The 112,877-nt window shown below is 69.1% G+C and carries 104 protein-coding genes and 9 pseudogenes (1 of these 113 running past the window's edge); 49 read left to right on the forward strand and 64 right to left on the reverse strand.

All coding sequences use genetic code 11. The annotated features are described in order from the left end of the window. Window positions 1-231, forward strand: a 231-nt coding sequence (locus ACFXK0_RS12200) for a hypothetical protein (protein ID WP_379410167.1), incomplete at its 5' end; no start/stop codon positions are given. Window position 232: 1 nt separating this feature from the next. Here ACFXK0_RS12200 and ACFXK0_RS12205 read toward each other — a convergent pair. The 5 genes from ACFXK0_RS12205 to ACFXK0_RS12225 form a co-directional block, all read right to left on the reverse strand. After that, window positions 233-607 carry an ESX secretion-associated protein EspG gene (locus ACFXK0_RS12205; RefSeq protein WP_379410168.1) on the reverse strand — a complete coding sequence of 125 codons (375 nt, stop codon included), beginning with the start codon at window positions 605-607 and terminating at the stop codon, window positions 233-235. Window positions 608-909: 302 nt separating this feature from the next. Further along, the gene (locus ACFXK0_RS12210; RefSeq protein WP_379410169.1) at window positions 910-2,247 is read right to left on the reverse strand and encodes a hypothetical protein; all 1,338 of its coding nucleotides are present in this window, start codon (window positions 2,245-2,247) and stop codon (window positions 910-912) included. A 3-nt stretch (window positions 2,248-2,250) separates the two neighbouring features. Continuing rightward, window positions 2,251-2,883 carry a DUF3558 domain-containing protein gene (locus ACFXK0_RS12215; protein ID WP_379410170.1) on the reverse strand — a complete coding sequence of 211 codons (633 nt, stop codon included), beginning with the start codon at window positions 2,881-2,883 and terminating at the stop codon, window positions 2,251-2,253. Between the two features lie 2 nt (window positions 2,884-2,885). Then, entirely contained in the window at window positions 2,886-3,248 is a 363-nt protein-coding gene (locus tag ACFXK0_RS12220) for a hypothetical protein (protein WP_379410171.1), read from the reverse strand. A 243-nt stretch (window positions 3,249-3,491) separates the two neighbouring features. Beyond that, window positions 3,492-4,703 carry a pyridoxal phosphate-dependent aminotransferase gene (locus ACFXK0_RS12225; protein WP_379410172.1) on the reverse strand — a complete coding sequence of 404 codons (1,212 nt, stop codon included), beginning with the start codon at window positions 4,701-4,703 and terminating at the stop codon, window positions 3,492-3,494. A 93-nt stretch (window positions 4,704-4,796) separates the two neighbouring features. On the opposite strand from ACFXK0_RS12225, the gene ACFXK0_RS12230 reads away from it, so the two are divergent. Further along, window positions 4,797-5,360, forward strand: a complete 564-nt coding sequence (locus ACFXK0_RS12230; protein WP_379410173.1) for a winged helix-turn-helix transcriptional regulator — start codon at window positions 4,797-4,799, stop codon at window positions 5,358-5,360. Between the two features lie 7 nt (window positions 5,361-5,367). Here the strand turns inward: ACFXK0_RS12230 and ACFXK0_RS12235 are convergent, their stop codons facing one another. The 13 genes from ACFXK0_RS12235 to ACFXK0_RS12295 are packed head-to-tail and all read right to left on the reverse strand — an operon-like array spanning window position 5,368 to window position 16,451. Continuing rightward, complete coding sequence (locus ACFXK0_RS12235) at window positions 5,368-5,967, reverse strand: LysR family substrate-binding domain-containing protein (protein ID WP_379410174.1); 600 nt, start codon at window positions 5,965-5,967, stop codon at window positions 5,368-5,370. Window positions 5,968-5,972: 5 nt separating this feature from the next. Then, complete coding sequence (locus ACFXK0_RS12240; RefSeq protein ID WP_379410175.1) at window positions 5,973-6,413, reverse strand: hypothetical protein; 441 nt, start codon at window positions 6,411-6,413, stop codon at window positions 5,973-5,975. Between the two features lie 57 nt (window positions 6,414-6,470). Next, window positions 6,471-6,638 carry a DUF4236 domain-containing protein gene (locus ACFXK0_RS12245; RefSeq protein WP_379410176.1) on the reverse strand — a complete coding sequence of 56 codons (168 nt, stop codon included), beginning with the start codon at window positions 6,636-6,638 and terminating at the stop codon, window positions 6,471-6,473. A 49-nt stretch (window positions 6,639-6,687) separates the two neighbouring features. Next, window positions 6,688-7,281, reverse strand: a complete 594-nt coding sequence (locus tag ACFXK0_RS12250; protein WP_379410177.1) for an SRPBCC family protein — start codon at window positions 7,279-7,281, stop codon at window positions 6,688-6,690. Window positions 7,282-7,298: 17 nt separating this feature from the next. Further along, window positions 7,299-7,859 (reverse strand): hypothetical protein, encoded by a 561-nt coding sequence (locus tag ACFXK0_RS12255; protein WP_379410179.1) that lies wholly within the window; start codon window positions 7,857-7,859, stop codon window positions 7,299-7,301. Between the two features lie 28 nt (window positions 7,860-7,887). Further along, a complete protein-coding gene (locus ACFXK0_RS12260; RefSeq protein WP_379410180.1) occupies window positions 7,888-9,162 on the reverse strand; it encodes an MCE family protein in 1,275 nt (424 codons plus the stop codon). Further along, on the reverse strand, window positions 9,159-10,241 hold the full coding sequence (locus tag ACFXK0_RS12265) for an MCE family protein (protein ID WP_379410182.1): 1,083 nt from the start codon (window positions 10,239-10,241) through the stop codon (window positions 9,159-9,161). The genes ACFXK0_RS12260 and ACFXK0_RS12265 overlap by 4 nt, the downstream gene beginning before the upstream one ends. Then, a complete protein-coding gene (locus ACFXK0_RS12270) occupies window positions 10,238-11,332 on the reverse strand; it encodes an MCE family protein (protein WP_379410183.1) in 1,095 nt (364 codons plus the stop codon). The genes ACFXK0_RS12265 and ACFXK0_RS12270 overlap by 4 nt, the downstream gene beginning before the upstream one ends. Continuing rightward, window positions 11,332-12,363, reverse strand: coding sequence for an MCE family protein (locus ACFXK0_RS12275; RefSeq protein WP_379410185.1), 1,032 nt, complete (start codon window positions 12,361-12,363; stop codon window positions 11,332-11,334). Before ACFXK0_RS12275 ends, ACFXK0_RS12270 begins: the two co-directional genes overlap by 1 nt. Then, window positions 12,363-13,388 carry an MCE family protein gene (locus ACFXK0_RS12280; protein ID WP_379410186.1) on the reverse strand — a complete coding sequence of 342 codons (1,026 nt, stop codon included), beginning with the start codon at window positions 13,386-13,388 and terminating at the stop codon, window positions 12,363-12,365. The genes ACFXK0_RS12275 and ACFXK0_RS12280 overlap by 1 nt, the downstream gene beginning before the upstream one ends. 1 nt (window position 13,389) lies before the next feature. Then, window positions 13,390-14,727, reverse strand: a complete 1,338-nt coding sequence (locus tag ACFXK0_RS12285) for an MlaD family protein (RefSeq protein WP_379410187.1) — start codon at window positions 14,725-14,727, stop codon at window positions 13,390-13,392. Between the two features lie 10 nt (window positions 14,728-14,737). Beyond that, window positions 14,738-15,601: an ABC transporter permease gene (locus ACFXK0_RS12290; RefSeq protein WP_379410188.1), complete on the reverse strand. Its 864-nt coding sequence runs from the start codon at window positions 15,599-15,601 to the stop codon at window positions 14,738-14,740. Between the two features lies 1 nt (window position 15,602). After that, a complete protein-coding gene (locus ACFXK0_RS12295; RefSeq protein ID WP_379410428.1) occupies window positions 15,603-16,451 on the reverse strand; it encodes an MlaE family ABC transporter permease in 849 nt (282 codons plus the stop codon). A gap of 125 nt (window positions 16,452-16,576) precedes the next feature. Between ACFXK0_RS12295 and ACFXK0_RS12300 the strand changes: the two genes are divergently transcribed. Further along, the gene (locus ACFXK0_RS12300) at window positions 16,577-17,296 is read left to right on the forward strand and encodes a TetR/AcrR family transcriptional regulator (RefSeq protein ID WP_379410189.1); all 720 of its coding nucleotides are present in this window, start codon (window positions 16,577-16,579) and stop codon (window positions 17,294-17,296) included. Here ACFXK0_RS12300 and ACFXK0_RS12305 read toward each other — a convergent pair. From ACFXK0_RS12305 to ACFXK0_RS12320, 4 genes are all read right to left on the reverse strand, one after another. Then, on the reverse strand, window positions 17,288-17,503 hold the full coding sequence (locus tag ACFXK0_RS12305; RefSeq protein WP_379410190.1) for a hypothetical protein: 216 nt from the start codon (window positions 17,501-17,503) through the stop codon (window positions 17,288-17,290). The genes ACFXK0_RS12300 and ACFXK0_RS12305 overlap by 9 nt on opposite strands. Before the next feature lie 11 nt (window positions 17,504-17,514). Continuing rightward, window positions 17,515-18,597: an oxygenase MpaB family protein gene (locus tag ACFXK0_RS12310; RefSeq protein ID WP_379410191.1), complete on the reverse strand. Its 1,083-nt coding sequence runs from the start codon at window positions 18,595-18,597 to the stop codon at window positions 17,515-17,517. A gap of 239 nt (window positions 18,598-18,836) precedes the next feature. Continuing rightward, window positions 18,837-20,375, reverse strand: a complete 1,539-nt coding sequence (locus ACFXK0_RS12315) for an MFS transporter (protein ID WP_379410192.1) — start codon at window positions 20,373-20,375, stop codon at window positions 18,837-18,839. 65 nt (window positions 20,376-20,440) lie between these two features. Next, window positions 20,441-21,358: a D-alanyl-D-alanine carboxypeptidase family protein gene (locus ACFXK0_RS12320; RefSeq protein ID WP_379410193.1), complete on the reverse strand. Its 918-nt coding sequence runs from the start codon at window positions 21,356-21,358 to the stop codon at window positions 20,441-20,443. A gap of 97 nt (window positions 21,359-21,455) precedes the next feature. Between ACFXK0_RS12320 and ACFXK0_RS12325 the strand changes: the two genes are divergently transcribed. Then, window positions 21,456-22,472 carry a glutathione S-transferase C-terminal domain-containing protein gene (locus ACFXK0_RS12325; RefSeq protein ID WP_379410194.1) on the forward strand — a complete coding sequence of 339 codons (1,017 nt, stop codon included), beginning with the start codon at window positions 21,456-21,458 and terminating at the stop codon, window positions 22,470-22,472. Here ACFXK0_RS12325 and ACFXK0_RS12330 read toward each other — a convergent pair. Continuing rightward, complete coding sequence (locus tag ACFXK0_RS12330; protein WP_379410195.1) at window positions 22,376-23,029, reverse strand: TetR/AcrR family transcriptional regulator; 654 nt, start codon at window positions 23,027-23,029, stop codon at window positions 22,376-22,378. The genes ACFXK0_RS12325 and ACFXK0_RS12330 overlap by 97 nt on opposite strands. 64 nt (window positions 23,030-23,093) lie before the next feature. Here ACFXK0_RS12330 and ACFXK0_RS12335 point away from each other — a divergent pair, with 64 nt between their 5' ends. After that, window positions 23,094-23,855 carry a nuclear transport factor 2 family protein gene (locus ACFXK0_RS12335; protein WP_379410196.1) on the forward strand — a complete coding sequence of 254 codons (762 nt, stop codon included), beginning with the start codon at window positions 23,094-23,096 and terminating at the stop codon, window positions 23,853-23,855. Between the two features lie 54 nt (window positions 23,856-23,909). Here the strand turns inward: ACFXK0_RS12335 and ACFXK0_RS12340 are convergent, their stop codons facing one another. Continuing rightward, window positions 23,910-25,181 (reverse strand): MFS transporter, encoded by a 1,272-nt coding sequence (locus ACFXK0_RS12340; RefSeq protein ID WP_379410198.1) that lies wholly within the window; start codon window positions 25,179-25,181, stop codon window positions 23,910-23,912. Window positions 25,182-25,404: 223 nt separating this feature from the next. On the opposite strand from ACFXK0_RS12340, the gene ACFXK0_RS12345 reads away from it, so the two are divergent. The 5 genes from ACFXK0_RS12345 (at window position 25,405) to ACFXK0_RS12365 (ending at window position 33,554) form a co-directional block, all read left to right on the forward strand. Next, window positions 25,405-26,838 carry a hypothetical protein gene (locus tag ACFXK0_RS12345; RefSeq protein ID WP_379410199.1) on the forward strand — a complete coding sequence of 478 codons (1,434 nt, stop codon included), beginning with the start codon at window positions 25,405-25,407 and terminating at the stop codon, window positions 26,836-26,838. A gap of 3 nt (window positions 26,839-26,841) precedes the next feature. Beyond that, window positions 26,842-27,729 carry a helix-turn-helix domain-containing protein gene (locus ACFXK0_RS12350; RefSeq protein ID WP_379410200.1) on the forward strand — a complete coding sequence of 296 codons (888 nt, stop codon included), beginning with the start codon at window positions 26,842-26,844 and terminating at the stop codon, window positions 27,727-27,729. An 80-nt stretch (window positions 27,730-27,809) separates the two neighbouring features. Continuing rightward, complete coding sequence (locus ACFXK0_RS12355) at window positions 27,810-31,607, forward strand: hypothetical protein (RefSeq protein ID WP_379410201.1); 3,798 nt, start codon at window positions 27,810-27,812, stop codon at window positions 31,605-31,607. 69 nt (window positions 31,608-31,676) lie between these two features. Then, the gene (locus tag ACFXK0_RS12360; RefSeq protein ID WP_379410202.1) at window positions 31,677-31,841 is read left to right on the forward strand and encodes a hypothetical protein; all 165 of its coding nucleotides are present in this window, start codon (window positions 31,677-31,679) and stop codon (window positions 31,839-31,841) included. A 228-nt stretch (window positions 31,842-32,069) separates the two neighbouring features. Beyond that, window positions 32,070-33,554: an MFS transporter gene (locus ACFXK0_RS12365; protein WP_379410203.1), complete on the forward strand. Its 1,485-nt coding sequence runs from the start codon at window positions 32,070-32,072 to the stop codon at window positions 33,552-33,554. Between the two features lie 8 nt (window positions 33,555-33,562). Here the strand turns inward: ACFXK0_RS12365 and ACFXK0_RS12370 are convergent, their stop codons facing one another. Further along, a complete protein-coding gene (locus ACFXK0_RS12370; protein ID WP_379410204.1) occupies window positions 33,563-34,144 on the reverse strand; it encodes a TetR/AcrR family transcriptional regulator in 582 nt (193 codons plus the stop codon). Window positions 34,145-34,232: 88 nt separating this feature from the next. On the opposite strand from ACFXK0_RS12370, the gene ACFXK0_RS12375 reads away from it, so the two are divergent. After that, window positions 34,233-35,522 carry a hypothetical protein gene (locus tag ACFXK0_RS12375; protein ID WP_379410205.1) on the forward strand — a complete coding sequence of 430 codons (1,290 nt, stop codon included), beginning with the start codon at window positions 34,233-34,235 and terminating at the stop codon, window positions 35,520-35,522. Then, on the forward strand, window positions 35,519-36,310 hold the full coding sequence (locus ACFXK0_RS12380; protein WP_379410206.1) for a hypothetical protein: 792 nt from the start codon (window positions 35,519-35,521) through the stop codon (window positions 36,308-36,310). The genes ACFXK0_RS12375 and ACFXK0_RS12380 overlap by 4 nt, the downstream gene beginning before the upstream one ends. 21 nt (window positions 36,311-36,331) lie before the next feature. Here ACFXK0_RS12380 and ACFXK0_RS12385 read toward each other — a convergent pair whose 3' ends face one another. The 4 genes from ACFXK0_RS12385 to ACFXK0_RS12400 are packed head-to-tail and all read right to left on the reverse strand — an operon-like array spanning window position 36,332 to window position 41,447. After that, a complete protein-coding gene (locus ACFXK0_RS12385) occupies window positions 36,332-37,423 on the reverse strand; it encodes an MCE family protein (RefSeq protein WP_379410207.1) in 1,092 nt (363 codons plus the stop codon). Between the two features lie 8 nt (window positions 37,424-37,431). Further along, window positions 37,432-38,910 carry an aldehyde dehydrogenase family protein gene (locus ACFXK0_RS12390; RefSeq protein WP_379410208.1) on the reverse strand — a complete coding sequence of 493 codons (1,479 nt, stop codon included), beginning with the start codon at window positions 38,908-38,910 and terminating at the stop codon, window positions 37,432-37,434. A gap of 54 nt (window positions 38,911-38,964) precedes the next feature. Then, window positions 38,965-40,281: a homogentisate 1,2-dioxygenase gene (gene hmgA / locus ACFXK0_RS12395; protein ID WP_379410209.1), complete on the reverse strand. Its 1,317-nt coding sequence runs from the start codon at window positions 40,279-40,281 to the stop codon at window positions 38,965-38,967. After that, window positions 40,278-41,447: an alpha/beta hydrolase family protein gene (locus tag ACFXK0_RS12400; RefSeq protein WP_379410210.1), complete on the reverse strand. Its 1,170-nt coding sequence runs from the start codon at window positions 41,445-41,447 to the stop codon at window positions 40,278-40,280. Before ACFXK0_RS12400 ends, hmgA begins: the two co-directional genes overlap by 4 nt. Window positions 41,448-41,661: 214 nt before the next feature. Here ACFXK0_RS12400 and ACFXK0_RS12405 point away from each other — a divergent pair, with 214 nt between their 5' ends. Further along, a complete protein-coding gene (locus ACFXK0_RS12405; RefSeq protein ID WP_379410211.1) occupies window positions 41,662-41,895 on the forward strand; it encodes a hypothetical protein in 234 nt (77 codons plus the stop codon). A 332-nt stretch (window positions 41,896-42,227) separates the two neighbouring features. Here ACFXK0_RS12405 and ACFXK0_RS12410 read toward each other — a convergent pair. Then, a pseudogene (locus ACFXK0_RS12410) lies at window positions 42,228-42,374 on the reverse strand (hypothetical protein); the annotation flags it as partial. Window positions 42,375-42,459: 85 nt separating this feature from the next. Then, a pseudogene (locus tag ACFXK0_RS12415) lies at window positions 42,460-42,843 on the reverse strand (RNA-guided endonuclease TnpB family protein); the annotation flags it as partial. A 64-nt stretch (window positions 42,844-42,907) separates the two neighbouring features. Here ACFXK0_RS12415 and tnpA point away from each other — a divergent pair. Continuing rightward, window positions 42,908-43,081: pseudogene (gene tnpA / locus ACFXK0_RS12420) on the forward strand (IS200/IS605 family transposase); the annotation flags it as partial. Between the two features lie 127 nt (window positions 43,082-43,208). On the opposite strand, the pseudogene ACFXK0_RS12425 reads toward tnpA, so the two are convergent. Beyond that, a pseudogene (locus tag ACFXK0_RS12425) lies at window positions 43,209-43,359 on the reverse strand (hydroxymethylglutaryl-CoA lyase); the annotation flags it as partial. 178 nt (window positions 43,360-43,537) lie between these two features. Between ACFXK0_RS12425 and ACFXK0_RS12430 the strand changes: the two are divergent. Next, window positions 43,538-44,747, forward strand: a pseudogene (locus ACFXK0_RS12430) (CaiB/BaiF CoA transferase family protein). Window positions 44,748-44,835: 88 nt separating this feature from the next. Here the strand turns inward: ACFXK0_RS12430 and ACFXK0_RS12435 are convergent. Next, the gene (locus ACFXK0_RS12435) at window positions 44,836-45,621 is read right to left on the reverse strand and encodes an IclR family transcriptional regulator (RefSeq protein WP_379410212.1); all 786 of its coding nucleotides are present in this window, start codon (window positions 45,619-45,621) and stop codon (window positions 44,836-44,838) included. A gap of 250 nt (window positions 45,622-45,871) precedes the next feature. Between ACFXK0_RS12435 and ACFXK0_RS12440 the strand changes: the two genes are divergently transcribed. Continuing rightward, a complete protein-coding gene (locus ACFXK0_RS12440) occupies window positions 45,872-46,825 on the forward strand; it encodes an alpha/beta hydrolase (protein ID WP_379410213.1) in 954 nt (317 codons plus the stop codon). A 60-nt stretch (window positions 46,826-46,885) separates the two neighbouring features. Here ACFXK0_RS12440 and ACFXK0_RS12445 read toward each other — a convergent pair whose 3' ends face one another. Beyond that, window positions 46,886-47,764, reverse strand: a complete 879-nt coding sequence (locus ACFXK0_RS12445) for a helix-turn-helix domain-containing protein (RefSeq protein ID WP_379410214.1) — start codon at window positions 47,762-47,764, stop codon at window positions 46,886-46,888. 92 nt (window positions 47,765-47,856) lie between these two features. Here ACFXK0_RS12445 and ACFXK0_RS12450 point away from each other — a divergent pair, with 92 nt between their 5' ends. Continuing rightward, a complete protein-coding gene (locus ACFXK0_RS12450; RefSeq protein ID WP_379410215.1) occupies window positions 47,857-48,648 on the forward strand; it encodes an SDR family oxidoreductase in 792 nt (263 codons plus the stop codon). 14 nt (window positions 48,649-48,662) lie between these two features. Here the strand turns inward: ACFXK0_RS12450 and ACFXK0_RS12455 are convergent. Next, a pseudogene (locus tag ACFXK0_RS12455) lies at window positions 48,663-48,728 on the reverse strand (hypothetical protein); the annotation flags it as partial. 147 nt (window positions 48,729-48,875) lie between these two features. Between ACFXK0_RS12455 and ACFXK0_RS12460 the strand changes: the two are divergent. Further along, window positions 48,876-50,711: a glycoside hydrolase family 15 protein gene (locus tag ACFXK0_RS12460; protein ID WP_379410216.1), complete on the forward strand. Its 1,836-nt coding sequence runs from the start codon at window positions 48,876-48,878 to the stop codon at window positions 50,709-50,711. A 61-nt stretch (window positions 50,712-50,772) separates the two neighbouring features. On the opposite strand, the gene ACFXK0_RS12465 is transcribed toward ACFXK0_RS12460, so the two are convergent. Continuing rightward, window positions 50,773-51,534 (reverse strand): 3-hydroxyacyl-CoA dehydrogenase, encoded by a 762-nt coding sequence (locus ACFXK0_RS12465; RefSeq protein WP_379410217.1) that lies wholly within the window; start codon window positions 51,532-51,534, stop codon window positions 50,773-50,775. Between the two features lie 39 nt (window positions 51,535-51,573). Continuing rightward, entirely contained in the window at window positions 51,574-52,425 is an 852-nt protein-coding gene (locus ACFXK0_RS12470; RefSeq protein WP_379410218.1) for an SDR family oxidoreductase, read from the reverse strand. 44 nt (window positions 52,426-52,469) lie between these two features. Here ACFXK0_RS12470 and ACFXK0_RS12475 point away from each other — a divergent pair, with 44 nt between their 5' ends. After that, window positions 52,470-53,075 (forward strand): TetR/AcrR family transcriptional regulator, encoded by a 606-nt coding sequence (locus tag ACFXK0_RS12475; protein ID WP_379410219.1) that lies wholly within the window; start codon window positions 52,470-52,472, stop codon window positions 53,073-53,075. 18 nt (window positions 53,076-53,093) lie between these two features. Here ACFXK0_RS12475 and ACFXK0_RS12480 read toward each other — a convergent pair whose 3' ends face one another. The 8 genes from ACFXK0_RS12480 to ACFXK0_RS12515 all read right to left on the reverse strand — a co-directional run bounded on the left by ACFXK0_RS12480 (window position 53,094) and on the right by ACFXK0_RS12515 (window position 60,666). Beyond that, window positions 53,094-53,594 carry a nuclear transport factor 2 family protein gene (locus tag ACFXK0_RS12480; protein WP_379410220.1) on the reverse strand — a complete coding sequence of 167 codons (501 nt, stop codon included), beginning with the start codon at window positions 53,592-53,594 and terminating at the stop codon, window positions 53,094-53,096. 94 nt (window positions 53,595-53,688) lie between these two features. Beyond that, the gene (locus tag ACFXK0_RS12485; RefSeq protein ID WP_379410221.1) at window positions 53,689-54,219 is read right to left on the reverse strand and encodes a VOC family protein; all 531 of its coding nucleotides are present in this window, start codon (window positions 54,217-54,219) and stop codon (window positions 53,689-53,691) included. Window positions 54,220-54,347: 128 nt separating this feature from the next. Then, complete coding sequence (locus ACFXK0_RS12490; RefSeq protein WP_379410222.1) at window positions 54,348-55,742, reverse strand: ABC transporter ATP-binding protein; 1,395 nt, start codon at window positions 55,740-55,742, stop codon at window positions 54,348-54,350. After that, window positions 55,739-56,530: an ABC transporter permease subunit gene (locus tag ACFXK0_RS12495; protein WP_379410223.1), complete on the reverse strand. Its 792-nt coding sequence runs from the start codon at window positions 56,528-56,530 to the stop codon at window positions 55,739-55,741. The genes ACFXK0_RS12490 and ACFXK0_RS12495 overlap by 4 nt, the downstream gene beginning before the upstream one ends. Beyond that, a complete protein-coding gene (locus ACFXK0_RS12500) occupies window positions 56,527-57,468 on the reverse strand; it encodes an ABC transporter permease (protein ID WP_379410224.1) in 942 nt (313 codons plus the stop codon). The genes ACFXK0_RS12495 and ACFXK0_RS12500 overlap by 4 nt, the downstream gene beginning before the upstream one ends. After that, window positions 57,469-59,019, reverse strand: a complete 1,551-nt coding sequence (locus ACFXK0_RS12505) for an ABC transporter substrate-binding protein (RefSeq protein ID WP_379410225.1) — start codon at window positions 59,017-59,019, stop codon at window positions 57,469-57,471. A gap of 81 nt (window positions 59,020-59,100) precedes the next feature. Beyond that, window positions 59,101-59,394, reverse strand: a complete 294-nt coding sequence (locus ACFXK0_RS12510) for a hypothetical protein (RefSeq protein ID WP_379410226.1) — start codon at window positions 59,392-59,394, stop codon at window positions 59,101-59,103. Between the two features lie 30 nt (window positions 59,395-59,424). After that, window positions 59,425-60,666 carry an oxygenase MpaB family protein gene (locus tag ACFXK0_RS12515; protein WP_379410227.1) on the reverse strand — a complete coding sequence of 414 codons (1,242 nt, stop codon included), beginning with the start codon at window positions 60,664-60,666 and terminating at the stop codon, window positions 59,425-59,427. 540 nt (window positions 60,667-61,206) lie between these two features. On the opposite strand from ACFXK0_RS12515, the gene ACFXK0_RS12520 reads away from it, so the two are divergent. Beyond that, window positions 61,207-61,545, forward strand: a complete 339-nt coding sequence (locus tag ACFXK0_RS12520) for a hypothetical protein (protein ID WP_379410228.1) — start codon at window positions 61,207-61,209, stop codon at window positions 61,543-61,545. Window positions 61,546-61,705: 160 nt separating this feature from the next. Continuing rightward, window positions 61,706-62,809, forward strand: coding sequence for a GGDEF domain-containing protein (locus ACFXK0_RS12525; RefSeq protein WP_379410230.1), 1,104 nt, complete (start codon window positions 61,706-61,708; stop codon window positions 62,807-62,809). Between the two features lie 70 nt (window positions 62,810-62,879). Here ACFXK0_RS12525 and ACFXK0_RS12530 read toward each other — a convergent pair whose 3' ends face one another. After that, window positions 62,880-63,938 carry a dihydrodipicolinate reductase gene (locus ACFXK0_RS12530; protein WP_379410231.1) on the reverse strand — a complete coding sequence of 353 codons (1,059 nt, stop codon included), beginning with the start codon at window positions 63,936-63,938 and terminating at the stop codon, window positions 62,880-62,882. 115 nt (window positions 63,939-64,053) lie between these two features. Next, window positions 64,054-65,175 (reverse strand): metallophosphoesterase, encoded by a 1,122-nt coding sequence (locus ACFXK0_RS12535; RefSeq protein ID WP_379410232.1) that lies wholly within the window; start codon window positions 65,173-65,175, stop codon window positions 64,054-64,056. A gap of 107 nt (window positions 65,176-65,282) precedes the next feature. On the opposite strand from ACFXK0_RS12535, the gene ACFXK0_RS12540 reads away from it, so the two are divergent. The 9 genes from ACFXK0_RS12540 to ACFXK0_RS12580 all read left to right on the forward strand — a co-directional run bounded on the left by ACFXK0_RS12540 (window position 65,283) and on the right by ACFXK0_RS12580 (window position 75,177). Continuing rightward, complete coding sequence (locus tag ACFXK0_RS12540; RefSeq protein WP_379410233.1) at window positions 65,283-66,752, forward strand: aldehyde dehydrogenase; 1,470 nt, start codon at window positions 65,283-65,285, stop codon at window positions 66,750-66,752. 59 nt (window positions 66,753-66,811) lie between these two features. Then, window positions 66,812-67,558 carry an SDR family oxidoreductase gene (locus ACFXK0_RS12545; RefSeq protein WP_379410234.1) on the forward strand — a complete coding sequence of 249 codons (747 nt, stop codon included), beginning with the start codon at window positions 66,812-66,814 and terminating at the stop codon, window positions 67,556-67,558. Then, window positions 67,558-68,451, forward strand: a complete 894-nt coding sequence (locus ACFXK0_RS12550) for an NAD(P)-dependent oxidoreductase (RefSeq protein WP_379410235.1) — start codon at window positions 67,558-67,560, stop codon at window positions 68,449-68,451. Before ACFXK0_RS12545 ends, ACFXK0_RS12550 begins: the two co-directional genes overlap by 1 nt. A gap of 2 nt (window positions 68,452-68,453) precedes the next feature. After that, window positions 68,454-68,840, forward strand: a complete 387-nt coding sequence (locus tag ACFXK0_RS12555) for a carboxymuconolactone decarboxylase family protein (protein ID WP_379410236.1) — start codon at window positions 68,454-68,456, stop codon at window positions 68,838-68,840. Continuing rightward, window positions 68,837-70,321 carry an FAD-dependent oxidoreductase gene (locus tag ACFXK0_RS12560; protein ID WP_379410237.1) on the forward strand — a complete coding sequence of 495 codons (1,485 nt, stop codon included), beginning with the start codon at window positions 68,837-68,839 and terminating at the stop codon, window positions 70,319-70,321. The genes ACFXK0_RS12555 and ACFXK0_RS12560 overlap by 4 nt, the downstream gene beginning before the upstream one ends. A 5-nt stretch (window positions 70,322-70,326) precedes the next feature. After that, window positions 70,327-71,214: an LLM class F420-dependent oxidoreductase gene (locus ACFXK0_RS12565; protein WP_379410429.1), complete on the forward strand. Its 888-nt coding sequence runs from the start codon at window positions 70,327-70,329 to the stop codon at window positions 71,212-71,214. A 158-nt stretch (window positions 71,215-71,372) separates the two neighbouring features. Next, window positions 71,373-71,960 (forward strand): TetR/AcrR family transcriptional regulator, encoded by a 588-nt coding sequence (locus tag ACFXK0_RS12570; RefSeq protein ID WP_379410238.1) that lies wholly within the window; start codon window positions 71,373-71,375, stop codon window positions 71,958-71,960. Window positions 71,961-72,131: 171 nt separating this feature from the next. Next, complete coding sequence (locus ACFXK0_RS12575; RefSeq protein ID WP_379410239.1) at window positions 72,132-73,484, forward strand: cytochrome P450; 1,353 nt, start codon at window positions 72,132-72,134, stop codon at window positions 73,482-73,484. A 19-nt stretch (window positions 73,485-73,503) separates the two neighbouring features. After that, the gene (locus ACFXK0_RS12580) at window positions 73,504-75,177 is read left to right on the forward strand and encodes a 4Fe-4S binding protein (RefSeq protein WP_379410240.1); all 1,674 of its coding nucleotides are present in this window, start codon (window positions 73,504-73,506) and stop codon (window positions 75,175-75,177) included. Window positions 75,178-75,196: 19 nt separating this feature from the next. Here ACFXK0_RS12580 and ACFXK0_RS12585 read toward each other — a convergent pair whose 3' ends face one another. The 5 genes from ACFXK0_RS12585 to ACFXK0_RS12605 all read right to left on the reverse strand — a co-directional run bounded on the left by ACFXK0_RS12585 (window position 75,197) and on the right by ACFXK0_RS12605 (window position 81,765). Next, window positions 75,197-75,997: an SDR family oxidoreductase gene (locus tag ACFXK0_RS12585; RefSeq protein WP_379410242.1), complete on the reverse strand. Its 801-nt coding sequence runs from the start codon at window positions 75,995-75,997 to the stop codon at window positions 75,197-75,199. A gap of 89 nt (window positions 75,998-76,086) precedes the next feature. Further along, window positions 76,087-77,628 (reverse strand): aldehyde dehydrogenase family protein, encoded by a 1,542-nt coding sequence (locus ACFXK0_RS12590; protein WP_379410243.1) that lies wholly within the window; start codon window positions 77,626-77,628, stop codon window positions 76,087-76,089. 13 nt (window positions 77,629-77,641) lie between these two features. After that, the gene (gene fadD1 / locus ACFXK0_RS12595) at window positions 77,642-79,228 is read right to left on the reverse strand and encodes a fatty-acid--CoA ligase FadD1 (RefSeq protein WP_379410244.1); all 1,587 of its coding nucleotides are present in this window, start codon (window positions 79,226-79,228) and stop codon (window positions 77,642-77,644) included. 12 nt (window positions 79,229-79,240) lie between these two features. Further along, window positions 79,241-80,887, reverse strand: a complete 1,647-nt coding sequence (locus ACFXK0_RS12600) for an acyl-CoA synthetase (protein WP_379410245.1) — start codon at window positions 80,885-80,887, stop codon at window positions 79,241-79,243. An 8-nt stretch (window positions 80,888-80,895) separates the two neighbouring features. Beyond that, entirely contained in the window at window positions 80,896-81,765 is an 870-nt protein-coding gene (locus ACFXK0_RS12605; protein ID WP_379410246.1) for an SDR family NAD(P)-dependent oxidoreductase, read from the reverse strand. Window positions 81,766-82,345: 580 nt separating this feature from the next. On the opposite strand from ACFXK0_RS12605, the gene ACFXK0_RS12610 reads away from it, so the two are divergent. The 9 genes from ACFXK0_RS12610 to ACFXK0_RS12650 are packed head-to-tail and all read left to right on the forward strand — an operon-like array spanning window position 82,346 to window position 90,864. Next, window positions 82,346-83,194 carry an MlaE family ABC transporter permease gene (locus ACFXK0_RS12610; RefSeq protein ID WP_379410247.1) on the forward strand — a complete coding sequence of 283 codons (849 nt, stop codon included), beginning with the start codon at window positions 82,346-82,348 and terminating at the stop codon, window positions 83,192-83,194. Beyond that, on the forward strand, window positions 83,194-84,057 hold the full coding sequence (locus ACFXK0_RS12615; protein WP_379410248.1) for an ABC transporter permease: 864 nt from the start codon (window positions 83,194-83,196) through the stop codon (window positions 84,055-84,057). Before ACFXK0_RS12610 ends, ACFXK0_RS12615 begins: the two co-directional genes overlap by 1 nt. A 4-nt stretch (window positions 84,058-84,061) precedes the next feature. Next, complete coding sequence (locus tag ACFXK0_RS12620; RefSeq protein WP_379410249.1) at window positions 84,062-85,114, forward strand: MlaD family protein; 1,053 nt, start codon at window positions 84,062-84,064, stop codon at window positions 85,112-85,114. Next, the gene (locus ACFXK0_RS12625; protein ID WP_379410250.1) at window positions 85,114-86,118 is read left to right on the forward strand and encodes an MCE family protein; all 1,005 of its coding nucleotides are present in this window, start codon (window positions 85,114-85,116) and stop codon (window positions 86,116-86,118) included. Before ACFXK0_RS12620 ends, ACFXK0_RS12625 begins: the two co-directional genes overlap by 1 nt. After that, window positions 86,103-87,140, forward strand: coding sequence for an MlaD family protein (locus ACFXK0_RS12630; RefSeq protein WP_379410251.1), 1,038 nt, complete (start codon window positions 86,103-86,105; stop codon window positions 87,138-87,140). The genes ACFXK0_RS12625 and ACFXK0_RS12630 overlap by 16 nt, the downstream gene beginning before the upstream one ends. Then, window positions 87,140-88,234: an MlaD family protein gene (locus ACFXK0_RS12635; RefSeq protein WP_379410252.1), complete on the forward strand. Its 1,095-nt coding sequence runs from the start codon at window positions 87,140-87,142 to the stop codon at window positions 88,232-88,234. The genes ACFXK0_RS12630 and ACFXK0_RS12635 overlap by 1 nt, the downstream gene beginning before the upstream one ends. Then, a complete protein-coding gene (locus ACFXK0_RS12640) occupies window positions 88,231-89,301 on the forward strand; it encodes an MlaD family protein (protein WP_379410253.1) in 1,071 nt (356 codons plus the stop codon). Before ACFXK0_RS12635 ends, ACFXK0_RS12640 begins: the two co-directional genes overlap by 4 nt. After that, window positions 89,298-90,254 (forward strand): MlaD family protein, encoded by a 957-nt coding sequence (locus tag ACFXK0_RS12645; RefSeq protein WP_379410254.1) that lies wholly within the window; start codon window positions 89,298-89,300, stop codon window positions 90,252-90,254. Before ACFXK0_RS12640 ends, ACFXK0_RS12645 begins: the two co-directional genes overlap by 4 nt. 34 nt (window positions 90,255-90,288) lie before the next feature. After that, window positions 90,289-90,864, forward strand: a complete 576-nt coding sequence (locus ACFXK0_RS12650) for a hypothetical protein (RefSeq protein WP_379410255.1) — start codon at window positions 90,289-90,291, stop codon at window positions 90,862-90,864. 159 nt (window positions 90,865-91,023) lie between these two features. Here the strand turns inward: ACFXK0_RS12650 and ACFXK0_RS12655 are convergent. Then, window positions 91,024-92,193: pseudogene (locus ACFXK0_RS12655) on the reverse strand (RNA-guided endonuclease InsQ/TnpB family protein). On the opposite strand from ACFXK0_RS12655, the pseudogene ACFXK0_RS12660 reads away from it, so the two are divergent. After that, window positions 92,188-92,284: pseudogene (locus tag ACFXK0_RS12660) on the forward strand (transposase); the annotation flags it as partial. The pseudogenes ACFXK0_RS12655 and ACFXK0_RS12660 sit on opposite strands and share 6 nt — an antisense overlap. 39 nt (window positions 92,285-92,323) lie before the next feature. On the opposite strand, the gene ACFXK0_RS12665 reads toward ACFXK0_RS12660, so the two are convergent. The 5 genes from ACFXK0_RS12665 to ACFXK0_RS12685 all read right to left on the reverse strand — a co-directional run bounded on the left by ACFXK0_RS12665 (window position 92,324) and on the right by ACFXK0_RS12685 (window position 96,401). Then, on the reverse strand, window positions 92,324-93,556 hold the full coding sequence (locus ACFXK0_RS12665; RefSeq protein ID WP_379410430.1) for a cytochrome P450: 1,233 nt from the start codon (window positions 93,554-93,556) through the stop codon (window positions 92,324-92,326). Between the two features lie 126 nt (window positions 93,557-93,682). Continuing rightward, the gene (locus tag ACFXK0_RS12670; protein ID WP_379410257.1) at window positions 93,683-93,895 is read right to left on the reverse strand and encodes a ferredoxin; all 213 of its coding nucleotides are present in this window, start codon (window positions 93,893-93,895) and stop codon (window positions 93,683-93,685) included. A gap of 16 nt (window positions 93,896-93,911) precedes the next feature. Further along, window positions 93,912-95,174, reverse strand: coding sequence for a hypothetical protein (locus ACFXK0_RS12675; protein WP_379410258.1), 1,263 nt, complete (start codon window positions 95,172-95,174; stop codon window positions 93,912-93,914). Window positions 95,175-95,178: 4 nt separating this feature from the next. Beyond that, window positions 95,179-95,730: a nuclear transport factor 2 family protein gene (locus tag ACFXK0_RS12680; RefSeq protein ID WP_379410260.1), complete on the reverse strand. Its 552-nt coding sequence runs from the start codon at window positions 95,728-95,730 to the stop codon at window positions 95,179-95,181. A gap of 116 nt (window positions 95,731-95,846) precedes the next feature. Next, window positions 95,847-96,401 (reverse strand): TetR/AcrR family transcriptional regulator, encoded by a 555-nt coding sequence (locus ACFXK0_RS12685; RefSeq protein WP_379410431.1) that lies wholly within the window; start codon window positions 96,399-96,401, stop codon window positions 95,847-95,849. Between the two features lie 191 nt (window positions 96,402-96,592). On the opposite strand from ACFXK0_RS12685, the gene ACFXK0_RS12690 reads away from it, so the two are divergent. Genes ACFXK0_RS12690 through ACFXK0_RS12700 form a run of 3 tightly spaced genes read left to right on the forward strand, consistent with a single transcriptional unit; the run spans window position 96,593 to window position 99,616 of the window. Further along, the gene (locus ACFXK0_RS12690; RefSeq protein ID WP_379410261.1) at window positions 96,593-97,591 is read left to right on the forward strand and encodes a Rieske 2Fe-2S domain-containing protein; all 999 of its coding nucleotides are present in this window, start codon (window positions 96,593-96,595) and stop codon (window positions 97,589-97,591) included. After that, window positions 97,588-98,673 (forward strand): dihydrodipicolinate reductase, encoded by a 1,086-nt coding sequence (locus ACFXK0_RS12695; protein ID WP_379410262.1) that lies wholly within the window; start codon window positions 97,588-97,590, stop codon window positions 98,671-98,673. The genes ACFXK0_RS12690 and ACFXK0_RS12695 overlap by 4 nt, the downstream gene beginning before the upstream one ends. A 58-nt stretch (window positions 98,674-98,731) precedes the next feature. Beyond that, a complete protein-coding gene (locus ACFXK0_RS12700) occupies window positions 98,732-99,616 on the forward strand; it encodes an alpha/beta fold hydrolase (RefSeq protein ID WP_379410263.1) in 885 nt (294 codons plus the stop codon). 46 nt (window positions 99,617-99,662) lie between these two features. Here ACFXK0_RS12700 and ACFXK0_RS12705 read toward each other — a convergent pair whose 3' ends face one another. Together ACFXK0_RS12705 and ACFXK0_RS12710 are read right to left on the reverse strand one after the other, a co-directional pair. After that, complete coding sequence (locus tag ACFXK0_RS12705) at window positions 99,663-101,051, reverse strand: wax ester/triacylglycerol synthase family O-acyltransferase (RefSeq protein WP_379410265.1); 1,389 nt, start codon at window positions 101,049-101,051, stop codon at window positions 99,663-99,665. A gap of 96 nt (window positions 101,052-101,147) precedes the next feature. Continuing rightward, the gene (locus ACFXK0_RS12710) at window positions 101,148-102,290 is read right to left on the reverse strand and encodes a 12-oxophytodienoate reductase (protein ID WP_379410266.1); all 1,143 of its coding nucleotides are present in this window, start codon (window positions 102,288-102,290) and stop codon (window positions 101,148-101,150) included. A 173-nt stretch (window positions 102,291-102,463) separates the two neighbouring features. Here ACFXK0_RS12710 and ACFXK0_RS12715 point away from each other — a divergent pair, with 173 nt between their 5' ends. Together ACFXK0_RS12715 and ACFXK0_RS12720 are read left to right on the forward strand one after the other, a co-directional pair. After that, window positions 102,464-102,904: a transcriptional regulator gene (locus tag ACFXK0_RS12715; protein ID WP_379410268.1), complete on the forward strand. Its 441-nt coding sequence runs from the start codon at window positions 102,464-102,466 to the stop codon at window positions 102,902-102,904. A gap of 119 nt (window positions 102,905-103,023) precedes the next feature. Further along, on the forward strand, window positions 103,024-104,361 hold the full coding sequence (locus tag ACFXK0_RS12720; protein ID WP_379410269.1) for a M20/M25/M40 family metallo-hydrolase: 1,338 nt from the start codon (window positions 103,024-103,026) through the stop codon (window positions 104,359-104,361). Window positions 104,362-104,376: 15 nt separating this feature from the next. Here the strand turns inward: ACFXK0_RS12720 and ACFXK0_RS12725 are convergent, their stop codons facing one another. After that, complete coding sequence (locus ACFXK0_RS12725) at window positions 104,377-106,359, reverse strand: S9 family peptidase (RefSeq protein WP_379410270.1); 1,983 nt, start codon at window positions 106,357-106,359, stop codon at window positions 104,377-104,379. An 81-nt stretch (window positions 106,360-106,440) separates the two neighbouring features. On the opposite strand from ACFXK0_RS12725, the gene ACFXK0_RS12730 reads away from it, so the two are divergent. Further along, window positions 106,441-106,767 (forward strand): hypothetical protein, encoded by a 327-nt coding sequence (locus ACFXK0_RS12730; RefSeq protein ID WP_379410272.1) that lies wholly within the window; start codon window positions 106,441-106,443, stop codon window positions 106,765-106,767. A gap of 4 nt (window positions 106,768-106,771) precedes the next feature. Here ACFXK0_RS12730 and ACFXK0_RS12735 read toward each other — a convergent pair whose 3' ends face one another. After that, a complete protein-coding gene (locus ACFXK0_RS12735; RefSeq protein WP_379410273.1) occupies window positions 106,772-107,197 on the reverse strand; it encodes a TetR-like C-terminal domain-containing protein in 426 nt (141 codons plus the stop codon). A gap of 14 nt (window positions 107,198-107,211) precedes the next feature. Here ACFXK0_RS12735 and ACFXK0_RS12740 point away from each other — a divergent pair. Then, window positions 107,212-107,833, forward strand: a pseudogene (locus tag ACFXK0_RS12740) (oxidoreductase); the annotation flags it as partial. 27 nt (window positions 107,834-107,860) lie between these two features. On the opposite strand, the gene ACFXK0_RS12745 reads toward ACFXK0_RS12740, so the two are convergent. After that, window positions 107,861-109,642 carry an AMP-dependent synthetase/ligase gene (locus tag ACFXK0_RS12745; RefSeq protein ID WP_379410274.1) on the reverse strand — a complete coding sequence of 594 codons (1,782 nt, stop codon included), beginning with the start codon at window positions 109,640-109,642 and terminating at the stop codon, window positions 107,861-107,863. Continuing rightward, window positions 109,639-111,129, reverse strand: coding sequence for a flavin-containing monooxygenase (locus ACFXK0_RS12750; RefSeq protein ID WP_379410275.1), 1,491 nt, complete (start codon window positions 111,127-111,129; stop codon window positions 109,639-109,641). The genes ACFXK0_RS12745 and ACFXK0_RS12750 overlap by 4 nt, the downstream gene beginning before the upstream one ends. 82 nt (window positions 111,130-111,211) lie before the next feature. On the opposite strand from ACFXK0_RS12750, the gene ACFXK0_RS12755 reads away from it, so the two are divergent. Beyond that, a complete protein-coding gene (locus tag ACFXK0_RS12755; protein ID WP_379410277.1) occupies window positions 111,212-112,267 on the forward strand; it encodes an AraC family transcriptional regulator in 1,056 nt (351 codons plus the stop codon). Between the two features lie 77 nt (window positions 112,268-112,344). Then, on the forward strand, window positions 112,345-112,877 hold the 5' portion of the coding sequence (locus ACFXK0_RS12760; RefSeq protein ID WP_379410279.1) for a fatty acid desaturase family protein. It continues 490 nt past the right edge of the window; 533 of the gene's 1,023 nt are visible here — the first part of the coding sequence; the start codon lies at window positions 112,345-112,347; its stop codon lies off the right edge, out of view.

A 112,877-nucleotide genomic window follows, 5' to 3' on the forward strand; every position in this document is an offset into this window, starting at 1 on the left:
GCTGAACTGACGCGACTTCTTCTGTGCCACAACAACTCCGTTCAGTTACCCAAATTCTACTTTGGGCCACTGTCCGAAGAACTTCGGGCACCTCAATACCCGGACGGTCGCTCCGCTGTCGTTACCGGTGTATGTCAGCTCGCGGCCTTCGTGCTCGACAGCTTCGACACGTCGTTTGACTTGTGCGAGCTGTTGCAAACCCTCCTCTCGAAGTTGACGCAGATCTTCTAATTCATAGTTCAAAACATGCCCTTCTGCGGATTGCCGAGATCAATTCGTTCTTCCCGACCGGCTCGATGTGCAGGTCACGGTAGTTCCGGTACGTCAGATAGCGCCCGTCGCCGGACACGTCGAACCACGTCAGGTAGCGGGCGGGGTCGGTTCCGGTCCGGATTTCGATATGTCCTGCTGAATCACGCTTGGCCCTGGCAAGCTTGTGCATCCTGGCAGCGGTCGAATCGGCTGGTCGACGCCAGGACTCGAAGTGGTCCTCGATCCGGTCGGCGTCTTCGATGAGATGTTCCTCGTGACCCGGCGAACACTCCCCGAGGAACGCCGCCAGAGCTCGAGCCACGATCAAGTCGGAGCCCGCGTATACCTCGATCATGCCGGACTCGTTGTGCCGCAGTACGACACCGTGCGCATCGGTGCAGCCCCCGAAGGCGCGAACCGGGGTTCCGACGGTCTCGAAGGCCGCGAGCGATATCGCCGGGTTGGCAGCATGCCGTAGGGCAGCCGCGAGTTCGTGATCAGCCCGGGCTTCGACCTCGGCTGCGATCGCCGTGCGTAGTGCCTCGAAGTCGGCGCTGGTCCGCTCCGCTGACCGGACGAGGATCGGGAACGGCTGCCGGTCCGCTCCTGTCGAAACCTCCCATGTCACCGCGAACTCATCCGGAGTCAGCGTCCAGCTCACGAACCATCCTCGGCTGGCCGGGTCGATGGCGCGTCGGAGCCGATGCCGCCGTCGTCGGGCGGGCTTTGGGTCAGAATGTCGAACAGCTCGGGCTGGACACCCCGCAAGTAGTCGGCTGTGACGTGAACGTCCTCGTCCTCATTGCTCCGCTTGCCCGCTGCTGCGCCGGGATTCATCATGGCGGGCATACCGCTGAGCCGATTCGATGACCCGGAAGTGTTGCCACCCGACAGGGATGCCCCGGACGGAGAGCCGGCCCGCCCAGGAACTGGGGCCTCTGCCTGTGGAATTCGTGCACCCGGACTGCCGGGCAAACCGGAACCGAGGGGGATGCCCGATCCCGCAGGAGTGTTCGGCGCCCCGGCGCCGGGTGTGGTCGTCGCCGGAATTGTGGTTGCAGGGGTGGTTCCGGACGGGTTGGTGCTGGCGGCGTCGGTCGAATCGTCGTCGGTCGAATCGTCGTCCAGATTCGTATTCGTATCGGAATCCGGTGTCTCAGTATCGTTCTCGCCGTTGTCGGTGCCGTCCTCGTCATCGACGCCATCGGGATCGTCGCTCGGACTGTCCGCAGTCGAAGGCTGCCCGTCTTCCCCGCTGGGCGAGGGGTTGGTTCCACCGTCATTCCCCAAGCCGTTGCCGCCCGGTTGGGTGGGAGCCAGGAACTCGGGCACGTTGTCCCCGGCTGGCTGAAACGTTGGCTTGTAGATCGTGTTCATCGCTGTCACGGCCTGCTGCAAACGCTCGATCTTCTCCCGCTCGGTACTCGCGGCCGTACTCGGCGCGCTCCCATCAACCAAGATCGCCAGAGCCGGTGGAATCGATGTGTCACCCGCCGGCTGACCAGCACTCGTAACCGGAGGAGGTACGGCGGCTTTCACGGCTTCCGCACCATATCCGGCCGCCTTGACTCGATGCCCCACCGAGGAAACCACAGCCGCCAGGTCGTGGACCTCGGAGAGAAACGTCTTACCGGCGGAATCGCCGGCTGTCGCCATCGCGCCGCGCAAATCTCCAGTAGCGCGCGATGTCTGGATGGCCAAGCCGGTCATCGCGCCAGATACCGCCGACGAAATCTCCACCCATCCGTCGCCGAACTGCTGCATGACCCCCGGTTGCATTCGCTGGGCACCGTCGTAGATCTCTTCGTGAGAGAACCCTTCGAACGCCTCCATGCCTGTGATGTAGGCAGCTTCCGTCCCGCCACTCAGGCCCTCTTGTTGCTGTTGTGCACCGGCCTGCTGCTGCTTGCCGTTGAGCAGCGCCTCTACCGCCGGGGTGATGATCAGTGCACCCGGTAGCGTCGAAGTCAGCGGCGAGCCGCTCCCGTCCCCCAAAGCTCAGTTCCCCTCACCTATGGACCGCTCCACGACTGAAGCGACCTCGAGTATGTCAGCACAGGGATCGATGTTCTGACGCTCGCCGAGACTCGTAACTCTGACCCAGATCAGAACGACGCCGACCTCGGTCTCGAGATGCGCCTCGCACTTCGTTGCACTGTTCGACTCCCCTCGGCCGGTACCCGCCCGCCGACCATTGATCGTTGTCTCCTCGAGCCAGGTCCCGTTCTTTTGCAGGTTCTCATCCCAGCTGATGTTTCCCGAGTTCACGCCCATCGACATCGTTTGGTCGCTGTTGCGGAAGTTGCAGCTGAGGAACGTGTACTCGGCGACAAGGTCCTCGCCTCGCTTGCGGGACGCTGGGTCGAAATGCATCGACTCGACATCGTCGTCACTCAGCCAGGTGCAGGGGTCGTAGACCACATGCTGTCGCCCCGATGAGCGGGTGTACTGGTTGTCCTGCGAGGGTGGCTGGATCTTCGGGTTGGTGAGCGTCGGCCTTGTCTGGGTGGTGGTTGTCGCCGAAGGCGCTGTGGGCTCAGATGTCGGTGACGCTGGTTCATCAGTCGCGGTACCGCATGACGCGAGCAGTATCACGCCTGTCAGGAGCCCCGCCGATGCCAGCAATCGCATACTCACACCGCCCCGGATGCGGTTCGAAGTGCCGCCGCGTTGAGCTCGTCGACTTCGGCGAGGATGTTCGCCGCTCGCAAGTAGCCTTCAGCCATGCCGCGCGCCGACCTCGCGAGCTCGGTGAGGACTTCATAGAGAGATTCGGCTTTCCGCGCGAACCCCTGCTGGAGCTGCTGGGCTGACACGAAAGAGCCGAATCCGTGGATGCTGCCGAGGTCCGCTGCCTGGTCTATCCAGCCGTCACACTGCGCCGCGAACCGTAGATACGCCTGCGCGACCTCGCGAGCCGAGTTGGGTTCCATCGTCAGCTCACCCGAGTCTGCCGCCTGCCGCAACTGGGCCGCTGCCTGTTGTCCGATCGCCACCTCAACGCCCTCCCGTAGGTGTGTGCAGCTGTCACTATAGGCACCGTCGCACCCGCTCGCACAATGGACGCAACAGACGCCCCGAGAAGGATGCAACCAAGATCACACCAGGATAAGGGCACACCCAGGTCGGGGAACGGACCCCCGAAAAACGCTACTGACCTGCTCTTACCGGTACTGCGGCGCCACATCGTCATCGCGTTCATCCGGGCTCAGATGCGAATCCGGAACACGCTTCCACACTTACTGCTGGTAGGTCGCTAAGAAGCGGCCGATGCGTTCGATGATGGCCTCGAGTTCGTCGGCGTGGGGCAGGGTGACGATGCGGAAGTGGTCGGGGCGGGGCCAGTTGAAGCCGGTGCCCTGGACGATGTGCAGTTTTTCCTGGAGCAGCAGGTCGAGGACGAATTTCTCGTCGTTGTGGATCGGGTACATGTCGAGGTCGATGCGGGGGAAGGCGTAGAGCGCGCCCTTGGGTTTGACGCAGGACACGCCGGGGATGGCGTTGAGGGCCTCCCACGCGCGATCGCGCTGTTCGCGCAGGCGTCCGCCCGGCAGGGTGAGGTCGTAGATGCTCTGGTGTCCGCCCAGGGCGGCCTGGATCGCTTGCTGGGCGGGCACATTCGCGCACAGGCGCAGGCCGGCCAGCATGGTCAGGCCCTCCAGGTAGCTCGCGGCGTGCTGGGTGGGGCCCGAGACCACCAGCCAGCCCGAGCGCAGACCGGCGGCGCGATAGTTCTTCGACAGGCCGGAGAAGGTCAGGCACAGCAGGTCGGGGGCGAGGGAGGCGACCGCGGTGTGTTCGAGGTCGTCGTAATAGATCTTGTCGTAGATCTCGTCGGCGAAGACCACCAGGTTGTGCCTGCGGGCGATCTCGAGGATCTCGCGCAGCACCTCCGGCGGGTACACCGCACCGGTCGGATTGTTGGGGTTGATCAGCACGATGGCGCGGGTGCGGTCGGTGATCTTGGCGGTGATGTCGGCCAGGTCGGGGTACCAGTCGGCGCCTTCGTCGCACAGGTAGTGCACCGGCGTGCCGCCGTTGAGGGCGGTCGCGGCGGTCCAGAGCGGGAAGTCCGGCGCCGGGACGAGCACCTCGTCGCCGTTCTCGAGCAGCGCCGTCATCGCCATCATGATCAGTTCGGAGACGCCGTTGCCGAGGAAGACCTCCTCGACACTCACGTCGTCGACGCCGAGCGTCTGGTAGTACTGCACCACCGCGCGCCGGGCCGAGAGCAGGCCCTTCGAGGAGGTGTAGCCGGTGGAGGTGGGCAGCGTACGCACCATGTCCTGCAACAGCTCCGGGGGCGCGTCGAAGCCGAAGATCAGCGGGTTGCCGGTGTTGAGCTTGACGATGTGATGCCCCTCGGCCTCGAGCCGCGCCGCCTCCTCCGCGACCGGACCGCGGATCTCGTACGACACTCCCGACAGCTTGCTGGACTGCTTGACCTGCATGAACATCCCTCCGGACCGTGGTTGCCACATACATTACTTGGCATTTCCAAGATTTCACTTGGTTTTTCCAAGTCCATGGTTAAAGTAGTGCACGTGCCTCGCCGAAGCTACGCCCACTACTGCGCGGTCAGCCGCGCCCTCGATCTCGTCGGGGACCGGTGGACCCTGCTCGTCGTCCGCGAACTGTGCGGCGGACCGCGCCGCTACAGCGATCTGCTCGCCGACCTGCCCGGGATCAGCACCGACATGCTGGCCACCCGGCTCAAAGATCTCGAACGCGACGGCCTGCTCACCCACCACCGCAACGGCATGCGCTCGAGCTACGAACTCACCGAGTCCGGCCTGGCGCTGCGCCCGGTCCTCGATGCCCTCTCGGCCTGGGGCACTCCCCTGCTCGGCGAGCGCACTCCGACCGACGCGATCCGCGCGCACTGGCTGGCGCTGCCACTGGGCCGGGCGGTAGCCGGCCTCGTGCCCGCGGGCACGGTCACCGTGTGGATCGGCGAGACCGTGTGGCACTACGTGATCACCGCCGAGGGCATCACCCATCACGACGGACCGGCACCCGCGGCCGATCGGGAACTGCGCCTGAGCCTGGCCGAGGCCACCGAGATCGCCGCCGGTGCGCGGTCGCTGACCGAACCGGCCGGCGCCTGAGCGTCCGCTAGGGCGATTCCAGGAGCTCGGCGGATCGCCCGTCGGGTACCGCGGCCGCGTCGAGGCAGTCCAGGAACAGCGGTACGGCGGGATTGTCCTGGCCGGCGCGCCAGACGGCATACACGTCCACCGTCGGCACCGGATCGATCAGCTTCACCGCGACCGGACCGTCGTCCACCGCACCCATGCGCATCGAGAGCGCCCGCGGCAGTGAGGCGAAGCCGACCAGCGGACGCACCGACACCAGGTGCGCGGTGGCGCCGGGGTCGTCGGCGGAGTGCGTCACCGTGAGCGAGATCCGGGTCTCGGCGGCCGAGCGCAGGATGGTGTCGTACATCGCCGGGCACTGTTCGCGGGCGAACAGCACACACTCCTGATCCCGCAATTCGGCGAAGGGGACGCCGGATCGATCCGCCCAGCGGTGCCGCCGGCCGACGACCGCGACCAGCGGAACCCGGTGCAGCAGCCGCCGGTACCGGAAGTCCGCGGTGCCGGGATGCCCGTAGACCAGCGCGATGTCCAGGGTTCCGGCGGCCAGGGCGGCGAGCTGGGGACCGGTGCGTTTCTCCCACAGCGACACCACGATGTCGGGGTGACGGTCGGTCATCCTGGTCAGCGCGGCGGGCAGGACATGCCGGCCAGGGCGGTGAATTCGTCGGTGTCCGATGGCAGCGGCACCGGGCCCGAGTCGAACAGTGACGGCTGGGTCTGCGCGGCCCGGATCGGGGCATCCGGTGGCACCGGCAGCTCACGCAGCCGCGCCCAGGCCGCCGCGAGTGATCGCGCCTGCCCGGCCTGGCCTTCCTCGTGCCCGATGAGCAGGGCCTCCGCGGCCTCGACGTCGTAGCAGCGCTCGACCCGCACCCCCGCCGCCAGCAGCGGACGGTAGATCCCGGCGGTCGAGCGCCACACCCACCGCTGCACCTGTGGCCGGGCGCGCACGGCCTCGATCAGCGAGGGCTCCTCGACCACCGGCCCCGCGGGCAGGCCGTCGTGATCGAGCGGGCACAGGCGCGCACCACCGTCAGCCGTCTCCGCTATCGCCCATCGCACGCCCCGAGTCTGGCACCGGGGTCCGACAGATCCCCCGCGACAAACCGGGCAGCGACCTCAGCGCTGGCGCCAGCTCAACGGGCCGGGCAGATCGACACTGTTCTTCCTGGTCCGCGAGTTCCAGCTCCACGGACCGATCTTGAAACCCCACGAAGACAACCCGGACTGGGTGAAATTGAACGTCAACGGACCGAAGGTCTTGCGCTGACGGAACCGGATGGGCATGACGATCCTCCCTGAATCGCCCCCAGGATAGCCGATTCGGGCAACCGGCTCACCGGTAGTAGTTCGCCCACCGGCCGAGGACGACCCGCACGAACGGGCGCACGAAGAACGCCGTCCAGCTCAGTGGCACGAAGGCGAAGATCGCGGGCCTGCCCGCGACGGTCCAGCGCAGAACAGTTGTGCCGTCCGGCGTTTCGGTGAGCTCGAAATCCATCGTGTAGGACTGGACCAGCAGCGGCACCGAGGTCCGGATCCCGGCCACGGTCAAGCGTGTCTGCGGATCGCGGTGGGTCACCTGTTCGGCGGCGGCGAAGACGATGGCGTCGAGGGTGCGCACCGTCCCCTCCCCACGGTCCGGGCCACGGTAGGTGACGCCGTCGATGAACGGGATCCAGGTGAACGCGCCGTCCTCCAGCGCACCCCATACTTCCCAGGGCGTGGCGGCGAAGTGCTGGTCGACCGACATCTGGAAGGTGGGCCTGCGGTCCGCGAGCACGCGGATCACCTGGTCGTCGACCGGTGGTATCTCCGCGTCGAGCAGCCGGGTGGCGCGCCGTTGCAGCACGAGCAGTACGGCGAGGCCACCGATCGCGGCCAGGACGAGCGCGCCGAGTGCCGCACCGAGCAGGATGAGCCAGATCATCTGTGGCACACCTCTTCTCACGGAGTCCGCAGCAGCGGCGAAGACACCTTGCTGGTCAGCCAGCGGTCACCGGACCGGTCCAGCGACAGCGTGATCGCCAGCTGCCCACGGCGGGGTTGCTGCTGGGTGCCGACGCTGGTGATGGACTGGTCGACGACGACGATCGCTTCGGCGCTGTCCGCGGTGCCGGTCGCGATCGCGCATTCCACGGTGCCCGCCGAAGACCGCACCTGCCCCTGCACGAGCACATCGCGCAGATCCGCACTCGTGGCGGCGAATTCCTGTTTCCAGGCACCCGTGGCGTGGTCGAGCACGGCGGCGAAGTAGGTGTCGAGATCGGTGGCGTCGTAGGTCGACAGCAGCGACCCGTACGCACAGGCCGCCTCGCGTGCCTCGGCGCGGGCGCGGTCGAGCCCGGTCGCTCGATGCTGCTGCCAACCGAACCAGCCGCCGGCCGCCAGCCCACCTGCGCCGACGAGCAGCGCCGCCGCCACGATCACGCTGGTCCGCCGCCGTGGCGGTGCGGTGTCGGTGGCCTGGTCGGTGTCGAGGACGGCTGATTCCTCGGTGCCGGTCATCGGATTCCTTTCGGGGTCAGGGGTATTCTCATCGGCCGGGCAGCGGCACGGACCGCTCGTCACCGGTGCTGCCGGGTGGCGGGCCCGCCGTGTTGTCGGGGGTGTCGGGCCGGGGCGCGTTCGCCGATCCGCGGATCTGCTGCGCGGGATCGTTGGTGCGGCAGTAGTTGTAGAGCCGGACGCTGCCGTCGGAGACCCTGGCGGGCGAGACCGGGACGGTGTCGTACTCGCAGAACGGGCGCGGCCAGATATCCATCATCGTGTGGAAGGCGTTGTCGTGCGCCGGGATCCCGAGCAGAGCCGTGCTCTCACGCAGCGCGGGGAACAGCGCGGCCAGTGCGGGGGTGCGCAGACGCGCGGCCCGGGTGATGGCCTGCAGGTTGGTCAGCAGGGCGGTGACTGGGTCGGTGGTCTCGGCGACCACGCCGCCGAGGGTCGCCAGCTGTCCCGGGCCGAGGTCGAGCAGCCGCCGCAATTCCTGGTCGGCGGCGGCGAACTGCTCGAACAGCACGCCCGACCCCTCGACGAGCGTGCGCAGATCCGGCTGGGCGTGGGTGGTCGTCTCCGCGACGATCGCCAGTTTCTCCACCAGATTGCGGGTCTGCGGCAGCAACTCGGTCATCCCCGCCAGCGCGTGGCTGATGCCGCTGATCACCGTGCGCAGCTGGCCGGGTCCGCCGGCGAGCGCCTTCTCGAATTCGGCGACGATCACGTTCAACCGCTGCGGATTGAGGCCACCGATGAAACCCGAGGTGTCGGTGAGGAATTCGTTGATCGTGATCGGCGTCCCGGTGCGGGCCCGCTCGATGACCGCGCCGGCGCGCAGATACGGCGGCTCGTCGGTGTCGGGACGCAGGTCGAGGTACTGCTCCCCCGCCGCCGACAACCGGGCGACCACCGCGACGCCGCCCGCGGGGACGCGATGACCGGCATCGATCTCGGCGACCGCGGTCACCCCGGTCCCAGACAGTTCCAGCGACCGGACCGTCCCGACACGCACCCCACGGAAGGTGACGTCGGAGTGTTCGAGCAGCCCACCCGAACCGGCGAGTTCCACCCGGACGGTGAAGGTTTCCCGGCGCGGATCGATCCGGACGATGTCGACGAGCAGATACCCGCCGCTCACCACCAGCGTCAGCACCAGTCCGGCCGCCGCGAGGCCGTTGACATGCGCTCGCGCCCAGCCGGCGCCGCGGAGGGCGAACTCGGCCGCCACCTCCAGTGCCACGCCGACCGCCCAGATGCCGAAAGCGCCCAGCACGGTGAGGGTGTAGCGGACACTGCCGCGAGGATGCCCGGTCATCGTCCACCGCCCTGTATCCGGCCGAGCACCCGCGCGAGCACCTCGGCGAGGCTGCCGAGGAAGGCGCCCGGATCCGATCCGTCGGGCAGGCGGCTGCCGTTCGGGTCGGTCAGGGCGCCGACGCTCAGATACGACACGGTCGCCGCGACCGCCAGGCTGGTGCCCTGGGTGGTGGCCAGCAGTGACGGGTTCATCGCGTGCAGCTGATCCAGCGCCCCGGCCAGGTGGTCGCCCATCTCGGTGAACCCGGTCATCAGTGCCTGCACGCTGTCGAACAGGCCGACGAAGTCCGCGCTGCTGGTACTGGTGAACTCGCCCAGCGCGCCGAGGGTCGAGGACACCTCGGTGGTCAGCTCGGTGATGGCGCGGTTGTTCTCGGTGAGCACGGAGATCAACGGCGGGAAGGTGTCGGCGACCTGACCGAGCTCGGATCTGCGCTGATTCAAAGTGGTGGCCAGCGCGTCCAGACCGTGCAGCACCGCGTCGATCTGGCCGGTGCGCGCATTGAGCGCGGCGAGGGTCGCGGTGAGCTCGGTGAGCAGGTGCGACAGCTGCGGACCGCGACCGGCGAACATGGAGTTCGCCTCGCTGGTGATGCGGGCGACCTGGCTCAGCGCACCGCCGTTGAGCAGCAACGACAGTGACATCATCAGCTCCTCCACCGAGGCACCCGCCGAGGTGTGTTCGCGGCCGATGACATCGCCGTCGGCCAGCATCGGTGTGCCGGGTGGCTGTTCGGGCAGCACGATGGCGACGTAGATGTCGCCGAGCGGGGTCGGCTGGCGCAGCTCGGCGCGGGTACCGCGGGGCAGCCGCACGTCCGCGCGGATCCGCAGGTCGACGGCGGCCACGAAATCGGTGGTGTCGAGCCCGGTGACGACGCCGATGTCGATACCGCCGGTCTTCACGTGCGCGCGATCGGGCAGATTCAGCGCATTGTCGAACAGCGCGCGCACGGTATAGGTGGGGCCGTCGATGCCGGGGGCGGGCAGTGGCACTGAGTCCACGGTCATCGTGCATCCGGCGACCGTGCAGGCGGCCAGGGTGAGCGCGGCGGCGCGGGCGAGGTGTGGTCTCATCGGGTCAGTCCCAGCAGTGCGGCGAGCAACCCGAAGTCGGGCCCGAAGTCCTGGAGTTTGCCGGTGCGGCAGCCGTCGGCGCGCAGCTGGACGCGTTCGCAGAACACGGCGAGCAGTTCGTTGTCGAGCAGGCTCTTGTCGGTGAGCAGGTGCAGGCGCACCGCCCCGGCCTCCGGGCTCACCGCGTTGCCGAGGTTCTGGAAGAACAGCGGGGCGATGTCGACGATCTCGGTGAGTCCCCGGGCGTGGTCGCGCATCTGCGCGGTGATGGTGGTCAAGCGCAGCAGCGCGTCGGTGAGCGGTTGCTTGTTCTCGGCCACGACGGCGCTGGTGTTGGCGACGAAGTCGTTGATCTGGGTGAGCACCGCCAGCAGTCCGGGCGCCTGCTCGCGCATGAGGGTGACCAGCTCGGTGAGCCGGGCGCTGAAGTCGCGCACCGTCGCGTCGTTGTCGGCGACGATCTGGGTGACATCGTTGAGCCGGACGACCGCGTTGGCGATCTGGTCCTTGTTGGCCAGGGTCACCTCGAACGCGCCGGAGAGCGCGTCGAGGGTCTCGCGAATGCGGTCACCGTTGCCGTCGAGCAGCGGGAACAGCACCCGGCTGGCCATCGGCCCGTCGGAGTTGTTGCCCGCCAGGGCTTTGCCGATGTCGTCGAAGTTGCGCAGGATCCGGTCGAGCTCGACCGGGGTCCTGGTGTGCGCGAAGGGGATGTGGCCGCCATCGGGCAGGGTCGCACCGCCGGTGTAGGCCGGGGTGAGTTCGATGTGGCGGTTGGTGATCAACTGCGGCGAGACCAGCGCCGCGACGACCTCGGCGGGCAGCTCGACCTCGGGGTCGACCACCATGCGCACCTGCACGTACTCGCCGCGCGGAACCAGTTCGGTGACCCGGCCCACCGGCATGCCGAGCACGGAGACCTCGTTGCCCACATAGAGGCCGGCGACGTTCTCGAAATCGGCGGTGATGGTCTTCTCCCGGCCCAGCAACCGATCCGGTAGCGAGGTCAGGCTCTGCGGCAGGGCCGAACAACCCGACAGCAGCAGCGCGACGGCGGCCAGGGCGGTCAGGCGAGCGAATATCGTGCGCATCAGCGGCACCCTTCGACGACCTGGACGGCACACAGCCAGTTGTCGGGGAACATCCACGGCAGATACACCTCGCCATAGGGACCGTTGCCGAGGCTGTTGTTGAACTGCCGCAGGGTGACCGGCATGATCTGGAACAGGTTGTCCAGATTGGCTTTGTTCTTCTCCAACCCGGCCGCCATGGTGTTCAGGTCGGCGATCAGCGGGGCGAGTTGCCCGCTGTTGTCGATGCCCATGTCCTGCAGGTCTTTCGAGATCGCGGCGATATTGTCGAGCAGCCCGGTGACCAGGCTCTGCCGTTGCGCGACCGCGGCGCCGATGGCCTCACCCCTGGTCAGCAGCAGCAGGACGGCGTTCTGGTTGTCCGACACCACCTGCGAGACGGTGTCGATATTGCGCAGCAGCTGCTCGACTTCGTCGCGTCGTTCGCTGATGACCGCGGCCAGCGAACCGACCGAGTCGAGGGCGGCCGCGGTCAGCTGCGGTGAATCCCCCATCTGCTGGGCCAGCGCGTCCAGCGAGGCACGCAGGGCGGCCGGGTCGACGCGTTCGAGGTGCTCGAAGGAGTTGGTGTATCTGTCGTCGTCGACTACCTTGGCGAGGTTGTAGGGAACTTCGGTGCGTTCCAAGGGAATTCGCCGCCCTTCCGGTGCGGTGGGGGCGCCGGGGTCGAGTTCGACGTGCATGCGCCCGAGAATGGTCGACATCTTGATCGCGGCCCGCGCGTCGGCGCCGACCCGGATATCGCTGTCGATCGAGAGCGCGGCCTCGATCCGGTCGCCGGCCAGCCGCGTGGAACGCACCGTGCCGACTTCGATACCGGCGATGTCGACACTGTCGCCCGGCCGCAGCCCGGCCGCCTGGGCGAACTCCGCGCGGACGGTGCGGTTGCCGAGGTCGAGCTGGCGCAGCGTACTCGACCCGAACAGCAACAGCGCGACCACCGCACCGGCGCTCAGGCCGAGCCACCAGTGCCGGCCCTCGGGGATCGACTGCCGCAGTCGCCGCAGGGTGGACGGTTGGATGGGAATCATTACCGGCATACCTCCGAGTGCGCGGTGCCGCCCACCTGACTCAACATTCCCGGTGGGAGCACTACGCCCCACAGTGAGACGTCGAGACTGCAGACGTAGGAACTGATGTAGGCGCCGTTGCCGCTGACTCGCGCGAGACCGGCGAGCACGAACGGCAGTTCGGCGGCGGTGATGTCGAGGCGTTCGCCGTTGCCGAGCAGCAGGCGCACCCCGTCGTTCGCGGACTGCTGGGCCCTGGCCAGGCCCGGCTCGATCCGGGCGACGAGGTCGGCGAGCTGAGCGGTCGACCCCGATGCCCGCTCGACCGCGGTCGAGAGCGTCATGCCTTGTTCGTAGAGCTCGACAGTCAGCGTGCGAGACTGGGTGATGAGGGTCTCGAGTTCGTTACTGCGGTGGGCCAGGCCGGCCACCACGCCGCCGAGGTTGGTGATCACCTGGCCGAGGATCTCGTCGCGGTCGCGGAAGGTGCCTGCGAGCTGCGCCGCCTGGGTGACCAGCGCGCTCAGCGACACGCCGTCACCCTGTAGTGCCTGGATCAGGGTGTGCGACAGGGAGTTGATGTCGTCGGGTTGCAGCGTCGCGAACAGTGGCTCGAAGCCGGCCAGCACCGTGGACACGTCGAAGGAGGACTCGGTGTTCTCGTACGGGATGGCCCCTTCCGGCGGTAGCTGCTGCCCCGGCCCATCGCCGGCGGCCAGGGCGATATAGCGCTGCCCGATCAGGTTCTGGTAGCGGACGAGTGCCTTGGTGGTGGTCGTGAGCCGGTGGCGCGCCTGCACCCGCAGCACCACCGAGGCGCGCCGGTCGGCGTCGAGCTCGATGGCGTCGACCCGGCCGACCCGGATTCCGGCCATGCGCACGTCGTCACCGACGCGCAGGCCGAGGACATTGCCGAAGGTCGCGGTGTAGCGGGTGGTGTCGCCGCTCACACCGCGCTGCAAGGTCGAGAAGATGGTGTAGGTCGCGACGAGTGCCAGGCCGACGAACACGGCCAGGATCAGCACCGCGGTCCGGGTTTTCATCATGTCAATTCCCCTCCTGTGTGTCGGTGTAGGTGACCTCGACAGCTCCGTCTGCGATGACCGGCTGGAGCAGAACCAGTTGCGCGGCGTTCGGCGGTGCGCCTACCAGCGCCTCGATCGCGTCCACGCCGTACCGGGCGCCCGGCGCTGCGGCGGGCTGGGTCAGGCCGGGGATCGCGGGCAGACCGGGGACCGACGGGAGCACCGGGGCGGGGCCTGCCGCCGCCAGGCGACGTGGGAGCAGTTGCGCCGGAATCTGTTGTGGTGGCGCCGAATCCGGTACCGACGCACTACCGCAGCGCGGGCCGGCCAGGGCGCCGTAGTGGGGGCAGTCGGCGGCGGTGTACTGGACGAACGGGGTGAAGCTCACGTCCACGACCCAGCGCATCTGCTTGTCGGGCCCCCAGTTGAAGACCGTGGCCAGTTTGCTCAGCGCTTCGTCGAGATTGGCTACCGAGGTGCCGATCGCACCGGAATCGGCGGCCAGGGCGCCGAAGGTCTCGTGCAGTCCACCCACCAGCTCCGGTCCGGTGTTCGGGTTGCGGGCGAACAGGGTGTTGGTGACACCGGCCGCGTCGTGGGCGGCGGTCAGCAGCGCGATCAGGTTCGCGCGCTTCTCGGTGAGGGTGCGCGCCGTCGTCACCGATGCGGCCAGGGAGTCGATCAGCTGGGGTGCGGACTCGTTCACCGCCGATGCGGCCGCGCCCAGATCGCCGAGGAGTTCACCGATGCCAGGTGTCGCCCTGACCTGGGTGGTCCAGGTGTCGAGCCGTTCGATGGTCGACCCGGGCAGCCGGTAGGCGGGGTCGAGTGCGTCGGCCAGCGTGCCGAGCACCGTGGACAGCCGGATCGGATCGATGGCGTCGAGCACTGTCCGCAGCGTGGTCAGGGTGGTCTGTAGCTGGGTACTCACCGACGCGGTGTCCTGGGCGATGACGGCGCCGTCGCGCAGACGTTCGGTGGACGGCCCGTTGTCGACGAGTTCGACCGCTGTCACACCGAAGATGTTGTTGGGCACCACGCGGGCGGTCACCGTGGCGGGAATGTCCTGTGCGCGTGGCGGTTCGATGCGAAGGACCAGTTCCTGGCGCTCGCCCCGGGCGGCGATGTCACTGCGTGCGACCTGGCCGACCAGGATGCCACGGAAGGTGACATCGGCGCGTTGCGGTACGCCGTCGCCGGTGCTGGTCATCTGGGCGGTCACCTCGACGGTGTCGAGGAACGCGCCGTTGTAGCGCAGCCCGAGCAGGTAGACGGTGCCGGTCAGCAGGGCGGCGATGAGCACGCCGAACATTCCCAGCCGCACCGCGCCCGGCCCGCGGCCACTGTGGTCCATGATCATGATCGAGGCCCTATCCGGAGATTCTGATGCCGGGGTCGATCCCCCAGATCGACAGGGAGAACAGCAGGTTGACGAACACCACCGTGACGATGGTCATCCGGATGGCCCGGCCGGAGGCGACTCCCACGCCTTCGGGCCCGCCGGCCGCGGTGTAGCCGTAATAGCACTGGATGAAGGTGGCCACGGCGACGAAGACCACGATCTTGAGAATCGAGTACGCCAGGTCCACCGGATCGAGGAACTGGTGGAAATAGTGGTCGTAGGTGCCCAAGGTGGTGCCGCCCAGGAACACGACCGTGAATCTCGTGGCGAGGTAGGCCACGACCAGTCCCGCTGTGTAGAGCGGCACGATGGCGACGACGGCGGCCAGCATGCGGGTAGTGATCAGATAGGGCAGCGGCCGGATGGCGATCGATTCCAGCGCGTCGATCTCCTCGGAGATCCGCATCGAACCCAGCTGCGCGGTGAACCGGCACCCGGCCTGCGCGCCGAAGGCCAGCGTCGCCAGCAGCGGGGCGAGTTCGCGGGTGGTGGCGAAACCGGAGATCGCGCCGGTCAGCGGGCTCATCGTGAGCAGGTTCAGGGCGGTGTGCGATTCCATGCCGACGGTGATCCCGCCGAAGCCGCAGAGAATGACCACCACGCCGATCACCCCGCCACCCACGATCAGCGACCCGTTGCCGAAGCTCACATCGGTGATCAACCGCAGCAGTTCCTTGCGATAGTGCCGCAACGCGAACGGAATCGCCGCGACCGCCTGCACGAACACCATGCCCTGGTGACCGAGGCGCACCGGAACCGTGGCCGGTGCCGCGGCGGCGGCGCGCAGCCGGCGCAGCGGACGCCACAGTGGCGGCACGTATCCCGACGCCATCTCAGAGCACCTTCGACGGGAACACGACGTTGTAGAGCTGGGTGAGAACGATATTGGCAGCGAACAACACGATGGCGGAGTTGACGACCGCGGAGTTGACCGCGTTCGCCACCCCGGCGGGCCCGCCGCGGGTGTGCAGTCCGGTGTCACAGGCGATGATCGCCGCCAGCGCACCGAACACGCTGGCCTTGACGATGGCGACGACCAGATCGCCCGACACCGCGAAGGAGGCGAAGGTCCCGATGTAGGACCCGGGTGTCCCGTCCTGGATGTAGACGTTGAAGGCGTACCCGGTAGCGAATCCGACGAAGACGACCAGCCCGCACAGCATGGTGCTGACCAGGACGGCCGCGGCCAGGCGCGGGGCGACCAAGCGCCGGACCGGGTCCACGCCCATCACGACCATGGCGTCGATCTCCTCGCGTATGGTGCGCGAACCCAGGTCGGCGCAGATCGCCGAACCGACTGCGCCGGCGATCATCAGCGAGGTCACCAGTGGCGCGCCCTGCCGGATGATGCCCAGCCCGTTGACCGCGCCGATGAAGGTGGTCGCCCCGACCTGACTGACCAGCGATCCCACCTGGATCGAGACCACGACGGCGATGGGTATCGCCACCAGCAGCGTCGGGGTGGCCGACACACTGGCCATGAAGGCGCACTGCTTGACGAATTCGGTGGTGGGGAACCGCCGGGTGAGCAGGGCGCGGATCAGTTCGGCGAGCGCCCGGCCGGTCATCACGACCTGCCGTCCCGCGGTCTCGACGGCGCGTTGGGGATGGTCGCGCCAGTAGCTCAGTCCGGCGGTGAGGACCTGGTCGCGGGCATCGCCCGGTGGTGGAGCCGAGGACAACTGTTGCACGATGGTTCACCAGTATTTCTACGTATCCGTAGTAACTGATTACTACGGTAGGGTAGATATTTGGAAGAGAGCGGCGCCGCTGACGCCGCACGAGAGTCTCGAGGGATCATTTCCGGATGAGCATCGAAGAGGACACCGACGGTGTCTGGCGGATCGCCCCGGCGCCGCCGGCCCGGCCACGGCGCCGCAACGGGCCGCGACTACCGCCGCACGAACGCCGCGAGCAGTTGCTCGACGCCGCCCGCGTGGTCGCCGGTCGCGACGGCTTGGCCGAGCTCACCATGCAGGCCGTCGCCAAGCAGGCCGGTGTCGCCAAACCCGTGCTGTACGCGATCTATCCGACCGCGCCGCAGCTGCTCGACGCCCTGCTGCGCCGCGAGCACTCCCGGGGGATCGCCCAGGTGCTCGAGGCCCTGCCCGCCGATCTCGACAAGGCCGACCCGGACGCGGAATACGAGGAGGCGGTCATCGCCTTCCTGACCGCGGTCCAGGACGATCCGGTGCGGTGGCGATTGATCCTGGTGCCCGCCGACGGCGCGCCCACGTCCTATCGCGGCTTGCTTGCCGGTGCCAGGGAGAAGGTCGTCGCGCGCTGCGTGCAACTGCTCGAGGCCGGTTTGGCCCAGCGTGGTGGCCCGCACGAGGTGGACACCGAATTGGTCGGTCGCGTCATGCTCGGCTTCATCGAATCACTGGGCAGGCTGGTGCTGTCGGACCCGGAACGCTTTCCGCCGCAAGCACTTCGGTCGACGGTGCGGGCACTGACCCGTACCTTGCCCACCGAGTCGATGGTTTCCGCGTGGCAGGCGCAGGCCCAGCCGGGGCCGTCAGCGTAGGTCGACATCGGCGATCACCAGCGCGGGCCAGGCGATGATCTCACCGATCGCCGAGAACACCTTGTCCAGTCCGTCCAGGTCACCGAGGTGCTCGTAGTGGCTGCCGAGCCAGAGCAATCCGATCAGGAAGTACGGCACGCCGAAGGCGATACCCAGGAACATGAGCTGACGCAGGCTGATCCGGTAGCCGAAGAGTTCTTTGATCATCACATCGCCTCTCAGGAGATCTCGCCGAGCACGGCCTGGGACTCGATGAGCCCCTGCTCGTCGGGAGCTTCGCCACGGCCGAAGACCCTGGCTCGCTGTTTGTCGCGCAGCGCCTGATGCGCCTGCGCGGGAATGTCGTAGCCGTAGAGCTGCTGTGCCTGTCGCGGCGTCATCGTGGTGGTGCTGGTGGGCGCGATCTTCAGCAGCACCGGTCCGGCCACCGGGACCGTCATCGGCGAGATCAGGCGTAGTAACTGGATCTGCAGGCGCGCATTGAGACTCACGAGCGTGAAAGCCACGTTCATCGGTGTGGTGACCAGCGCGTCGAGCATCCGGCCCGTCGGTAGGCCCGCCATCTCCCGCATCCAGCGCGGCATGGTCGCCAAGGTGCCGCGACGCAGGAACGCGTAGACGATCCGGAACATCGGCCGCAGCAGGCGTGGGATCTCCGGCATCATCACCTCGGCCTGCAGTAGATGCCGCATCGCCTTGCGGGCGATATCGGAGCCGATCAGCTGCGGGCGCATCTGCTCGAAGTACTCGCTGATCCCTGCCCTGGTGCGTGGCACGTCGGCCGGGTCACAGGTTTGCAGTTCCGCCGCCCGCGCGCATTCGGCCCAGTACTGCAGTTCGTCGGCCTCGGAGAGCCGGCCGGGGCCGTACTTCTCGTAGGCGACGAGGATGGAATGCCAGGCGGTCAGGTGGATCCACAGCTGCGACGCGGGATTGTTCGCGTCGTAGGAGCGGTGGGTGACGGGGTCGACACCGATCCCTTTGGAGTGGATCTTCACCAGGATGTCGGCCGCGTGCGCCGTAGACCGGCTGTCGGCGAACAGCACCATGGCGAAGTACCGCAGGGTGCGGTCGTAGCGGGTGCGCGGGCGGTCGTAGATCGCCTGGGTGGCGTCCACCGAGGCGACCAGTGCCGGGTCCAGTTCCTCGATCACCACCGCGCGCTGGAAGCCGACGGTCAAGCTCGTGGGGTAACTCCAGACGCGCCAGGCGACCGACTCCGGGCCGAAGAAGCCGTAGTCCTCTGCGGGCGTCAGCGGGGGTAGCGACAGCCACTCACGCAAGGAAGCAATCGTTGCCATTGCGGGGTCCAATCCGTTTTTCTACGACTACGTAGAAGTATTAATACGCCTGAGTAGAAATGATAGAGCCGCAACAACGCAAGCGTCAACGGTTCGAGTGAAATTGTCTCAGACAGTCGAATCCAGTGTTCGACTACGCCTTTGACAGCCGCCCATCCGGCCCGGCTGGATGGGGCCGAGTGTGCATCTCAGACAGAGCGTCGGCCGCCGGCGAGGCAGGATCGCCGGCTGCCGCGCAACTAGGTGATGTTTGCCTGTTTGCGGTCGAGGGCGGTGAATCCCGCTGCGACGAGGATCATGATCGCCGAGACCAGCAGGGCCACGTCGAGACCGTGGTGGAAGGCGATCTTGCCGGTGTTGAGCACTTCGGACACCTTCGACAGGTACGGCAGGTACTCGGTGATGTTGGTGCCCGGCGGGATTCCGCCCTTCTCGACGAACTGGATGGCATCGGGTTGCAGGGTTGTGGGCAGGCCGAGTTCGGTCATTCGTGCCTTCAGATCCGCGGACAGGAAACCGCTCACCAGCGCACCGAGCACCGCCACGCCGAACGCCGAACCGACCTGGCGCATCGTATTGGTCACCGCGGCGGCCATGCCCGAGTGTTCGCGCGGTACCCCCGACAGCACCGCCGAGGTCAGCGGCACCACCGCGATCCCGAAGCCCAGCCCGGCCACCGCCATGGCGGCCGACAGGGCCGGATCGTGGATCTCCCCGTCGAGCGCGTAACGCGTCAGCAGGATCCCGCCCGCACCGGCCACACAGCCCAGCATCATCGGCACGCGTGCCCCGCGCCGCGCCACCCAGTAGCCCGCGATCAGCGACCCGATCACGATCGTGACGGCCATCGGCGCGAACACCCCGGCGGTCCGCGCCGCCGAATACGAGTGCATCACCTGCAGATACAGCGCGGTGAAGAAGAAGATCGAGAAGATACCGAAGTAGACGGCGAAGGCGACCACCAGCGCACTGCGCACGACCGGTAGCCGGAGATAGTGGAAGTCGAGCATGGGTGCGCGCGCTCGCCGTTCGACCACGACGAACCCGGCCAGGGCGATGGCTCCGAGCGCGAACAGCGCGAGCACCGACGGCGCGGTGTAGCCTCGATCCTGGCCCACAGTCGCGGCGTAGATCACCGCGCCGAAGGCGATCGCGCCGAGCACCGCGCCGGCCCAGTCGACCGGCTCCTGGCGCGGGTCGGCGCTCTCCGGCACCGACCACAGCGCGGCGACCAGCGCGACGGCACCGATCACCAGGTTGAACCAGAAGATCGAGCGCCACCCGTACGCGTGCACCAGCACACCACCCAGTACCGGTCCCGCCGCCAGCGCGAGCCCGGACACCGCGGCCCACACCCCGATCGCCTTGGCCCTGGCCCGATCGTCGGGAAAGACGTGGCGCAGCACCGACAGTGTCCCCGGCTCCGAGGCCGCCGCCCCCAGGCCCATGATCGCGCGGCCTGCGATGAGCACGGCCACGCTGCTGGCCAGCGCCGACACCACCGACCCCGCGCAGAAGATCACCAGGCCGACGATCATCACCCGCTTGCGCCCCCAGCGGTCGCCGAGCGAACCACCCGCCAGCATCAACCCGGCGAAGACCACGGTGTAGGCGTTGACCACCCACTGCAGGGCGGTCACATCGGCACTCAACTCGCTGCGGATATCGCCCAGCGCCACGCTGACCACGGTGGTGTCCAAGAAGGTCACGAACACCACGGCGACAACGGAAGCCAGCGCGACACCCGGTCGTGCCGGCGCACCCGGCACTTTGTCCATCGGTCTCACCCGGCAAAGCGTACTGGCGCGGCGGCCGGGGCGGTGGGCGAGGAAATACCGGTGGCTCAGCCCGCGGCGGGCAGCACGCGCAGGATGGGGTCGTAGGCCCAGTTCAGGATGCGCTCGGCGTCGTCCTTGGCCACGATGCTGCTGTGGTCGGAGCTGTGCAGGACCACGCCGATCAGCGGGATACCGGCGCGGACCGTCTCGAACAGCAGGCAGTGACCGGCCGCGTCGGTGTTGCCGGTCTTGATGCCGATGGCGCCGGGGTACTCGCGCAGCAGCCGGTTGGTCGTCGCCCAGGCGTGCTCCCGGTTGCCCGGACCTGCGGGGACGAAATAGTCACGCGCGGCGACGATCTCGCGGAACACCGGCAGGTTCATCGCCCGTACCCCGAGCGCCACGAGATTCGCCGGTGTCGAGTAGGTGGAGTAGTCGGTGGGGTCGGGCAGACCGCTGGGGTCGCTGAAATGCGTTCCGGCCAGGCCCATCAGGGCCGCGGTCTCGTTCATCCGGCGCAGGAACCCCTCCTGGCCGGGACCGTAGGAGTCGGCCAGGGCGTAGGCTGCGTCGCACCCTGAGGGCAGCAGCAGCCCGTAGAGCAGCTGCCGCGCGGTGAGGACCTCGCCCGCGGACAGTCCCGCGGTGCTGCCGCCGTGCTTGCCGCAGTAGGCGAAGGCTTCCGCCGGCACGGTGACGGGCCGTTCGAGATCACCGGAGGCGATCACGACCACCGCCGTCATCACCTTGGCGATACTGGCGATCGGCACGGGCGTGTTCGCCTCGCGCGACCACAGCACGGTGCCGGTGATCCCGTCGGCCAGTGCCGCTCCCGCCGCCTGCACACCGTCCGGCCCGGTCGCCGACCACGGCAGCAGGCCGTCGGCGCTGCCCGTCGGCCCCGCGGCCGCGACTCCGTGACCGATCGTGACGACGACGACCCCAGCGACAACAGCGTGCAACACCCGGGCAAATGTCCGCATGGCGACATTCTGGCCCACGACCACACCGACCTGTGGGATTTCCCCGGCCCGTCGCCGACTCGCCGGACTCGCGGCGTGGATCTGCGAGACTGGGATGGTGAGCGAAGCGGACGCGGGAACCTATGTCGAAGCCGGTGAGTTCCGGCGCGACACCAACTACATCACCACCCGGATCACCGCCGACGGTCGCGACGGTTACGCCGTCGAGCCGGGGCGCTACCGGCTCGTGGCGGCCAGGGCGTGTCCGTGGGCGAACCGCACGCTGATCGTGCGACGGCTGCTCGGGCTCGAACCGGTGCTGTCACTGGGCCTGTGCGGGCCCACCCACGACAAGCTGAGCTGGACCTTCGATCTGGACCCGGGCGGTGTCGATCCCGTGCTGGGTATCCCCCGGCTGCGCGATGCCTATCTGGCCAGGTATCCCGACTATCCGCGCGGGATCACCGTGCCCGCGGTGGTCGACGTCGTGACCGGGCAGGTGGTCACCAACGACTACGCGCAGATGACCCTCGACTTCTCCACCGAATGGACGCAGTATCACCGGCCCGGCGCGCCGCAGCTGTACCCGGAGCCGCTGCGCGCGCAGATCGACGAAATCAACCAGGAGGTCTTCCGCGACATCAACAACGGCGTCTACCGTTGCGGTTTCGCCGGCGCGCAGGATGCCTACGACGCCGCCTACGCCCGCCTGTTCGCGGCGCTGGACCGGCTCACCGAGTGCCTGCGCACCCAGCGCTATCTGGTCGGCGACACCATCACCGAAGCCGATGTCCGGCTGTTCACCACGCTGGCGCGCTTCGATCCGGTCTATCACGGCCATTTCAAGTGCAATCGCAGCAAACTCAGTGAGATGCCGGTGCTGTGGGCCTACGCCCGCGACCTGTTCCAGACGCCGGGCTTCGGCGACACGATCGATTTCGGGCAGATCAAAGATCACTACTACCTCGTGCACCGGGATATCAATCCCACCGGCATCGTCCCGGCGGGGCCGGAGCTGTCGAACTGGCTGACCCCACATCATCGGGAAGAGCTGGGCGGCAGGCCGTTCGGTGACGGCACCGCGCCGTCTGCGCCGCTGCCCACCGAGCGGGTGCCGGCGGTGGTCAGCGTGTGAGTGACCTCGACGAGGTGACGGACGAACTGATCGCGATCGGTGCCCAGATTGCCTTCGGTCCACTCCACGAACAACGAGATGAGGGCACCGAACAGGCCGGAGAAGCGCAGCCGGCCCGGCACGCCGTCGGGTGACTCGCGCAGTAGGTCACCGAAGAAGCGCTCGGCGATCGCCGGCGCCACCTCCCGGACGTGGATCCGCAGGCGCGCATCGGCGACCGGTTCCACCAGCAGGATGCGGCACACCCGCGGGTCGGCCTCCATCAGGCGGGCCGCCGCGTCATAGGCGCCGGCGAGGTCGCCGGCACCGACCTGCTCGTGCACGGCATCGACCAGCCGCTCGACGGTCGCCTGATACACCGCGTGCATCAGCGCGTCGATGTCGGCGAAACTCTCGTAGAAGAACTTCTGGCTCAGGCCGGCCTCACGGCACACCAGGCGCATGGCGAGCGCGGAAACGCCCTGGGTACCGATGATGTCGACGCCCGCCCCGAGCAGACGGGTGCGCCGTTCGGCGACCCGGTCCGCCGCGGATATCCCGCCGTAGCTCCTTGACACGATTCGACCCTATCAAGCACCATTTCCAATCAGGAAGCGACTGCTTCCAGAATTGGGGTCACGCATGTTCAGCGAGGAACTGTTCCGTCGGAGTCTTTCCCTGTCCCGGGTCGCCCAGCCGATTCCGCCGCTCATGTCCAACCGGGCGGTGCCCGTGCCGGTGCTCGACGAGGCGGCGCTCACCGCGCGCACCGAACAGTGGTTCGCCGAGTACGAGCAGAAGATCGCCTTCTACGCCGAGCACGGTTTCGACATCGCCTGGACCCTGGACTGGGCCAAGAAGTACTGGTGGAGCTGGCAGGAGCGGGACATGAGCCACAATCACGAGCTCTACGCCGCAGACCTGCGCTACAAGGACGTCACCACCCTCGGCGCCACCATCGTGGGCATCGACGACTTCGTCACCTACAACATGGCCTTCTTCGACGCCATCCCCGACTGGCGCTACGACCCGATTCCCGGGCAGTCCTATCTCGACATCACGCCGGAGGGCACGGTCCGCATGGTCGTGCGCTATCAGGGCACCGGTCATCTGGTCGGCCCGTTGCGCCTGCACCCCTACGACGAGACCGCCATCGCCATCCCCGGCAACGGCGCCTTCCTGCAGTGCACCGCCGTGGACCGCTACACCTTCGGCCCCGATCAGCTGATGACCGAAGGGGAAACGCTCTACGACATGATCGATGCCCTGCAACTCACGGGCATGCTGCCCGGCCCGTCGACCCGCGCCTTCCGCTGGTTGATGCGTGGGGCGGTGGTCGCCAACCAGGCCAGGACCAAGCTCGGGCTGTTCGATGGTGACCGATTCGGCGCACTCCCCCGCTAGGTCGATGACGGCGGGGCTGCCGAGTCCGACGACCGGGCGACGGCGAAGGATCGACTAGGACTCGACCGGGACCTCGGGACGATCCTGTAAGCGAATTCCGGCCCTGCGGTGCAGGCCGACCGGGCCCAGCCCGCGGGACAGGCCGAGAACCAGGGCGGCACAGCCGAGTCCGGACAGGACCAGGCCGGTGCCGAAGATCGCCGGGTAGCCGGCGAGGTCGCCGACGATCCCGGCGGTCATCCCGGCCACACCCTGGACGACGACGATGGCGCAGGCGAGCAGCGTGTAGTCGCTGCCCGCGTACTCCGTCTCCGAGGCGTCCATCATGAGCGCGAACACGGCGACGGTGGCCGCGCCCCCGAAGACGTGTTCGGCCAGGCTCGCGGCGACGAGGAGTTCGAAGCCGCCGAGGCCGAGCGAGGCGACCAGGTACAGCGCGATGCTCGCGGTCTGGGTGATGCCGCCGAGCAGCAGGGCCCGGCGGCGGCCGTAGCGGTAGGCGAGCCAGCCACCGACGGCCGCGCCCGCCAGCGCGCCCGCCGAGGACAGGACGCCTTTGAGCAGCGCGATCTGGGCGAGGTCGAGTCCTTCGTCGGACAGGAACGGGCCGGTCAGCGCCGAGGCCATCGAGTCACCGAATTTGAACGCGCCGATCAGCGCGATGAAGGTGAGGATGCCGGGGCGGCGCAGCCGGGTCCACCAGGTGCCGAGCAGCTGGGCCGGATTCGGGCGAGGGAGCCGGTCGGACACCGGTTCGCGCAGCAGCCACACCGGCACGGTGGTGACCAGGATGAGCACCGCCATGGCCAGGAACAGCAGCCGCCAGCCCGACAACGCGAACAACCACAGCAACGCGCCGCCACCGACGATCATGCCGACCCGATAGGCACCGACCTGGATGCCGTTGCCCAGCCCCCGTTCACGCGGACCGAGCAGGCGCACCGCGAGACCGTCGGTGGCCACGTCCTGGGTCGCCGAGAGCAGATTCACCACCACGATGCCGGCGAACAGCCAGCGCAGCGACGACGACAGGTCGAGGCAGGCCAGCACCGCCGCGACCGCGGCCGCGGACAGCTGCAGGACCAGCAGCCAGGTGCGGCGGGTGCCGTAGCGGTCGACGTAGGGCGCCCAGAGGAACTTCAGCGCCCACGGCAGGAACAGCACTCCGGAGGCGCTGATCGCCACCAGCGAATAGCCCGATTCCCGCAGCACCACCGGCAATGCCTGGGTGAAGAAGCCGAACGGCAGACCCTGTGCGAAGTACAGCGACGACAGCAGGACCAGCGTGCCTGCGGTGATCACACCCGGTCGGGTGGCGGTGCTCATGGGCACATCGTCGCAGACCGGGCGCCGCCGCACAGTCCGGCCGCTCGCCGCGAGCGCAACGGTTGCCACCCCGCGGACCAGATGGTCTCTTGCCATCGCCGGCTCGGCCTCCTAACCTGTACTGCCATACGAGTATTCGGACTACAGTGTTCGAATATTCGTCGCAGGGCGGAGTTTCGCGGATCGGGTGAGCACGCCGGCACTACGGAGCAGGGAGTCGCCCGTGTTCGAGCGAACAGGTCGCGCCGTCGCGACCGCCGCCATCGCCATGACAGCCGTGCTGATCGCGGGCATCGGCACCGCATCGGCCGGGTTCGGCCCGCTGCCACCGGCCAATCCACACCTGGGCCCGGTCGGGACCGCGACGATGCACGGTGACGCCGCATCCTCCGACGCCACCCCGTTCGCGGGTCCCGGCGCGGGGAACATCGACAGCGATTTCCACGAGCTCGCCGCCGCGTGCCCGACCATCCTGCAGGGCGCCGACGGAATGCCGCAGGCGCTGTGCACCAAGATCATCGACCGGGCGCCGACGGTGTTCCTGCTCGATCCGGGCACCGGCCGTCCGCTCGCCTCGCTCGACCTGACCAAGGGCAGCCTGCTCGGCGGCGTGTACGCCTACCTCGACAGCCAGGACCGGATGGTCACCGTCGACGGCAGCGGCCAGCTGCTGCGCATCGGGCACCGTCGCGACGGCGACGACTGGACGATCTTCGTCGACTCGGCCACCGACATCGGCCAGGCGGTGACCGGGCACTGTGGCGGCGGGGACTGCGACGCGGTCAGCTCGGTCATGCCCGATTTCGAGGGCCGGGTCTGGTTCGCCACCGACAATGCCGCGGCGGGCTTCGCCGATCCGGCGACCGGCGTGACCCGTTCGATCGTGCTCGGCCTCGGCGAGAAGGTGGCCAACAGCATCTCCAGCGCGCCGCAGGGCGTGGCCATCGCGACCACGCACGCGCTGTACCTGGTCGACGTGGACGATTCCGGCGATCCGCGCGTCCGCTGGCGCCAGGTCTACAACCGCGGCCCGGCCCGCAAGCCGGGGCAGCTGTCCTGGGGTACCGGCGCCACACCCACCTTCTTCGGTCCCGGCAGCGGCACCGAATACCTGGCCATCACCGACAACGCGGCCACCAAGGAGAACCTCCTTGTGTTCGACACCGCCACCGGCGACCGGATCTGCTCGGTCCCGACGGTGGACGGCACCGAGAACTCGCCGATCGGGGCGGGCAACAGCCTGTTCGTCGCGGGTACCTACGGCTACCCGTACCCGGCCGTGCCCGACGGCGCGGGCCCGAGCGAACCGGCGAACGCGAACTTCACCGGCGGGATGGTGCGCGTCGACGTCGTCGGCGGCGAGTGCCGGGTGGTGTGGACGAACAAGGCGCTCTCGGCCGCGGTCCCGCGCCTGTCGGTGGCCGACGGCAAGATCTACACCGTCACCCGGCACACCGTCATCGCGACCGGCAGCGCGGGCCTGACCGACAGCTTCCGCTACACCGTGATCGATGCCGCGACCGGGCGCATCGACACCGAGCAGCTGATCGGCGCGACCGCCGTGCACAACACTTTGCAGATGGTCGGCACCATCACCCCCGACCGCACCCTCTATCAGGGCACGATGAGCGGCCTGTTCCGCATCACCCCCCGCTGAGCCGTGCGCGCCGACGATTCACCACCGACCGGCCGCGTGGTCGCGGTCGTCGAACTCCTCGCCGCCCGCGGCACCGCGCTCCCGGCCGCCGAGATCGCCCAGTCGCTGGGACTGAGCCGGTCGACGGTGGGCGCCATCCTGTCGACCCTCGACCGGCACGGCTGGGTCCGGCGGCAACCCGATCTGGCCTACCGGCTGGGGCCCGGCCTGGCGCGGGTCGGGCTGCTCGTCCCGGTGCCGCTCGCCGACGAGGTGGCAGTCGATGCGGAATTGCAGCGACTGGCCCAGCGCGTCGGCTGCGGTGTCGCCCTCACCGCACTGCACGGCGAGGAGCTGAGGTTCGTCGCCGTGGTCGGCGGGCCTGGTCTCATTCCCGCGGGGATCGAGAACGGCACCCACATCCCGCTGCTCCCACCGGCCGGCGCGACGCTCATCGCCCACGCCGCCGCGTCCGACCAGCAGCGTTGGCTCGATCGCGGCGATCCCGGACGCCGGGCCGAATTCCGTGACGTGCTGGCCACGATCCGGGCCACCGGATACTGCGCGTGGAGCCTGCGGCCCGGCGCGCTCACCGCGCTGGGGGTGCTCGCCGAAGTGGTCGAGCACCTCGCCGAGCGCCCCGCCGGGGATGAGCTGCGTGGCCGGGTGCTGAGTCTGCTCGGCGACGTCACCGGCAGCGCGCACACCGAGGCCGCGCTGAGCTCGCCGGGCACCGTCTCGCTCGGTTACCTGAGCGCACCCGTTCTCGCGCCGGACGGGCGCGCGCTGTTCGAGATCCAGATCGGCCCGCTGCGCACCGCGGTCACCCTCCGCGAGCGCAGGCACTTCATCGATGAACTCCGCGCCACTGCACGGCGGGTCGAGGAGCTGGCGAGACCATCGTCACTGTGACGGTCACGCCATACCGTCCGCACCGGCAAATCCGTAGCATCGAACCGATGTCACGGCGTTTCGATCGGGAGTGAGCAGCGGTGAGCACCATCCGCGCCGACCTGGCGCATCGGCTCGACCTGCTCTACACCACGGCCGGCGCCCCGCCCTTGAAAGCGGTCAGTGCCCGCGCGACCCGGGAGATCCGCGCGCGTAATCCGCGCGGCCGGGAGGTCAGCGCGCAGCGGATCTCGGACTGGCGGCTCGGCAAGAGCGTGCCGGCGAAGTTCGACGGCCTCTCCGCGGTGCTGAGTGTGCTCGTCCCCGCCGCCCGTGGGCGCCGTCCCGAGCCCGAGCTGCCCGGCCTGTATTCGATGACCGCGTGGCGCGCACTGTGGTCGCGGGCGCAGCAGGAACCCACCGGCAAACGCCCGGCGATCTCGACGACGTGCCCCTATCCGGGACTGGCCGCGCTGACCATCAGCGACGCGGACTACTTCGCGGGCCGGGACAGTCAGGTCGAGGCGATGCGGGCGTGGTTCACCAAGAATCTCGGCACCGGCGAGCCGCTGATCCTCGTCGGCGACTCCGGTGTCGGGAAGTCGTCGCTGCTGCAGGCCGGTTTCGCCGCCCGGATCCGGGACGAATTCGATGTCCTGCTGGTGACCCCGGCCTCGGTGCCGGCCGGCGAGCTCGCGTCGTGGGCGCACGAGCGCGCCGCCGAGAAGCCGTACGTGCTGGCCGTCGACCAGTGTGAGGAACTGTTCCTGCCGCCCTTCGACGACCAGGCCGCCGACGACCACCTGGCGGTACTGCGCGGACTGACCGGCCCCGGTCCGGTCCAGCCGGGTCGCTGCGCGGGCGTGGTCATGGCGCTGCGCGCGGACTTCTACACCCATGCCTCGCGTCATCCAGAACTGGCGACCCTGCTGGAAACCCACCAGATGGTCCTCGGTCCGCCAACCGCGGCGGCCCTGACGGCGGCCATCGTGGAACCGGCGAAGAAGGAAGGGCTCGGGGTCGGCGACGGACTCGTCGAGCTGATGCTGGCCGATCTCGGCGTCCGCGGCGGCGACACCGCGATCCGCGCGGGCACCTTCCCCCTGCTGGCCCACGCGCTGCGCAGTACCTGGCAATTCCGCGACGGCAACATGCTGTCGGTGCGTGCCTACGAGCAGGCGGGTGGGGTGCGCGGGGCCATCGCCGCCAGTGCCGAACAGCGGTGGGAGTCGTTCGATCCGCAGGAGCGCGAGACCGCGCGCACCCTGCTGTTGCACCTGGTCACACCGGTGCCGGACGGGACGGCGGTGGGACGGCACGTCGATCGCGAAGCCCTCGTCCGGCGCTGCGCCGATCCGGCCGCGGCGGCCCGCGTGCTCACCGCCCTCGCCGAGGCCAGGATCATCACCCACGATGCCTACGGCACCGCCCTCGCGCACGACGCGGTGATCGGGGCCTGGCCGCGACTGGCCGAATGGATCGACGAGGACCGTGAGGACGCGATCGTCCGGCATCGTCTGCACACCGATGTCGAGGAATGGGCGGACGCCGGCCGGGATCGGGCACTGCTCTACCAGGGCAGCAGGCTGACGACGGCGCGCGAGTTGCGGGCCCGCACCCCGCACGCCCTCTCGGCGCAGGGCCACGAATTCCTCGACGCCGCCACGGCCGTGCGGCGCAGGCAACGCACGGCCAAACGCGTGCTGGCGCTGGTGCTGGTCATCGGAGCGCTGGTGACCTCGGTGCTGGCGGTGGTGTCGATGCGCCAGAGTCAGCGGGCCGAACGTGAACGCGCCGACGCGCAGTACGCCGCGTTGCTCGCGGCCGCCGAACGCGACCAGGCCACCGACGCCACCGAATCGGCCCAGCTCGCGGTCGTGTCGCAGGTGGAGCGGCCGGGCGATCCGCGGGCGCGGGGTCTGCTGCTCGCCTCCCAGTCGTCCCCGCTGGCCGCGACGGTGCCCGCGCATCAGGGCGCCATCTACGGATCGGCGCGCTCGAGTACCGGGGTGATCGCCTCGGCGGGCTACGACAACACCGTCCGGTTGTGGCGCCGCAGTGCCGAGCAGGGCCTCGTGGCTGTCGGCGCACCGCTGAGCACCGGTGCCTGGGTCGCGTCGGTGGCCTTCTCCCCCGACGGCCGGACGGTCTACGCCGCCGGCGCCGCGGGCCTGGTGCACCGCTGGGATGTCACCGACGCCGAGCATCCGCTGGCCCTGCCCGATATCGACCTCGGTCATCGGGGCACGGTCTACGCGGTGGCGGTCCGTCCGGACGGCCGGTGGCTCGCGACGGCGGGCGACGACCGGACCGTCCGCCTGCACGACCTGGTCACCGGCGTGACCCGGACCCTCACCGGCCATACCGCGCCCGTCCGCACCGTCGCCTTCGCGCCGGACGGAACGACCCTGGTCAGCGGGAGCGACGACCGCACCGCCCGGGTCTGGGATGTCACCGATCCCGGCCGTGCGCGGGGGCTCGGCGCGCCACTGACCGGGCAGGCGCTGACCGTGCACGCTGTCGCCTTCAGTCCGGACGGGTCGACGCTGGCCACCGGCAGCGACGACCAGACCTTCCAGCTGTGGTCACTGCGTGATCGCGACCACATCGTCGCGGCCAGCCCGGCGATCCCGGCGCACGCCGCCGCGGTGTGGTCGCTGGCCTTCTCCCCCGACGGCCGCACCCTGGCCACCGCGGCCCGCGACGGCACAGCCGAACTGTGGAGCGTCACCGATCCGCGCGACCCGGTCCGGGTGGGGCAGCCGATGAACGGCAGTCGCGGCGCGCTCGCGACGGTGACCTTCCTCGACGACGCGACCGTCCTCACCGGCGGCCAGGCAGGAAACCTACAGGTCTGGACGCTGTCATCCGCCGTGGTCACCGGGCACACCCGGCTGGTCCAGGCCCCGAGCTACGACGCAATGGGACGGCTGATGGCCACCGGGTCGTGGGACGGGCAGGTGCTGCTGTGGGACACCAGCGGGGCGACGCCGCGGCCGCTGTCGACGGTGCTGCCGCTCGCCGACGGCGCGCGCGTCGAGAACGTCGCCCTCGCGCCGGACGGCCGGACCCTCGCGGTGACCTTCCTCGACACCGGTGACGTCGCCCTGTTCGACACCAGCGAGCCCGCCGCGCCCCGCGCGCTGACCACCCTGGCGATTCCCCGCGCCCGCTACGCCCACGAGCTGGCCTTCGCGCCGGATTCACGCCTGCTGGTCACCGCCTACGACGATGTCAGCCTGCAGGTGTGGGACCTCACCGATCGCGATCGTCCGGTGGCCCGGCCCGAACCGTTGACCGGTCCGGGCGGCTGGGTGAACGCGGCACTGTTCACCCCCGACGGGTCGACTGTGTACGCGGCGTCGGCCGACCGCCGCGTGCACCGGTGGCACCTCGACGACACCGCCCGGACCTCGACGGTGGTCGCCGAGTACGGCGGCTCGGTGAACGCGCTGTCGATCAGCGCCGACGGCACCCTTCTAGCAACCGCGGGCGACGACCAGATCGTGCGGCTCCTGCGCATCGCCGGGGACCGTCTCGACACCGTGGCCGAGCTCGGCGGACACACCAGCACCATCCGCTCGGTCAGCTTCGACCCGACTTCTCCGCTGCTGGCCACCGGCGCCGACGATCAGACCGTCCGGCTCTGGTCCATCGAGGACCCCGAGGCGCCCCGGGCTGTCGGTGGTTCGCTCGCCCCGCCCGGCATCGTCCGCTGGCGGGTGGCCTTCAGCCCACAGGGCATGCTCGGCGCCGGCGGTGAGGACGCCGTGCTGCGCTGGTGGAACACCGACGCCACCGCCGCGACGAATCGGGTCTGCACCGCGAGCCGCGGCACCGAGGTCGACGCCGAACTTCCGCACTGGAATGCCGAGTTCGCCGGGGCCTGCGCGCCCTGATCCGTCCGGAACGGAAGGTCGATTTTTCACGATCTACCTGCGGAAACATGGTTATCGAACGGACACCGGATGGCCCTGGGCTGCCACTGTGGTGTTGCGCCGATCGAGGCGCATCTCCACTGGAAACCGAACGACAGGATCACCATCATGCTTTCCGGACTCACTCAGCTGTTCAACAACATCTACGCATTCGGCGGCGACTTCTTCAGCATCGCCATCAACCTGGGTCTCTGAGGAATCCGGTTCACCCCGAAGCCCGCATGCCGAGTCCTCATCCTCGGCATGCGGGCTTCGCCGCGTGCGTGTGTTCACACCGCGCCCGCGGAAGCAAGCCACGGTGGCGCTGATGTGAGGATGCCGACGAATCGGGTCGCCGAGCTTACGAACGGATGGGGCGGCGTCGTACGGTGACGACCTTCGGCCGTGACGATCGTCCGTGCCCTGAATGCCAGGAACTCCTCGATGACCACCGATGTCCGTTCTCCCGTGTCCGCCGACGACCGGCAGCACGACAATCCCAATCACGATCGCCGATGGCTGGTGCTGTGCATCGTCGCCCTCGCGCAGTTGATGGTCGTACTCGACAGCACGATCGTCTCCATCGCATTGCCACAGGCCCAGCAGGGCCTCGGGATCGGTGATGCCGACAGGCACTGGGCGGTGACCGCCTACGCGCTCGCCTTCGGCGCGCTGCTGCTGCTCGGTGGCCGGATCGCCGATTTCTGGGGTCGTAAGCGCTCGTTCCTGGTGGGTGCGGCGGGTTTCGCCGTCGCCTCCGCGCTCGGTGGCATCGCGCAGAACGGTTCGCAATTGTTCGCCGCGCGTGCCGGTCAGGGCGTGTTCGCCGCGCTGCTCGCCCCGGCCGCGCTGGCGATCCTGACCACGACCTTCGTCGCGAAGAAGGAGCGGGCCACCGCGTTCGCGGTCTACGGGGCGATCTCCGGTGGTGGCGCCGCGGTGGGGCTGCTGCTGGGTGGGTTGCTCACCGAGTACCTGGATTGGCGCTGGTGCCTGCTGGTGAACGTGCCGATCGCCGCGTTCGCCTTCGCGGCCGCCGCGCCGATCGTCGCGGAGACCCGCGCGCACGGTGACACCGCCTACGACCTGCCGGGAACGGTGCTGGTCGCGCTGGGTCTGGGTGCGCTGGTGTACGGCTGCACCGAGGCCGAGAAGTTCGGGTGGGCCTCGGCGCAGGCCCTCGGGTTCATCGCGGGCGGTCTCGCCGCGCTGGCGGCCTTCGTGTTCGTGGAGCGGCGCGCCACCAACCCGCTGCTGCCGCTCTACATTCCGTGGAACACCAACCGGGCACCGGCGCTGCTCGGGTCGGTGGCGATGGGTGCGGTGCTGATCGGCGGCACCCTGTATCTGACGTTCTACCTGCAGATCGTGCTGGGCATGAGCCCGTTCGTCTCGGGTGCCGCCGCGCTGCCGCTGACGGTGGCGATCACGCTCGCCGCGGGTATCGCGACCCAGCTCAGCGTGCGGGTCGGTCCGAAGCTGCCGATGGCGGTCGGTCCGCTGGTCGCCGCGGTGGGACTGCTGTTGCTCACCCGCATCGAGGTCGACAGTTCCTATGCCACCCGGGTGCTGCCCGCACTGATCGTGCTGGGGCTGGGGCTGGGGCTGCTGATCGCGCCGATGCAGAACATGGCGCTGGTCGGGGTGCGCGATCAGGACGCGGGCGCGGCCAGCGCCCTGGTCAACGCCACCATGCAGGTCGGCGGCGCCCTGGGCACCGCGCTGTTCACCACGATCTATGTGGCGGCGAAGTCCGGTTACGCCGGGTCGCATCCGGGCGCGCATCCGTTCGCGACAGAGGTGTCCGGCTACATCGACGTCTTCACCTGGGCGGCGGTGCTGCTCGCGCTCATCAGCCCGATCGTGGTGCTGCTGGTGCGCGCCGACAAGGACAGCCTGCCGGCCGAGGGCGCGGTCGGCCTGCACTAGTCAGGCGCTCAGCTCAGCAGCTTGACCAGTGCCCGCGACACCTGCGGGACCGCCTGTTCGCGGGTGATCTCGCCGAGGGTGATCGGCGTGACCGCCGACATCACCATGCCGAGGAACATCTGCGCGACGAGCTTCGGGTCCAAGCTCACGTCCAGCTCGCCCGCGCGCTGACCTCTGGCGATGAACTCCGCGACCGTGTCCCGCGCCTGGACCACCGTCTCGGTGGGATCCAGCCCGCCCGGGTTCAGCACCAGGTAGCGGTAGCGCATGCCGAGTTCGACGCTCGACTCGAGCAGGGCGACCAGCGCGGGCAGGGCGGGTCCGCGCGCGGGCAGTTCGGCGACCAGGGCGGCGATCTCGGCCTCGGCCAGTGCGCGGATGGCGGTGATCAGGTCTTCGCGGTGCCGGTAGTAGCGGTAGACGGTGGCGCGGGTCAGTTCGGCGGCGTCGGCGATATCGGTCATGGTCGCCGCCGGGTTCTGCGCGAGCACGGCGGTGGCGGCCGCGAGCAGCCGGCGCGCATTGCGCCGCGTATCGGCGCGGCGGGCGACGGGTGGCTCCGCGGAGTCGATGTCGACGGGTCGTGGCACGAGCGAAATCGTCTCACATCCAATCCAAGACACTCTTGTCTCACTTCAGACAGTCGCGCTACATTTCCCGGGACGAGAGGAGTGGCGCGTGGGTCGACGTCACAGGGTGATCATCTGGGGGCCGGGCGATATGGGTGGGCGGGCGCTGCATGCCACGCTCACCTCCCCCGATTTCGACGTCGTCGGGGTCAAGGTGTTCAGCCCGCACAAGCACGGGACCGACATCGGCGAGCTGGTCAGCCTGCCCCCGGCCGGGATCACGGCCACCACCGACAAGCAGGAGATCCTCGACCTCGAGGCCGACTGCGTGATCCACACACCGACGACACCGGCGCTGCTGAAGGGCGCCGACGACGATGTGATCGAGCTGCTCGAATCCGGCAAGAACGTGGTGTCGGCGGCCTCGTATCACAATGCGTCGATGGCCAATTGGCTCACCGAGTCGCGCCCGCCGCTCGACATCCTGCGCACTCTGTCGAAGATGCGGGTGACCGGCGCGGTGCCCGGACCACGGGAACGGCAGGCGATCACCGCGCTGCGCTGGGCCATGCGGGCGGTGGACGCACCGCCGGCGCGACCGATCCGGCCGCTGCTCGAGGCCGCGGTCGGCCAGATGATGGACCGCGCCGTGCCCCGGCGCCGCAGCGGCGAACGTCTGCAGCAGGCCTGCCTGCGCGGCGGAGTCTCGTTGCACGGCACCGGCTTGCATCCCGGGCTCATGGTCGAGCAGGTGGTGCTGCGCCTGGCCGGGCTGCTCGACGAGGTGCGCGAAGTCGCCTTCCTCGAGGTGGGCGACCTCTCGGCGGCCCCCGACGGGATGTGGGGTGGGCTGTCCAGTCTCGGCTTCGGCACCGAGCTCGGTGCGGTGGATTCCGATCACGCCATCGCGCTGGCCCAGCACTTCTACTTCGACGATGTCCTCGGCAATGTCGCGCACGAGCTGTTCGGGGCGCATTCGCGGGAGGTGCGGGTGGAGCGGCACGTGTATCCGGTGCCGGCCCGGGTCGAGGTGGCGGCGGGCGGGACGATCATCCGGCCCGGCACCGTCGGCGCGATCCACATGACCTATCGCGGTTACCTCGGCGACCGGCTGTTCATGACCAACGAGGAGTGCTGGCACGTCGGGGCGGGCAATGCGCACCTGGGCCCGGACCATCCCGACAGCCTCGCGGGCGGGCACGTCGTCCGGATCGACGGGCTGCCGGGCGGTATCGAGATGCGCAATGTGCCCGACGACGACGCCTACGGTGGCGATTGGTCGGCGGTCACCCACATTTCGGTGAAGGCCATGCTCGATGTCGTCGCCGCGGTGTGCGCGGCCCCGGCCGGTGTCGTCATCCCGGATCTCGCACCGCGCTACCGTTCGGAGGCCTTGTGACCACGCCCATCCCGGTGACCGTTCTCGGCGCCCACGCATCGCTCACCGACTACCTCGCCCGGCGCCCGGAATTCGAGTTGCGCACCACGGCCGAGCCCGCGGAGCTGGTCGGCCTGGTCGTCCACCTGCCCACCGCCGAGGAGGTCACCGACGGCACCGCCGCCGAGACGGCGACCCGGCTGCTGCGCGCAGGACACGATGTCGTGACGACGACTCCGCTCGATCCTGACGCGGTCCGCGCGGCCTGCGCGGCGGGCCGGTCGACGTTCCACGCGACCGGTGGCCTGCCCACGGCCCTGGTGGTCCGGGTCTGCCGGGCCTTCGCCGGCGCCTGGCGCGATATCGACCACGTCGTGCTCACCGAGTTCCGCGATCCGGCCGAACGGACCGTTCCGGAGGCCGATTACGAAGCCGGCCTGCGCGCACTCGCGGCGGCGGTCTTCCCCGATGCCGACACCACGGACTCCCCCACGATTTCGACCACCTACCGCGACAACGACATCCACGTCAGCCGTACCCTCGGACCGCAGGTCGCCTACAACTCGAGCTGGGCACCACAGGACAACCCGGGCGCACTGCGCTACCGGCTGACCACCGTGACCGCCGCCTCCGGTGCCGGGCACACGACCTTCCGCTTCGACACCGGCACGCAACCGCACATCATCGATCATCTGGTGGCCGTGGGTGTGCGCGCGGCGATCGCGCCGACCTGGCACGGCACACCCGGAATTCTGTTGCACGACTTCACCATCGATCACGTCCAGCCCGACGACCGCCTCACCCGCTGACCGCTCGCCGGGTCGGGCGGTCTACCGCGGGCCCTGGATCCGGCCCTGCACGATCTGCAGGACCTGCAGGAACGAGCCGACGAAGTCGGTCACCTCGTCCGGGCCGTGCAGTCTGCTCGACGCCGGATCGGTGAGGACCCCGAGCTCGAGGCTGGTCAGCGTCATGTAGGCACCCAGGCTCTTACCCTGCCCGCTGACATCGAGGAACGGCCGGATCGTCCGGAGCTGGTCGAGGGTGTAGCCGAAATCGTCACCGGTCGCGGCCAGCGCTCCCATCAGCTCGTGCAGATCGGCGAGCAAGGCCGCGAGCTGGTCTCCGGTGCTCGCAGAGTAGTCACCCAGGGCCGTCGTCGTGGTGCTGATCCGGGCCAGCAGATCGGTGATCGCCCGGTTGTTCGCCGCGACGGCGCCGAGTGCGCCCGGCAGGGAGTCGGCCACCAGCGCCAGCTCGCCGCGGCGGCCGTCGAGAGTGGCTGTCAGACTGCCGAACTCGGCGAGCACCGCGTCGACCCGGGCGCTGTTGGCATTCAATTCCCGGACGACACCGGACATCTCGGTGATCAGATGGGCCAGATCCCCACCCCGGCCGTCCACGATCGCGGCCAGTTCGGCGCCCAGAGTGCCCAGACCGCTGACCCCGCCGCCGTGGAACAGCATCGACAGCGAGAGCAGTACCTCCTCCACCGTGGCGCCGGCGGAGGTGCGCTCCCTGGGCAGGGTGTCGCCGTCGGCCAGGCGACCGGTCCCGCCGGCGGGCCGTGACACCGCGACGAACACGTCGCCGAGCGGGGTGGCCTGCCGCAGTTCGGCCGTACTGCCCGGTGGCAGCACGATATCCGCGCGGATCTCCAGGTCGACCACGGCCTGGAATTCGCGCACCCGGATCCCGGCGACCACACCGATCTCGGCGCCGCCGATCTTCACCTTGGCCTGGTCCGGCAGATTCAGCGCATTCTCGAACTCCGCGTGAATCGTGTACGTCGCGGTGTCGGAGCCCGGCGCCGGTAGCGGCAGGTCGGCCACGGTGACGCCGCAGCCCGCGGTGACCGCGCAGACGGCGATCGTGAACAGTGCGCGCAACCCGTGCATGATCTCCCCTTTTCGCGCGGTCACCCGGAGTGTCAGAGGCCGACGTGGACCGTCTTCTCCTCGGTGTCGGCTTCGATCCCGGCGCGACCCAGCTCCCGGCCGATGCCGCTGCCGCCGCGGCCACCCCAGGGCAGCGCGGGATCCGGGACACCCCAGCCGTTGATCCAGACCGTGCCGACGCGCAGCTGCTCGGTGACCGTCACCGCGCGCGCCAGGTCGCCGGTGTAGACCATCGCATTGAGCCCGAAGCGGGTCTGATTGGCCAGCCGGACCGCTTCCTCGGTGGTCGCGAAGCTGATCACGGTGGCGACCGGGCCGAAGATCTCCTCGCGAGCGATGGTCAGGTCGTTGGTGCCGCGGAAGACGGTCGGCTCGACGAAATAGCCGGACCTGGTCAGCCTGCTGCCGCCGGTGACGAGCTCGGCGCCTTCGCTGATACCGAGGTCGATGTAGTGCATGATCTGGTCGAGCTGGCGCCGGTTGACGATGGATCCCATCGTGCTCGTCGACAGGAACGGGTCGCCGATCTGCGCGCTCTCCGCCGCGGCGACGAGTCCGGCGACGACCTCGTCGACGCGCGATTCGTGCACGAGGACTCGCGTGCCCGCCGCGCAGACCTGGCCCTGGTGGTAGAAGTTGCCCATCGCGATCCACGGCATCGCGGCCTCGAGGTCGGCGTCTTCGAAGATCAGCTGCGCGGACTTGCCACCCAGTTCCAGGGTGACTTTGCGGAAGGTGTCCCCGGCCAGGCTCTGGATCTGCTTGCCCACCCGCGGGCTGCCGGTGAAGGAGATCTTGTCGATGCCGGGGTGCGCGGCCAGCGCGGCTCCCGCGACCGCGCCCAGGCCGGGCACCACATTGACCACGCCGTCGGGAATGCCTGCCTGCGTGAGCAATTCGGCGAGTCGCAAGGTCGACAGCGACGCGTCCTCGGCGGGTTTGACGACCGCGGTGCAGCCCGCCGCCAGGGCGGGCGCCAGTTTCCAGGCCGCGATGAGGGCCGGATTGTTCCACGGGGTGATCGCCCCGATCACCCCGAGCGGCTGGCGGATGGTGTATCCGAAGCGGCGCTGGGGCCCCATGTCCGGCAGCAGGGCGGTGCTGCCGGTGAGCTTGTCGGCCCAGCCGGCGAAGTGCCGGAACACCTCGGCCGCGGCGGGGATGTCGCCGTTGACCGAATCGTGGTACAGCTTGCCCATTTCCACCGCTTCGAGCGCGGCGAGAGTGTGCGCGTCCTGCTCGATCAGCTGCGCGGCCCTGGTCAGGATCTTGCCGCGGTCGCTGCCGCTGAGCTGGGACCATTCGCCCTGTTCGAACTGGTGGCGGGCCGCGGTGACCGCGGCGTCGACATCGGCGGGCTGGGCGGCGGCGACGGTGGTGACCAGTTCCTCGGTGGCCGGGTTGTGCGACTCGTAGGTCTGGCCTTCCTGCGCGCTCGCGTGCCGACCGTCGATCCGCAGGGTCGGTTCGGGCAGGTCGTAGGCCGGTGGGGGTGTCTCTACAGCGGTCATCGTGCACTCCGGGTCATCGAAAACGGGCGAACAGAGGGAAGGAAGGTGGGCCGCTCACTGCGGCGGGCGGAACCGGTGTTGTAGTCCGGCCCAGGAGGCGTCGTAGTCGGCTTGGCGGTGCCGGGCCGAGTGCGCGAACTCGGTGACGACCAGTGGCCACCGGGTCTCGAACATGAACGCCAGGGAGTTCTCGATCTTCTGCGGGGTCAGTTCGGCGGCGCTGGCGGTGTCGAAGGTTTCCCGGTCGGGGCCGTGCGCGGCCCACATGTTGTGCAGGCTCACGCCGCCGGGGACGAATCCCTCGGCTTTGGAATCGTGGGCGCCCTCGATCAGGCCCATGCACTCGGTCATCACATTGCGGTGGAAATGCGGTGGGCGGAAGGAATGTTCGGCGACGTTCCAGCGCGCCGGGAAGGCGACGAAGTCGGCATTGGCCTGCCCCGGGGTGTCCGAATGCGAGGTGAGCACCGTGTAGATCGACGGATCGGGGTGGTCGTAGCCGGTCGTGCCCATCGCGTTGAACCGGGCCAGGTCGTAGACGTAGGCGCTGTGCGAGCCGTGCCAGGCCACCACATCCAGCGGCGAATGGTCCAGTTCGGCCGACCACAGGTTCCCGCCGAACTTCTGGACTACTTCGACCCGTTCGTCGAGGTCCTCGTAGGCGGCGACCGGGTAGCGGAAGTGGCGCGCGTGTGCCAGCCCGTTCGCGCCGATCGGACCGAGTTCGGGCAGGTCGAACGGGCTGCCGTAGTTCTCGCACAGGTAGCCCACGCAGCGTGGGTCCAGCAGTTCGACGCGGAAGCGCACCGCGCGCCCGATCACCGCGAACTCGCCGGGGCGGACCGCCAGTTTGCCGAATTCGGTGTGCAGGACCAGTTTTCCGTGTTGCGGCAGGATCAGCAGTTCGCCGTCGGCGTCGGCGAAATAGCGGTGCCGCATGGACTCGGTGGCGCTGTAGAGGTGCACCGCGATGCCCTGGCGCTGCAGGGCCGAGCCGTTGGCGGCGATGGTGTAGACGCTGTCGAGGAAGTCCCCGCGCGGCCAGCTGTCCGGCAGCGGGTCCCAGCGCAGCCGGTTGGGGTCGGCCACGCCGTCGAGGATCGGGGCACTGCGGAAGCTGCGGTTGGCGATCCGGGTGAACGCGCGGTGCTGGGCGCTCGGGCGGATGCGGTACACCCAGCTGCGCCGGTTGACCGCGCGGGGTTCGGTGAACGCGGTCGCCGAGAGCTGCTCGGCGTAGAGCCCGTAGGGCGCGCGCTGCGGGGAGTTCTGGTCGCGTGGGAGGGCACCGGGGATCGCCTCGGTGTGGTGCTGGTTCCCGAATCCGGTCAGGTACTCGAATTCCACTGTGGACGGCGGGATTTCGGTCATCGGCCTGCCACGCTCCGTTCGGCGGCCAGTTCCCGCCGGACCAGCCACGACCGCACCTGGTCGACGATCTGCGCGGTGCCGCCGGGCTGATCCACCAGATAGTGGGTGAGGTCGGGCAGTTCGATCAGTTCCGCGCGCGGATCGGCGCTGGCCGTGTGCATCTCGCGCGATTCGCTGACGAACGCCGCCTGGTCACCGCGCAACGCGAGCACGAGTGTAGGCGCGGTGACCGCGGCCAGGTCGGTGGCCGCGGCGGCCTGGGAGTGGTCGTCGCTCCAGGTGCTCAGCCAGCTGCGGGCGGTGACGAAACGGGCCAGTCCGCCCGCGGCCCAGTTCGCGGTGCGCGGGTCGCCGTAGAGGCTGCCGGGGACGCGGTCGCTGGGATCGATCGTGATGTCGACGAAGCGCGGGTCTGCGACGGTGCGATGGACGACGAACGCCCGGTCGGCGCCCGGATTCCCGGCGCCGCGAGTCAGCTGCTCCTGCGCGAAATCATCGATGCGCCGCATCCGGGCCAGCTGTGCGGCGCGATACTCGGCCACCCAGTCGGCCGGCAGCGGCACGGTGCGTTCGGGCGCGTACAGGTCCAGTGCGGGATCGGTGCGGTACGGGTCGTTCTCGTCGACGACGGCCGGGTCGATCCAGTGGCGCAGGACCCGTGCCCGGCCGGGGTGCGCGCCGACGAGCATCAGTCCGTCCGCGGGCACGAGCTGGTCGAGTGCCACGGTGTCGCCGGTGGGTGTCGTGGTGATCGTCGGGCGTTCCGCCTGGGATTGGTAGAACGACATCAGCGGTCCACCGCCGCTGAAGCCCAGCAGCACCACCCGGGCGAAACCGTGATGCTCGCGCAGCCATCGCACGCCGGCGCCGAGGTCCTCGGCGGCGCGTTCCATCAGCAGGGCGGCCTCGTTGGCCGCGTACCTGGTGTTCATCGCCATGATCGGGATTCCCGCGTCGGCGAAGGCGCGAACGAGGAAGTGCGACAGGAAGTTCGAGGCGGGATGCGCCATCAGTACGGCGAGGTCGCGGGGGTACGCGGCGGGGGTGACGAGATTGCCGTGCAGGGTCGGGTAGTGCCTGCTCAAGCCCGAGTGGATTTCCACCTTGCCGTCGGTCGCGGGGCGGTAGGGGATGCGCTGGAAGTGTTCTTCGACGGAATCAGCCAAGGTCAGGCCTCCTGAGGATCGGCGTCACAGCAGACCATACTGCGACGTACCTATGCCCGTACCTAAAAGTATGGCAATGCTTCGCGATACACAGCGGACTCACAACCGCACCCCACCGCCCGCCCAGCTTCGGCGACCAGAGTCACTCGTATCGGTTCAGCGCACCGCTGGCCGCAGACCCACGCGAGCGGGTCGAACGACAGGAGGAATCTGCATGAGCATCAAGTCGACACTGACCAAGACCGCGGTCGTCGGCACCCTCGCCGCCGGTGCCGTCGGTGTGGCGGCGGGCGTCGCGAGTGCCGATCCGGGCGGCCACGACCAGCCGCGCCCGCAGGCCCAGCAGGAGCACCGCCCGCAGCAGCAGCCGCAGCCCGATCGTCACGACCAGGGTGGGCCGCAGCAGCACGGCTTCTGGTTCTTCGGCACCTGGGTTCCGCTGCCCTGATTCCCCGGCGAAGGCCCGGCACCGCGCCGGGCCTTCGCCGTGCGCGCGGTCAGGCCGGATCGCGCCGCAGATAGCGGCCGCGCGGGTCACCGAGTACCCGGCCGTGCGCGTAGATCGGCATCCCGCGCAGGAACACCTCGGTCACCCGGGCCGACATCGCGAAGCCTTCGAACGGCCGGCCCGCCATGCGTTCGAGCACCTCGGGGACGAAATCGCGGTACGGAAAGGCTTACCGTCTCTCCGCAGGCGTTTAGCCTCCCCGCCCGTCCGGCAGCGAGGATGTTCTTCGCAGCGTTCAAGTCCCGGTCGTGAACCGCCCCGCATCCGCAGGTCCAGGACCGGACCGACAACGGTTTCGGCCCGTCCACTCGCCCGCAGTCCGAACAAGTTTGCGACGACGGGAAGAACCGGCCGACCGTCGCGACCGTACCGGGCGGCCTTCTCCTCCAGCATCCGGGTGAACATGCCCCAGCCAACATTGTGGACCGACTTCGCCAACCTGGTCCGTGCCAAACCCTTGACGCACAGGTCCTCGACGTAGACCGCTTGGTTCTCGCGGATGATCGTCGTGGAATGTTTGTGCGCCCAGTCCTTGCGGGCGTCGCGCACCTTCGCGTGGGTCTTGGCGACACGGATACGGGCCTTGGCTCGGTTGCTGCTGCCCTTGTCCTTGCGGTACCCGAAGTATCGCCCGGCCGCATCCTTGATGACCGTGACACTGCTCGGCTCGCACGGCAACGGTCGCGACCAACGAACCTTCACCTCGCCGATCTTCGGCAACCGCAACTTCCCGCCATCGGTGATCTCGAACCGCGCGTTGCGGGTGAACCGGATCGCCTGCCGGTTGTCGCGCCGCGACCGAAACCGGGGTGCCCGGAGTTTCGGGCCTTTCCGTTTCCCGGTGATCGAGGCGAAGTAGTTGCGGTAGGCGGTGTTCGCGTCGGCCATGGCCGGCTGCAACACCACCGGCGATCGCGTCGTTGTACACCACCCGCGCGCATCCGAACGGTCGGTGTGCGAGGACTTCGAGGTCGAGCTGGTCGAGTTCAACGGCGAAGCCAACCATGTCCACCTGCTCGTGAACTTCCCGCCGAAGGTCGCCCTATCGAAACTGGTGAACAGTCTCAAGGGCGTGTCGTCGCGGCGGATGCGCCAAGAGTTCCCCGAGCTGGTTCAGCACTACTGGCGGGCTCGCTGAAGCAGGCACGCGGCCGCGGATCACCCTGACCGGAGCTCCGCGATGGACGGCTCACCGCAGATGCCCGGCGCGCAATTGTCGCAGCGACGTGACGCCCACGGGGTGTGGATGTCCATGCGGTGCAGGAGGTAGAGCAGGTCCTCGGTGGCGATATTGCCGGTCGCGTTCGGGGCGAAGGGGCAGCCGCCGATGCCGCCGGTGCTGGCGTCCAGGACGTGGGTGCCCGCGTCGACGGCGGCGACCGCGTTGGCGTAGCCGGTGTTGCGACCGCTCGATCAGGCGGAGCTTGTCGTTGGTGGAGACGATCTCCGGTTCGTTCTGCAGTCCGTCGCGCGGGGCGACCTCCAGCACGGTGACGTCCACCGGCCCTCCCGAATGCCACATCTTGCCAGCGCGTTTCGCTGGTGGATACAGTGTATCCACTCGACGAAGGAGATTCGCACCATGGCTGCCGAACCGACCACTTCGACCGGCCCGCTCGACGGCCTGCGGGTCATCGAGATGGGGCAATTGCTGGCCGGACCGTTCTGCGGGCAGCTGCTCGGCGACTTCGGCGCCGAGGTGATCAAGCTGGAGGCTCCCGGTTCGGGAGATCCGCTGCGGCAGTGGGGCCGCGAGCAGTCCGATGGTACGTCGCTGTGGTGGCCGGTGGTGGCGCGCAACAAGAAGTCGGTCACCTGCAATCTGCGCGATCCGGAGGGCCAGCGCCTGGCCCGCGATCTCATCGCCGGCGCCGACATCGTGATCGAGAACTTCCGTCCCGGCACCATGGAACGCTGGGGTCTGGGCTACGACCAGCTGCGCGAGACCAATCCGGGCCTGATCATGGTGCGGGTCACCGGCTACGGGCAGACCGGCCCGTACGCCCCGCGGGCCGGATACGGGTCCATCGGCGAGGCGATGGGCGGCATCCGCTACACCACCGGCGATCCGGACAAGCCGCCGTCACGCACAGGTATTTCGATCGGCGATTCGCTGGCGGCGGTGTTCGCCACGGTCGGCACACTCGCCGCGCTGCACCACCGCGACCGCACCGGTCAGGGCCAGCTCGTCGACGCGGCCATCTACGAGGCGGTGCTGGCGATGATGGAGTCGATGCTGCCGGAATGGGCGGTGACCGGGTATCAGCGTGAGCGGACCGGTTCGGTGCTGCCCAATGTCGCGCCGAGCAATGTCTACCCGACCGCGGGCGGCGAAATGGTCCTCATCGCCGCGAATCAGGACACTGTCTTCGCCCGGCTCACCGAACTCATGGGCCGGCCGGAGCTGGCGACGAACGGTTCGCCGACCACATCGCCCGCGGTGCGCGGATGGACGAACTCGACGACCTGATCGCGGACTGGACCACGAGCCTGGACGCCGAGGCACTGCTCGAGCGCCTGCACGAGAGCGGCGTCCCAGCCGGGCGGATCTACACCGCCCGCGACATGTTCGCCGACCCGCATTTCGCGGCCCGCGAGGCCATCGTCCGGGTGGCCCATCCGGTGCTGGGCGAATTGCCCATGCAGAACGTGGCACCCAAGCTCAGCGCCACCCCGGTTCGATCCGGCACGCCGGACCCGCACTGGGACAGCACAATCAGGAGATCTACGGCGGACTGCTCGGACTCGACGAGGACAAGATCGCCGAACTCGTCCGCACCGGTGTAGCCTGAATGAAGGATCTGCACCAGGACGCCCGGAACGCCGGCTAGCAGACCGGTTTCTCCACCCGCCTGATCAATGCCGAGCCCGGCTGTGAATTCAGCCGCTGTACCCGAGTTGCGCCGACACCGCGCCCGCGGCCATTTGCAGCAGCGGCAGAGAGTCCAGCATGTGCGGCTCGAATCGGGGCAGCGGACCACATGCGCTGATCGCGGCCACCACGCCGCCGTCGTGGTCGAGCACCGGCGCGGCCACCGAGGCGGCGCCGATCTGACGTTCGCCGCGCGAGATCGCGTAGCCGCGTTTGCGGATCGCGGCCAGTTCGGTGCGCAGGGTGCGCGGGGTGGTGATGGTCGCGTCGGTGAACGGGGTGAGCTCGTGCCGGTCGAGGTATTCGTCGATCTCCTCGGCGCGCAGGAAGGCCAGGATCGCCTTGGACGGGCTGCCCGCGTGCAGCGGATACGGCACGCCCAGTGCGACTTCCATGCGCAGTTCCTGGTCGGGCACCACCTGGTCGACGTACATGCGGGTGTCGCCGCGCCGGGTGGACAGCGTCGCGGTCTCCCCCGTGACCGCGGCCAGCCGCCGCAGTTCCGGCGCCGCCATCACCCGCAGGTCGGTGCGCGCCAGGTAGGCGCGGCCGAGCGCGATGGCGGCGTGCCCGAGCGCGTAGCGGCGGGTCTCCGGGTCGACGGTGATCAGTTCCCGATTGCGCAGCGCGGTCAGGATGCGGTGCACGGCGGCCTTGGTGAGGCCGAGTTCGTTGGCGATCTCGGTGACCCCGAGGTCCGGCCTGCCGGTCCGGCCGAACAGCAACAGCACATCCATGGCGCGTTCGACTGCGGCGATGGAGCGGCTCTGGTTCTCGGTCTCGACCTCCGGCACTCCCTCAGCTTAAGCACACCATTTCCCGATGGGAAACGCCCTGCCGTGTGGCGTCCACCGACACGCCGTGCCGTGCGACCTTTCGGTCGAGAACATTCCACGGTTGCCGCACTCCGACGATATCGTTGCCCTGCGCGCAGCAGCGTTTCTTCTAACGAAACAGAGTCCGCTCTTTCGATGGAAACACCGCTTCTCTCGTCAAACTGGCGGGACGTCCGCCCGTCGACCCCCTCGTCCCCTGTGAGTCATCGTGATCATCCGCACTCCCCTCCTGGCGGCGGTCGCCGCAATGCTGCTGTGCACCGCCGCACCCGCCGCCCAGGCGGCCGAACACCTGCCCGGTGCCATCGAGATCCCCTGCGCTGCGGGAGTTCTCGACCAGGTCGCGGACTGGTACCTGCCCACCGGCACACCCCGCGCACTGATCTGGCTCCAGCACGGATTCGCCCGCAGCAGCGCCCAGCTCGCCGATCTCGCCACCGACTTCGCCGAGCACGGCTACCTCGTGTTCGCGCCCACCCTCCCGTTCCTCGACCTGTCCGGCTGCACCCTGCAGAACCTCGGCGACAACACCGGTTTCCTCGCCCACGTCGCCGACCTGTTCGCCACCGCCGGCGATCCGGCAGGCGCCCTGACCATCAGCCTCGCGGCCGCCGCCGCCCGCGCCGGGCACGAAACACCCTCGCTGCCCGCCGATCTCGTCTTCCTCGGACACTCCGCCGGTGCCGAGGCCGTCGCCTTCGTCGCCGATCAGCTGCGGACTCGGTCACCGGGCACGTGGGCACGCCTGCACGGTATCGTGCTCTTCGATCCGGTGAAATCCTTCCTCGGCGACAACACCGACCGAGCGCTGGCAGGCATCGACACGACCACCCTGCCCGCCCTGACCATCTCGGCCCCACCTTCGCTGTGCAACAACTTCGGCACCGGCACCGACGCCGTGCAGACCCGGCTGCACCGACCCTTCGTCGGCGTCCGCCTGCCACACGGCGCCCACACCGACGCCGAAGGCACCAGCTCCGACCTACTCGGCGAGACACTGTGCGGCCATCCCCGCAGCACCGATGTCACCACCCTGCACACCCTCGCCCTCGCCTGGACCGCCGACTTCCTCGACGGCACGACCACCCCCGCCTACTACCCGACTACTCCCGGCGGACCCGTCCCCGCCGCCCCCACAGCGATCACACTGTCCGGAAGCTGAATGGCCCGCCGCCCCGGTCCTGCTGCCGCACAGCATTCACATTGCCGGTAGCTTTTCGGATCACCCGCGCCGGTCGAGAACCTTCGACATCGACTGGGCGCCTCGGCAAATGGTGTCGACGTACCGGAGGCGGTCGGTGTGACTGACGGTGGGGCGCAGTGGACCGATCTGCACTTCGTACGGTGCGCCGGAGCTGTCGAACACCGGGGCGGACAGGTAGCTGACGGGGAGGGGGTCGGTGGTGGTGAGGTCGGTTTCCCGGTAGGGGCGGGCGGTCAGGCGGGACAACTGGCGCAGGACACGGGCGCGGAGTTCCGGTTGCATCACCTCGGCGCCCACCGCGCCGAGCAGTTCGGCCAGCACGTCGACGAGGCCTGCGTCGTCGGAGTCGGGGCGGAACACCGCGCACCGGTGGGTGGTGACGAAGCGCAGCAGGGCGGGGGCGTCGCGGCGGGCCGGGCCGGTCGCGGTCGCCAGCCAGGCATTGCGTTCCGGCTCGGGCCGCCACGGCATCACGGCGGCGCCCGCCGGGTAGGCCAGCGGAATGGATTGGCCCACCGCGAGTCCGGGCAGAATGCGCGCGCCGTCGGCGTATTCCTTGGCGACCACGGTGAGCCTGCCGTCGGCGATGCGGCTCAGCGTCACCCCGCACTGCGCGGCGACGGCCAGCGACTTCAGCTCGGCACCGACCGCAGGCGGCAGGGCCTCCCGATCCACGGGCGTCAGCGCGGCCAGTGCGGGGCCCGGACGGAATCGGCGGTCGCCGTCGCGACGCACCCAGCCGGCGGCGGTGAGTTCGGTGAGCACGGCGGTGACGGTGGCGCGGGCAAGTGCCAGCGCGGTCGCGATCTCCGACGCCGTCAGCGCCCGGTCGGTGCGCGTCAGCAGTTCCATCACCTCGATGACCCGGCGGGTCGGTGGCGATGCGGATTCCGGCATTTCACCCCTTGTCCACGGGAACGACCCGCTTTACACTGCTTCGACTATTCGCCACATATTAGTCGAATATTCGACGCGATCCAGGGGTGATCATGATTCTCGACCAATTCCGGCTCGACGACCGGGTAGCCGTCGTCACCGGCGCCGGACGCGGCCTCGGCGCCGCCATCGCGCGCGGTTTCGCCGAGGCGGGCGCCGACGTGGTGATCGCCGCACGCACCGAATCCGATCTCCGGCAGGTCGCCGAGCAGGTGGCGGCGACCGGCCGTACCGCGCACGTCGTCGTGGCCGACCTCGCCGATCCGGCCGCGATCAGCGGGCTCGCCGACGCGGCGGTGCAGCGGTTCGGCCGCCTCGACATCGTCGTCAACAATGTGGGCGGCGCGCTGCCGCGGCCACTGCTGGACACCTCCCCCGACGATCTGGCCGAGGCGTTCGCCTTCAATGTCGGGACCGCGCACGCGCTGGTGCGGGCCGCGGTGCCGAAGATGCTCGCGACCGCGGGCACCGGATCGATCGTCAACATCACCTCGACCATGGGCAGGCTGCCGGGGCGCGCCTTCGCCGCCTACGCGACGGCCAAGGCCGCGCTGGCGCACTACACCCGCAGCGCCGCCATGGATCTGAGCCCGCGCATCCGCGTCAACGGCATCGCCCCCGGCTCCATCCTGACCTCGGCGCTGGACATCGTGGCGGGCAACGAGCCGATGCGCACCCAGATGGAACAGGCCACCCCGTTGCAGCGTCTCGGCGACCCCGCCGATATCGCCGCGGCGGCACTGTTTCTCGCCGCACCGGCGAGTTCGTTCCTCACCGGCAAGATTCTCGAGGTCGACGGCGGACTCATCGCACCCAATCTCACCATCCCCCTGCCGGATCTGTGAGGACGACATCCCGAGGTGCCCAGCAGCGCCATCGGCAGCAGATCGTTGGCGAAGCCGGGGTCGATGCCGTTGACGAACAGCGCAGGCCCGGCCGATCGGGATCGTCCACGCTGAACTCTGCGCACATCGGGTGGTTCATCCGTTCCGGGTGAGGACGCGCGCCGGGCGCCCTGCTTGGCTGGACTCGCCGACCGCACCCACGGGCGGTCCCGACGGCAGGAGCGTTCGTGAACGCATACCCACCGATAGACGAGCACGGCATCGTCGGCGACCTGCAGACCGCGGCCCTGGTGTCGGCGGCGGGAACCATCGACTGGTGGTGCGCGCCCCGGTTCGATTCGCCGAGTGTGTTCGCGTCACTGCTCGACAGCGACAAGGGCGGGCACTGCTCGATCGCCGTCGAACCAGACACCGCCGCGGTCACCGTCCGGCAGCTGTACCTGCCCGACACCGCCGTCTTGCTGACCCGGTTCGCCGGACCGGACGGAGTGGGCGAGATCGCCGATTTCATGGAGCCGATCAGCGCCACCGAACCCGCCGCCCGGCACCGGCTGGTGCGCGTCGCCCGGGTCGTGCGGGGCAGTCTGACCTTCGATCTCGAATGCCGCCCGCGGTTCGACTACGGCCGCGCCACCCACACTCTCGAACACACCGACGACCACACCGCCGTTTTCCGTTCACCCAGCGCTGATCTGCACATCCAGACCACCGACCCGATCACGCTGCACGCCGACGGCGCCGACATCACCGCGCAGTTCACCCTGTCCGCCGGTGAACGCGCGGCGGTCGTGCTCACCACCACACCCGCCGGCGCGGCGGTCTCGCCCGCGCCGGCCTGGGAATCCATCGCCGCCGAATTCGACCAGTGCCGTCACTTCTGGCAGACCTGGTTGCGTTCCTCGACCTACCGTGGGCGCTGGCGCGACATGGTCAACCGATCCGCGATCACCCTCAAACTGCTCACCTACGCCCCGACCGGCGCGCCGATCGCCGCGGCCACCATGGGTCTGCCCGAACAGATCGGCGGCGAACGCAACTGGGACTATCGCTACACCTGGATCCGCGACGCCTCGCTCTCGGTGCGGGCACTGAGCGACCTCGGCTTCACCGAGGAGGCGTACGCGTTCCGCCGCTGGCTCCGGGACCGGGTCGAAGCAGGCGGCACCGCGTCGGGTGAACCATTGCAGATCATGTATCGCGTCGACGGCGACCCTCGCCTCGACGAAGAGACCCTCGGCCACCTGGCCGGATATCAGGGTTCGGCGCCGGTGCGGGTCGGCAACGGGGCCGCGGACCAGATCCAGCTCGACATCTACGGCGAAGCCGCCGACGCGCTGGCCCAGGCCACCGATCTGCCGGGCATCTCCGGCTGGCAGACCTTCGCCGGCCTCGTCGACTGGCTCGCCGACCACTGGGACCGCCCGGACGAGGGCATCTGGGAAACCCGCGGCGGCCGTCAGGAATTCACCTACAGCAGGCTGATGACCTGGGTGGCCTTCGACCGCGCCATCCGGCTGGCGACCGAGCACGCCCGACCCGCCGACCTCGCCCGCTGGAGCGCCGAGCGCGACGAGATCTTCCGGCAGATCATCACGCGCGGCTGGAGCGAGCAACGTCAGGCGTTCGTGCAGCACTACGCCACCGACGTCCTCGACGCCTCGCTGCTGCTCATGCCCCGGATGGGGTTCCTCTCACCGACCGATCCCCGGTGGCTGAGCACGCTCGACGCGATGGACCGGGAACTGGTCAGCGACAGCCTGGTCTACCGTTACGACCCCGCCGCGTCCCCCGACGGGCTGCGCGGCACCGAGGGCACCTTCAATCTGTGCAGCTTCCTCTATGTCGAGGCGCTGGCCAGGACCGGCCGGCTGCCGCAGGCCCGCTACGCCTTCGACAAGATGCTCACCTACGCCAATCATGTCGGCCTGTTCGCCGAGGAGATCGGCCCCTCCGGCGAGCAGCTGGGCAACTTCCCGCAGGCCTTCACCCACCTGGCCCTGATCGCCGCCGCCCTGGCGCTCGACGAGGAACTCGATCGGGTGGAGTCCCAGCCACCGGCCTGAGCACCGGGCCGACGACCGCGAGCCGGGCGGCGCGCCCGGCCCGCGGTCGTGGTGGCGACGATCAGCGCGGAGCCATCCGGATGGCGCCGTCGAGACGGATGGTCTCACCGTTGAGCATCGGGTTCTCCACGATGTGGCGGGCCAGCGCGGCGAACTCGGTGGGCTGACCCAGGCGCGAGGGGTGCGGCACCTGCGCGCCGAGGGACTGCAGCGCCTCCTCGGGCAGCGTCTCGAACAGCGGGGTGCGGAACAGACCGGGCGCGATGGTGACGACGCGGATCTTGAAGCTCGCCAGGTCACGCGCGATCGGCAGGGTCAGGCCGACGATGCCGCCCTTGGACGCGGAGTAGGCGGCCTGCCCGATCTGGCCGTCGTAGGCGGCGACCGAGGCGGTGTTGATGATGACGCCGCGCTCCTCACCGACCGGGTCGGTGGCCGACATGCGCTCGGCGGCGAGCCGGATCACGTTGAAGGTGCCGATCAGGTTGACGTTGATCACCTTGGTGAAATCGGCCAGCGGGAACGCGCCCTTCTTGCCGACGGTCTTGATCGCATTGCCGATACCCGCGCAGTTCACCGCGATCCGCAGCGGCGCGAGCGCCTCGGCCGCGTCCAGCGCCGCGCTCACCGCCGATTCGTCGGTCACGTCCGCCGCGGCGAAGACCGCGCCCTCGCCCAGTTCCTTGGCGATGGCCTCGCCGTTGGAGGAGGGCAGGTCGACGATGACGACCTTCGCGCCCTTGGCGTGCAGTTCGCGCACGGTCGCCAAGCCGAGACCTGACGCACCACCGGTGACGATCGCGGACGAGTTGACGAAATCCATTCTGTTTTCTCCTGTTCGATTGATCGGAAGAGCTGTCGCTCAGCGGGTTCCGGTGCCCCGGAACAGCCGCTGGAAGTTGCGCAGGCCGCGCAGCGGCACCGGCCGCGGCCAGTCGTCGGGCCGGAAGTAGGCGTCGCTGCCACCGTCGACGAAAACCACACTGCCGCACAGGAACTGCGCGGCGTCCGAGAGCATGAACACGGCCCACTCGGCGAGCCGGCGCGGATCGCCGAACCCGCCGATCGGTACCGGGAACCGGCGGATGAGTTTAGCTTCGGCCGGTGTCGCGAGCTGCGTTTCCAGCAGCGGGGTCAGCACCGCGCCCGGGGCGAGGACATTGAGCCGGATACCGGCCCCGGCCCAGTCCGCGGTCACCGCGTGGCGGCGGGCCCAGCGGGTCACCGCGATCTTGGAGGCGCCGTAGGCGATGGCCGCGGCGTTGCGGCCGAAGATCCGCAGCGGCCGCAGCGCGCGATCGGTGTCACCGGCGAGCAACGCGCGGATCGTCCGGCCGGGAACCAGCGGCGTGGTGGTCGTGGAATTGCTGCCGAAGACCACGACTTTGGCGTCGGTCGCGGCGGCCAGTGCCGGGCGCAGGCCGACCAGGAGATCGACGACGCCGTGATAGTTCACCTCGAAGATCAGCCGGGGCCGCTCGCGACCGGGCGCGGGCCCGACGCCCGCCGCGAGCACGGCGCCGTCGAGGGTGCCGTCCGAGGCCGCGAGCACCTCGGACAGCGCGGTGCGCCTGCCCGCGGGGGTGGCCAGGTCCGCGATGATCTCCGCGTCACGCAGGTCGACACCGAGCACGGTGTGCCCCTGCTCGCGCAGGATGGCGACCACGGCCTGACCCATGCCGGATGCCGATCCGGTGACTACATACACACCCACGCCGCAATATTGACACACTTCGCCAAAACTGTTTGGCTTTCGCGATGACCCGGCCCGTTCCCCGCCGCCCCGGCCGCCCCTCCGTGCTCAGCACCACGGCCGTGGCCTCGGACGCGCTGCGCCTGTGGACCGACCGCGGTTTCGCGGCCACCAGCTGGAACGATCTGGCCCAGGCCACCGGGATCAGCACGCGAACCCTGTTGCGGCACTTCTCGTCGCGCGCCGAGATCGCCTGGCTCGGCGTCGCGCCCGCGATCGACCGGCTGCGCGAGGTACTCGAGCACGCCGCCGACGACGCGCCGCCGGCGGTGGTGATCCGGACCGCGATCGTCGAATCGGTGTCGCGGGATCCACGGATCCAGGAGCTGGCGCCGGATTGGCTGCGGCTGATCTCCTCCGAGCCCGAACTCGCCGCGACCGCGCCCCTGGTCTACCGGCCGTGGATCGACACACTGTCGGACTATCTCGCCCGCCGGCTCCCCGGGGCCCCCGCCGCCATCTGCCGCGCGCTCGCCACCGCCTACCAGGCGGCGACCTTCGCCGCGCTGCTCGAATGGGCCGAGTCGGGCGCCGAGCAGGACTGCGCGGACTCGGTCGACCGGATGCTGCGCTGGATGGACGTGCACACGCCGGGAACGGTCCCGGACTGACCCGGCAGCGGCTTGCGTTCAGCCAGCGGGGGGAACGACGCCACCCAGCAGTGCGCGTGCCTCGGACCGGCCGTCGAGCAGGCGGGCGACCCGGCGTTCCACCCGCCAGCGGCCGTCGGTCCTGACCAGTTCCCAGCGATTGGCGGTGATCCGCGCGACCTGGAAGTCCGCGGTCGTGCCCGGCACCTTGAGCACCAGCTGGGTGTGGCCGATCGCGACGGCGCGATCTCCGTCGACCTCGACGTGCGGCAGGCTCAGCATGTGCGCCGACCCCTCGGTGATGAAACCCTGATGCGGCGCGCTCCCGACCATCGCGCGCAGCTCGCCGCGCCCGCACAGCCGGCCGGAGTCGACGTCGTATTCACCGTCCTCGGTCCAGATCTCGGCGGTGGCGTCGGCCGATCCGCTGTCCACAGCGGGCCCGTAGGCGGACAGCAGCTCGAGTATCTGCCACTTGTCCTCCATCACCCGCACGCGCCGCACCAGCGCCTCGAGGTCCCCGGCTGTTGTCTCTGTCATGCGCACCTCACGTCGGTCGAATCCCGCTTCGACAGGTAACCACCACCGGACTGACGGCGTAAGAAACCCTCCCGCTCAGTGAGAGTGCGCGGCGTCAGGACAGCGCCGCGCGCCGGGCCGCCACCCGCGCCCACACCTGCGGATCCCGGCGCGGACCACCCGGCGTCTCCGCCCCGTACCGGCGGATCTGCGCGTCCAGGTCCAGCGGCGCGGTCAGCGAGGTGCCCGGCGCGAGTGCGTCCTCGACGTGTTCGTCGGGCACCAGCCAGCAGACCTCGAACTCGATGCCGTCGGGGTCGCGGGCGTAGAGCGCCTTGGTCGACCCGTGATCACTCGCCCCGCTCAGCGCCCGCGCGGCCGTCAACCGCTCCCGGACCGCCGCGAGTTCGGCCAAGGTGTCCACCTCCCAGGCCACGTGATAGAGCCCCACCGAGCCCGCAGGCCCGGCCGGGCTCCGCCCCTGGAACAGCCCGAGGTCGTGATCGTTGGCCGAGCCTGGATGCCGCAGGAACGCCCCACCGGGAAACCCTTCGGCGAGCCGCTCGAACCCGAGCACCTCCTCGTAGAAGGCGATACTGCGCGGCAGATCCGCGACGAACAGGACGATGTGGTTGATTCCGCGCATCCCACCACGGTCCCACGAAAACCCGCCGCGGCCGACACCGGCAGACCACGGAGTGGGACATCACCGCCGGACGGCGTGGAACCGAACGAACCCCGGCAGGATACGGCCACCTTCCCGTCGGACCGCGCTCATCCCAGTTCGTACACCTGGCCGCAGTGCTCGCGCACCAGGTCGGCGTCGTGGCTGATGAACACCACCGCCAGTGGCCGGTCGGCCATCATTCGCCGCAGGAGGTCGAGGACGGCGTGGCTGGTGGCGGTGTCGAGCGCCGAGGTGATCTCGTCGCAGACCAGGACGGACGGCTCGGCGGCCAGGGCGCGGGCGATGGCGACCCGTTGACGTTGGCCGCCGGAGATCTGCCGGGGGTAGCGGGCGGCGTAGTCGGCGGGGAGCCCGACCTCCGCGAGCAGTTCGGCGACGCGGGCGCGGCGGGCGGTCCCGTCGCGGACGCCGCGCAGGCGGAGCGGGCGCGCGATGGCTTCTCCCACGGTGCGCACGGGATTGAGGGTGGACAGCGGGTCCTGGGGAACGAGCTGAACGGCGCGGCGATCGACGGTGCTGCGCCGGCCGGCGCGCAAGGCGAGGGTGCGACCGTCCAGGTGCAGGGTGCCCGCGGCGGTTCGCCCCTGTCCTTCCGCGTGCAGGCCGGTCAGCACTCTGGCCACGGTGGTCTTGCCGACGCCGGAGGGGCCGGTCAGGGCGGTCAGGACGCCGGAGCGCAGGTCCAGGTCGAGGTCGGCGAACACGACCCGTTCGCCGATCGTGGCGCGCAGGCCGCGGGCGGTGAGCGTCGCGGTCGAGCCGGCGGTCGTTGGGCTGCGCACGGGTGTCACCCTCTCGGCCGATGTCGCGCGGCCGATGTCGATCACGCTGTCGCAGAAGGACTTCAGGAACGGCACCTGGTGGCCGGTGAGCAGGATCGTCACCGCACGCTGCGTGCACCACTGACGAAGCCGCTCGGCGACCTGGTCGCGGCGGCGTTCGTCGAGTCCGGCGAAGGGTTCGTCGAGCAGCAGCACGCCGGTGCCGCGATACAGTCCCCGCACCAGCGCGATGCGGCGCTGTTCGCCGCCGGAGAGCTGGCTCGCCCGGCGGCCCGCGTAGTGCGCCGGGATGCCGAGGCTTTCCAGCAGCGCGTGCGCGGCGGCGTGGTCGGCGCGGGGTGTCATCTGGGTGACGAGGCGGCTCACCTTCATGGTGCCGGGCAGCGCCGCACCCGGGTCCTGACCGACGAATGTCGTGGTGTTGCGGCGGAATTCGGTCAGCCTGCCGGGGTCGAGCACGAGCGCCTGCTCGCCGTGGATCGCCGCGGTGCCCGCCTCGTGCACGACACCGGGCGGGAGATGGCCCAGCAGCGCCCACATCATCAGCGTCTTGCCCGAACCCGAGGGTCCGGTGATGGCGGTGATCGTCGCCTCGGCCGCGGTGAACGAGACATCGTCCACGAGCGCGCCGCCGTCCGGGCCGCGCAGCACCAGACCGTCGACCGCGACAGCGGGAACCGTCTGCTCGGTGTCACTCATCGGCCCGGCACCGTCCACGCGCCGACCGCCCGCTGCACACCGAAGGCGAGCGCGATGATGCCGAGGCTGGGCGCCAGCACCGACCAGGGATTCAATTGCATCCCCGGCCCGACACAGTCCCGCACCATCGTGGCCCAGTTGCTCTCGCTCAAGGTGGTCGGCAACTGCAGGAAGGCCGCGGTGCCGACGAGGCAGATCGACTCGACGAAGCGCAGGCCGAACTGGGTCGCCACCGTCGATCGCAGGTTGGGCAGGGTCTCGCGCAGGATCAGGCTGGGCAGCCGTTCCCCGTTGGCGACGGCGACCTCGACGAATCCCGAGGTCGCCAGCGGTGCCGCGGCCGCCGCGAAAACGCGGGCGCTGTAGGGGGTTCCCAGCACCAGGGCTATGGCGATCAGTCCGTACGCGCCCAGTTGCGGCCAGGTCAGCATGAGGATCAGGGTGGCGAGGACGGGTGGCAGCAGGATCAGCAGATCGGCGCTGCGTTCGATCCATGTCCCGAGGCGCGGCCGCAGGGCGGCGGCGCAGCCGAGGTAGGCCGCCAGGGCGGTCACGAGCACCGCCATCACCAGGGCCAGCAAGAGCAGATCCCAGCCACCGTGCAGGAATCGGCTCAGCACATCGCGGCCCAGCTGGTCACCCCCGAGCAGCGCTTCGCCGCTCGGTGCCGCGAAGGGAAACGTCACGGGACGATCGACCGGGTGCGGCGCGAGCCACGGCCCGGCGATGACCGCCACGACCACCACCAGCGCGGGCGCGATCCGCGCGAAGAACCGGCCCGTGCTCATCGGCGCCCCTGGATCACCCAGGCGCGCAACAGGTCCGCGGCCAGCAGCACGACCATGATGCTGGTCGCGGCCAGTGCCACGACGGTCAGCGCCAGGGTGGCGTCGCGGTCGGCGACCGACCCGGCCAGGACCGAGCCGATACCCGGATAGTTGAAGATCGTCTCCACGACGAGCGTGCCCGCCAGCAGCGGGCCGATGGTGGTCGCCAGCGACATGGCGATCGCGGGCAGCGCCGTGGGCAGGATGGTGTGCCACAGCACCGACCCCCTGCTGAGCCCGTCGAGTTCGGCGGCGTGCACAGCGGGGGTCGAGCCCGCGTCGACGAGCGCGGCGTGCACGACGCGGATGTTCCAGCCGGTCTGCGGAACCGCCAGCGCGATCGTGGGCAGGACCAGCATGCTCAGCTCGGCGGGCCGGCCCGCCCCGTCCGGGATCGTGACGGCGGGCAGCCAGCCCAGCCAGACCGCGAACACCAGCGCGAACACAGCCGCGAGCACGAATTCGGGGACCGCGATGAGCACAGTCGAGCCCGAGGCCATGGTGCGGGCGAGCGCACTGCGTGGGCGCAGCGCCCACAGCGACCCGAACACGATCGACACCGTCGCGGTGAGGATCAGTGCCAGACCGCCCAGCAGCAACGTATTGAGGAACTTCGCCCCGAGTACCTCGACGACCGGGACCCCGCGCAAGGTCTGCCCCAGGTCTCCGCCCGCCAGATTCCGCAGCCATTCCACGAACCGCAACGGCCACGGCCGATCGAGCCCGAGCTGGTGTTCGGTCGCGGCGACCTGCTCGGCGCTCGCCTCCTTGCCGAGCAGCCCGCGCACCCCGCTCCCCGGAAGGAAGGCGACGGCGGCGTGGACCAGAGCGAGCAGCACGAGCAGCATCCCCAGCCGGGTGGCCACGATCCCCAGCACGAGTCGGGTCGTGCGGACCATCTACGGGGTCATCCAGGTGCGCTCGAGCTGGACGCGGCCGTAGCCGGAGGCGGTCGGCGCGTCCCTGACCCGCGCGGAGGCGATATCGATGCCGTCGGCGGTCCCCCACACCACATAGCCACCGCGCTCGTATTGGATGCGCTGCAAGGTGTTCAGGGTGTCGCGCTGCGCCGGGCCGTTGGGCAGGGCGAGGGTCTGCTCGTAGGCGGCGTCGAATTCGGTGTCGTGGAAGGCGGTTTCGTTGGCCGTGGTCTTCGAGTACAGCACCTTGCTGGCATAGAACATCAGCGAATCGTTGGTCGCCCAGCTCGCGGTGGTCATCGGCGCCGCGGGCTTGCACCACGACTCGTCATAGAACGCGGTCGGATCCTGGACCACGACCTCGATCCGCACCCCGATGTCGCCGAGTTGCGTCGCGATCAGCCGGGCCGAGTCGACCTCGCCGATCGCCTCCTCCTTGGTGACGCACCGATAGGTCGCGGCGGTGTCGAACTCCGCATCGCGCAGCAGCTGCTTCGCCCGGTCCACATCGCGGGTCCGCTGCGCGAGGCCGCGGTTGTAGGCCGGGTCGCCGACGCCGAGCACGTCGTTGCCGACGCTGCCGTAGTCCGAGAGCACCTGCCTGACCATGGCCGGTCGATCGATCCCGAGCCGGATCGCCTCGCGCACACGCGGATCGGCGAATGGGCCGTCGGAGGTCCGCAGTGCCAGGCACACCGCCAGATCGTTGGGCCTGCGCACCACGGTGAGATCCGGCCGGGTGGCCACGGTGCGCGCGGCGAGCGCGCCGACATTCGACGCGAGGTCGATCTGCCCCGCGGCGACGGCGCTCGACAGGGCCTGCGAGCTCTCGAAACGGGTGATCTCGATGCCGTCGAGCATGGCCGAACCACCGTGCCAGCCCTCGTGGCGGCGCAACCGGGCATTGCCGTCGTCGTAGGACTCGAGCACGAAGGCACCGGATCCGACCGCCTGGGTGATGTCGGTCGGACTACCGGCTTTCATGACGAAGGTCATCAGCCGCAGCAGCAGCGGCAGCTGACTGTTCGGGACATCGCTGACCAGGCGGACGCGGCGGTCGTCGACCGCGGTGATGGCGTCGAGCGGAACCGGCACCTTCCAGTCGCCGTTGGGTCGCGAGCGCAAGGTCCGCAGCGACCACACCACGTCGGCGGCCCGCACCGGTGTGCCGTCGTGGAAGACGGCGTTCTCGGCGATGGTGAACGTCCAGACCCGCTGCTGCGCATCGGCTTCCCACGAGGACGCCAGCCGCGGACCGACATTCGAGGTCGCCGCCGGAGCGACATTCGGCACCGTGAGCGGATCCAGCAGCAGCGACATCAGCAGCATGTCGCTGTCGTTGGCGATCAGGGTGTAGGGATCTTTCGTCACTCCCGACGGCTTGCCCAAGGCACCGATGCGCAGGATTCCGCCCCGTCGTGGTGGCCCGGTGTAGGTCTCGCCGCCGGTGCCGGACGAGCAGGCCGCGAGCAACGCAATCGAACCGGCCGCCGCACTGCCCACCAGGAAACCGCGCCTCGAAATATTCAATTCGCCACACCCTCACCAGATTCCCGCATATGTATGCGTACCCTAACCTAACCGGGCGGAATCGTCAGGCGACTGCCCCGGTCAGTAGCGGGAGGGGCTACAGGGGTTCGCGGAACCGGCGCCGGTGACCAGGTCGCAGATGCCGCCGGTGACCATCTGGATCGGGGTGATGCCGAGCAGGACAATGACGCCGATGACATCGCCGCGCTGGACCAGTTCGACCAGCGAGCCGGCCGCTCTGGTGGCCGAATCCACCACGGCGGAGCCGGTATCGGCGACGGGTTCGGGGGTGGGCTGGGCGGCGGCGACGGGTGCGGCGGCGACGAGTGCCGCGGCCGCTACCGAGGTGGCGGCCAGGCCGAGGGTGTTGCGCATAGGGTTTGTCTTTCTGCGGTAGAAGGGTTGTCAGCGGTGGGGCTGGCTCATGTCGCGGTTCATCGTCGGGATCTCGATGCTGATGGGCATGCGCAGTTCGGCCAGATAGATCAGCGCCGCCTTGCGCAGGAACTCGTCGAGCAACCAGTACGGATCACCGATCGGGGGGACGGCGGTGAGCAGGCCCTCACGCACAGCGATGAACGGTCCCCAGCTGACGCGCAGCAGCGGATCCCACACGATTTCCCGGGGAATCCCCAGCCCGTCGGCGATCTTGTCCCCGAGCAGGAACCGGGTGAACGCGCCGAGCACCGGTTTGCTGAGGATGGCGAAGTCGATATTGGCGCCCAGTCCGAGCAGCCGGTCGGCGAGCTTCGCGCCCTCGGGGGTCACCGCCAGGATCGGGTCGAGCACCTGGGCGGATTGAGCATTGGATTCGGCCCAGGAGTTGGGGATGTACTCGTCACGGACGCCGAGCAGATGCGCGGCCACCTGCCAGGAGTGCAGGAAGCCGTCGGACTCGTTCGCCGGGATCGGCACATTCCACGACAGCAGGTACTTCATGACCGTGGTGGCCAGACTGTGCCAGGTGACCATGATGTCGTTCTGGCTGATGGGGATGTCCTCTTCGGCCGAGCCCACCCAGTGCGGTGACTGCGGCAGCAGGTGCCGGACCGCCGCGTGCACCAGCCGGGTCTTGACGCAGGTGACGATCATTTCCCCGTCGGCGCCGTAGGCGTTGTTGGATCCGATGTCGTAGCCGAGTTTGGCGGTCTTGGTGATGCGGTCCTTGAGGTCGTGTCCGCCCTTGGAGTAGTAGACCGCCTTGGCCTCCTTGGGGATGACGGTGCTCATCATGCCGCTGGCGAACCCGTAGAGCACGCCGAGGTAGAGCCCGCGCTTCTTGTTGAACTGGATCGCCGCGTCGAGTTTGCCGGGGTCGGTCCAGTGCGGCAGCCTGCGCGCGTATTCCATGAAATCCCGCAGGTCGGAGGGCAATCCGGCCGGTAGCGGCTGGCCGTTGGTCTTCCAGGTCCGCAGCAGTTCGTTGACCGCTGGGACGTCACCCCGGTCGATCAGGCCGGGGACCACGGCATCGGCTTCGGGGTCCCACATGGTCATCGGGTCCACGCCGCTCCCGGATCCCGCGACCGACCCTTCCGGCGACCAGGTCCACGGTTGCGCGCGCGCCGGCGTCACCGCGGCCAGGGCGCCGAACGCCCCCAGCGCTCCCGCCGCTTTCATCGCATTACGCCTGTTGAGTCCATCCATGGCGTCACTCCTCATTGAGTACGAACAAGTCCGCTCCTCGCACGGAAAGCACTGACAGTCCAGGCCGTGTCTAGCGGAATGAGCATTAACTTAACAGCGCCGAAGCAACCGGTGTGCCGATTTCACGAACCAACCCAGCGACGCCCGCTTGACCCCGAAATCGGCGGAGTCGACCGAATAATCTTCGGTTCTCCAGGGATATTGACAGAGCTATCGGGCGCGAGAGCGCATCGGGACACCAGGGGGCGCCGCGCTGCGGCGAGCACGCCGGGCGCGCCCAAATAGTCCGATCTTATTCAAAACAGTTAGTAACTTACCGCGATGGGCCGTCCGGCCAGGCCTCGCCCAGCTGACGGCATTGGTCAGGGAGTGCCGCGGAATTCCTCGTCCAGCGCAGGCAAGAACCCCGGTTCGCGTTCGCGCGGTGAGCTCTCGCAATTCCGCGCACGACACGCCTGCCCGTGCAGCGGGCGTCGGCGTCGCCACGCTGTGCAGACGTAGGGTTCGATGGTCCGAATTGCCTGGTCAGGGAGGTATGCGATGACAGTGATCAAGCTACTCGCCGGCGCGGCTGCCGCGTTCGTCGTGCTGCTGACAGCCGCGAGCATCACCGCGACAGGTCACGGCGGCGGCACCGGCACGACGATCGCCGGCCAGGACGACCCAGGGCCGGTGGCGAACCGCACGGCCACCCGGACCGAGACCGCCGCCCCGCTCGCCGCGAATCGGAAGGCCGGCCCGACCACCCGGACAGCCCCGCCCAAGGGCGGCACACCGACCAGGAAGGCCGGCCCCACCACCCGGACAGCCCCGCCCAACGGCGGCACACCGACCAGGAAGATCGCCTCGGTCACCCCGACGGCCCCGCCGAAGCGGTAGCGCTGCGCACCGAGACGGGCCGCACCACGGCCCACAGTGGCCGGCGACACAGACGCACGCGCCGGGCATGGAGGGGCCGGACCTAGACTACTGCCGATCGGCGGGTGGGTCGCCCCCACCCGGCACGGGCAATACGGTCGGGACCAGGGGGTGAGTGTCGATGAACGACGGGAAGACGTTACGCGCGTGGTGGCGCGATCCGGTCGACTATCCGTGGCTGGTCCAGACGTTGCAGGCGCGTTCGGCGCTGACGCCGCTGCGGATCCTGGTCGGCCTCGCCGGCGCGGTCATCGCGGTGATGGGCGCGGTGATCGCCGGTACGCCGGTCGGGCCGCCCGGTCATCCGGGTATCGCCTCGACGGTCGGCGTGTTGTCGGGAACGGTGTGGGCGGTGCGCTGGTGGCTGGTGCCCTGGCCGGGCCGGGTCGAGTCGCTGGCGCTGATCGGCTGCGCCGATGTGCTGTTCACGGTGGAGTTCCTGCAGTTGCCGGATCGGCTGTTCGGTGCCATGGGTGTGGTGCTGCTCCTGGTCACCGGCTGCTATCTGAGTTTCTTCCACAGCGCGCGGGCGCTGGCCGTGCACACGGCCTGGTCGCTGCTGTCGGTGACGGTGTTCGCGGTGCGCATCGCCACCGGCGGCGGCCATCTCAGCCTGGCTGTCGCGGTCGGGCTGCTGCTCGCGGCGGCGGTCAGCGCGCTGCCTGCCTTCCATGTCCTGTACTGGCTGCTGCGCACCGAATCGCTGTCGGACCCGCTGACCGGACTGCTGAACCGCCGTGGCCTCGAGAACCGGCTGCCCTTGCTGATGGACCGCAATCCCGGGGTCTGTGTCGTGTGTTTCGACCTCGACCGGTTCAAGAGTGTCAACGACACCTTCGGGCATCGCATCGGCGACCTGGTGCTGGTGCGGACGGCCCGGCGGCTGCGCGAGGCCGCCGGGGACGTGGCGGTGGTGGCGCGTACCGGCGGCGAGGAGTTCGTGGTGGCCACCCCGATCGCGGCCACCGGGGCGCGCGAGGAGGCCGAGCGGCTGTGCCGGGTGGTGGCCGCGCCACCGGAGAACGCGGTGGTGGTCACCGCGAGCGTCGGGGTGGCGGTCTTCGACGCGACGAGCTGCGCGCGCTGTCCGCGCCCGACACCGGACCGCCTGCTGCAATCCGCGGACGCGGCGATGTACCGGGCCAAACAGTCCGGCGGGAACGTGGTCGTCGTCGACGATCTCACCCCGCCGCCGGATCATCGGCACCCGGACGCGGGCCCGTAGCGACCGGCGGCTCGATCAGCGCCCCCACCGCCGCGCCACCGCGCGCGGAGATCCGCGGTCCGGTTCGGGCTCAGGTGGTGCGCAGGATGCCGCGGGGCAGCGGCAGCGGCAAACTCGCGTAGGTGGCGATACCCGGCGCCGCCGCGACCACCGCGGGAATCGCGTGGATCGGCGGCATGGCGGTCATGATGTGGCCCAGCACCATGAAGTCGGCGATGGTCTGGGCCTCGAAGTCCGGCGGCGGCAGGAAACCGACATTCATGGTGACGGTCGGGCGGCCGTCGATGGTGATCTTCCAGCCGTCCCCGTCGAGCTGCCAGTCCGGTTCCAGGGTCTGTCCTTTGCGCCAGCGCACATTCACATCCACCACGACCCGGCCGCCGACCAGACCCTGCCAGCTCGCATACACCCCGGCGACGCAGCCCTGCGCGATGGTCCATGACCCCAGATCCAGGTCCTCGGTGGTCCGGGCGTACTCGGGTACGCACCGGATCTCGTCGAGTTCCACGCCGAGCGCGTCGCCGAGCAGCCGGACCGCCTCGGCGAAGATCGCGGTGCCCCGCGCCGCCATGCCCGGCAGGCCGGGATCGTCGATCGGTGTGCCGAAGCCTACCGGACGTTCGGTGGCGGGCGAGTCGTAGAAGGTGGTGTCGGCCTGTTCGGTGATGGTGATCTTGTTCACCCGATCGCACGCGTTCGCCGCCACCATCGCCAGCAGCTGCGCGAATCCCGGACTCACTCCCGACCCGAACATCGTGGAACCGCCTGCGCGACAGGCAGCCTCGATGCGATCTCGGTCGGCGCCGAGATTGTGGCCGGTGATGAACGACGCGGTGGTCACCACGTTCACCCCCGCCGTCAGGATCCGCACGAGTTCCTCGACGTCGATCCACATCGGGTTGTAGACCACGCAGTCCGGCTTCAGCCCCAGCAGCGCGTCGGCATCCGAGGTCGCCACCACCCCAACGGCGGCCCCGCCGCAGAGCTCCCCCACATCCCGCCCTGCCTTGTCCGGCGACCACGCGAAGCAGCCGACCAGATCCAGTTCCGGATGCGCGAGCACAGCCCGCGCCGAACTCGTCCCGACATTCCCGGTCGTCCACTGCACGACCCGATACCTGGATGCCATCTGTTCTCTCCCTGCTCGACCACGACGTCCACCACCGTGCCTACACGCGGCGGGCGCATCATGTAGCCGATTCGGAAACATCAATCACGAGTCAAGAGAACAGCATTCTCGACGATCAGCCGCGACGAAGAGTGAGCATGACGATTTCGGGTGGGACGCCGAGGCGGACGGGTGGCCCCCAGGCACCGACGCCGACGGTGGTGTAGATCCGCAGGTCGCCGAAGCGGTCCCAGCCGGAGACGGTGGGATTCGCCCAGCGGACGGGGTAGACGAAGGGCCACATCTGGCCGCCGTGGGTGTGACCGGAGAGCTGGAGTTCGATGCCGCCCCGGTCGGCGGCCTCGATGACCTGGCGGGGCTGGTGGGCGAGCAGGAGAGTGAAGCGGCCGGGGTCGGTGCCGTCGAGCGCGGCGGTGAGATCCGGGGCGTACGGGGCGGATTCGTCGTAGTCGTAGACACCGGCGATGTCGATCGTCGCGCCGTCGACGGTCAGCTCGGTGTGTTCGTTGCGCAGGGTCTCGATGCCGAGGGTCTCCCAGAAGTCCAGCCAGGTCGCCACATCGTCGACATAACCCTCGTGATTGCCCGCGACCCCGAGCACCCCGTACTTCGCGCGCAATCCCGCCAGTGGGGCGATATCGCTGCCCACGAGTTCGACCGAGCCGTCGATGAGATCACCGGGGATGACGATGAGATCGGGCTGCTGCGCATTCACCAGCTCGACGACGCGCTCACTGAACCCCGGACCACGCGCCGCGCCCACATGCAGGTCCGAGACCACCGCCACCCGCAGCCCGTCGAACGATTCCGGCAGATTCGCGAAGCGCGCCTCGGTCTCGACGACGCGAATGCGCTCGGCCTGGAAGACACCCACACCGACCGCGCCGACCGCCGCGACCACCAGCACCGCCGACAGCACCCGCAGCCAGCGCGTGCGCCGCGTCGAGCCCGCGACCCGCAGGATCAGCAGCACCACCCCGATCACCAACAGGCCGAGCAGCAGATAGAACAGCACCGCGAACCAGACCCACCCCAGCCAGATCAGCGCCCGCACCGGACCGGGCGCGAAGACACTGCCCGCGCCGGCGGCGGCGACGGCGGCGATCCACAGCACGCCGAGTAGCACGGCCGCGGCGATCCGGGCGACCCCGCCGACGCCGGGGGCGAGCACCAGCCGCCGGTACAGCAACCAATGCGCCAGGGCGACCAGCACTCCCACCACGATCATCTGCAACACGTTCCCCATGCTATGCGGCCCGCGCGCGGGACCCCGCGCACCCCTTGCGCATCCACCGACAATTGAAATATAGTCCGGACACCTGTCCAGACATGTAGGGAGACACGGTGGCGAGTGACCTTCGTCCAAGTGACGGCACCAAACTGTTCATCGACGGCAAGCTCGTCCCGGGATCCGGTGGTGTCTACGCGAACACCGACCCGGCGACCGGCGAACAGCTCGGCTGGGCGGCCGAAGGCACCGCCGAGGACATGATCGCCGCGATCGAGGCGGCGCGGCGCGCGTTCGACGACACCGGCTGGTCCACCGACCCGGCATTGCGCGCGCGGTGCGTGCGCCAGCTCGGCGACGCGATGAAAGACCATGTCGAGCAGCTGCGCGAGATCACGATCGCCGAGGTCGGCGCACCGCGCATGCTCACCGCCGGGCCGCATCTCGAGGGCCCGGTGGACGATCTCGGGTTCTTCGCCGATCTGGCCGAGTCCTATTCCTGGCGTACCGATCTGCCGATCGCCGAGCCGATGGGGATGCGCACCAGCAGGCAACTGCGCCGCGAGGCCGTCGGCGTGGTCGGCGCGATCACCCCGTGGAATTTCCCGCACCAGATCAACCTCGCCAAGATCGGTCCCGCGCTGGCCGCGGGCAACACCGTCGTGCTCAAGCCGGCGCCCGACACCCCGTGGTGCGCGGCCGCACTCGGCGTGCTCGCCGCCGAGCACACCGACATCCCCCCGGGCGTGCTCAATGTGGTGACCTCCTCGGACCACCGGGTCGGTGCGCTGCTCAGCGAGCACCCGGACGTGGATCTCGTTTCGTTCACCGGGTCGACCGCGACCGGCAGGTCGGTGATGGCCGCCGCCGCGAGCACGATCAAGAAGGTCTTCCTCGAGCTGGGTGGCAAATCGGCGTTCGTGGTGCTCGACGACGCCGATATCGCGGCCGCCTGCGCCATGGCCGCTTTCTCGGTGTGCGTGCACGCCGGTCAGGGCTGTGCGCTGTCCACCCGGCTGCTGGTCCCGCGTTCGGCCTACGACCAGGCGCTCGCGGTCACCGCGAAGACGATGTCGGGCCTGCGGGCGGGTGATCCGAACGACGCGCGCACCGTGTGCGGTCCGCTGATCTCGGCCAAGCAACGCGAACGCGTCGAGGGCTACATCGATCTGGCGCGCCGGGAAGGTGGCGAGATCGTCGTCGGCGGCGGGCGGCCCGCGGACCGCAGCGGGTATTTCGTCGAGCCGACCCTGATCGCCGGGCTGACCAACCAGTCGGCGGTGGCCAGGGAGGAGATCTTCGGTCCTGTGCTGGTCATCCTCCCCTACGACGACGATGACGACGCGGTGCGCATCGCCAACGATTCGCCGTACGGCCTGTCGGGTTCGGTGTGGGGTACCGATCCCGCTCGGATCGACCGGGTCGTCTCCGCCATCCGTACCGGCACGCTCGGCGTGAACGGCGGCACCTGGTACGCGGTCGACGCGCCGTTCGGCGGCTACAAGCAATCCGGGATCGGGCGCGAGATGGGCGTCGCGGGATTCGAGGAGTACCTCGAGACCAAACTCGTGGCCTACCCCGCCTGAATCCCGGCCACGACCGCCGGAACACCTCCGGCGGCACCACTATTCGAGGAGCACTCGACATGGCACGTTTCACCGATCGCACCGCGATCGTCACCGGCGCGGCGCAAGGAATCGGCGCGGAATACGCCAAGGCACTGGCCGCCGAGGGCGCCCGGGTCGTGGTCGCCGACATCAACGCCGAGGCCAGCGCCTCGGTCGTCAAGGAGATCAGCGCGGCCGGCGGCACCGCGGTGTTCCACGAGGTCGACGTCTCCGACCCCGAGTCCGCCGCCGCGCTCGCGGCCTTCACCGCCGAGAAGTTCGGTGGCATCGACCATCTGATCAACAATGCCGCGATCTACGGCACCATGAAACTGGATCTGCTGCTGACCGTCCCGTGGGACTACTACAAGCGTTTCATGAGCGTGAACCTCGACGGCGCGCTCAATGTGACCAGGGCGGTCTGGCCGGTGATGTCGGCCGGTGGCGGCTCGATCGTCAACCAGTCCTCCACCGCCGCCTGGGTGTACTCCGGCTTCTACGGGCTGGCCAAGGTCGGGGTGAACGGCCTGACCCAGCAGCTGGCCCACGAGCTCGGCGGCTCCAAGATCCGGATCAACGCGATCGCGCCCGGCCCGATCGACACCGAGGCCACCAAGACGGTGACACCGTCCAGCATTGTCGAGGACATGGTGAAGCGGCTGCCGCTCAAGCGCATGGGCACCCCGCAGGACCTCGTCGGCGCCTGCCTGTACCTGCTCTCGGACGAGGCCGCCTGGGTCACCGGCCAGATCTTCAATATCGACGGCGGCCAGGTGATGCGCTAGTGACCGGCACCGACGCGAAGGCCGGATACATCGGCCTGGGCAATATGGGCGCGCCCATGGCCCAGCGCCTCACCGACTGGCCCGGCGGCCTCGTGGTCTGCGACGCTAGGGCCGAGGCGACCGAGAAGTTCGCGGCGGCAGGCGCTTGCGTCGCCGCCACACCGGCCGAGGTGGCTGCCGAGGCCGCGGTGATCTCGGTGACCGTGCTCGACGACGCCCAGGTCCGCGAGGTCGTCGGCGGTCCGGACGGCATCCTGCGCACCGCGCGCCCCGGCACGGTGGTCGCCGTGCATTCCACGATCGCCGACACCACCGCGGTCGAGCTCGCCGAGCTGTGCCGTGAGCACGGCGTCGACCTGGTCGACGCGCCGATCAGCGGCGGCGCCAACGGCGCGAAGCAGGGCAGGCTGGCGGTCATGGTCGGCGGTACCGACGCGGCCTTCGCCGCGGTGCGCGAACCGTTCGGCCGCTGGGCCGATCTGGTCGTGCACGCCGGTCCGGTCGGCTCGGGGACGCGCATGAAGCTGGCGCGCAACCTGTTGCATTTCGTCGCGTTCACCGCGGCGACCGAGGCGGCCCGGCTCGCCGAAGGCGCCGGACTCGACATCCGGCGCCTCGGTGAGGTCGTGCGCCACTCCGATGCCGTCACCGGCGGTCCCGGCGCCATCCTGTGGCGCGAGACGACCGAGCCGATCGGCCAGGGCGATCCCTGGCACCCGATCATGTCGCACGTGCGTGACCTGGGCGAGAAGGACCTCGCCCTGGCCATCGCCCTGGGCGAGCGACTCGGCGTCGACCTGCCCCTCGCCCGCCTCGGCCTCGACCACCTCGCCGACGGTCTCGGCCTGCCCCACCCCGCCGCGACGACCGCGGCGCCCACCGACAGGAGATGACGATGACCGACGACGCCCGCGCCCGCGGCCTGGCCAGGATGAAGGAGGTCTACGGCTGGCAGCCGCCCGAGATCGACGGCGCCTTCTTCGCCACCACCGTCGACCACCTCTTCGCCGAGATCTGGAACCGGCCCGGCCTGACCGACCGGGACCGCCGGCTGATCCTGCTCGGGGTGCTCGCCGCCCAGGGCCGGATGGAAACCGCCGAGATCCAGATCCACGCCGCCCTGCACAACAAGGAACTCACCGAGGAACAGCTCCGCGAGATCGCGCTGTTCCTGTGCCATTACGTCGGCTGGCCGAACGGCACCCGCCTCGACACCACCATCACCACCGTCACCGATCGCGTGCGCGACGGCGGCGAACCGCGAATGCGCAGGCTGAAATGACCGACACGGCCAACTGCCGCCCGGTCGACGCCGCCGAGGTCGGCCACTGGGATCTCGAGGCCGACGTGGTCGTCGCGGGATTCGGGGTGGCGGGCGCCGCGGCGGCGGTCGAGGCGGCCCGCTCCGGCGCCGATGTCCTCGTGCTCGAACGCACCGGTGGCTGGGGTGGCGCCGCGTCCCAGGCCGGCGGCTTCGTCTACCTCGGTGGCGGCACCGCGCTGCAACGCGCGCTCGGTTTCGACGACACCCCGGCGAACATGGAGAAGTTCCTGCTCGCCGCGCTGGGCCCGGGCGCCGATCGCGCGAAGATCGCCGACTACGCCGAAAACAGTGTGGCGCACTACGACTGGCTGGTCGGGTGCGGTGTCCGCTTCCGCGAGGCGTTCTGGGATCAGCCGGGGTGGGAACCGCCCCACGACGAAGGGCTGATGTATTCCGGCGGGGAGAACGCGGCGCCGTTCAACGCGATCGCCACACCGGCCCCGCGCGGTCACGTGCCCCAGATGGCGAACAAGCAGACCGGCGCCAAGGGCGGCGGCTACATGCTGATGAAACCGCTGACCGACACCGCGGCGGCTCTCGGGGTGCGCGCGGAATACGACATCCGGATCCGGCGGCTCGTCGTCGACGACGGTCGCGTCGTCGGTGTCCTGGCCACCCGCTTCGGCGCGCCGGTCGCCGTGCGTGCCCGGCGCGGTGTCGTGCTGGCCACCGGCAGTTTCGCCTACAACACCACCATGGTGGAGAACTTCGCGCCGCTGCTGGTCGGACGGCCGGGCGCGGCGATCGAAGAACACGACGGGACCGCGATCCGGATGGCACAGGCGCTCGGCGCCGACCTGTCCCACATGGACGCCACCGAGGTCGCCTTCTTCGGCGATCCGCAGCTGCTGGCCCGCGGCATCCTGGTCAACGGCCGCGGCCAGCGGTTCGTGCCCGAGGACACCTATCCCGGCCGGATCGGTCAGATGACCTTGCTGCACAACGAGAATCAGGCGTACCTCATCATCGACGAGCAGGCCCTGGAAGCCGCGAGCGCGACCGAGACCGCGACACCGTTCTTCCGGGTGCCGCCCACCTGGGCCGCGGAGTCGATCGCCGAACTCGAAGCCGACATGGGCCTGCCCGAACTCGCGTTGCAGACCACCGTGCAGACCTACAACCATCACGCGAAGACCGGCACCGATCCGCTGTTCGGCAAGAAACCCGAATGGCTCGAGCCGATCGGCACGCCGGTCGCGGGCTTCGATCTGCGCGGGCGCACCGCCGGATTCACCCTGGGCGGGCTGCGCACCGATCTGGATTCGCGGGTACTGCACGTCAACGGTGAACCCATCGCGGGCCTGTTCGCCGCGGGACGGTGCACGGCCGGGCTCTGCGCGGGCGGCTACGTCTCGGGTGCCTCGCTGGGCGACGGCAGCTTCTTCGGGCGGCGCGCCGGGGCGGCCGCCGCACACGCCGACACCGACGAAGGGCAGTGACAGCCATGCGATTCGGGACAGTTCTCTTCACCAGCGATCGGGGCATCGCGCCCGCGATCGCGGCCCGCGCCGCCGAACAGGCGGGATTCCGCTCCTTCTTCGTCCCGGAGCACACCCACATCCCGGTGCGCCGGGACGCGGCACACCCGCTCACCGGGGGCGCCGAACTCCCCGACGACCGCTATCTGCGCACCCTCGACCCGTGGGTCTCGCTCGCGACCGCCGCCTCGGTCACCGAGACCATCGAGTTGGCGACCGCGGTGGCGTTGCCGGTCGAGCACGACCCGATCTCCCTGGCCAAGACGATCGCCACGCTCGACCACCTCTCCGGCGGCCGGGTGACCCTCGGCGTCGGATACGGCTGGAACACCGACGAACTCACCGATCACGGTGTACCCACCGGCCGGCGCCGCACCATGCTGCGGGAGTACCTGGAGGCCATGCGCGCGCTGTGGTCCAGCGAGGAAGCCGAGTTCGACGGCGAGTTCGTGAAGTTCGGCCCGAGCTGGGCCTGGCCGAAAACCGTGCAGCAGCCCGGGGTGCCCGTGCTGGTCGGCGCGGCGGGCACCGACCGCAACTTCCGCTGGATCGCCCGCTCGGCGGACGGCTGGATCACCACCCCGGGCGAAACCGACGTTGTCGAGCGCACCGCCGCACTGCACGCGATCTGGCGGGAGGCGGGCAGGCCGGGCGCGCCACGGGTGGTCGCACTCGACCGCAAACCGGCCGCCGACCGGCTGCGGACCTGGGCCGATGCCGGTGTCACCGATGTGCTCTACGGCCTGCCGGACGACTCCGAACAGACCCTGGTGGCCTATCTCGACCGCCTCCGCGGCAAGCTCGACACCATGGGACTGCTCGACGACAGCACCGCGACGGCGACCCCGGCGTAGCCCCCGGAAATTCCCGCGGCGGTCTCCGCTATTCGATGCTGCCCGATGCCCGGAATAGGGCATCGGGCAGCATCGTTGTGATGTGGAACATATTTCGCTATTCGACACGCACACGCACCGTGTTGCTGAATTAGCGCGACTACGACTAATATGGACTGGTGTCCGAAAACCGTTCCGATCCCCCAATTCTCGAGGCCACCCGACGCCGCCTGACCGAGAAGCAGGCCGACACTGTCGACCGGCTGACGAAGGCCGCGGTCGATGTGATCCAGCAGCAGGGATACGCAGGACTCACCGTCCGGATGGTGGCCGCGGCCGCCGGCGTGGGCACCGCTACCGCGTACACCTACTTCTCCTCCAAGGAACATCTTGTCGCGGAGGTGTTCTGGCGGCGCTTGCTGCAGTCTCCGCAGCTCGAGCACGCCGAGGGCCAGACGATGACGGAACGGGTCGTCGCGACCCTGCGGCAGGTGTCACTGATCGTCGGCGGCGAGACCGAACTCGCCGGCGCGGTGACCAGCGCACTGCTCGGCCAGGATCCCGATGTCTCGCACCTGCGGGTGCGCATCGGTCTGGAAATCCGTAATCGCATCGCCGAGGCACTCGGCCCTGACCCCGATATCGATGTGCTCGAAACCTTCGAAATGCTCTATGCCGGCGCGCTCGTCCGGGCAGGTATGGGATACGGGAGTTACGACGAGATGGCGGATCGAATCGAGAAATCCGTGCACCTGATTCTGCGCTGAACAATTCAGCGAACATATTCATAGCGCGTCACCGAAGAACCGCCTCCCGAATGGGGGCGGTTTTTTGCGCATTGCGACCAGCAGTCGAACTGTAGTAGCGTCTGGACAGGTGTCTATACGGGGCTCCGGTCCTTTGGCGACCGCATGCCGACCATGATTGAGAGGTCTTCGATGACGATCCTGAAGCCGCAACGCGTCTCCGGCGGCGAACACGAGCACGGGCACCTGGAGGAGCTGCGGGCCGACCCGATCGCCCTGATGCACCGGGTCCGGCGGGAATGCGGCGATGTCGGCATCTTCGAGCTCGCCGGGCGCGATGTCGTCCTGCTCTCCGGCGAGGAGGCCAACGAGTTCTTCTTCCGCGCGAGCGACGAGGACCTCGACCAGCAGGCCGCGTATCCGTTCATGAAGCCGATCTTCGGCGAAGGTGTCGTCTTCGACGCCAGCCCCGAGCGGCGCAAGGAAATGCTGCACAATTCGGCGTTGCGCGCCGATCACATGCGCGGGCACGCGGCGACCATCTCGCACGAAGTCGATCGCATGATCGCCGGCTGGGGTGAGTCCGGCGAGATCGATCTGCTCGACTTCTTCGCCGAATTGACGATCTACACCTCCTCGGCCTGCCTGATCGGCACCAAGTTCCGCAACGAACTCGACAGCCGCTTCGCCCAGCTCTACCACGACCTCGAGCAGGGCACCGACGCGCTGGCCTACGTCGACCCCTACCTCCCGATCGAGAGTTTCCGCAAACGCGACGAGTCCCGGCGAAAGCTCGTCGAACTCGTCGGCGAGATCATGGCCGGGCGCATCGCGAATCCCCCGCAGGGCAAGGACGACCGCGACCTGCTCGATGTCCTGGTCTCGGTCACCGACGAACACGGCGTGCCCCGCTTCTCCGCCTCCGAGGTCACCGGCATCTTCATCTCGATGATGTTCGCCGGCCACCACACCACCTCCGGCACCTCGGCCTGGACGGTCATCGAACTGCTGCGGCATCCGGAGGCGATGCGCGCCGTGGTCGCCGAACTCGACACCCTCTTCGCCGACGACAGCGAGGTGAGTTTCCGTGCGCTGCGCCAGATCCCGCAGCTCGAGGCCGCGCTCAAAGAGGCCCTGCGCCTGCACCCGCCGCTGATCATCCTGATGCGGGTCGCGCGCGAGGAGTTCGAGGTGTGCGGGCGCAGCATCTCCCCCGGCGACCTGGTCGCCGCGACACCCGCGGTGTCCAACCGGATCCCGGAGAGCTTCCCCGACCCCGACACCTTCGATCCCGGTCGCTACATCGATCCCGAACAGGCCGATGTCGTCAACCGCTGGACCTGGATTCCCTTCGGCGCGGGCAGGCACCGCTGTGTCGGCGCCGCCTTCGCGCTCATGCAGATGAAGGCGATCTTCTCGATCCTGCTGCGCGACTGGGAGTTCGAGATGGCCCAGCCCGCCGACAGCTACCGCAACGACCATTCCAAGATGGTGGTGCAGCTCCAGCAACCGTGCCGGGTCCGTTACCGCCGCAGGCAGCGCTGAGAGGACCGGGGAAACAGCCATGGCCTACGTCATCACCCAGCGCTGCTGCAACGACGCCAGCTGCATCGCCGAATGCCCCGTCGACTGCATCCGCCCCCGGCCCGAGGACCCCGAGTTCCGGTCCGCGGAGATGCTCTACATCGACCCGCAGACCTGCATCGATTGCGGCGCGTGCTTCGAAGCGTGCCCGGTCGACGCCATCTACGCCGAAGAGGATCTCCCACCGGACCTGACCGCGTTCGCCGAGCTCAACGCCTCCTACTTCGGCTTGCATCCGCTCGCCGGCGATGCCCTCCCGCTGCCCCGGCCCGCGCGGTTGAGCCGCGAACACGGGCCGCTGCGGGTCGCGATCGTCGGTACCGGACCGGCGGCCTGCTACACCGCCGAACACCTGCTCTCCTACGGCGAGGTGGAGATCGACATGATCGATCGGCTGCCCACCCCGTGGGGCCTGCTGCGCTACGGCGTCGCCCCCGATCACGCCCAGACCCGCGGCGTGGCAGACGCCTTCGCCGCCGCGTTCAAGCGTGACTCGGTGCGCTTCCATCTCGATGTCGAAGTCGGCAACCATCTTTCGCACGCCGAGCTGCTCGACAACTGCCACGCCGTGGTCTACGCCGTCGGCGCCGCGGGGGATCGTCCGCTGGAGCTGCCCGGTGAGGACCTGCCGGGAAGTCACTCGGCGACCGAGTTCGTCGCCTGGTACAACGGCCACCCCGACTACGCCGACCGGGTCTTCGACCTGAGCGCCGAACGGGCCGTGGTGATCGGCAACGGCAATGTCGCGCTCGATGTGGCCCGGGTGCTCACGCTGCCGCCGGATCGGCTCGCGCGGACCGATATCGCCGATCACGCGCTGGCCGCCCTGCGCGACAGCGCGGTGCGCGAGGTCGTCGTGGTCGGGCGGCGGGGGCCGCTGCAGGCGGGCTTCACCAGTGCCGAACTTCTCGCGTTGCAGCACCTGCCCGGGGTGGACGTGATCGTCGACCCCGAGCTGGTGCGGCTGCACCCGGCCGATCGGGAGATCCTCGACGCCGCCGAGACCTCGCACGCGGTCCGGACCAAATGGCGGTTGCTCAACGAGATGGTCGACCGGCCGACCCGGCCCGGCAACCGGCGCATCGTGCTGCGCTGGTGGACCGCACCGACCGCACTGACCGGCCACGATCGCGTCGACACCGTCGAATACGCGCACACCGAACCCGTCCGCTCTGCGGCCGGGGTGTCGGCCGGACCCACCGGCCGCACCGGATCGATGGCGGCGGGCCTGGTGCTGCGCGCGGTCGGCTATCGCGGTGCGCCGGTACCGGATCTGCCGTTCGACGATGCCCGCGGTGTCCTGCCCACCGTGGCCGGACGCGTCATCGGTGACAGCGGGGAACCGCTCACGGGCGTGTACGCGGCGGGGTGGATCAAGCGCGGACCGCGCGGAGTCATCGGCACCAACCGCATCGATGCGGCCGAGACGGTCGAGGCGCTGGTCGAGGACTACCGGGCCGGTGTGCTGAACGAGCCGGCCGGCGACGCCACGGCGCTGAGCCGGCTCATCCGCACCCGGCGGCCCGATGCCATCGACCGTGCGGGCTGGCAGGCGATCGACACCGCCGAGCGCGCGGCGGGCGCCGCAGACGGGCGGCCACGCAGGAAGTTCACCGAGCTCGGTGATTTCCTGCGGGCCGCTCGCGGCGAATAGGCCGGCGCGCGAGGCGAACTCAGGGCTGCGGCGCTCCGGATGCGGGGCGCCGCAGCGGCGCTTCGGGCTGGACTTCGCTGACGATCACGTGCGATCCGCGCGGAGTGCTCACCACCGACGCGACCGCCGCGGCCATATCGGAGGCACGCAGCATGTAGGGGTGCCGGGCGAAGCCCCACTTCGACCAGTCCTCGAGCAGCGGCCCGACATCCTCGACGGTGGCGTCGGTGCCCATCTCGGTCGAGGTCGGTCCCGGCCGGACCATCGACACCCGCACACCGGTGCCTTCCAGTTCCATCCGCAGCTGGACGGACAGGGCCTCCAGCCCGGATTTGGCCGCGTTGTAGGCACCCATCCTGGGCCGGGGGGACACCGAGCAGTCGGACCCGATCAGCACCACGTCGCCGCGCTGCCGCTCGACCATGCCCGGCACCAGCCGGTGCAGCATCCGGTGCGGGCCGGCCAGGTGCACATCCAGCTGACGCGCGAAATCCGCCGGCGTCATCTCGTAGGCCAGACCGAATCTGACCACCCCGGCCGCGGACACCAGGATCTCGATATCGCCGAGTTCCTTCTCCGCGGCGGTGACGAACTCCTCGACCGAATCACTATCGGTGACGTCGAGCCGATGGACGAACGCGACCCCGCCCTTGTCCCGGATCCTCTTCGCGACCGCCTCGCATTCGGGCACCCGGCGGGCACCCAGCGCCACCGGATGACCCAGTTCGGCCAGGGCTATCGCCGTGGCGGCGCCGATGCCGGACGAGGCTCCGGTGACCACGGTGGGCCGTGTGACCGGATGGGGGTCGAATCGTGGCATGCTCGTACCTTTCTCCTGATCCAGAACGAATCTGGACACCTGTCTGGACAATACTACGGCCGGAGTGGCCGAGGCAATGACCGCCGGGTTCAGGACAGCAGACGACGTAGTAGCTTGCGACCGAAACCGACCCGGACCAGCCAATCCAGTTGCCGCTCGGTCGCCGCGGTGTACGGATACCAGATCGCTTCCCGCTTCCCCGCGCGCCGGGCGATCAGCACCGGTTGTGCGTGGGTGAAGCCGCGCAGGCCGTCGAGTCCGTCGTTGACCCGGCCCAGACCGCTGCTCTTGCGCCCGCCGAAGGGCGCCTCGGGAACGCCGTAGATCACCGCGGCGTCGTTGTGCACGACCGAGCCGGTCTCCAGCTGTGCCGCGATCCGCCGCAGGCGCGCGGTGTCGGCGGTGAAGACCGAGCCGGACAGCCCGTACGGGCTGTCGTTGGCCAGCCGGACCGCCTCCTGCTCGTCGCGCACCCGCATGATCGCCACGACCGGGCCGAAGGTCTCCTCCCGCATGATCTCCATGTCGTGGGTGACCTCGGTGACCACCGTCGGCGCGAAGTGAAGTCCCTTGTCCCCCACCGGGTCACCGCCCACCGGCACCGTGGCGCCGCGGGCGCGGGCGTCGTCGAGCTGGCGGCGCACCAGCTCGAGCTGGCGGTCCCAGATGAACGGTCCGACATCGACCGGGTCGCCGGGCCCGTGGCGCACGGCCTGCGCCTGCTCGCGCACCCGCCGCTCGAACTCCTCGGCGACACTGTCGAGGACATAGACCCGCTCGACGCTCAGGCACACCTGACCGCAGTTGAGCATCGACAGATAGACCGCGGCCGCGGCCGCGCGCTCCAGATCGGCGTCCGCGCACACGATCATCGCGTCCTTGCCACCCAGCTCGAGCGTGCACGGGGTCAGCGCCGCTCCGCAGGCGGCGCCGATCGTGCGCCCGGTCGCCACGCTGCCGGTGAAACTGATCTTGTCCACGCCCGCGCCGACCAGTGCCGCGCCGGTCTCGCTGTCACCGTGCAGCACCTGCACGACGTCGTCCGGGACCCCGGCCTCGTGCAGCAACCGGACCACCCACTCGCCCGACCGTGGTGCCACCTCCGACGGTTTGAGCAGCACCGCGTTGCCCGCGAGCACGGCCTGCACCACCGGATTCAGGGCCAGCACGAACGGCCCGTTCCACGGAGTGATGACACCGACCACGCCCAGCGGCTGATACTGCAGCACCAGCTTCTTGGTGGGCCGCAGATAGCCGTGCAGGGATCGGCGCCGTGGCCGCAGCGCGCGCTCGGCCTTGGCGCACCAGTAGTTCAGGAAATCGCAGGACGGCACGATCTCCATACCCAGCGCCTCGATCCGTGGCTTGCCGGTCTCCGCGTGGACGGTGTCGATGATCTCCGCGCGATGCCGGACCAGCGCGTCCAGCGCGGCGCCGACGATCCGCGCCCGCTCCCGCGGCGACTTCGCCGCCCACGCCGGCTGTGCCGCCCTGGCCCGCGCGAGCGCGGCATCGACGTCGGCGGGCGTGCTCACCACCAGCTCGCCGATGCCGTGGCGGTCGATCGGGCTGGACAGAGCGAACCGCCGCCTGCCCTCCGCGGTCTCGGGCAGTGCCTCGAGGATTGCCATATCTCTCCTTGTCTCAGCCCCGCGGTGCGGCGACCTCGTAATGCCGGGCACGGGGCTCGCGCCGCCAGAGGATGCCGTCGCCGGCCGCCGCACCCGCCGACTTCAGTACCCGTTTGAGGATCTTGTTGGTCGCCGTCGTCGGCAGCGTCTCGACGATCCGCACGAAGCGCGGCCACGCCTTCGGCGACAGGTCGAGCTGGGCGCCGAGGAACTCCGCGAACTCGCGCGGGGTCAGGCTCGCGCCGTCTTGGAGCACCAGCGCGGCCATCACCGCGTCCCCGACGTGCTCGTCGGGGACGCCGTACACCGCCGCCCGATTCACCGCCGGCAGCCGGTGCAGGACGCGTTCGATCGGTCCGGCGGCCAGGTTCTCGCCGTCGACGCGCATCCAATCCGCCGTGCGCCCGGCCAGATACAGCCATCCGTCGGCGTCCTTGTAGGCGAGGTCGCCGGACCAGTAGAAGCCGCCGCGCAGCCGCTCGGACGTCGAGGACTCGTCGTTGTAGTACCCGCCGAACAGGCCGGCGCCGGTGGTGTTCACCAGTTCGCCGATGGCGCGCTCCGGATTCGTCAGCGCGCCGTGCTCGTCGAATTCCGCGGGCGGGCATTCGAGGCTGGTCGCCGAGTCGTACACCGCGACACCGGGATAGCCCCGGCCGACCGAGCCCGGAGGTGTCCCCGGTTCCCGGGTGATGATGATGGCCAGCTCGGTCGAACCGAATCCGTCCCAGACCGTGCAGCCGAAACGGCACCCGAACTCGGCGATATCGCGGTCGGTGGCCTCGTTGCCGAAGGCCGCGCGCAACGGATTGTCCGCGTCGTCGGGTTGTTCCGGCGTCGCCAGCACGTAGGCCAGCGGCTTGCCGACATAGTTCAGGTAGGTCACCCCGTGGCGCCGGATGTCGGCCAGGAAGGTCGACGCCGAGAACCGGGCCGGGACCATGGCGGCACCGCTGGCCAGCGCGACGCTGAGGCCGCCGAGCACGGCCGCCGAGTGGAACAGCGGCATCGACAGGTAGCAGACATCGTCGGGGCCGAGCCCGAACTTGTCCACCAGCGGCGGCCCGGCGAAGGGAATCATCATGTGCGCCAGCCGAACAGGCTTGGGATTGCCGCTGGTGCCCGAGGTGAAGATCAGCATGAAGGTGTCGGTCGCCGACGGCACCGAGTGCGGGGTCAGCGGCCCGGCCGCCGCCAGCCCGGCCGACCAGTCCGGCGCGTCCACGTCCACGACGGTGACACCGGGCAGATCCAGCCCGGCCACCAGGGCGCGATGCGCGCTGTCCACGAGCAGGACCTGCACATCGGCGCGCCCGATATCGCTGACGAGCCCCTCGCCGCGGCGGGTGTCGTTGATACCGACAACGACATAGCCGCCCAGTGCGCCCGCCGCGACCGCGATCAGCATCTGCGGGGTGTTGCCCAGCAGCAGCCCGACGTGCATCGGGCGGGCCGGGTCGGCCACGGCCAGCACCGCCGCCGCCTCCCGCCGGGCCGCGGCGACGTAGTCGTGCCAGGTCCACGTCCCGGAGTCGTGGACGATCGCGGTACCGGTGTCGTCGGCGCGCGCTTCGAGCATCGCCGTGACGGTCTGGAACATCGTTGTCATTCCTCAGACCTGCCCCGCCAGGTGCCGAGCCCACCGATAGTCCGCCTTGCCGGTCGGCGAGCGCAGGATCTCCGAGCACCGGATGATCGCCTTGGGCAGCTTGTAGCGGGCGATGTGTTTCGCGCATTCGTCGAGCAGTTCGGCGTCGGTGACGTCGGTGTCGCCGAGGTCGACGATCGCCACCACCTCACTACCCCAGCGGTCCGACGGTCTGCCGACCACCACGACATCGAGGACGCCGGTGTGGGCGGCGACCGCGCGCTCGACCTCTTCGACGAAGATCTTCTCGCCGCCGGAGTTGATGGTCAGGTTGTCGCGGCCGAGCAGTTCGATCCGGCCGTCGCCCAGCACATTCGCGCGATCACCCGCGATCGACCAGCGCTGCCCCTCGACGGTCGGGAACGTGCGCGCCGTCTTGTCCGCGTCGCCCAGATAGCCCAGCGGGATGCGACCCTTCCTGGCCAGCCAGCCGTACGCGCCGGGCTCACCGAGCACCCGCGTGAAGTCCTCATCGATCACCACGGTGTCCTCGCCCGCCGGGACGAAACTGCCGTGCGAGCCGGTGGCGCTGTCGTCGAAGACCTGCGTCATCTGGATGCCGGATTCGGAGGACCCGACCGAATCGACCACGAGGATCGGGCGCCCGAACGCCGCGACCAGGCGCTGGCGCACCGGCGGCGTCAACGGCGCTCCCGCATTGTGCACGGCCGCGAGCAGACCCAGATCGTAGGAGTGCCGTTCGAGTTCGGCGGTGATCGGACGGGCCATCGCGTCGCCGACGATCGGCAGCGCGATCACCCGTTCGCGGGCCACCGCGTCGAGCACCGACACCGGGTCGAACCGATCCACCACGGCGGGCAGGACCAGGGTGCCGCCGTTGGTGACGGTCTGGAACAGCAGCCATTGCGCGGCACCGTGCATGAACGGCGCGGCCACCAGCAACCGGTACGCGCCCCCGGTCGCCACCGCCGACGCCGCGAGTTCGTCATAGGAGCCCAGCTGCTCGCCGGTCCCGAACCGGGTGCCGCCCATCGCGGCGACGTAGACGTCGTCCTGGCGCCACAGCACGCCCTTGGGCATTCCGGTGGTGCCGCCGGTGTAGAGCAGATACAGGTCGTCGCCGGTGGTCGCGGGCAATCCGCCGGGCGGTGCGGGCGCATCGACCACGGTGCCGTAGTCGATGGCGCCGGGCAGCAAGGCGTTGCCGCTGTCGTCGGCGACTTGAATGAGCAGCACCGGATCGTTCAGATCGGCGAGGACGGCGGCGACCCGTGGCGCGAACTCCGCGTGATAGACCAGCACCCGCACCCGCGCGTCACGCAGCAGGTACAGCAATTCCTCTTCGACATACCGGTAATTGATATTGAACGGCACCGCACGCGCCCGATAGGCCCCGATCAGGACTTCCGGATACTCGGTACAGTTGCGCAGGTAGATGCCGAGATGGTCCTGACCCGACTCGTGCCCGGCCAGCACCGATCGTTCGCGGCGGCAGCCGATCCCGCGCGCGGTGAGGAAATTCGCGAATCCGGTGACGTGCCGGTCGGTGTCGGCATAGGTGACCCGGCGCTCACCCCAGACGATGAACTCCTGCTCCGGGATCTGCGCGGCGACCGTCGCGAAGACGTTCGACAATGTGAATGCCACCATGGAATCTCCTACACTTCGCCATCAGGGCTGATCATTGTGTGCAATTCGCCGACCGTCCACGGCGGCGAATTCCGGTGGTCGCGGAAGCCGGCCACGCCGAGTTCGGGACGGGCGTAGCGCCCGACGAAACCACCGGCGGCGACGAATATCTCGCCGGTCACCCGCGCCGAGGACGGGCCGGCGAGATACAGGTACAGCGCGGCGGCGTACTCGGCGGGCGGCGGATCGAGCGAGGCCTGCATGGTGAACTCGTCGATCATTCCGCGCCGGAACAATTCGGCGATGTGTTCCTCGTACTCCGATCCGGTCGAGAGCCGGGTGCGCGCACCGGGACACACGACATTCGCGCGGATCGAATGCTCCTGCAATTCCGCGGCGATCGCCCAGGTCAGACTGTTCACCGCGCCTTTGGCCGCCGCGTATCCGGTGCCGCCGTAGTCGCCGAGAAAGGCGAACGAGGAGGTGTTCACGATCGAACCGCGGCCCTGCCCGACCATTACCGGCGCCGCGATCCGGCAGGTGGTGAAGGTCGTCGACAGGTGCGAATCCAGTTGCGCGTGCCAGTCGGGCTCGTCGATCTCGAGGATCGACGAGCCCGGCGGCTCGGCCATTCCGGCGCAATTCACCAGCGCGTCGACCGCGCCGAATTCCTCGACGCAGGTCGCGATCAGTTTCCCGGCGACGGTCTCGTCCCCGGCCGACCCGTCGATGCCGATCACCGAGGCCCCGCTCGCGCCGATCTCGCGCACCGCCCGGTCCACCGCGGCGCCGTCGCGGCCGTTGACGACCACGCCGGCGCCGTGCCTGGCCATCAGTTCGGCGACCGCGTAGCCGATTCCGCTGCTGCCACCCACCACCACGACGCCACGACCGGACATCGTCCGATCCGTGTTCACCGGACTGTTCGCCATCACACCTCCGACCGGATCGGCAGTGTGCGGGCAGAACAGTCCGCCGACCACCGACCTGCGTTTCCGGACTCATCATTGAATATCTGTCCGGACAGCTGTCTACTATACGAAGTTGTCAACCCCCCGTGGGCGCATTCCGGGGACATCCGCGCTCCCCCGGCACGTCGGACACGACACGCCGCTACCGAAGGATTGATAGCTCTCGAGCATTATCGACAGTTCACAAGAGAACGTCATTACCCTGAACTAGACTGTCCCCACAAGGACTTTCACCTTTCATCCCATGAACCCCGCTGGCGACCACCGGTGATCGTCACACTCGTCCAGTGGTCCCCACCACAGTGATTGCTTGCCCCCGCAGTAGACGTGTAGTACCGTCCAGACTGGTGTCCAGCTGACTGGTCGGACATGTGATTAGCGAGGGGTTCGCCATGATGTCGGCCATTTCGCGGAATTCGCCGGAGCGCGTCCGCAGCGGTCGAACGGCGCACTGGTGGCACCGATTCGCCAGCGAGGTCCGGTCGAACGTGGGGGTCCGATGTCGACGATGAGTTCGATGCCCGAATCCGGAACCGACGAGCCGACCGTTCGCGCGGTCCTGCGCCGCAATTTCGCCGACACCGTGCTGGCCGGTCTGGCCACCTTCGGCCGCGCATTGCGCATCGGGTCGCAATCGGTCCGCATCGGGGCGAGCGACGCGATCCGGCTGCGCTTCGAAATGCACGAAACACTCGAACAGGCATGGTTTCTGATCAAGGTGACGGCGGTGCCCAGCATCTTGATGGCCATCCCGTTCGGAGTCATTCTCTCGACGCAGGTCGGCAATATCGTCTCCCAGCTCGGCGCCAATTCGATGATCGGCGCGGCGGGTGGCCTCGGCGTGATCAAACAGGGCGCGCCGATGGCCGCGGGCATCCTGCTCGGCGGTGCAGGCGCCGCCGCGATCGCCGCCGACCTGGGCGCGCGCACCGTACGCGAGGAGGTCGACGCCATGCGGGTCATGGGGGTCGATCCGATCCAGCGCCTGGTCGTACCGCGCATCGCGGCGATGATGCTGGTCGCGCCGCTGCTCAACCTCCTCATCATCGTCGTCGGCATCGCCGCCGGTTACGGGGTCGCGGTCGCGGCCCTCGATGTCACGCCGGGCAGTTATTGGGATTCCTTCGGCGCCTTCACCACCTCGTTCGATGTCTGGGTCTCGCTGGTGAAATCCCTGCTCTTCGGCTTCCTCGTGGTGGTGATCGCCTGTCAGCGCGGGCTCGAGGCCAAGGGTGGGCCGCGCGGTGTCGCCGACGGGGTCAATGCCGCGGTGGTCATGTCGGTCGCGGCCATCACCGTGCTCAATACCGTGGTCACCCAGGTGATCACGATGTTCGTCCCGATGAAGACCGCCTGATGACCGCCGCGCCCTACCTGCCCCTCGGAGTCCGCTGGCTCGGCCGGCTCCGCCGCAAACTCGGCCCGCTGCGCCCGATCGAGTCGCTCGGTTTCACGATCGGCTTCTGCTGGCAGGTGCTGTCCACGATCCCGTACACCGTGGTGCACTACCGCCGCCAGACCCTGCTCGCGATCACCGATATGACCTGGGGTCGCGGTTCGGTGATCATCGGCGGCGGCGTCGTCCCGCTGATGCTGCTGATGGGGGCCGCGATGGGCGCCTCCATCGGCATCGAGGCCTACAACGCCCTCGACGCGCTCGCGCTCGGGCAGCTCAGCGGCCTCATCTCCGCGTTCGGGGTCACCCGGGAGCTGGCCCCGATCGCCGCCGGAGTCGGGTTCGCGGCCCAGGCCGGCTGCCGGATGACCGCCGAGATCGGCTCGATGCGCATCTCCGAGGAGATCGACGCGCTCGAATCGCTCGGTATCCGCTCGGTGCCGTTCGTGGTGACCACCCGAGTGGTGGCCGGGATCATCGCTGTCGCACCGGCATTCGTCGTCGCACTGATCCTGAGCTACCTGTCGTGTCAGCTGATCGTGACGACCTTCCACGACGTGCCGCCGGGAACCTACGACCACTATTTCGATCAGTTCGTCCTCGGCTGGGACGTGCTCGCCGCGACCATCAAGGTGGTGGTCTTCGCCGTCGCCGTCGTCCTGATCCACAGCTACCAAGGCTATTTCGCGACCGGCGGACCCGAGGGGGTCGGCATCGGGTCGGGGCGCGCCATCCGCGCCAGCCTCGTCGCCATCATCGCCCTCGACATGGTGGCCACCATCGTCCTCTGGGGATTCCGGTCCCCCATCACGTTCACCGGGTGATCGCATGCCGCCTTACGCACTTCCCGGCACCGAGGTCGGGCCGTGGCGCGCCCGCGTCCTGGGCGCCTGCGCCGTCGCGATCACGCTGGTCGGAGGCCTGGTCTGGCGGGCGCTGCCCGAATCCGGCGCACCGGAGGACATCCGCGTCGCGGTCCGCACCGATCAGGTCGGCGAAGGCGTGCAGCCCGGCACCGACGTGCGTCTCGACGGCGTCAAAGTGGGTTCGGTCGCCGCGATCACCGCCGTCGGCGCGGGACGCGAGGACATCGAACTGGTCCTGGACCGCACGCAACTGTTCGGCCTCACCGACACTCTCACCGTCGACTTCGCACCGGGCAACCTGTTCGGAATCAGTGCGGTGCAGCTGATCTCGCAGGCCGGTGGCACCGAGCTGCGCGACGGCTCCACGGTCGACCTGAGCGGCGAGCACGCAGGCCGCGTCCGCGACGCCACCCTCTCGGCGCTGCTGCGGTCGACGGGACAGCTCACCGACAAGGTCCTGACCACCCAATTGGCCGACCTGCTGCGCACCGTCTCCGGCGATCTGCGCGCCTTCACCCCGTTGCTGGAGGCGCTCGGCGCCACCCTGCGCGCCTACGCCGACACCCGCGTGCTCGCCCCCTCGGACCTGGCCGGTTCCTTCGGTGCGACGCTGACCGGGCTGCCACCGATGCTCACCGGGGCGGTGGACGTCCTCGATGCCGCCTACACCAACGAGTACCTCCGCTCGCCGGACAACCTGCGACGCTTCGCCGAGTTCTGGGACGACATGCAATACGATCTGCTGCCCGCCGTCACCCGGACGATGACCACGGCCGAAACACATTTCGGCACCCTCATGCCGATCATGACGATGATCTTCGACCAGGTCGCCGCGTCGGCGGGCCCGGCCGGGGGCACCACCGAACAACTCGCCACCCTCATCGAACGACTCGGCGCCGCGTTCGCGCAGACGCCGACCGGACCGGTGCTGCGGGTCGCGGTCGAGCTGGACACCGTGCCCGGGCTGGCCGGGCCACTGGCGGCACTGCTCGGTGCGTCCACGGGAGGCCGGTGATGAAGACTCGTTCGCTGGCGCTGCGGGTGGTCGTGGCCGTGGCACTGATGGCGGTGGTGCTCGTCGGCGTCCTGCGCCTGATCGAGCGGCCGGTCCGCGGCGACACCGACACCTACACCGCGCTGTTCACCGATGCCAACGGACTGCGCGCCGGCGACGACGTGCGCCTGCACGGCGTCCAGGTCGGCAAGGTGGCCGGGATCGAGCTGGCCGGCACCCTCGCACGGGTGCGGTTCAGTGTCGTGCGCGACCGCCCGGTGTACACCACGACGACCGTCGCCGTCCGATACCAGAATCTCACCGGATTCCGGTACCTGGACCTCGTCCAACCCGACCGGCCGGGCGAGACCCGCGCACCCGATGCCGAGTTCGGCACCACCGAGACGATACCCGCCTTCGACATCACCACCTTGTTCAAGGGACTACAGCCGGTGCTCGCGCAACTGTCCACCGACGAGATCAACCGCTTCACCACCAGCATGCTGGCGGTGATCCAGGGTGACGGCACCGGACTCGGACCGGCACTCGACGCCGTCGACACGCTCAGCCGGTACGCCTCCGACCGCCAGGTGGTCATCTCCACCCTGGTCCGCAACCTGGGCCAGATCTCGGATCGGCTCGGCGGCCGGTCGGGACAGGCCGTCCAGCTACTGACCAACCTGACCAATCTGTTCACCGCCATCGCCGAGAAACTGCCCGGGCTGGTCGACTTCTCGATGACGATCCCGCCGGTGATCGAACCGATCCAGTCGATGTTGCGCACCGCGGGCATCACCGGCGACGAGAACCACGATCTGGATCTCGTGCTGCGCAACGCTTTTCCCGATCAGCAGGTGGCGGTGGCGGTGTTCGACCGGCTGCCGGGTCTCATCCAGTCCATGGCCGCGCTGGTACCCGCCGCGGACGGCGGCGGCCTGCGCTGCTCCCAAGGCGTCGCCGTCGCGCCCGAGCCACTCCAGGTACTCATCGCCGGACAGGGGGTCGTGCTGTGTCACGCTCGATAGCCCGGCTCCGTTCGCTGCTGCGGCGGATCACCGCGGTGGACCCGGCGAACGCCCGGACCACCGATCTGCGCTGGGGCATCGTCGGTCTGTGCGCCGTCGTCGTGCTCACCGTCGCCGTCGGCGTGGTGTCACTGGTCGGGACGACCGCCGAACGCGAGTACGCCGCCGATCTGCGGCAGGCGGGCGCGCTGCGCGTCGGCGACGACGTCCGGATCGCCGGCATCACCGTGGGACAGGTGGACACCCTCACCCTGCGCCCCGACCGGGTCCGGATGACCTTCACCGTCCGCGACGACGTCTTCCTCGGCGACCAGACGGTGCTCGACATCCGGATGCTCACCATCGTCGGCGGCTACTACGTCGCCGTGCAGCCCGCGGGCAGCGCGCCGCTCGGGCAGGCCGTGATCCCGATGGAGCGAGTCGTGTTGCCCTACAACCTCACCCAGGTCTTCCAGGACGCCGTGCGACCGGTCGAGGAGATCGACGGCACCGTGCTGCGCGAGAACCTGGCCGCGGTGTCCACCTCGATCTCGGGCAGTCCCGACGCCTTCCGATCGGCGATCGGCGCCGCCGGCGACCTGGTCACGGTGATGAACGAACAGAACGCCGACATCTCCAAGGCGCTCTCGATCGCCGACGAGTACCTCACCGCGATCGACGCGAGCTCCGATGTGCTCGCCCAGCTGATCCGGATGCTGCGGACCCTGGAGACGATCGTGCAGACGCACAAGGCCACCGTCGCGCACGCGCTCAACACCCTCTCCGACGTCCTGCACCGGGCCTCCCCGCTGGGGCGCGCGTGGGACGCGAGCCTGCACGACCGGGTCGGCCCGCTGACCGACGCGGTCGCGGGCCTCGACGGCCTCGCCACCCACCTCGGCGAGTTGTCCGGCGCGCTGCGCGCCCTCGAGGACAAGTTGCTGCCACTGCTGTCCGGCGGCGCGGGAGCGCGGATCGACCAGTCCGGCGTGACCGTCGTCCCGGAACGACTGTGTATCCCGGTGCCGGGAGGGGGTTGCTGATGCTGACCGGAATACTGGGGTCGCGGGGGTTCATGTCCGCCGCGGTCGTGCTCACCCTGGTGCTGGCCGGTGGCGCCGCGCTGCACCTGGCCCGGCCCACCCCCGAGGTCCGCTCCTACTGCGCCGACATGCCCGACAGCATCGGGCTCTACCGGGGCAGCCCCGTCACCGTGCTCGGTCTCCGGGTCGGCGAGGTGACCGGCATCGAACCCGAAGGACCCTGGGCACGAGTACATTTCACCGTCCGCGCCGACCGCAAGTTGCCACTCGACGTCGGCGCCGTGACGGTGAACGACACCCTTGTAGCCGATCGCGATCTCGCGCTCGTCGGCGACGAACCCACCGGACCGGGCTGGGACTCCGGCACCTGCATCACCAACACACTCACCCCCGCGAGCCTCACCGAGACCTTCGACGCGCTCGCCGGGCTCGCCGACGAACTCGACAGCACCACCGACGATCCCGCCACCAGCTCGGGTCTGGCCGCGCTGAACCGGGCCACCGCCGGGACCGGCGACCAGCTCAACGCCGTCATCACGCAGCTCGGGCAGGCACTGTCGGCACCCGACGCCGCGATCGGGCACATCGGCAGCCTCATCGACGCGCTCGCCGCACTGCTCCAGCAGGCCCACAGCGGCTGGGACGAGGTGGAGGCGATGACCACCGAACTCCCCCGCACCTTCAACGACATCGTCACCATCGCCTTTCCACCGATCATCGACATCGTCACCTACCTGATCCAGGTGCTCCCCCAGCTCAACGACGCGATGATGCTGCTGGCCACACCGACCGTCCGCGCACTGGACAAGATGTCGGACCTGCCCGACCTCCTGGCAGCCGGGGTCGGCTCGTTCGCCGACATCGTCGAGCGGGCCCCGGCGATCGCGGCCGGTCTGGCCACCTCGCTGGACCCGGCCACCGGCCGACCCACTGTCGACTACCTCGCACCGAAGATCGCACTCCCCCAGGGCGATTCGGCGACCCTGTGCGCTGCCTTGCACGCGCTGACCGGGCAGCCGTGTACGACGGCCGCCGACGGCAGCACGACCGTGCCGTCGATTCCGCTGCTGCTGGCGGCGGTGAGCGCCGGATGAACCGCCGCACCCTGCGCCGCCGCCTCGCCCCGGTACTGCTCGCGGCCACCGTCACCTTGAGCGTGTCCGCCTGCGATGTGCAACCCGCCGACATGACCAGTTTCGGGACCGGAGGACCCACCTATCCGCTGCACATCGAGTTCACCAGCGTGCTCAATCTCCCGCAGGGCGCCAAGGTGATCGCCGACGGACTCGAGATCGGCCGGCTCACCCAGGTCACCCTCGTCGACCCCGGTCCCGGCGAGACCGGATCCGGGTACGTCTCGGCCGAGATCGCGGTCGGGCGATCGGTGCGACTGCCCGTGGGTACCACCGCCGAACTGCGCCAGGAGACACCGCTCGGCGATGTCCACATCGCCCTCGCCGAACCGCGGACACCGACCACGGCGATGCTCGCGCCCGGGGCGACGATCCCGCGCTCGGACACCACCCAGGCACCGACCATCGAGGACATCCTCGCGGCACTGTCGACCTTCATCGGCACCGGCGCGGTCACCGATGTGCAGGACATCATCCGGACGATGAACGGCGTGCTGCCCACCGATCCGCGCGACACCGCGCGACTGTCCGGCATTCTCGGGGCCGACCTCACCGATCTCGCGGGCGATCTGGAGTCCGTCGACGCCGTCCTCGACGGACTCCAGACCACCCTCGACGACGGGGTCATCGACAACGCGCCGGTGATCGAGGAGTTGCTGACGCCCTACGGCGTCCAGCAGACCACCGACGCGATCAACGCCCAGATCGGTGTCATCTTCGTGCTGACCGCGCTCGGCCCGGTCGCCCCGAGCGCCGCATGGCTCGGACCGCTGCTCGGTTCACTCGACGCCACAGTCGCCGCGGTGGTGCCGATGCTGTTCGGCAGCCGTCCGCTCGACACCGATTCCCCGTCGAACATGAAAGCACTGGTCGATCTCATCCACACCACGATCATCCCGTTCGCCGAACGCCCGACGATCGACCTGGTCGAAGTATCGGTCGCCGGCGAGTCGGCCCCGGCGATGCCCGTCGACGAACAGACGCGCCGGATCGTCGACCTGCTGCGCGTGATCGGAGCGGTCCGATGAATGTCCGTGCCGCGGTGTCGCTGTCGGCGATCGCCGCCGTGCTCGTCCTCGGCGTCGCCTATATGACCTTCGGGGTGCTGAATATCGACCCCCGGGTTCGCTTCATGACCGTCGACATGGAGCTCGACAATTCCGGCGGGCTCGGCGCGAACGCGCCGGTGCTGCTCAACGGGGTGACCGTCGGCCACGCCGAGTCGGTGCGCAAGCAGGCGCGCGGCGTCCTGGTGCGCCTGGCGATCGACGACCGGTACCGCATCCCGGTGTCGAGTCCGGTTCGCATCGAACAACTCTCGGCGCTGGGCGAACCGTACATCGGCTTCGAGCCGACCGACGGCGACGGACCGTATCTCGAGGACGGCCAGGTCGTGCCCGCCGCCCAGGTGCGCACGCCCATGACGATCACCGAACTGTCGTCGAAGATGGTCGTGCTGCTCGACGGGATCGACCCCGACGCGATCGCGGGCCTGGTCGACACCTTCGATCGCGCCCTGGCCGGCACCGACGCCACCATGCAGACACTGCAACGCTCGACCACGCTGCTGGCGGCGACACTGCTCAGCCGGACCCAGGCCCTGCACCAGCTCTTCGCCGATCTGCAGTTCGTCGGCGGCGACATCGACTGGATGGGGCCCTCGCTCACGACCGCCGGACCGCTGTTCGGCGAATTCGGTATCACGCTCAGCGCGATCGTCCAATCGGGGTCGGCGCTGGTCGAAAGCCGCCCCACCGAACAGTATTTCACCGGCGACGGGCTCGTCCCCTTCCTCACCGAACTCGAGGCGTTGCTGGCGAAGATCGGGCCGAGCTCGGCGAATCTGGCGCCGATGTTGCAGCCGGTGGTCGGCGACGCGGTCCGGCGGGTACCCGACATCGACCTCGGCACCCTGCTCGACCAGGCACTGCACGGCCTCGGCGACGACGGCGCGGTGCATCTGCGCATCGGCATGAAATAGCGCCGTGGACCACGGCACAGCGGAAGGATCGTCCATGAGTACCGACAGCACAGAGCCCGCGGACACCGCCACCACCCGCACGCCACCACGCACCGTGGCGATCCGCCTGTCGACCGTGCTGACAGGTGCCGCGCTGGCCGTGCTCGTGCTCGCCACCGTGACCCTGGCCGTGCTGTACGGCTCGGCCCGCGCCACGATCGGCGACCACGATCGCCGCGACGCCGACGCACAGCACGTCGAACAGATCGCGCTCGACTACGCCCTCGGCGCCTCGACGATCGACTACCGCGACGTCAAGGGCTGGCTGACCGGGTTGAAGGCCGGTACCACCACCGACCTCACCACGAAATTCGATACCACCGCGCCGCAGCTCGAACAGATCCTGCTGCCGCTGCAGTGGACGTCGACGGCAACCCCGCTCTCCGCCGACATCGTGTCCGAAGCAGCCGGGGTGTACAAGGTGAACGCCTATCTCACCGTGAACTCCACCAGTGTGCAGAACCCCGCAGGCACGCTGACCACCGTCGCCTACTCGCTGACCATCGACCGGAACGCGGACTGGCAGATCGCCGATGTCGGCGGATTGCAGAACGCGTTCCCGGTCAAATAGCCGACCGGGCAACGGCCGATCACCTCGCCCGCAGCCCGAGGGTGGTGGGTGAGCCCGATGGGAGCGAAGTTGACATCCTCCCGGCCCTGAAGGGCCGGGATCCCTCCTGAACCTCGCGGTCCTCCGGTGGGTTCCTGTTTCACAGGGACATGCCTTCCGCTAGGCGGCCGGACTTACCGTCCCTCCGCAGGCGTTTAGCCTCTCCGCCTGCCCAGCGGCGAGGATATTGATCGCGGCGTTCAGATCGCGGTCGTGGACCACACCGCACCCACACGTCCATTCCCGCACATGCAACGGCTTGCCCTTCCCCACGACTCCGCACACCGAGCACAAGCGAGTCGACGGGAACCAACGATCCACTCGGGCGAAGGTGCGCCCGTACCGGGCCGCTTTCTCCTCCAACATGGAGGTGAACATGCCCCACCCGGCATCGTGCACCGACTTCGCCAACCGGGTCCGGGCCAAACCCTTGATACACAGGTCCTCGACATACACCGCTTAGTTGTCGCGGATGATCGTCGTGGACTGTTTGTGCGCCCAATCCCGGCGCGTATCGGCCACTCTCGTGTGAGCCTTCGCGACCCGCAGCCGCGCCTTGGCCCGGTTCTTCGAGCCTTTGTCCTTGCGCGACAACGACTGCTGTGCCTTCCGCAACCGGCGTTCTGCCTGCCGCAGGAACCGTGGCGAGGTGATCATCTTGCCGTCCGACAGGACCGCGAACGTGGCCAGACCCAGGTCGATTCCGACCTCGGAGTCGACCGGCGGCAACGGCTGCGTGTCGACTTCGACCACGAACGACGCGAAATAACGGCCCGCCGCGTCGGTGACGATCGTGACCGACGACGGGTCGGCGGGCAGTGCCCGCGACCACGCGACCTTCAGTTCGCCGATCTTGGCGATATACAGTCGCCGGTTCGGACGCAACGAGAAACCGTTGCGGGTGAACCGGATCGCCTGCCGGTTGTCCTTGCGCGACCGGAACCTCGGAGCCGCGACCCTCGCGCCCTTGCGTTTCCCGGTGACGGAGGCGAAGAAGTTGCGGTAGGCGGTGTGCAGGTCGCCCAACGCTTGAACCAGTGCCACCGACGAAACTTCGGCCAGCCACGCCCGTTCCGGTGTTCGTTTGGCCTCGGTGATCACCCTGGTCTGCAACACCGAGTCCTTGATGTATGGCAGCCCTGCGGCGTGAGCATCGCGGCGGGCGCGTAGTGCGTCGTTGTACACCACCCGTGCGCAACCGAACACCCGAGCCAACGAATCCTGTTGGCCCGACGTCGGATACACACGGTAGTTGTACCGGAGCTGCACAAATCGACTGTACCCGTGCACCTGCTCGTCGAGTACGCGCCCAAGGTCGCGGTGTCGAGGCTGGTGAACAGCCTCGAAAGGGGTGTCGGCTCGCCGCCTTCGTGACGAGTACCGCGGTGGTGGCGGGATCGGCCTCAGTGGGCCGGCGGGGTCAGGCCGGGCGGACGGTCATCGGCAGTCCGGCGAAACCGCGCACGTTCACCGAATGCACACGTTCGGCCGACGCGCTGTCGATCTCGTAGTCGCGCAGCGTCCGGGCGATCTCGGTCAGCGCGATATTGGATTCCATTCGCGCCAGGTGCGCGCCCAGGCAGAAATGGACGCCGAGGCCGAAACTCAGCAGGGTCTGTGAGCTGTCGCGGCCGATCGAGTACCGTGCCGCGTCCTCGAAGACCTCCTCGTCGCGGTTCGCCGAGCCGAGCAGCAGCAGCACCCGGTCGCCGGCGGGAATCGTGTACTCGCCGTAAGTGACATCGGCCAGGACGCGACGCAACAGCATCTGCGTGGAGTTGTCGTAGCGCAGCGTCTCCTCGGTCCAGTCCGGCACCGCCGCCGGATCGGCGAGCGGCTTGGCGACTTCGTCCGGGAACTGGGCGCCCCAGTACATCGCGTTGCCGAGCAGTTTGGTGGTCGTCTCGTTGCCCGCGACGATCATCAGCACCAGGAAGCCGATGATCTCCTCGTCCGAGAGCCGGGTCACCCCGGTCTGCTCGTCGGGGATCTCGGCGTCGATCAGGACCGAGACCAGGTCGTCGCCGGGGTTCTTGCGCCGCCCGGCCAGCAGCTCGCGGTAGTAGCCGGTGAGTTCCAGATAGGCCAGGATCGCGCCCTCCGGAACATCGAGGACGCCCTCCTCGCGGTGCAGCAGCAGATCGGACTGGGTGCGCAGGTGGGCGCGGTCGGCCTCGGGCACCCCGAGCAGCTCGGAGACCACATCCATCGGCAGCAGGCCGGCGAAGTCGCGGATGTAGTCGAACCGGCCCAGCTGCAGGCACCGGTCCCAGTGCCTGCGGGTGAGTTCGGTGATCCGATCGGTCAGCTCGAGCAACCGGCGCGGGGTGAAGCCCTTGGAGACGAGCTTGCGGATCCGGGCGTGCTTGGGATCGTCCATCGCCAGGAACGACATGGCGCGGTGCGCCTCGGGCCCGTAGGAGGTGGGGTCCATCGACACACCCCAGCTGTTGGACAGCCGCGCGCTGTCGCGTAAGGCCGCGCGGACATCGCGATGCCGCGACAGCGCCCAGAAGTCCATCGAGGCGTTGCGGTAGACCGGCGCCTCGGCACGCAGTCGCGTGTAGGTCGGGTACGGGTCCTCGTGGAACGAGTAGTTGTACGGGTCGAACGGTACAACCGTCTCCATGTCGACGTTCACAGCGCACTCCATCACCAGAAATTCGTAGGGATGTCCGACGCTACGTCATGTTCGGACAGTTGTATAGACACTTGTCCACTTACCGGAAACACGCGCCGGAACGAGGCCGGGCGGGTGCGTTGCGCACCCGCCCGGCCGTTACCGATCGTCGGGCCCGCTGTCGTCCACGATCGACAATGCCCGCGTCGGGCAGTAGGTGACCGCGTCACCCACCGCCGCGCGATGCGCGCCCGACGGCTGGTCGAGCAGGATCTCGACCTTTCCACGTTTGGGCACCGTGAACACCTCCGGCGCTTCGGCCTGGCACACCGCATGCCCCTGACACAGATCCAGATCAACGACGATTCGCACTACACACCTCGCAGACTCACCGCCGGCTCGCGCCGGTGGGCGTGATGGCCAACGGGATTCCCCGGTCGGCGAATTCGAAGGTCGCCCCGGAACTGAACCGGGTGATCGCCACTTCGCCGAGTTCCTTGCCCGCCGGACCCCGGCCGATCTCGATCGTCAGGCCGGTGTCGTCGGCGCTCGCGCGCAGCGCCGACCAGGTCGGGTCGACGGCCGCCGCGATCGCCAGGACCGGGTCGAGGTGCTCGGCGTCGATGCGCGCCGGCCAGCCGTCGTCGGCGATCGCGCCCGAGGAGGCCGGAATCCGCAGCAGCACACCGGCTTCGGTGCCCGCACCGGTCCGGGTCGCGGTGATGCCGGTGTACTGGGTGGGACCGAGCACCGGATGCAACTGGAGCACAGTGGCCAGCGAGGTGGCGTCGGTGCCCAGGCCCAGGCACGCACGCAGCCGGCCTGCGGTGAGTCCGGCGATGCCGGTGAGCTGTTTGCGGCTCAGAGTCGCGGCATGCTCGGCATCGGTCCGGTTGCCGACCGCCCAGGTGAATCCGATGGCCAGCAACTGATGTTGCAGGGCGAGTTCCTCGCAGATGCGCACCAGCGCGCTGTGCGACCAGTCGGCGAACCGCAGATCGGCCAGCAGATGACCGCGATAGTCGGTCCGGCCTTCCTCGGTGGGATCGATCGCCGACAGCTCCACCTGCGCGGCCCTGGTCCGTGACATCCGGATCGACTGCTCGGGCAGCGGCAACTCGTCCCGATCGGGTTCGATGGTGACGGTCCACGCGCAGTGCGGGTGCCGGTCGGCCGGTCGGCGCGGTGGCCGGTGCAGCGGGCGGATACGGGCACGCCGATTGGTCGCGATCGCGGTGGCGTCGAAGGTCGGATCCTCGATGTGATGACACATCGCGGTCACGTAGTCGTCGCCGAGTGGCTCGACATCGATCAGGGCGCCACAGTGATTCAGCTCGAATCCGCCGTGATAGGTGTCGGTGACGCTGTAGCGGAAATCCATGAATTGCGGTGGCGCGCCGATGTCGAGCTGCATGCATTTGAACATGTCCTCGACGCCGTCGCCGTCGAGCCCGAGCGCGGTCCGCATCCGGGCGGTGTAGACGGGACTGGCCGAAATCCATTCCTCGACACCGACATCGGCCATGACTTCGCGGCCGAACGCGGCAATGAGATGCGCCATTCCGCTGCGGTCGATCAATTGTCCCGACAGCTGCAGCTCCGGGACGAGCCGCGCCAGCATGGGGCGGGGCAGATCCGAATACGACATCATCGCGTCACCACAGCGGAACCGGCGAGGCGCCGAGCGGATACCACCCGGGCAGATCACCCTTGGACTTCAGCACGCGCTCGATCCGCTTCATGACACCCGCGGGCAGATCACCGTTCTTGATCATCTCGGTGAACAGCGCGGTCAGATTCCCGTAATCGAAGAAATCGCGCTGCCATGCCCACTGGTAATCGCCGCCGTATTTGAACCAGCTGCCCTGGATGCCGTCGAGGGAGTAGTTGGTGCCGTCGGCGCGGGTGACATCACATACCTGTTTCCACAGGCCGAGCATGTCACCGGTCTTCTCGTCGACGACCCAGGACTGGTAGGGATAGGTCCATCCGTCGAGGCCGTCCATTTCCAGGCCGATGGCGTAGTCGCGGATCTCGGTGCGCCCGATGGCCATGAAATCGTGGGTGGGGCCGTAGTTCCAGCCGTAGGTGGCGTCTTCGGTATAGAACTCCGCCAACGGCCGCCAGTCACCGGCTTTTTCGCAATCGGTGTTCGCCTGCAGCCATCGGCGGATCATCTCATCGAGTTCGGCGCGGGGGAATGGCATGGACATCTTCTCCGATCGGTACAGCGGACTCGGCGTGATGCGGGCCACGCTACACAGTGGCGTTACAGTTGTACAGACATAAAACTGTACACGTGTCTAGACGCCGTGCCGACCATTCAGGATTCGAGGTACGCCACGATGCCGCCGACGAGACCGTCGAGCGCGTCGTCGAGGTTGCCGTAGGTGCCCAGCGTCCGCTCCGAGGTGATGCCCCGCATCGCGGCGGGGATGAGCGCGGCCACCTGCCGCACCTTGACCGGGTCGACCCCGAACTCGCCGAACGCGCGCTGACAGGCCTGGTCCCAGTTCGGTTTCCACGACGCCAGTTCGGCGGCGGTGCGCGGATAGTCGCGTTCGAGTTCGGCGTGATCACGCGGCAATGCGGCGCGCAATGTCTCGATGGCCAGCGACTCGGGCCGGCGCAGACCGCTCGCCATGGCGCCGATCAGCGCGGCGACCCGCTCGCGCAGCGTGCCTGCGGGCTCGAACCCGGCGGGCAGGTCGCCGCGCCGGTCGGCGGTGTAGCGCAGCACGGCCGCCCACAGGCCGTCGATGTCACCGAACTGGTACTTGACCACTCCCCAGGTGGCGCCGATGTCGCGCGCGATGCGGTTGCCGGAGACGGCGGCTGGATCGCCGGTGGCCAGCGAGGCGATCGCCGCCTTGATCATGGCCTCCCGCGACTCGATACCGCGTTTGTTCGCGCGTCGTCCGCCGCTCGTCTCTTCCGCCACAAGGGCTGATCGTACTGGCCGTGACCAGCGGCAGCCAGTTTCATCGAACCCTCTTGTATTCTTTCACAGAGGGTTCTATTCTCGGTCTCGCCGCAGGGCGGCAGCCCTCGACAGCGTGGAGGATCGAGATGGCGAAACCACCCCTTTCGATGGAGCCGACCGGCTGGTTCCAGGTGGCCTGGTGCACCGAGATCACCGTCGGCGCCGTGCACACGATGAAGTACTTCGGCCGTGAAATGGTGGCCTGGCGCTCGGCGTCGGGGCGGGTCACCGTCTTCGACGCCTACTGCGAGCACCTCGGCGCGCACCTCGGGTACGGCGGACACGTCGAGGGCGGCAATCTCGTCTGCCCGTTCCACGGCTGGGAATGGAACGCCGAGGGACGCAATGTGCACATCCCCTACGAGAGCCACCCGAACCGGGGCCGCCGCATCCGCAGCTACCCCGTGACCGAACGCAACGAAGCCGTCTGGATCTGGTTCGACATCCAAGGCCGCGCACCACATTTCGAGATTCCGGACATCTTCGACGCGTTCGGCGACGGCAAGACCGCGGCCGACTACTATCCGCCGGTGCCCGCGGCGACGCTGCACCGGCCGGGACTCGAACTGCACCCGCAGTACGTCATGGAGAACGGCGTCGACTTCGCCCACTTCAAGTTCGTCCACAAGACGCCGTTCGTCCCCGAATTCACCCGCCACGATTTCTCCGGACCGGTCTCCTACGTCGATTTCACGATCGCCTTCGACGCCGGTGTCACCGAGGACGACGTCGCCAGCGGCGTCGAGTCGATCAACGCAGGCCTGGGCTGCTCGATCACCAAGAGCTGGGGCATGGTCGACAACCGCACCATGCCCGCGGTGACACCGGTCGACGAATACACCTCCGATGTCCGCTTCACCGTGTGGATCGGGCGCAGACCCGGCGACGACGGTCCCGGGATCAGCCGCTACGGACAGACCATGGCCGGGTTCATCATCGACCAGTTCGAAGCCGACATCCACATCTGGGCGCATCAGCGCTACTCCGACCCGCCCGCGTTGTCGCGCAAGGAATTCGACGGATTCACCGCACTGCGCACCTGGGCGAGCCAGTTCTACCCCGCGACAGAAAGCCCCACACCATGAGCACTTCCGGCACGATCCGGGTCTTCCAAGTAGCGACCGGCAATCTCGGCACCGAGATGATCGGGCGCATCCGCGAGCATCCCGATCTCGAACTCGTCGGCCTGCACTGCTACTCCCCCGACAAGATCGGCCGCGACGCCGGCGAGATCGTCGGCATCGGGCCGATCGGGGTGACCGCCACCGGCACAGTGGCAGAGATCATCGCGGCCCAGCCCGATGTCCTCACCTTTCACGGCGTGTTCCCCGACGAGGAACTCTACGAGCGGGTCCTCGAGGCGGGCATCGATGTGGTGACCACCGCGGACTGGATCACCGGATTCCATCGCGACACCAACCACGCGCACCCGTCCGGGCAGCAGGTGAGCGCGGTGCTCGCGGCCGCGTGTGCGCGCGGCGGCTCGACCTTCTACGGGACCGGCATGAATCCGGGGTTGTGCCAGATCCTCGGCCTGGTACACACCGCGGACGTCGCCGAGATCGAGAACATCGTCGTCACCGAGTCCGTCGATGTCTCCTGCCACCACTCCGTGGACACCTGGCAGGCCGTCGGCTACGGCAGGCCCGTGGACGACCCGTCGATCCCGGATTCCCTGCACAAGTACACGGCGGTCTTCGCCGACGCCGTGTACCTGATGGCCGACGCGTTCGACCTCGCACTCGACGAGGTCGCCTTCTCCTACGAGCTCGGCGCGTGCACCCGCGATGTCGACCTCGGCTGGTATCACCTGCCCGCAGGGTCGCTGGGCGCCAGCTACATCAAGTACCGGGGCATGGTGGACGGAGTCGCCCGGATCGAGACCCACCTCGAATGGCAGATGACCCCGCACACCGACCCGGCCTGGGACATCAAGGGCTGTTACATCACCCAGGTGACGGGTGACCCCAACATCTACAGCAGACACATGATCTTCCCCCGCAAGGGATTCGACATGTCGAAGCCGGAGAACTTCGCGTCCATCGGCATGACGGTGACCGGGCTGCCCGCGCTCAATGCCATCAAGTCCGTGGTCGCGGCACCGCCGGGAATCATCACCAGCGCGGATCTCCCGCTGCGGGCCTTCGCGGGACGGTTCAAGGCATGACTCCACCGATGTGACATCATCGACTAGAACAGGTTCTAGAAATTCCGAGGAGGTCGCCGTGGGAACCACTCGCTCGGTGCGGACGGGACCGTTCGTCGTGCCCGATCTGGACGCGATCCCCGGCGGACGGATGCTCGAGCTCCCCGGCCGGGGCCGCACCTACGTCGTGGACATTCCGGGACCACCCGGTGCGCCCACGCTGATCCTGCTGCACGGCACCGCGTGCACGGCGGCGCTGAACTGGTTCCCGGCACTCGATGCGCTCAGCGCCCGGTATCGCGTAGTGCTGTTCGATCAGCGCTGGCACGGTCGCGGCATCCAGTCGGCGCGGTTCCGGCTCGACGACTGCGCCGACGACGTGGTCGCGGTGGCCGACGCCCTCGGCGTGGATCGCTTCGTCTGCGTGGGTTATTCGCTCGGCGGGATCGTCGCACTGCTCACCGCCCACCGGCATCCGGACCGGGTCGCGGGGCTGGTGCTGTGCGCGACGCCGTATCGCTTCCAGGAGAAGTGGCGCGAGCGCGCGTTCCATCGCGGCTTCGCCGCCGTCGCCGACGCGCTGGGCGACTACCCGTATCGGCGGGCCCGGCGGCGCACGCGCGGGCTACCGGAACTACCGCCCGCGTTGATCCCCGGACAGCTGCGACGCTGGGCGGTGGGCGAATTCCGCAGTACCAGCGGGTGGGCGCTGGCACCGGTACTGGCCGAGATCGGGACATTCGACGCCACCACGTGGCTGCCGCAGCTGCGGGTGCCGACCGCGGTGGTCATCACGACCAGGGACCGAGCCATCCCGGTGTATCGGCAGATCGAACTCGCGGCCGCGATCCCCGGAGCGAGTGTGCATCCGGTCGCGGCGGGTCATGCGGCGTGCGCTGTCGCCGCGGACCGGTTCGTGCCGGTCCTGGTGGACGCGTGCCGGGCGGTGACCGCACGGCGGTAGAACGACCCTGTTCGACGCCGGTGGCGAACAGGGCGGTCGGAGCGGATCAGTCGCGCGCGCGAGCGGCGGCCAGCAGCTCGTCGATCACGGCGGGGACCGCGTCGGCCAGCGCGTCCACATCGGGCACCAGGTCACGGCAGGCGATGAAGCCGAAATCCAGGTCGCCACAGTTCGACAGCACCGTGACCGTCAGCCCGGCGCCGTGGAAGACCGGACCGAACGGGTACATGCCGTCCACCCGGACACCGAGGAAGTACAGCGGCATGGGCGGGCCCGGCACATTCGAGACCACCAGGTTGTGCACCACCGGGTGCTTCTCGGCCAGCTTCAGCGACGAGTAGACCCGCGAGGCGAGCCGAAAGGTGTTCGGCGGCGCGTACTTCGACCAGTCCTGCAGGAAGTCCGCGCCGATCAGATCGTGTTCGGCCTTGGCCGCGCGGTTGGCGACCGCCAGCTGCTCGAGCCGCTCGACCGGATCGGCGACATCGGTGCCGAGGCGGCAGAACAGCGTGGACACCTTGTTGATGCCCTCGGTGTGCCGGGTGGATTCGTGCACCGACACCGGCACCGAGGCGATCAGCGAGCGCTCGGGCAGCGCGCCGTGATCGCGCAGGTAGCGCCGCAGCACCCCGCCGACCACGGTCAACACGACATCGTTGACCTTCACCCCGAACGCGGCCTTGATCTCCTTGATCGCGCCCAGGTCGGTCTTGGTGAAGGAGACCGCTCGCGCACCGGTGACCGCCTGGTTGAACGGCGTGCGCGGCGCGGAGAACGGCAGCGCCATTCCCGCCTGATTGCCGCGCCGTCTGCGCGCGAAGCCGGCGACCATCCCGAGCGTCTTGGGAACCATGCCGATCATCCCGGCCCTGGCGGGAAACCGGACCGCGGCACGGGCGAGGAGTTCGACATCACCGGGGACCGGTTCCGGTTGCCAGGGTTCGGGTTCGGGGCGGCGCAGGCCCGGTTCCAGATCGCACAGGTGCATCATCATGTTCGTGCCGGTGATGCCGTCGACGGCCGAATGGTGGTACTTGCATACGACCGCAACCTTGCCGTCGTCGAGTCCCTCCACCACCGACATCTCCCACAGCGGCCTGCGCTGGTCCATCGGGCGGCCCGCGATGTCGCCGATCAGCTGCGCCAGCCCGGCCGTACCGCCCGGCTCGGGCAGTTCCACGCGCCGGATGTGGTTGTCGATGTCGAAGTCCGCGTCGTCGACCCAGAGCGGATGATCCAGGTTGAACGGCACCGGGTGGACCCGGCGGCGCAGATGCGGGATGAGCGGCAGCCGTCGGCCGAGCTCGGCGCGTAGTTCGTCGAAGGAGTACGGCCCGTCGGCGGGGTCGAGGATCAGCAGCGCGCAGACGTGGAGATGCTGGGTGCCGGTCTCCAGATAGAGGAAACTGGCATCCAGTCCGGTGAGTCGTTCCATAGCCGAAGCCTACTAGAACACGTTCTAGTTTTACCGCCCAGCGCGCCGAACTTTGACGACCCTCACAAGTGGTACGCCAGTACCGTGCCGGGCGGTTCAGTACAGGCGGCCCTCGTGGACGGCGCGCGAGAACGGTGTCAGCGGCGCGCCGGTGCGCAGCGTCGTCGCCAGGGCCGGGTCGGCGAGGTGCAGCCGGCCGATCGCGATCAGGTCGAACTCGCCGGCGTCGATCCGGCGTTCGACCTCGCCGATATTGTCGACGACCGCCGCGGCGCCCTCGATCCGGCTGTCGCGCAGCGGTTTTCCGAGTCCGACACTGCCCACCGCCATCGCGTGCGCGCCGGTGAGTTTCTTGGCCCAGCCCGCCAGTGTCAGGTCGCTGCCGTCGAACGCGGGCAGGTCGAAGCGCCGGATACTGGCGTCGAAGACGTCGACCCCGGCATCGGCGAGCGCGCCGAGCAGCACCTGCAGTTCCTCGGGGGTCTCGGCGATGCGGGCGGTGTAGTCCTGCTGTTTGTGCTGGGAGAAACGGAAGAACAGCGGCAGCTCCGTGCCGACCGCGGCGCGGATCGCGGCCACCACGCGGGCCGGAAACCGGCTGCGCGCCAGGGCATCACCGCCCCACCGGTCCTCGCGAGTGTTGGTGTCGTGCCACAGGAACGCATCCAGCAGGTAGCCGTGGCCGCCGTGCAGCGCGATACCGTCGAAGCCGAGTTCGGCCGCGTGCACCGCGGCGCGCACGTAGGCCGCGACGATCTCGTCCATGTCGTCCTCGGTCATCGGCCGGGTGGGTCGCGAGGCGCGTGCGATGTAGTCGTCGGGATAGGACGTGGTGCCCGCACTGCCCCACCGCCCCGACGGCCGCATGGGCGTGATGGCCGGGTCGACCGCGCTCATCGCGCCCCACAGCGGTCCGACATGCCAGAGCTGCGGAACGATCCGCCCGCCCGCCGCGTGCACCTCGTCGACGACGGTCCGCCACCCGGCCAGCGCGTCGTCGCCGTACATGCGGGGCACGCGCGGATTGTCGACGGCGGCGGGATGCTCGACGGCGACACCCTCGGTGATGATCAAGCCGGTTCCCCCGGCGGCGCGGCGACGGTAGTACGCGGCGACATCAGGACCGGGCACCCCGCCGGGCGAGGCCGACCGGGTCATCGCGGACATGACGATCCGATTGGGCAGTTCCAGCGAACGGATGCTCAGTGGCTCGAACAGGGCCGGGTGATGCTCGGTCATGCCGTCGAGCCTAGGGGCCCGCGACGGCGGTTCGGCGGTTCTTCTCGCTCAGTGGAAGTACCCATGTCGGCGAGCGGTAGCAATCACAAACCAACCGGCCTGATTGTGTTGCATTGCCCACGATGCGCTTGTCCCGATTGCCTGTTTCACCGACACTGGTCCACCCTGGAGGGGTGGTCAGGAAGAAGGGCGGGCCCGGCGCCGGGCCCGCGTTCGCGTCGCGTCTCAACGACCTCTTCGCACGCCCGCTCGTCCCCGGTGAGCCCGCGCCGACCAGCCGGGGCGTCGCCAGGGCGCTGACCGAACGCGGGCAACCGCTGTCCGGGCCGTACCTGTCCCAGCTGCGGTCCGGGCAACGGGAGAATCCGGCACCCGCCGTCGTCGCCGCACTTGCCGCCTATTTCGGCGTCCACCCCAGCCATTTCGCCCCCGCCACCGACACCTTCTCCCATCCCGCAGACCTCGCCGTGCTCACCCGGCTGCGCTGCGACCGCCTGCGCACCCTGCTCGTCCACGCCCATCACCTGCCCGCCGACAGCCTGGATCTGATGGTGCGCTTCGCCGAGAGCCTGCGGGCGAGCGAGGGCTTGTCCGAGGACGCCACCGAACACTGACCGCGCGCACACTCCTCGGCCCACAGTAGCCGTGAATTAGCTTCCGTGAACATGCCGAGCGGATATGCTGTGGACCGGGCGACTCGACAGGTCGCGTCTATCTCGTGGGAGGAATCGGGATGTCCGACGGCTCGATCGATATCGATACCGCGGTTCAGCGGTTTTCCGCGCTGCTACAGATCCCCACCGTGACCACTATCGACGAGAAGGACACCGACTGGGCGCAATTCGCGACCTTTCGAGACACGCTCGACGCCCTGTATCCGCTGGTAACGGCGAAGTTGCAGAAGCAGATCTTCGCCGGGCACACGCTCGTCTATCACTGGGACACCGGCACGCCCGCCGAGCCGATCGTGCTCATGGCGCATCAGGATGTCGTCTCCGCCGGTGATCCAGACGGCTGGACCCATCCGCCGTTCGCCGGCACGGTGGCCGACGACGTCATCTGGGGGCGCGGCGCCGTGGACGACAAGGGCCCGATGGTGTGCATTCTCGAAGCCGTGGAACACCTTCTCGCGCAGGGGTTCACCCCCGACCGGGACGTCTACCTACTGTTCGGGCACAACGAGGAAGTCGCCGGTGACGGTGTCCCGACCGTCGTCGAGCACTTCCGGCAGCAGGGCATCGTGCCCGGCCTGGTCATCGACGAGGGCGGCGGCGTGGCCGGCGATCTGTTCCCCATCGAACAGAAGATCGCCGCGATCGGCACCGCCGAGAAGGGCCTGCTCGATCTGCAACTGACCGCGACCGATCCCGGCGGCCACGCCTCCATGCCCGGTAAGCACCCGGCCACCACCCGTATCGCGCGCGCCCTGGTGAAACTGGACGGCTTCGACTTCCCGCCCACCCTCACCCCGCCGATCCTGGAGATGCTCGGCATCATCGGCGCCCACGCGAGCGGACCCCTCGGCGCGGTCCTGTCCCGCGCGGACAAACTGCCCTGGCTGATCACCACCCTCATGCCGCGCTCCGGCCCGCTGATGAACGCGATGATCCGCACCACCGCGGTCCCGACCGTGCTCGAAGGCAGCAAGGGCACCAATGTGATGGCCGAATCCGCGCGGGCGGTGATCAATGTCCGCGTCCTCACCGGCGAGACCGTCGCCGGGACCGTCGAGCGGATCCGGAAACGGATCAACGACCCGCAGATCCGGCTCGACATCATCACCTCGGCCGAGCCGACACCGGTCTCCCCCACCACGGGGCCCGCGTTCGAACGGGTCGAAAAGGCCGTCGCCGCAACGTTTCCCGGCGTGCTGACCGCACCGTTCCTGGTGGTCGGTGCCAGCGACGCCCGCCATCTCGCCCGGATCAGCGACTACGTCTACCGCTTCTACCCTTTCGAACTCGATGCCGATGCCCGCGGCCGCATCCACTCCACCGACGAGCGCCTCACCGTCGACGCACTCGCCGCCGGGATCCGCTTCTACGCGGCCGTCCTGCGCGGTACTCCCTGACACCGGCCGGGCCGGTCACCCTCGAACAGTCGCGAGGTGCTCGACGGTGACCGATTCGATGCCCTCGGCGGCGGGCAGGTCGAAGCCGAAAACCTGTCCGTAGAAGCTCAATTCGGAATCGAGGGCCTTGCGGATGTTCTCCGCGCGCCGGAACCCGTGCTGTTCGCCCTCGAACAGCAGGAAGGCGACCGGGATCTCCCGTTCCCGCAGCGCGTCGACGATCATCTGGGACTGGTTCGGCGGCACCACGGCATCCTCGCTGCCCTGCAGGACGATCAGCGGACTGCGGAACCGGTCGACCTGATGGATCGGCGACCGCTCGCGGTAGCGCGCCCGCTGGGCCGGGTATTCGCCGATCAGGCCGTCGAGATAGCGGCTCTCGAACTTGTGGGTCTCGGCGGCGAGGGCCTCGAGGTCGGCGACGCCGAAGTGGTCGGCGCCCGCGGCGAACGGGGTGTCCGCGCGAGCCAGCGCCGCGAGGGTGGTGTAGCCGCCCGCCGAACCGCCGCGAATGGCGAGCCGATGCGGGTCGACGCGGCCGTTGCCGGCGAGCCAGCGGGCGGCCGCGAGGCAGTCGGCCACGTCCACCACGCCCCAGGCGTCGCGCAGCAGTTCGCGGTAGGCGCGGCCGTAACCGGTGGAGCCGCCGTAGTTGACGTCGACGACGGCGAATCCGCGGCTGGTCCAGTACTGGGTGCTCGGCGCGAGCACGGGCAGCGCGTGCGAGGTCGGGCCGCCGTGGATCATCACCAGCAGCGGTGGCAGTTCCCCGGCGGGCGCGCGGTGGCTTGCGCTCGCGGGCGGGTAGTAGAGCGCGTGCGCGGTGCGGGCCGCGCCGTCGCGATCCACCGAGGGGAACGAGATCGGCTCGGGGACCGAGATATCGGCGGCCCCGAGTCCGAGATCGCGGGGTGTGCGCAAGGTGTCGAGGTCGATCTCGGTGCCGCCGAATCCGATGCGATAGATCCCGAGTTCGGCGGTGGGGGCGCCGGCGACCACGACAACGGCATCGTCGTCCGCGCGCTCGACGGCGGCGATCGCGGAGAAGGGCAGGTCCAGGTCGGTCACCGACCCGTCCGGGCGACGCAGGGCCAGCCCGTCGTAACCATCGCGCCACCGGGCGAACACGATGCCGTGCGCCTCCAGAACGACGTAGCGTGCCGAGCCCAGTTGCCATGCGGGCACGCCGATTTCGGCGTCGATCTCGATGACGGCCTCGACGGCGCCGCCAGGACTCCACCGGTACAGGTTCCACCACCCGTTGCGGTCGGACAGGAACAGCAGCGTGCCGTCGTCCTGCCAGCGTGGTTCCTGGACCGACTCCCCCGGGCCGCCCGCGACCACGGTGTCGGTGCCGGTCGCCAGCTCACGCACCCGCAGGACCGTGTCGTCCCACGGCATCGACGGGTGGTCCCAGGTGATCACCGCGAGCAGTGTCCCGTCCGGGCTCAGGCGCGGCGCTGCGACGAAATCCGGGCCGCTGACCAGGACTTCCGGCAGGGACGGCCGGTCGGCGGCCAGTCGCACGATCTCGTTGCGTACCTCGGTCGCGCCGTGGCCGCCGACCGGATGATGCTCCCGGATCGCCACGACGGTGGCACCGCCGGGAGCGACCACGCCGTCGGCGTAGCGGTCACCGCGCGGCGTGGCGGACTCGGGGGTCAGCGCCACCGGCTCGCCGCCTGCCTCGAGCCGGTACAGCCGCTGGTCGGCCCAGTTGGCGAAGAACAGCACCCCGTCGCGTACCCACCACGCGGCGCCGCCGTATTCGTGGACCGCGGTGCGCGCGTCCATCCCCGCCGGCAGCAGGTCGGTGCGGGTGCCGTCGGCGGCGCGACGCACGATCTGGGTGCGGCCCCCTTCGGCGGGCCTGCCCTCCGACCAGTACACGTCGGTCCCGTCCACCCGGACCTCGCCGAGCCGCACCGCCGCGCTGACCACGCTCTCGGAGGTGGTGGAAGTGGGCCAGGATCCGAAGGGCAATTCTTCGACAGTCACCCGGACAGGGTAATCGGCAGGGACGGAAAGCGTCCGCGCGTCGCCGGCGCCTCCCGGGGCGGGCACGATGACAATGGGTGGATGGGATCGCTGTGGCTGGCGCTCGAATCGTGCACCATTCGCGCCGAAGAGGTTTCCGAGGTCGCTGTCGTCAAATCCGGCCGGGTGGTCGCAGGCCGGATGCATCGCGAACGGTACGCGGTGGTGATCCGTGCCTTCCACGGGTCCCCGACCGCGGGCCGGGCGATCACCCGCACGGTCTGGAGTTCCGGGCACCAGCACGAAGCCGACGCTGTCGCGGGCAGGCTGGTCGACCGGCTCATCACCGACCGCAGCCGCGCCGGGAAGCTCGGTGTCACCGAGTCCGGGCGGATCGTCTTCACGCCGGTGGACGAATCGGCACCGTAGGCGACTACGCGCGCGGTGCGGCGCCGCGCAGGAACTGGTCGACCGCGGTGTCGACCAGCCCGTCGAGCAGTTCGGGTTTCTCGATATTGCCGTTGATGATCGTCGCGATGCCCTGCAAGGTGGCGAACAGGACGATCCCGATCCGTTCCGGGTCGCCCGCCTCGAGTTCCCCGCGCTCCTGCCCCTGCACGACCAGCTCGTTCATCAGCCCGAAGGGCGCCGCGGCGGCCAGCACGATCTGCTCGGCGCCCGTGCGGTGCTTGCTCGTGTACATGAGCTCGAGCAGCGCCGCGTTCTCGGTGGCGAAACGGGTGTAGGCGGTCATGGTGGCGCGCACGCGAGCCGCGAAATCCTCGCCCGCACTCGCGAGGGCGGTGCGTAACGCCGCGTCCAGACGCCCGAATCCGGCGACGGCGAGTTCGTCGAGCAACGGCTGCAGGCCCCGGCGTCATGATTCCGCCGTTCGCCCGCACCGCCGACGGTTTCGAGCTGCAATTCGGCACCAATCACCTGGGCCCCTTCGCCCTCACCAACCTGCTGCTCCCCCGGATTCGCGGTCGCGTCGTCACCGTCTCGTCCAACGGGGCACCGGGCCGGCTCGATCGACTTCGACGATCTGCACTGGCGGACCCGGCGATACAGCCCGATGGCCGCCTACGCCCAGTCCAAACTCGCCAACCTGCTGTTCACCGCCGAACTCCAGCGCAAACTCACCGCCGCCGGGTCACCGGTGCTCGCCACCGCCGCCCATCCGGGCATGGCGGCGACCGATCTGCTCGAGCCCGACCCGGCGCACCGGGTGCGCTCGGCGATCCAGCGGTCGGTCGCCGGTTTCCTCGCGCAGAGTGATGAGGACGGCGCGCTGCCGACCTCGTACGCGGCCACCCGCGACATTCCGGGTGACAGCTACGTGGGGCCCGGCGGGTTCCTGCAGGGTCGCGGCGCACCGAAGCTCGTCGGCCGCTCGGCCAAGGCGCAGGACGCCGAGGTGGCCCGCCGCCTGTGGGAGGTGTCGGAAACCCTGACCGGAGTCGCCTTCCCGCAGCAGTCACCTTCGCAGGCATGACATCTCGCGGCGGATAGGCGCCGGCCGTCAGCGGGTCGTGTACATCGTGTCGATTTCAGCGGTGTACTTGGCCGTGATCGGCTTGCGCTTCAGTTTCCCGGTGGGGGTCAGCTCGTCGCCGCCCGGCTGCCAGAAAGCGGGCACGACGACGAACTTCTTGATCTGTTCCACCCGCGCCAGTTTGGTGTTGGCCGCGCGGATCCCGGCGTCGAGCACGGCGTGGACGCCCGGGTCGGCGGCCAGCACCGCCGGGTTCGGCGTCAGGCCGTGCGCGGTGGCGTAGGCGGTGGCGGCATCGGCGTCGAGGACGACCAGCGCGGTGACGAAGGGTTTACCGTCACCGATCGCCACCACCGGACCGGCCAGCGGGCAGGCCACCCGGACGTAGCCCTCGATCTTGCTGGGCGACATGTTCTTTCCGCCGGAATTGACGATCAGTTCCTTCTTGCGGTCGACGATCGAGACGAACCCGTCGGCGTCGACGGCCCCGATGTCGCCGGTGTGCACCCAACCGTCGGCGTCGACCGCCTCGGCCGTCAGTTCCGGCTCACCGAGATAGCCCTTCATCACGATCGGTCCGCGCACCAGGATCTCCCCGTCGCCGGCGACCGCGACCTCCACACCGCGCGCGGCGACGCCGACCGTACCGAGCCGCATCCGGCCGGGACGGTTCAGCGTGGCGATGGCCGACAGCTCCGACATGCCATACACCTCACCGACAGGCAGGCCGAGGCCGAGGATGAACTCGAGGGCTTCCGGGGCGATCGGCGCGGCACCGGTCGCGCCGACGACCATGGCGTCCAGCCCGAGCCGGCGCCGGATCGTGGCCAGGACCAGCCGATCCGCCACCTGGTGCCGAACTGTCAGCCAGGGTGTGACGCGCCCGGATCCGTGCAGTTCGGCGCGCACCCGCTGCCGGCCGGCATCGATCGCCCAGTGCGTGAGCTTCCGTTTGACCGTGCTGGTTTCGGCGGCGAGCTGCGCCTCCAGCGCGGCCTTGATCTTGTACCAGACCTGTGGCACGCCGACGAAGGCGGTCGGCCGGGTATCGGTCAGCGCGGTGACGATCTGTTTCGGGTCGGCCAGGTCGGTGACCGGTCCGCCGCCGATCATCGGGAAGTAGTGACACGTCCAGCGATTCACGATGTGCGCGTCGGGCAGATAGGACACGGTCCGGTGCGCGAACCACGGATCGAGCATCTCCCGGACGCCGTCGATATTGCTCAGGATATTGGTGTGGGTGAGCTCGACGCCCTTGGGTGTGCCGGTGGTGCCCGAGGTGAAGATGACGGTCAGCACGTCCTCCGCGCGCACCCGCTGCCAGGCGGCGCGGAAGTCGAACCCGGGCAGCGGGTTCGCCTCGACCTCGGCCAGCGACAGGATGTCTTCGGGGCCTGCATCGACGACCACGACCGTCTCGACGGGACCGTCGGCGGCCCGCGCGGCGGCGATCTGCGGCAGGAACTGCGTTTCACAGACGATGACCCGGCTCGCGGTCTTGGCCAGCTGGTAGGCGATCGTCTCGGGTGGGTTGGTGTTGTAGATCGAGAACGGGATGGCGCCCAGGTGCATGGCGGCGGTGTCGACGAGATGGAATTCGGGCCGGTTGGTCAGCATCAGGGCCACGGTGTCGCCGGCGGCGATACCCAGGTTCGCCAGTCCGGCCGCGATCCGTTCGACCCGGCGCGAGTACTCGCCCCAGGTGATGCTGGTCGCGTCGCCGGGAGTGCGCAGGGCGACGGCGTCGGGCATGCGGACGACGGTGCGCTGGAACGCCTCGCACAGCGTGGACGGCAAGAGGGTGGTCATCGGTCTGCTCCGGCAGTTCTCGTCGATGGATGATGGTCTGTGGGTTGGTAGTCCGACTCCGCGAAGGTGCGGGTGCGCTGGCGATAGCTGCTGACGGTGCCCGGCCAGTTGTTGGTGATGCGCCCGGCGGCGGTGCGGTACCAGCTGGTGCACCGGGTCCACGGCGTCCGCTCCAGTCGTCGCTGCACTGCGGCGTCGTAGGCGGCGGCGACCTCGGGGCGCACATCGAGCAGCAGGCCCGGCCTGCGCGCGATGCGTTCGACGGCCTGGCGGATGTAGCGGGCCTGGGATTCGATCATGTACACGATCGAGCCGACGCCGAGGTTGGTGTTCGGGCCGTAGATCAGGAACATGTTCGGGAAGCCCGGCACGGCCATGCCCTGGTAGGCGCGGGCGCCGCCGTCCCACGCGTCTTCCAGCCTGCGGCCACCCCGGCCGGTGATCTGCATGGGCCACAGGAATTCGGTGCCCTTGAATCCGGTGCCGAAGATGATCACGTCGGCGTCGTGCACCACGCCGTCGGCGGTGCGCACGCCCTCGGGCCGGATCTCGCTGATCGCCGTGGTCTCGACGTGCGCGTTCGGCTGGGTCAGCGCCGGAAAGTAGTTGTTGGAGAACAGTCCCCGCTTACAGCCGGCCGGATAATCGGGCAGCAGCGCGGCCCGCAATCGCGGATCCGAGACCTGTTTCTCCAAGTGCCAGACGGCGAGCCGGGTGACCAGCGGCCGGATCGCGGGAACATCGACGATGCCCAGCGACAGGAACTCGCACAGCGCCCAGAAGGCGAACCGCTCCGCGAGCCGGACCGGCGGCGCGTAGGCGAACACGGTGTGATGCCACGGCCGGTACTCGATATCCGGTTTGGGCAGCACCCACGCCGCCGAGCGCTGGAACAACGTCAGCTGCCGCACGGCCGGCTGGATGGCGGGGACGAACTGGATCGCGCTGGCGCCGGTGCCGATCACCGCGACCCGCTTGCCGGTGAGATCGACGTCGTGATCCCACTCGGCCGAGTGGAACACCGCGCCCGCGAAATCGTCGATACCGGGGATGTCCGGCCAGGCAGGCCGGGAGAGCTGGCCGACGGCGGGGACGAGGACGTCGGCGGTGATCGTCGCGCCGTCGGCGGTGCTGACCGTCCAGGTGCCGGTGGCGTCGTCGAACTCGGCGGCGGTGACCTCGGCGCCGAAGCGGATCCGCGGCAGCAGGCCACGCTTCTCGGCGACGCCGCGCAGGTAGGCCTGGATATCGGGCTGTTCGGAGAACCGTTTGGGCCAGTCGCTGCGTGGTTCGTAGGAGTACGAATACAGCGGCGAGGGGATGTCGCAGCCCGCGCCGGGGTAGGTGTTCTCCCGCCACACCCCACCCACGTCGGCGGCGCGTTCCAGGATGGTCACGTCGGTGAACCCGGCCCGCTGCAGTTCCATGGCCATGCCGAGACCACCGAAGCCGGTGCCGATGATGACGATCGACGGACGCGCACTCATGCCGACCACGCTACGACCCGCACCGGCCTCGCTCACCAACAACGGCGGCCAGCGAATCAATACTTTCGGCCATACTGTGCGGATGCGTACCGTCGAAGCGCCGCAGATCCGGACCTGGGACTTCCCGCGCGGCATCGCCAGCATCGCGGTGATGGCCGCCTTCGCCGCCGAGCACGGCGTCCCCGCCGACCGCGTGCTGGCGGGTTCCGGCCTCGCCCCGGCCGCGCTGAGCGAGCCCGACCGGCAGGTGCCTGCGGCGACCGAGCTCGTCGTCGTGCGCACGCTCGTCCGCGAACTCGCCCACGTGCCCGCACTCGGCGTGGAGGTGGGTCGGCGCTACCGGCTGTCCACCTTCGGCATCTTCGGTTTCGCCTGCGTCACCAGTCCGACAGTGCGCGAGGCGATCTCCCTGGCACTGCGGTACTACCAGCTGGGCTACGGATTCTGTATCCCGATCGTCGAGACCGGCGACGACGGCATGCTGGCCCGGGTCCGTCTCGACGCCGCACCCGCGGATGTGGCGCGCTTCCTCGTCGAACGCGACATCGTCGCCATGCACCGGGTGATGGTCGACCTGCTCGGTCACGAACTCGCCATCGGGCGCATCGAATTCGACTTCCCCGCCGGCGACAGCGCCGAGCGCCTGCACGAGATCTTCGGTGTCCGGCCCGAGTTCGGGCGCACGCAGACCGTCTTCACCCTCGATCCGGCGAGCCTGGCCGAGACCCTGCCCCAGGCGAACGCCCAGACCTGGAGCCTGTGCGTCGCGCAATGCGCTGACCTGGTGCAACGGCGCACCGCCCGCACCGGCATCACCGCGCAGGTGCGCGCGCTGATCCTGCCCGGCGGCGACACCGCGGGCATCCCGACACCACCGACCTTCGAGGTCGTCGCCCGCGAACTCGGCACCAGCCCGCGGACGCTGCGCCGCCGCCTCGCCGAGGCGGGCACCGGTTTCCGTGCCCTGGTCGACGAGGTGCGCTGCACCCTGGCCGAGGAGATGCTGACCGGCACCCCGCTGTCGGTCGACGACATCGCCCTCCGGCTCGGCTACGCCGAAGCGACACCGTTCATCCATGCCTTCAAGCGCTGGAACGGCACCACCCCGTCGGCCTACCGGCGCGAACGCGCCCACTGAGATCTCACTCCACAGGCTGATTCCCCGCCCTACCAAAGGGTTACGACCGACGAGAATTCCGCCGATAGCTTCGCGTCATGACAACTTCTGCACCACGGCGGGCCACCGAGGGCGACTACGCCCGCCTGCTCCGCCGGATCTCCGCGGCGGGGCTGATGGACCGGCGCCCCGGCTATTACGCGGTTCGGCTCGGCCTGGTCGGACTCGCCTATGTGGGCGGCTGGTCGGCGTTCGTGCTGGTCGGCGATTCGTGGTGGACGGTGCTGGTCGCCGCGTTCCTGGCGGTGGTGTTCGCGCAGGTCGCGCTGGTGATGCACGATGTCGCGCACCGGCAGGTCTTCCGGCTGCGGCAGCCGACGGAGCTGGTGGGACGGGTGGTCGGCAATGCGGGGATCGGTCTGGGGTACGGCTGGTGGCAGGACAAGCACACCCGCCATCACGCCAATCCGAACCACGAGGAACTCGATCCCGATGTCGCGCCGGACATTCTGGTCTGGTCGCAGCAGCAGGCACGGTCCAGCCGTGGTCTGCCACGGCTGATCGGGCGAGCGCAGGCGTATCTGTTCTTTCCGCTGTTGCTGCTGGAGGGGCTGAATCTGCATGTGGCCGG

The sequence above is a fragment of the Nocardia sp. NPDC059177 genome, from assembly GCF_042755165.1.
Classification (GTDB): Bacteria; Actinomycetota; Actinomycetes; order Mycobacteriales; family Mycobacteriaceae; genus Nocardia.

What these genes read in the sequence shown, in the direction of transcription:
- ACFXK0_RS12215 (WP_379410170.1), bottom strand. Translation starts at nt 2,883, where the DNA reads ATGCGATTGCTGGCATCGGCGGGGCTCCTGACAGGCGTGATACTGCTC.
- ACFXK0_RS12750 (WP_379410275.1), bottom strand. Translation starts at nt 111,129, where the DNA reads ATGAGTGCGCGTCCGTCGATCGTCATCATCGGCACCGGCTTCGGTGGT.
- ACFXK0_RS12705 (WP_379410265.1), bottom strand. Translation starts at nt 101,051, where the DNA reads ATGGAACGACTCACCGGACTGGATGCCAGTTTCCTCTATCTGGAGACC.
- ACFXK0_RS12255 (WP_379410179.1), bottom strand. Translation starts at nt 7,859, where the DNA reads ATGACCGGCACCGAGGAATCAGCCGTCCTCGACACCGACCAGGCCACC.
- ACFXK0_RS12245 (WP_379410176.1), bottom strand. Translation starts at nt 6,638, where the DNA reads ATGCCCATCCGGTTCCGTCAGCGCAAGACCTTCGGTCCGTTGACGTTC.
- ACFXK0_RS12275 (WP_379410185.1), bottom strand. Translation starts at nt 12,363, where the DNA reads ATGATTCCCATCCAACCGTCCACCCTGCGGCGACTGCGGCAGTCGATC.
- ACFXK0_RS12450 (WP_379410215.1), top strand. Translation starts at nt 47,857, where the DNA reads ATGATTCTCGACCAATTCCGGCTCGACGACCGGGTAGCCGTCGTCACC.
- ACFXK0_RS12270 (WP_379410183.1), bottom strand. Translation starts at nt 11,332, where the DNA reads ATGCGCACGATATTCGCTCGCCTGACCGCCCTGGCCGCCGTCGCGCTG.
- ACFXK0_RS12580 (WP_379410240.1), top strand. Translation starts at nt 73,504, where the DNA reads ATGGCCTACGTCATCACCCAGCGCTGCTGCAACGACGCCAGCTGCATC.
- ACFXK0_RS12310 (WP_379410191.1), bottom strand. Translation starts at nt 18,597, where the DNA reads ATGGCAACGATTGCTTCCTTGCGTGAGTGGCTGTCGCTACCCCCGCTG.
- ACFXK0_RS12465 (WP_379410217.1), bottom strand. Translation starts at nt 51,534, where the DNA reads ATGGATTTCGTCAACTCGTCCGCGATCGTCACCGGTGGTGCGTCAGGT.
- ACFXK0_RS12560 (WP_379410237.1), top strand. Translation starts at nt 68,837, where the DNA reads ATGACCGACACGGCCAACTGCCGCCCGGTCGACGCCGCCGAGGTCGGC.
- ACFXK0_RS12675 (WP_379410258.1), bottom strand. Translation starts at nt 95,174, where the DNA reads ATGATGTCGTATTCGGATCTGCCCCGCCCCATGCTGGCGCGGCTCGTC.
- ACFXK0_RS12615 (WP_379410248.1), top strand. Translation starts at nt 83,194, where the DNA reads ATGACCGCCGCGCCCTACCTGCCCCTCGGAGTCCGCTGGCTCGGCCGG.
- ACFXK0_RS12280 (WP_379410186.1), bottom strand. Translation starts at nt 13,388, where the DNA reads ATGATGAAAACCCGGACCGCGGTGCTGATCCTGGCCGTGTTCGTCGGC.
- ACFXK0_RS12635 (WP_379410252.1), top strand. Translation starts at nt 87,140, where the DNA reads ATGCTGACCGGAATACTGGGGTCGCGGGGGTTCATGTCCGCCGCGGTC.
- ACFXK0_RS12340 (WP_379410198.1), bottom strand. Translation starts at nt 25,181, where the DNA reads ATGAGCACCGCCACCCGACCGGGTGTGATCACCGCAGGCACGCTGGTC.
- ACFXK0_RS12590 (WP_379410243.1), bottom strand. Translation starts at nt 77,628, where the DNA reads ATGGCAATCCTCGAGGCACTGCCCGAGACCGCGGAGGGCAGGCGGCGG.
- ACFXK0_RS12360 (WP_379410202.1), top strand. Translation starts at nt 31,677, where the DNA reads ATGGCCCTGGGCTGCCACTGTGGTGTTGCGCCGATCGAGGCGCATCTC.
- ACFXK0_RS12695 (WP_379410262.1), top strand. Translation starts at nt 97,588, where the DNA reads ATGAGCACTTCCGGCACGATCCGGGTCTTCCAAGTAGCGACCGGCAAT.
- ACFXK0_RS12720 (WP_379410269.1), top strand. Translation starts at nt 103,024, where the DNA reads ATGTCCGACGGCTCGATCGATATCGATACCGCGGTTCAGCGGTTTTCC.
- ACFXK0_RS12225 (WP_379410172.1), bottom strand. Translation starts at nt 4,703, where the DNA reads ATGCAGGTCAAGCAGTCCAGCAAGCTGTCGGGAGTGTCGTACGAGATC.
- ACFXK0_RS12745 (WP_379410274.1), bottom strand. Translation starts at nt 109,642, where the DNA reads ATGACCACCCTCTTGCCGTCCACGCTGTGCGAGGCGTTCCAGCGCACC.
- ACFXK0_RS12575 (WP_379410239.1), top strand. Translation starts at nt 72,132, where the DNA reads ATGACGATCCTGAAGCCGCAACGCGTCTCCGGCGGCGAACACGAGCAC.
- ACFXK0_RS12495 (WP_379410223.1), bottom strand. Translation starts at nt 56,530, where the DNA reads ATGAGCACGGGCCGGTTCTTCGCGCGGATCGCGCCCGCGCTGGTGGTG.
- ACFXK0_RS12475 (WP_379410219.1), top strand. Translation starts at nt 52,470, where the DNA reads ATGACCCGGCCCGTTCCCCGCCGCCCCGGCCGCCCCTCCGTGCTCAGC.
- ACFXK0_RS12755 (WP_379410277.1), top strand. Translation starts at nt 111,212, where the DNA reads ATGCGTACCGTCGAAGCGCCGCAGATCCGGACCTGGGACTTCCCGCGC.
- ACFXK0_RS12445 (WP_379410214.1), bottom strand. Translation starts at nt 47,764, where the DNA reads ATGCCGGAATCCGCATCGCCACCGACCCGCCGGGTCATCGAGGTGATG.
- ACFXK0_RS12235 (WP_379410174.1), bottom strand. Translation starts at nt 5,967, where the DNA reads ATGACCGACCGTCACCCCGACATCGTGGTGTCGCTGTGGGAGAAACGC.
- ACFXK0_RS12680 (WP_379410260.1), bottom strand. Translation starts at nt 95,730, where the DNA reads ATGCCATTCCCCCGCGCCGAACTCGATGAGATGATCCGCCGATGGCTG.
- ACFXK0_RS12490 (WP_379410222.1), bottom strand. Translation starts at nt 55,742, where the DNA reads ATGAGTGACACCGAGCAGACGGTTCCCGCTGTCGCGGTCGACGGTCTG.
- ACFXK0_RS12665 (WP_379410430.1), bottom strand. Translation starts at nt 93,556, where the DNA reads ATGGAGTGCGCTGTGAACGTCGACATGGAGACGGTTGTACCGTTCGAC.
- ACFXK0_RS12390 (WP_379410208.1), bottom strand. Translation starts at nt 38,910, where the DNA reads ATGACCGCTGTAGAGACACCCCCACCGGCCTACGACCTGCCCGAACCG.
- ACFXK0_RS12480 (WP_379410220.1), bottom strand. Translation starts at nt 53,594, where the DNA reads ATGACAGAGACAACAGCCGGGGACCTCGAGGCGCTGGTGCGGCGCGTG.
- ACFXK0_RS12530 (WP_379410231.1), bottom strand. Translation starts at nt 63,938, where the DNA reads ATGGCATCCAGGTATCGGGTCGTGCAGTGGACGACCGGGAATGTCGGG.
- ACFXK0_RS12515 (WP_379410227.1), bottom strand. Translation starts at nt 60,666, where the DNA reads ATGGATGGACTCAACAGGCGTAATGCGATGAAAGCGGCGGGAGCGCTG.
- ACFXK0_RS12545 (WP_379410234.1), top strand. Translation starts at nt 66,812, where the DNA reads ATGGCACGTTTCACCGATCGCACCGCGATCGTCACCGGCGCGGCGCAA.
- ACFXK0_RS12205 (WP_379410168.1), bottom strand. Translation starts at nt 607, where the DNA reads ATGATCGAGGTATACGCGGGCTCCGACTTGATCGTGGCTCGAGCTCTG.
- ACFXK0_RS12625 (WP_379410250.1), top strand. Translation starts at nt 85,114, where the DNA reads ATGAAGACTCGTTCGCTGGCGCTGCGGGTGGTCGTGGCCGTGGCACTG.
- ACFXK0_RS12585 (WP_379410242.1), bottom strand. Translation starts at nt 75,997, where the DNA reads ATGCCACGATTCGACCCCCATCCGGTCACACGGCCCACCGTGGTCACC.
- ACFXK0_RS12485 (WP_379410221.1), bottom strand. Translation starts at nt 54,219, where the DNA reads ATGCGCGGAATCAACCACATCGTCCTGTTCGTCGCGGATCTGCCGCGC.
- ACFXK0_RS12265 (WP_379410182.1), bottom strand. Translation starts at nt 10,241, where the DNA reads ATGAGACCACACCTCGCCCGCGCCGCCGCGCTCACCCTGGCCGCCTGC.
- ACFXK0_RS12650 (WP_379410255.1), top strand. Translation starts at nt 90,289, where the DNA reads ATGAGTACCGACAGCACAGAGCCCGCGGACACCGCCACCACCCGCACG.
- ACFXK0_RS12600 (WP_379410245.1), bottom strand. Translation starts at nt 80,887, where the DNA reads ATGGTGGCATTCACATTGTCGAACGTCTTCGCGACGGTCGCCGCGCAG.
- ACFXK0_RS12500 (WP_379410224.1), bottom strand. Translation starts at nt 57,468, where the DNA reads ATGGTCCGCACGACCCGACTCGTGCTGGGGATCGTGGCCACCCGGCTG.
- ACFXK0_RS12320 (WP_379410193.1), bottom strand. Translation starts at nt 21,358, where the DNA reads ATGCGGACATTTGCCCGGGTGTTGCACGCTGTTGTCGCTGGGGTCGTC.
- ACFXK0_RS12605 (WP_379410246.1), bottom strand. Translation starts at nt 81,765, where the DNA reads ATGTCCGGTCGTGGCGTCGTGGTGGTGGGTGGCAGCAGCGGAATCGGC.
- ACFXK0_RS12250 (WP_379410177.1), bottom strand. Translation starts at nt 7,281, where the DNA reads ATGATCTGGCTCATCCTGCTCGGTGCGGCACTCGGCGCGCTCGTCCTG.
- ACFXK0_RS12405 (WP_379410211.1), top strand. Translation starts at nt 41,662, where the DNA reads ATGAGCATCAAGTCGACACTGACCAAGACCGCGGTCGTCGGCACCCTC.
- ACFXK0_RS12685 (WP_379410431.1), bottom strand. Translation starts at nt 96,401, where the DNA reads ATGATCAAGGCGGCGATCGCCTCGCTGGCCACCGGCGATCCAGCCGCC.
- ACFXK0_RS12555 (WP_379410236.1), top strand. Translation starts at nt 68,454, where the DNA reads ATGACCGACGACGCCCGCGCCCGCGGCCTGGCCAGGATGAAGGAGGTC.
- ACFXK0_RS12710 (WP_379410266.1), bottom strand. Translation starts at nt 102,290, where the DNA reads ATGACCGAGCATCACCCGGCCCTGTTCGAGCCACTGAGCATCCGTTCG.
- ACFXK0_RS12335 (WP_379410196.1), top strand. Translation starts at nt 23,094, where the DNA reads ATGTTCAGCGAGGAACTGTTCCGTCGGAGTCTTTCCCTGTCCCGGGTC.
- hmgA (WP_379410209.1), bottom strand. Translation starts at nt 40,281, where the DNA reads ATGACCGAAATCCCGCCGTCCACAGTGGAATTCGAGTACCTGACCGGA.
- ACFXK0_RS12290 (WP_379410188.1), bottom strand. Translation starts at nt 15,601, where the DNA reads ATGGCGTCGGGATACGTGCCGCCACTGTGGCGTCCGCTGCGCCGGCTG.
- ACFXK0_RS12285 (WP_379410187.1), bottom strand. Translation starts at nt 14,727, where the DNA reads ATGATCATGGACCACAGTGGCCGCGGGCCGGGCGCGGTGCGGCTGGGA.
- ACFXK0_RS12520 (WP_379410228.1), top strand. Translation starts at nt 61,207, where the DNA reads ATGACAGTGATCAAGCTACTCGCCGGCGCGGCTGCCGCGTTCGTCGTG.
- ACFXK0_RS12525 (WP_379410230.1), top strand. Translation starts at nt 61,706, where the DNA reads ATGAACGACGGGAAGACGTTACGCGCGTGGTGGCGCGATCCGGTCGAC.
- ACFXK0_RS12565 (WP_379410429.1), top strand. Translation starts at nt 70,327, where the DNA reads ATGCGATTCGGGACAGTTCTCTTCACCAGCGATCGGGGCATCGCGCCC.
- ACFXK0_RS12610 (WP_379410247.1), top strand. Translation starts at nt 82,346, where the DNA reads ATGAGTTCGATGCCCGAATCCGGAACCGACGAGCCGACCGTTCGCGCG.
- ACFXK0_RS12300 (WP_379410189.1), top strand. Translation starts at nt 16,577, where the DNA reads ATGAGCATCGAAGAGGACACCGACGGTGTCTGGCGGATCGCCCCGGCG.
- ACFXK0_RS12620 (WP_379410249.1), top strand. Translation starts at nt 84,062, where the DNA reads ATGCCGCCTTACGCACTTCCCGGCACCGAGGTCGGGCCGTGGCGCGCC.
- ACFXK0_RS12305 (WP_379410190.1), bottom strand. Translation starts at nt 17,503, where the DNA reads ATGATCAAAGAACTCTTCGGCTACCGGATCAGCCTGCGTCAGCTCATG.
- fadD1 (WP_379410244.1), bottom strand. Translation starts at nt 79,228, where the DNA reads ATGTTCCAGACCGTCACGGCGATGCTCGAAGCGCGCGCCGACGACACC.
- ACFXK0_RS12510 (WP_379410226.1), bottom strand. Translation starts at nt 59,394, where the DNA reads ATGCGCAACACCCTCGGCCTGGCCGCCACCTCGGTAGCGGCCGCGGCA.
- ACFXK0_RS12640 (WP_379410253.1), top strand. Translation starts at nt 88,231, where the DNA reads ATGAACCGCCGCACCCTGCGCCGCCGCCTCGCCCCGGTACTGCTCGCG.
- ACFXK0_RS12315 (WP_379410192.1), bottom strand. Translation starts at nt 20,375, where the DNA reads ATGGACAAAGTGCCGGGTGCGCCGGCACGACCGGGTGTCGCGCTGGCT.
- ACFXK0_RS12365 (WP_379410203.1), top strand. Translation starts at nt 32,070, where the DNA reads ATGACCACCGATGTCCGTTCTCCCGTGTCCGCCGACGACCGGCAGCAC.
- ACFXK0_RS12260 (WP_379410180.1), bottom strand. Translation starts at nt 9,162, where the DNA reads ATGACCGGGCATCCTCGCGGCAGTGTCCGCTACACCCTCACCGTGCTG.
- ACFXK0_RS12690 (WP_379410261.1), top strand. Translation starts at nt 96,593, where the DNA reads ATGGCGAAACCACCCCTTTCGATGGAGCCGACCGGCTGGTTCCAGGTG.
- ACFXK0_RS12730 (WP_379410272.1), top strand. Translation starts at nt 106,441, where the DNA reads ATGGGATCGCTGTGGCTGGCGCTCGAATCGTGCACCATTCGCGCCGAA.
- ACFXK0_RS12645 (WP_379410254.1), top strand. Translation starts at nt 89,298, where the DNA reads ATGAATGTCCGTGCCGCGGTGTCGCTGTCGGCGATCGCCGCCGTGCTC.